The organism is Methanofervidicoccus abyssi (assembly GCF_004310395.1).
Taxonomy (GTDB): Archaea; AGJL01; Methanococci; order Methanococcales; family Methanococcaceae; genus Methanofervidicoccus; species Methanofervidicoccus abyssi.
In genome coordinates, this window is sequence record NZ_BFAX01000004.1 from 1 (window position 1) to 115,343 (window position 115,343).

Below are 115,343 nucleotides of genomic sequence, written 5' to 3' on the forward strand. Positions count from 1 at the left end.
CTCTGGAGTGAGGATTTCTCTGGGACCAGTTTCACAATCTGTGGAGATGATTGGAAGATTTAGGGTTAAAGCCTCAATTAACGTGTTAGGTAAGCCCTCCCACAGGGATGAGTGAACATAACACTGTGAGTTTTTTAAGAATTTAAAGGGATTCTTATGAACTCCTAAAAGAAAGATATTATTTTCCAATTTAAGTTTTCTTATTAGATCTTCCAATTCTTTTCTTAATTCTCCTTTTCCGAGGATTACTAATTTAGCACTTGGATGTTTTTCAACAACTTTTTTAAATGCCCTAATTAAAAACCACTGTCCTTTTGGTTCCATTAGCCTCCCTATGTTTATAAATACAAAGGAATCCTTGAATATTTCCCTGTATTCATCTTCTATCGGCTCTTCTGATAGTTTTAGGTAGTTTTGGATATTGTGAGGGTTGTATATAACCTCTATTTTTTCTCTTGGGATATTATATTGGTTGGACAGTATATCTCTTAGTTTTTTGGATACTACTATAACTTTATCCGCCTTTGGATATAGAAGTTTTATTAGTGTGTTGTGGATCCTTCCATAAATTGTTTCATTGGGATACGCCATTAAAGGGTTATTACGTATTGATACCACCACTTTCCTATTTATTAATACTTTCCCTACAATGATGCTTATAAAATTAGGTGATTCAAGAAAAGAAATAAGTACATCTGGCTTATTTTTTATCGTTTCTATAAAATATTTTGTCAGTGAGACTGGTAAATATAATGCCTTAATAAACACTGGAGTGTTGATGGTAAAATTTGATAGAGTTTTGTACTGTATTTCTTTGTTAATAGTATAGTGTCTGTCTTTTCTTAATGTATATAATTTTATTTTATATCCTTTTTTTGATAATTCATTTAATAAAGTTGTTGCCACTCTTTCTGCTCCCCCCCAAATCAGAGAATTTATTAAAAATTGAATTTTCATTTCTATCACCTTGGATATTTTAAAAAATTAAAAGGATTAAATAAGTGCTCAATTACTTCCACTACTCTACTTTCTCTTCAAGACATCCTTCAATAATAATAAATAAAATCTATTACCATAAGCAACAATTACCGCGCATGTTTTCATAATCTCATACATAAAAAGATTATTAATTTGATACTTTATAGTAAATCATTATTATTTTGTAATATATAAAATCATATCCATTCAGGATTTCCAATAAAAAACCAATATTAAAAATATAGAGTGGGGTTTATAATTTAGGATTATAGTTTTTTACCTAATTCCAACAAAACTTTTTTAAATCCCACCGTTTATCATTTTCTGTCTTTTATTTTTACTAACTCTTTAATTAAACCTTTCGGCGCAACTGTCAAAAAAATATACATCGATAGATGAAATAAAAATGTTTTCCAAAAATAAACATTATAATAAAAATACTTTTTATATTTCCAAAGGACTGAAATAGAATACTTAGAATAATTTCTTTGTTTATTTATTCTTTTTTCAATATTTTCTCTTACCAATCTACGTTTTAATAAAAATTTTTCGATTATATCAAAGTTATGATTATTTAAAATACATCTAACCCAAAGATCATAGTCTTCAGAACTAGATAAATTTTCATTATATTTTAATCTCTTTAAAATTCTTGTCTTTATCATCATACTAGGATGTACAAGCAGATGTTCTCTAAAAAAATAATTTTTTATATTTTTTATTTTGTACCTTTCAGGTTTAAAACTACCTATAATATTATCCCTTTCATCGATCCAATAGGCCCAGGTAAATAGAAGATCTATATCTTCATTTTCTTCTAAATAGTTAAACTGTTTTTCCAATCTCTGAGGTAATGCGATATCATCTGCATCCATAATAGCAACATATTTTCCTTTAGCAATATCAATAGCCCTATTTCTACTAGCGCCCCTACCTAAATTCTTTTTATTCTTTAGAAATACTATCCTTTTGTCCTTTTCAGAATATTCTTTAATTATTTTTTCATTCCTTTCATTGTTTGGATCATCTAAAACAATGATAAACTCAAAATCTTCAAATGTCTGGTTTAAAATCGACTCTATTGACTTTCTTAAATATTCCTCAGGCTCTCTGTATGTTGCCATGATTACTGAGATTTTAGGGTTTCCCATCGATATATTCCTTCCCATTTTTTATTCTATTTAAAATATCATTTCCAAGATATTTTAATCCATAACGGTACAAGAATACTTCGGGAAGTATTACGCTGTATTTTGTATTAGTTATATAAGTTGGACATTTAAATACTAAACCATCTATATAAAATACAGCCATGTTTTTTATTTTATCCAATTCATTTTTATCAGGTTTTTAAAATTTTGAAATAATACAACGGAGACAGTAATCTATTTTTTATATATTCTTTTACATATTCCTTCGAAAAATGTTATCTTCATATATTTCTAATTATAATATTATTTTTAATATATCCATTTATACGTTTAAAACTATTTAATTTATCCATCTTTCCCACCATTTTATAAATAAAAACAATCTAATTAAATAAGTTTTATACATTTTTATATCTTTACATTTTAAAACTTTTCTATATAAAACTTATAGAGATTTTCATCAATCTCTTTCAAGATCCCAACTTTCTCGGATATCTCATTTAGATACCTCTCCTTCAATATCCAATCTTCAAGGGGTGGGGTAAATCCCTGCTTTCCTCTATTAACAATTTTCTCAGGTAAGATATCTTTAATTATCTCCCTCATCAATTTTTTAGTTTTAAATAAATCAACCTTCCACTCCGTAGGAATTCTCTGACTGAACTCTGCAAATCTATAATCTAAAAAGGGACTCCTTACCTCCAAAGCATGTGCCATAGATGCCCTATCAACTTTAACTAAATATTTATCTGCCAATGTATTATGGAGTAAATCAAAGATTCTCAGTGCTTCCCCAAATTTGCCACAACCTTTTTTTAAACAATACCTCAACTTTTCAATTGTCCATCTCTTATAGATCTCTGGTCTCATAGCACAATCTTCTAAAGATCTTGAATAAAAATATTCTGGTTTCTCTAAAGACAGTTTAAAGGCCTTTTTTAGTAAATATAGAGTAGCAAGACCACCTATATTCATCTTTACCGGTATTTTTGGCCCTATAATTCGTAATATCCTTGGCAGTTTTCTTATAAAATCCATCCTGTATCCAATTACATGAGTTTTATAACCTCCAAAAATCTCATCCCCTCCATCTCCACTCAAAACAACCGTAACATACTCCCTAGCCAACTCACTAACTTTATATGTAGGAAAACCACTGTAATCCCCAAAGGGTTCATCGTAGATCCAGCAGTATTTATCAATCAACTCTAAAAAATCCTTCTCTTTGAAGTAGTAATGATGATGGTTAGTTTTAAAAGCTTTTACAACTTCTTCTATATACGGGGTTTCATCATATTTCCCTTCAAAACCTATGGAAAAGGTATGTAATTTATGTAGATCTGTAAATTCTTTCATGACCCCTACAATAGTAGAACTATCTAGGCCTCCACTTAAAAAGGCTCCAACTGGCACATCACTTCTCATCCTTATCCTCACGGCATCCTTCAACAGTCTTTTTTCCTTCTTTAATTAACTTATCTTTATCATAGATAGGATTATACTCAGGTAATTCCCAATAATAGTATTTTTCAATCTTAAAATTATCTAAATGTAAAATTAGATTCTGTCTTGGCTCTAATTTATAGGTGTCTTTATATATAGAATAGGGAGAAGGTATGAATCCCAAAGCAAAATAGAGTTGAACTGATTCTTTATTTATATTTTCCCTTTTATTTATCTCCTTTACAGCGATTATACCCTTTAACTCAGAGGAAAATATAAACTCTTTTCCATTCCAGTAGTAATAGAGAGGTTTAACTCCCAGTCTATCTCTTGAGAAAAAATAATATTTTTACTTCTGTCATAGATTGCGAAGGCCCACATTCCATTAAATTCCTTAACACATTCTGTACCTAAGATATTGTAAAGTTTTAGAATAGTTTCAGTATCTGTCCCACTTTCAGTTTTCAAGTTATACTTTTCCTTTAACTCCAAGTAATTGTATATTTCTCCGTTGAAAACAATTATTAAATCAGCATTATTAAGTTCTTCGTCTTTGTAGATAATTCTATCATTTTCAACATTGTAGCCCATAGGTTGATGTCCTTTCTCACTTAGATCCAAGATGGATAACCTAACATGACCTAAGCCTATAGAACCACTGTGATTATCGATGTAGATTCCTCTGTCATCAGGACCTCTATGTTTTATCGCTCTATTCATTTTTTCTATTTCTTCTTTACTTACATTTCTCCTAATCTTACAATGCCGTTGATACCACACATACCTATCTCCTTCTCATGTCTTTTTACGACAATTGATTTTTTTTTCTTTTTATTATAATTCTTTATTATTCTAATATTTAAGGAATTAGACAGAAGTAGAAAGGTTTAAATAAATTTCTTTAGGATCCTTTTTAGTAGTGTTAGATCTACTCCCAAGTTTTTCTCCACTGTCAACAAGAGATCAATATCTTCATTATCAATACTCTTACTGAATAGAAGAAGTAAAAAATAAACTCCTACAAACACTATTGAAACCAGTACTGCATACCATATATTATCTACATTCAAGTTTAATGACTTTAAAATCCCCAGTAATATGAAACTAATCACTAAAGATTTGACATAGTTCCAGCTAAAAGGATGGATTTTAGAATTTTTATACAACCAAAACGACATAAGGATATTTAAAACAAAATAAGACATTGTTGTAGCGATAGCAGCACCTTCAAGGCCATACACTGGAATTAACACAAAATTCAGAATTATATTAAGAAGAGCTGCAAAAGAAGTACCAGCCAAATTTAATCTTGACTTACCAATTATAATTAAATTTGACCCATTTAACCCAGTAGAAGCATGAAACATGAAACCAAGTGCCAAAATCTCAAGAACTCTACTTGCTTCTAAATACCTCCCTCCAAAGAAGAACGCTATAACAATCTTAGAAAAAAGAAATATTAATGTAAAAAGAGGTAAAGTCAGTGAAAATATCCATTTAGTTAAAATCTGGTAAATTCTACCCATCTCATTAAGCTTTCCTTGAATATAGAAACTTGAAACTAAGGGAACATAAAGGAAAGATATTGAGTTTAAAAATATTGTGAGTAGTCTAGCTATTGATGATGCTGAATTGTAGAGACCGACAACTTCAGAGTTTTTATAATAACCTAACATTAAGGTGTCTGTCCACCCCATAACAAAACTAAGAATTCCGGCAAAAAATAATGGAATCGAAAAAACTACCAATTTCTTCCCAAGTGTCAGATCAAGAGAAAGTTCAAAACATAGAATTTTCATCTTTAACATATTAATTATTAAAATCAAAAATGTAAAGATCTGAGAAATTGTATATGCAAAAAATATGAAGCTAAAGTTGAGGTTTAAAAATATTACAGAAATTACTAGTAGTAGATAAATAATGGGATAAATAATATTCTGAAAGTAAATCTTTTCTCTGACTCTACCAAAACCTTGAGAAATTGAAATTAAAACATTAGTTAGAGCAGAAAATGGTAAGGTGAAAACAATTATAGGTAATACTTGAGATAATTTTCCATCTTTGAAAATCTGGACAATATTTTCCGTTTCAAGGATTAAAAACACCATCAATAAGATGCTACTTAGTACGACAATTATTAATGCTGTTGAGATTAGTTTATTGATTTTTGAAGGATCTTTTTCCCTATAGAATACGATCTCTCTTGGTAGTGAATTTGGAAATCCGAGTGTAGCAACAGTAATTGCAATACTCAAAATAGTCAAAGCTAGATTATACACACCATATTCATCAATAGAAAAATTTCTTGCAATCAAAATTCTACTTAAAAATCCAAAAAACATTGAAATAACAACCCCAGCAAATACTATCCCCGTACCTCTCATGATTTTCTGTAAAGTATGACTTATTTCACTCATTTAGAGATCACCATAATAATACAATTATTCTTGTAATGCTTTATTAATTTTATATAAATTTTGAATATAATTAAATATTTCCAGTCCATAGAAAGTTCTACATCTTCTAAACAGAAAGTGAATATAGAATATTGTATATCAAAATATTAAAGTTAGTTAAAATTCCTAACTGGAGAGTGGTTCAAAAGAACTTCAATACAAAAAATAATCTCAAATAATTCGCTGAAGAAGTGTTAAAAATCCAATAATCAAAATTGTTGTATTAATAATATTTTTTAATTTATCTTTATTCGTCTTCATACTTACGTAGGTCCCTAAATATACAAATATATACCGGGTAAAGTCCCAACAATCAAAAATAGGGCCAAAAGGTAATCCACACCCTTCAAAAATACATAATTTAATACGCTGAAAAATGACAAAGCTAGACCTAAATCATTGTAACACCAACGACTTCCTTAGGACTGAGTTTGGCCAAGTTCATTAATGCAAAATTTACTATAACTCCAGCACCAACTGAAGTGAAGTGGACAGTTAAGCCGATAATGAATCCTAGGAGATAAATATACCATTTTCTAGGCTTTATAGGAACAATAAATTTGCTCCTTAATCAGACTAAGTGATGAACTAAAGATAAGGGTTAATGGAGATTTCATATTTCCCATTAATCTGTCTAACTCTTTTTTCAGAGAAAAGTGGATATGTGATTTTGTTATAGGGGGAAGATCCTTGTCCATATAGGAGTTATGTTTTGTACTCGAGGATTTTTGACAAGAGATTATATAAATCTTATGGTATTGACTAAGGTTAAATAATAAAATTTTTTGTAAGATACTATTTATAACAGAGAAAAAAGAAAGAAATCCAACAACAATAGATAAAACTCTTATATATCAGTATAACGTATATTTTTCGAAAATAATATAAAGGTAGATAGGACAAGAAATCCCTACAAGACGTGTTTATTGCTTAAATGTCCATTTTCTTATCGTTCTACAACTTCAAAATCCACCTCTTATTATCCAAAAACCAACTGCAGAATCTCTTAAGCCCTTCTTCAATGGATACCTTTGGGTTATATCCTAACAACTCCCTACTTTTATTTATATCAGCATAAGTTACTGGCATGTCTCCTTCCTGCATAGGTAAAAAGTTCTTCTTAGCAGTCCTACCAAGATACCTCTCCAACAACTCTATAAAGTACATCAACTTTACAGGTTTTGAGTTTCCAAGGTTGAATATTTCACAACTGAAATTCCTCTCAATAGAAGATATCACTCCATCTACAACATCGGATATATATGTAAAATCTCTCTCCATATTTCCATAATTATAAACATCTATAGGCTCTTCCAGGAGAATATTCCTTGCAAATTTAAAGTATGCCATGTCGGGCCTCCCCCATTCTCCATAAACTGTGAAAAATCTCAACCCTACCATCTCTATACCGTAAAGGTGGTGATAAGTATAAGCCATAAGTTCGTTGGATTTCTTTGTTGCAGCGTAAAGAGATATGGGATTATCTGTACTATCATCTTCACTGAAGGGGATCTTTTTATTGCCCCCATAAACTGAAGAAGAGGAAGCATAAACTACCTTATCTATATCGAATCTTCTGGCAAATTCAAAGATGTTCATAGTACCTAAGATGTTGGATCTCTCGTAAGCCCAAGGGTCTTTTAAGGAGTGTCTAACCCCAGTCTGAGCCCCTAAATGGACTATTAGATCGATATCCTTATCTTTTAAATTTTTAACTAACTTTGAATAATCTGAAAAATCTAACTTTAAAAAGGTATAATTTTCGTACTCTTTTAAAATATTATTTCTCTTCTCTTTTAACATAGGATTGTAGTAGTTGTTATTCATGTTGTCAATACCTAAAATCTCAACATCGTTATAACTCTCCAGCATTCTCTTACAGAGGTGGAATCCTATAAACCCTGCACTTCCAGTGACTAATATTCTGTTATACATCTTCTCAACTTTCTGATTTTATAAAAAGTATGTTATTATATATTAAAAATATATTAAATAAATATTTTTTAATTATTGTCCTACTAAATTATAAAAATATTAATTACCTTCATACAGGAAATATGTTTCCGCATTACTAACTTCGATAAAATAATTAAGGAATATTATGATAAAGAATTAAAAAATGATGAAAAAGTATAAATTTTAGCCGTTATCTCTTTGGACGATCATATCAATAGAGAAGTAGGGTGGATGTCTGTTAAAACATTTCTTCTATGATTATTAATTTAGTTTATTCTAACTTACTTACTTAGAATTCTTTTTTCCAAGATTTTTTCCAAGATAGTATAACACTCCTATTATTACCAGTATCCCTATAACCGCATACAGTGGGAAAGGCATTTTGTTATCATTCTCAACTTTAACCCTTATACTACGCTGTGTAATATAGACATTGTCGTCTCCTTCATCCCTATCTCCAACTGCCCTTATCTCAATCGTAATAAAATATTCCTTAGGTAATGCATTTTTATCTACACTGACAACGATAGCACCAGTTCCATTCTCCCCCGGATTTAAGGTGCCGATTGTATCACTTTTCCTGGGATAGTCAAAGGGCTGGGCACTGTTTCTAATGGCAGTTATCCTTACACTTTCCGCCTTTTCATTTCCTACATTCTTCACAGTTATTAAAAGTGTGTTGTCCTTTCCTGCCTTTATAGTGTATTCCTTTGGAATAATTTCAAGTATAGGTTTTGATTTAACGTATATATCAATAGTTTTCGTTGTATTATGTCTCCTGTTGAATATATCTAAGTACTCTATATAGATAGGTATCTTGTAATGTTTAGAAGGGGCGTATTTATCAACATCTACGGTAAAGGAAACAGTTTTGCTCTCCCCTCCTCTCAATGTTCCAATATCTTTATAGTTTGCATTACTCCAACTGTCCTTAAATGGATAGGAGGTTTTTAGATGCAGTTTTACATCTTTTGCCTCTCCATGGCCGTTGTTGGTCACTGTAACATCTATTCTTACATATGTATCTCCAGGCTTGATATCCCTTGGAGTAGTAATTACATTTGAGATCCCCAATAGAATATCTCCATGAACAGTTAGTCCCATGTTTATTTCTTCACTCTTTTCAGTACCATCTTCTCCTATCCAGCATAGAGTTGCAGGGATAAGGTATGCTCCTTCGGGTGTATTTTCATCGGTGTGTAATTTTAGGTTTATAAGTTTTATCTCTTGAGGCTTAACAGTACCTATGTAGAACTTCGTACCACCAACAGGTGAAATGTACTGATTGCTTCCAATGGATAGAGTGCACTCCTTAGCCTTTCCGGTACCTTTGTTGTATATTAAAATTGGAATTGTTACTGTCCTTCCCGGAATAAGTGATAGAGAGTTATTTTCTAACACTATTTCAAAGTTTGGAGTACCATAAACTGGGAGGTAGTATACCTTTGTCCAATTATGGTGAGTTACTACCCCTTCCTCTTTTTCAACCTTGTCGTAAGACACTGTTATATCCAATCTGTAGTTTCCTGACACTGCACTTTCATTTACGTGGAGTTTAAAATGTACTACATCACTCTCTCCAGGGTTTAGGTGATGTATAGTTGCTACTCCCTTTATAGGGTTAACTTGCTTCAATTCAAAGGGGTAGTGAGGTTTAATAGATATTTCTATATTTTTTAAATCTTCGTCGTAGTTATCGTTAGTTACCTTAATCCAGAGATCTACATCATCTCCAGGGTGTATAACCTCGGGAGAATATTGAAGCTCTCCTAAACTTAAAGCCTTTACACTTGTAACTACCATTATCAATATCAACAGTGTCCCAAAACATCTCTTAGCAGATATCACAGTATCACCTATAATTTCTTTCTTTTAAAAATTGGTATTATATACTTCTCTTCGATAACAAGGAGTGCTGGAAGTAGAGTGATTACACAGATCATACAAAAGGCTATACCTAATGCACACACTTTACCTAAGTTCGCCATCATAGGAAGAGGAGCGATTACAAGAGCTAAGAAACCTACAACTGTCGTCGCTGTAGTGGCCATCACTGCCATTCCCGTGCTAACAACTGCAGTCTCTATGGATTCTACCACATCTCTTCCCTTCTTACGCTCTTCTTCATACCTGTGCATAAGATGTATACCGTAATCAATACCCATACCTAAGAGCAGGGAACCGATACCTGCAGTTGCCATGTCTACAGGAATTCCCAGTATTCCCATAGCTCCTCCTGTCCATATCACTGCTATCACTATAGGTATCAGAGGCATGACTGTGGATAGTGGTTTCCTAAAGTATAAGAAAAGTACAGTAAGTATTCCTATTCCACCGATTAATGTTGTGAATACTTGGCTCTTCTTCATCAAGTCATCCAAAAGTTTTCTCATAGGAGGAGTACCTGTGCATACCACCTCAACACCTGAAGGTACAGGCGAATCTTCAATTCGCTGATGGATGTCATTCATTACCTCCATAAGTTTTTTCTGATCTCCTCCAGCGTCAGTATAGGCGTTTACTATAACCATAGAGTAGTCGTGGTTGAAAATTTTATTTCTAACGTTCTCTGGTAGGGAGTTGTAAATCTCCTTTACAGTCTCTATGTCGTTGGGAACAGTGCCGTTATTCTCCTTAATTATAACATCCACAGGAGAACTTACGTCTGTAATTCCATCTATTCCTTTCAGATCGTCCTCTAAAAATTTTATGTATCTTAAAACTCTAGGATCTCTTATGTCATTCACCTTATCTGGACTATCCGAAGGTTTTAACTTTATACAGATTATTATAATGTCTGTACCTCCAAAGTTGTCCCTTACCTCGTAGAGTGTCTTTATAATAGGATTATTCTGTGGAAGCATCTTCTCAAAGGCTGTTTGGAACTTAACATTAGTTGCCTCTATCCCTGCAAGGACGGTGATTATTAAGATGATCATTACCATAAGGAAAGGCTTTTTTTCTGAAAAGATAGCAATTTTTCTCAATATATTTTCGATCATACCTCTTCACCGAAATCTTTATCTATCTTCTCAAGCACCTCTAACACTCTTCTTGATACCTCTCTCATACGTTCAATATGTTTTAATTTTTTAGAAATACTGTCATTTTCGTCGATGTTGTACTTCTTTTTCAACTTCTCCAACTTATCACAGGCATTGGAAATAGTTTTATACTTCCTTTTAACTATATCCTTGTAGGAGGAGAAATTTCCTGCACATTTGTAGTAATTTTTTCTATCGCCCTTTATCCAGATCTTTTTAACTAAGCCTATTTCCTCGAGTTTGATTAGATTCATATTTACATTTCCTTTACTCATTCCTAGTTCCTTGGTTATATCATCTATACATAGGGGTTTATCGGCTAAGTAGAGTATTGCGTAGATCTTTCCAAGGGATCTACTATGCCCATGTATCTCAGCAATGTCGGAGAATAACTCGATTATTGTTTTTTTGATCTCTTCCATACTCTCCCAGATAATACATTGTTCAAATAATATTAAACATTCAAAATTTTTTGAACATTTTGAACATTATAGAAAGTGATATATAAAAATTTCTATCAGTATGCCCAATACCTTTAGAAAAAAATGTAATAGGTAATTATTAATACTACAATGAAATAAGGGATTGAATACTTATGGAACTTTAACCATATTTCTTTATTCTTCGACATTCTTAATGCAATAATATTGGCTAAAGAGGACACAACTGAACCATTTCCTCCAACATTTACTCCATAAGTTATTGCAAGATAGTTGTTACTAAATTTTAAAACCAATACTGTAGAAGGCACATTACTAATTAACTGGGAAATTAATGCGGATAACAGGAATATATCACCTGAAGAGTGTAGATTTAACCTTTTTATAAATTCTGATACTACCGGGATTGTTGCAATAAGCTGGAAATCAATAAAAATAGTAATAAATATAATCAATAATAACCAGTCTACCTTTAGTAGAACCTCTCTGTAAAATAAGATATAAAATATAAAAATAGCTGACAACACCCAACAAACTAACCCAACCTCAAGAGAAATCAAGTACACAACTAACATTAGTAGTGATGAAATAAACAAACCTTTTTTATTAGGTATATTTCCTTTACTTTTTTCTGAAAATTTTATTTTCCTATCAGGAAAAACAATCCACACAAATATTAAAAGAATTATAAAAAGAAGAATTACCAATGTAAATGTTTTTGCAATGAACTCTATAAAAGATATACCCCATTTCTGCCATAAAATGAGATTTTGAGGATTGCCAATTGGTGTTAAGGTGGAACCTACATTGGCAGAAATAGCTTCAAATACTATCAATTTAGAGAGATCTTTTTTTAGTAAATTTTGCATACTTAATGTCAGTGGAATAACTATAAAGAGAGTCACATCATTTGTAAGAAATGTGGATAAAAATGCTGAAAGTACAATTAAAAATATTGATAAACTCCTCTCACATTTTATTCTATTTAGCATATTTATTGAAAAAATATAAAAATATCCGCTTTCCTTTAACCCTGTTGTAATTATAAGTAACCCAGTAAATGCAATTATTGTTCTCCAATCAACATATTGGGGGTAGTTAACTATCTCACTGGGATATAGTACAGTTAGAATAAATAGTAAAAGAAGAAATGTAAATATAATAAACTTCTCCTTAATAAAATCAACTACTACTTTTTTTATCATACTTTAACCCCTTCCAACCCCAAAGTACTTAAATCCTAATTCTTTTATCCTCTCTTTATCTAAGATATTTCTACCGTCAAATACTATTTTTTCCCTAACCAAATTACCTATTTTATCCCAATCTTCATCTATCAGTTGAGAGTATTCTGTCGTTATTATAATTCCATCCACATCTTTCACAGTTTCATAAATATCGTCCAAGACATAGAGATTATATCCATAGTAAGCTCCTGAAGTATCCAACCTGTACCTCTCTATGGTATTTTCTCTGGCCTTTTCTACGTAGTCGTAGCATTTAACTATACTTCCTTCCCTCAGTAGTAGATCTATCAGTTTTATACCTCTGCTCTCCCGTAAATCGTCAGTGTTAGGTTTAAAGGCTAACCCTAATACAGCAAAGGTTTTTCCATTTAGATCTCCATAATATCTCTTTATCTTGTTTAAAAACCAATGTATCTGTTCCTCATTTACTTCATCTGTAGCTTTTATTAACTTAGGCTCGATACCTCTACTTTCAAACTGTTTTATAAGCGCCTTCACATCCTTTGGAAAACAACTACCTCCATACCCAATACCTGCATTTAGGAATTTATCACCTATCCTTTCATCTAACCCCAACGCCTTACTGACAGTTTTAATATCTCCACCAACGGCATCAATTAACTTGGCAATCTCATTTATAAAGGATATCTTTGTTGCAAGGAAGGCGTTTGCAGCATATTTTATCACCTCAGCACTTTCCCAATCTGTGATAATAAAAGGCACTCTTTTATCTAAGAAGTATTTATATATCTCTTTCATAATATCTATGGGACGGGAGTTATTAACATCTTCAAATCCTAAAACTATCCTGTCAGGGTTAAAGAAATCCCTAAGAGCTATTCCTTCCCTTAAAAACTCTGGGTTTGAAACTACGTCTACATTACAACCCCCCAACATTTCCTTAATTTTTCTGTTTGTGCCCACTGGGACTGTGGATTTTACAACGATTATTCTGTATCTATCATCGAAGTATCTTTTTATAGAGTTCACTGCAGAGTAGATAAACCTTAAATCAGCGTTTCCATCTCTATCTTGGGGAGTTCCAACACATAGGAATATAACATCTGAATTTTTTATCTCCTCGTAGGATGTAGTAAATCTTAGATTTTTTCCAACATGCTTCTTCAGGAGTTCTTCCAAACCTTCTTCGTAGAGGGGCGTTATACCTCTGTTAAGGAGTTTTATCTTTCTCTCATCTATATCTATACCAACAACCTTAAAACCGAATTCAGCCAATCCTACACTTTGGATTAATCCAACGTAACCAGTTCCTACTACAGATATATTCACAATTATCACCTTAAAAATTTTAATATTAAAAATATATAAAAAATTAGATAATAAAATCTTTTAATATTCTGGATAAATTTTATTTTCATACTTTTTAAAACTATAATAATAATGGTAAAAAAATTAAATAAAGAATAAAAAACCTAAAAAAGTAAAGTTATCAAAAATTCTATCTTCCTTATCTAGTACTCAATGTAAGGTAGAAAACCCCTTCTTTAATATAGTTTTCCCTTAACTTCCATCTTATATGTTTTTTATATTATCCCATACAATTTATTCTACATTATTAATTATTAACTGTTCTTTTTATTATTTCAATAAGGGCTGTATTTTTTAATTAGTTTCTAGTAACTAAATCTCCATTAGCCTTCTATTAAATACTTCTTCATCCACTCTACGGTCCTTCTAATTCCTTCCCTTAAATCAACAGTAGGTTTCCATTGGAGATCTAAAGCCCTTTCTATACTAACCACCATCCTGTATATTTCTCCCTCTCGAGGATCTGAATATACAGGTTTCTCTTTAAAGTTTAAAATGTCAGCTATTATATTATACAAGTGGTTAATAGAAGTTTCTCGTCCTGTACCGATATTTACCACCTTATTTTTCCAATTTAGAGCCATGATAGTGCTCTTTGCAACGTCTCCAACATATACAAAATCCCTCGTCTGATATCCATCTCCGAATATCGTAGGTGTTTTACCCTTTAGCATACTCTCTATGAAGATACATACAACTCCAGCCTCTCCCCTAGGATTCTGCCTCTCCCCGTAAACATTTGAATACCTTAAGATGGTGTAGTCTATACCGTAGAGATCACCGTATAGTTCTATATATTTCTCACTGCAATACTTACTTAACCCATATGGACTTAAGGGTTCCTTAGGGTGTTCCTCATCAACTGGCAGGTACTTTGGATCCCCATAGACGGCAACAGAAGAGGCAAAAACTATCTTCTCAACGTCGTATCTTCTCATGGTTTCCAGTATATTTAAGGTCCCCATGATATTTACATCACAGTCGTAGAGTGGTTCTTTTAGAGAAGTTCTAACATTTACCTGGGCACCTAGGTGGATAATCCCATCAATATCCCTAAAATCTAAATCTTTATCCCTGATATCTCCTTTTATGAATTCTACTTTTTTGTTTAGATTTTTTATATTTCCGGTACTGAGGTTGTCTAAAACTATAACGGTATAGTTATTTTCCAGGAGATGATCTACAACATGACTACCTATAAATCCAGCACCACCTGTGACAAGTATCCTCACATTTTCACCTAAATAGTATTTGGACATCCCTCCTTTAAAGGTTCGGGATGTCCTACTCTACACTTACTATCTTCACATCTTTACTTAGATATGCCTTCCCAACGCCCTTTCTTTTAACTTTTCCAACTTCAAATCCGTAACATCCATACTTCTGAAGTTTCTCTACGAGATCCTCGGCGTACTCCCTCTCTATAGATATAAATAATCCCCCTGCAGTCTCTGCTCCATACCCTTCCAACAGTGGATGTCCAAAGAGGGGAGCTAGTCGCTCAGTACCTTTTATCACAGGTAGTGTATGTATCTCGATCTCAACGTTACTCTTTTTTGCTACCTCGTTACCATGGCCCAATATACCGAAGCCTGTAATGTCAGTCATTGCATGCCCTATCCTCTTTCCTACTTCTCTTTCTAGTTCCCTGAGAGCCAATAGCCCTTTTCTGTTGGATAGTGTCATTAACTCTATAGCTTTATTTACTATTTTTTCTTTTTCTTTATCCTCTATATCTAGTAATGAGACATACTCTGGCTCTACCCTTGAGAGTGCCATTGCAGTCTGGGTACCTAGGGGCTTTGTAAGTATTATCTTGTCCTCTTCCCTGGCCCCTCCTTTTGTAAGTATGTCTTCTTTCTTACCTACCCCTACCACTGCACCTCCTATAAGAGGATATGGATTGAGGATTGTATGTCCTCCTATTATAGTAGTACCTTCACCTCTACAGAAGTCCTGAAATCCTCTTAACATCTCCCTTGAAACCTCCAATGGAAGACTCTCTGGTATGCCAAGGATTACTAATGCTCCAGTTATATCTAACACTCCCATGGCGTAGATATCACTTGTGGAGTTACAGGCTGCAATCTTCCCCTGGATGTAAGGATCGTCCACTATCGGTGTAAAGACATCCACTGTCTTTACTATGGCTATATCACCCCTTAAAACCACTGCTCCATCGTCTCCCAGTCCTACATAGACATCTCTTAAATCTTCCTCTGAGACAATTCCCTTTATAAGATACTCTAACTCGGCGTTGGGAAGTTTACATGCTCAACCGTGAAGTTTTACCATTTTTGTAAGTTTTATATTTCTAAGGTTGTCTTTATTAGACATATCATCACCGTAAGTAATTGTTATGGTGAAGTAAAATATTATATATTATAAGGTCATATGAAAGTACTATCTCTTCTGTTGCTAAGAGTTTTTTCCTAAAAAGGATAGATACATAATCTTATTTATTAAAGAATTTATATTATAAGTATTTTTTTAAATATACGCATTATTTTTTATTATAGTTTTATTTTTATAAAAGTTTCTGTTGAAATACAGATCTTTTACTATTTCTTTTAAATGAGATTTTTAATGGAAACAGGTTTATAATATTTTTTAAATAATTTAATAAATTTTTTATTAAAATTTTTAATATAATTAATAATCGCTAAAAATTAAATTTTATAGGTGATAATATTTCCAAAAAATCTTTAGAAAAAAAGAAAGTTTTAAAATGGCTAAAATCTAAAAAAAATATTTTTGAATGGATACTATTCTTAGTAATTCTCTTCGTTGTTTGGAGTCATGTTAACGTGGTGGTATCTAACAGTATGTATCCTGTCATGAAGAGAGGAGATTTAGTAGTTGTGGAGAACGCACCTTGGGAGTTTAATCCTAAAGATGTAAAAGTTGGAGATATCGTAGTGTATAATGCCCACTGGCCTGTTGTTGGTAACAGGGTAGTCTGTATCCTTCATATAGATAACAAAACCTTAGCAATATACAGTGGAGATAAAACTATGCCTGTAATCCATAGGGTGATAGAAAAGATCGATATTGACGGTAGTTGTTATATAATTACAAAGGGAGATAACAATCCCATATATGATCCAGAACTTATATCCTTAGATCAGATAAAACGGAGAGTAATAACAATTGATGGAAAACCTTTGGTAATTCCTTATTTAGGATTTATTTCCATTTACCTGAAAAAATATATATGGTTGTTTCTACTTTTATTGATATTATGGATTATCTACGATTATATTAAAGATGGTAAAAATAAAAATAATAATTAATAAATATTATTTACTAATACTAAAGAATAAAAAGTATAAAAATTAAAGAGGTGGGACGTTGGAGAACCAGGAGGAAGTAGTTAGAGTTAGGATACCAAGAAAGGATCAGAACGAAATACTAGGAGTAATAGAACAGATGCTTGGAGCCAGTAGAGTAAGGGTAAGATGCGTAGATGGAAAGGTTAGGATGGGCAGGATTCCTGGAAAATTGAAAAGAAAGATATGGATAAAGGAAGGGGATATTGTTATAGTGTCTCCCTGGGAAGTACAGTCTGATAAAAAATGCGATATAATATGGAGATACACCAAGAGCCAAGTTAGTTGGTTAGAAAAAAAAGGATATCTAAAGGATCTCTACTAACGGGGGGATAGTATAGGGGGAAGAAAAAAATCCTTTGACAATAACCTAGAAGAGGAGATATACTTAGATAGAGAGTATCAGAAAGAGATAATAGAGAGGGAGAGGAAATTTTTAGAAGATTTAAAAACGGAAGATGGGGTATTTGATCGTAGGACTCTTTTAACACTTTACAGTTTACTCTGTGGGAAACACGTGGATAAATACGTAGGTATTATAAACTCTGGAAAGGAGTCTGCAGTTTTTTCTGCAGTTAAGGGAGATAAATACCTAGCTGTAAAGGTATACCGTGTTGCAACCTGTGATTTTAAAACCATGTGGAAGTATATCCAGGGAGATCCAAGATTCCATCTAAGTAGGAGTTCTACAAGAAAGATCATACATACATGGGTTGAGAAGGAGTTTAGAAATCTGAAGAGAGCAAATAACTACGTTAATAGTCCAAAGGCTATACTTAGAAGGGAGAATGTACTTCTTATGGAGTTAATATGTGATGACAACGGAATCCCATCTCCAAGGTTGAAGGATGCCCCAGATGTAGATTATGAAAAGATGTATCATAGAATAAGAAAGGATATGAAGATTTTATATAACGATGCCGAGTTGGTTCATGGAGACCTTTCCGAGTACAACATACTTGTTAAAGATGGAGAACCGTACTATATAGATTTTTCCCAGGGAGTTGTTGTTAGACATCCTCTATCTAAACCTCTGCTTATAAGGGACGTTAAGAATATCTGCAATTTCTTTAAAAAGAAAGGAATAGAATGTAACTATAAGGAGTTATATGAGTATATTACAGGGGAAGAAATTAATCCGGTAGATGAAGAGCTGGCAGAAGAGTATTAACAGTGTTTATCATTAAATTATTACCAACCGTTCTGATTACTCGCTACTTTTGGGACATATAAAACTAATCGTAGCGAGTAACCTTCCAGCCTTCTATCTTCATTGACTGGCTTTCGAGAGGAACGGTGACTCCCACATCTTCAGGGCAATTTAGAATCCTGCATCCATTAGGTCTTAGCCTACCTCTACATATCAGGTACACAGAAAAAGTACGAAGAGGATTAACGAAGATAATTATGTATGGAAAATATTTTAAATGTTTCGCTGTGCAATCTATAAAACAGCTCTTCTTGAGAAAAGTCCACACCTACCAGTGCTTGGAGGTATTTACAAAGAGAAACGTCAAACTTTTTTATGTATACTTCGGTCCCTGTAGGAGGTAATAAAGAACAATAATTATGATAGTAATAAGATAAAAATAAGGAAAAAACCAGTGTTTTAAAAATAAAAAATTCTTTTTACCGTGAATATAAATATAATTTCCCTTCCACCCATAAACAGAAAACATTCTCTGAGATAGAGATGTAGTTAATAATTTACTATTTTTATAATGTTTTGAAAAGAATAATCATTAATTCTAATATATTATTATATTAATTCTAATATATTATCAGGATTTCTAATGGAACTGTGATACTACAATATTCTAGAGTCAGAAATTTTAACGTTGGGGTACTATGAAAGGTAAAAAGATAAAGAAAGTTCCCACCAAAAAGATAGTTAATAAAATATTAGATGAGTGTGATGTTGTACTCTTTGTATTAGATGCCAGGAATCCAGAAGGTACTAGAAATAGAAAACTGGAAAAGATGATAAAGGAGAAGAATAAAAAGATTATATACGTTCTTAACAAGGCAGATTTAGTGCCTATAGAAATTCTAAAGAAATACAAGGAGAAAATTAAAGGAGAAAATCCTGAAAGTACTGTAGTATTTGTAAGTGCAAAGTATAGAAAAGGTACTAACATCCTCAGGGATGCTATTAAAAGATACCTATATTCTAATAATATCCGAGAAGGTAAGGTTGGGATCTTGGGATACCCCAACGTTGGAAAATCTTCGCTTATAAACAGTTTAACTGGTAGGAGAAGTGCCACTAGTGGCCTCGTTGCAGGACTTACAAAGGGAGAACAGTGGGTAAAACTAACAAAAAACATTAAATTATTAGACACTCCAGGTATAATAGAACCTAAGGAAGAAGATGAATTAGTAATATTAGGTGCTCTTAGATACGAAAAGATAAAAGATCCAGTTACTCCTGCAGTGAAGATACTTAGAAATGTGCATGCTTTCAACAAAGATGCTATTAAGAGACTCTACAGAGTAGATGTTGAAAATGTTCCAATAGACGAAAATACTCTAAGGGAAATAGGGAGGAAGTTGAACTACTTGGAAAAATGTGGAAATGTTGATATTACAAGAACTGCGAGAACTGTGATAAAGGATTACTTAGAGGGAAGGTTAAACTACTACAATGTGGAGTTAGAGAAATACGGCCAGGAGAGAGAGGATAATATCGAATTTATCACAAAATATCTAGATAGTTTCTTATTTGTTGAGGATGCTCATGGTATAGTTACTCACTTAAAGGATGTAGATGAGTTGAAGAAGTTAAAGGTTAAAAAACCTATACTTGGTTCCAAGGAGATAGGGGATACAGTGGTAGTTATATCCTTCGGAGAGAAATCATACGACAGTGGGAGGAAGAGAGTGGAGGAGTACGCTAAAAAGAATACCATAGATCTTTACTCTATTGATAAGGGTAAATGTGGTAGGAACAGAATAGTTGTAGGAGTGGGAGAGAAGAAAGATAAACAGAGAAATATACAATAATACAGTCGAGCACATAACATTTTAACTATTACGAATCTTCTGTTAGCATGGGTTCTATCTTAACTTCTTTAGTTATAACTAAGGTGATAGAATGGAAGAAGATCTCAACAAGGTAATAAAATTCCATGGACATTGCTGCCCGGGATTGGTAATAGGTTATAGGGTAGCAAAGTATGTTCTAAAAAATTTCAATAGATCCCAGGACGAGGAATTAGTAGCTATTGTGTATAATAACTCATGTAGTGTAGATGCTATACAATTTATACTCGGTTGTACCTTTGGAAAAGGTAATTTAATATTCAAAGATTATGGAAAACATGTTTATGTATTCTATTCCAAAGAGAATAAAAAAGGTATTAGAATATCCTTAAAAGGGGAAATTAGTGAAGAAATGAACGCTGTTAGAAACCGTATATTGAATACCAAGAAGGGGAGTAAAGATATAGACAATCTAAAGATGCAGAAAAAAGAATATATCGATAAATTACTGGCCCTACCTGAAGAAAGACTCTTCAACATGAGGGAGGTAGATATCCTAGAACCTAAGAGATCTAAAATATACCCATCTATTCAATGTGAAGAATGTGGGGAATACTTTATGGAGATCAAGGGGAGGATAATAAATGGGAAGATAGTTTGTATGGAATGTTTTGAAAGATTAATAGAGGATTAAACTAACTCTATCAACATCTTCACTTTTTGATATATATCTGTATCCAGAGACTTCAGAGGTTTTTTAACTTTCTCCCAATTCCCCAAGGCTGGCCAAAGTAGGGAATCTATATGGAGGGGAGGAACTCCACTATTTCGGGCAACTTCATTCCAAAATTTTAGTACGTCTCCTTTAGTAAATTTTGTGGAATATTTCTCTATTCTACTATCTTTTGGAATCTCTACAGAGTAGGGATAGGGAATAAATTTATTAAATACCATCCTACCTCCATATCCAAAGATCTTGACGGTAAATACTACAGTCTTAGAAGAACCTTTAGTATTCAATATCTTAGCAATAGAGTTTCTGAAGGTTTCCATGTTGTTATAGTAGTTTTTAAACTTTTCGAAGGATAGTGTATTTAGTAGACTTTTTAACCTATATATCCTCTTTATCTTACCTTCTAAAAATCTTCTATTACCCTTTGAGTTGGAGAGAAACCCAACATACTCTTCCAATATACTTCCAGATATATCTTCCCACGGATACTCTGAAAACTCCCTCCACCAGTTTTCTCCAGTAGTAGAGAGTTGATAGGACACTAAAGCGTTAAGTATTATCAATTTTAGAAATAATACATTGTTGTTCAATCTCTCTTTAAGGTGTCTTAGGTAGCTATACTGTAGATCTATTTTTTCTTCGATTGTTCTTGCAGATTCTATCCCTAAGGATCTTATAACACACTTCAATATGTTTATTTTATTGTTATCCATAATAACCACAATAAAAGATAATTCCTATCAAATCTTTTTTATCTCTTTTTTATCTTTTATTATGTTACTTCATTTATAATTATTTTTTATACACTCCATTCCTCATCAAACTTATTAAAAAATTAATAATATATATCATATTTTAAAAAATAAAAAGAAATAGATATTTTCTTCTCCATCCTAAATATTGGGAAGGTAAATTTTTCTTAAAGGATTAACACTGTTTTCTAAGTAACACTGTTAGATATTCTTTTGTATCAAACAGAATTAACTTTGATAAGAACTCGTTGTTAACATTTAAATAAGAATATTAGAAAACTCTATACCATATTCATCATTACAGTTTTAAGATATTGTTCTAGTTCCCATAATAGTTAAAAATAATAAGATAAATTCTCTATATTATATCCCAGTAGAATTTTCTATTTTGTTCCGGTGTTTAAAAACCCTTTGGATATCTAATGATTTTATTATATTATATTTATTATCTGGATTTTTAATATGGTATTTTTTATACAATAATTATTATTTATGGGATTCTTGACGAGAATTGTTTATTATAACCCTTTGTTTATATTTGTCCTGGTGAGAATGAGATTTTATAATAAAATCTAACTACTTTCAAAGGTGATACTATGGCAGAAGTGGTTGTTAAAAATCTCACTAAGAGATACGGTAGTAAAGTAGCCCTGAATAATATTTCTTTCACTGTTAAAAAAGGGGAGATATTAGGAGTGGTGGGAAAATCGGGAGCTGGAAAATCTACACTGATAAGAATACTCAGAGGGGTAGATAAGGATTATGAAGGGTATGTCGAAATACTTGGTAGAAGGGAGAACTTCAGGGAGGTTACAGCTATACACCTTCAGAGGAACTTTGCACTGTGGGCTGAACCAGCAATCCACAACATAATAAGGAAGTTATATGCTGTAAGGAATGACAGTGATGAGTCTCTACCTATGGAAGAGGAGTGGGAAGAGTACGAAAAAAAGGCCTTGGAAATATTGAAATTAGTTGGATTGGAACATAAAAAAGATGTATTTGCCAACGTATTAAGTGGGGGAGAGAAACAACGTCTAATACTAGGTAGGCAGATAGCTAAGATATACGAAAGAGGAGAAGGAGTGCTTCTTTTAGACGAACCTGCAACTATGGCCTGTCCAGCCTCAAAACAGATCCTCTTAGATGTCCTGAAGAATATAAACAGGAAGTTAAATATAACCATAATTATTACTTCTCATCTCCCCGAGATCCACAACTATCTCTGCCATAGATGTATACTACTAGAGGAAGGTAGGATAGTACTAGATGGAAAACCTAGAGAGGTAATAGAGAAATTCATGGAGAATATGTCACCTCCTTATATTAGAAAATCCACACCCAAAGATAAGACTATAATAGAGGTAAAAAATGTATGTAAAAGATACTTTGTAGTGCGGGGAGGGGAGACGTTGAATATGAGGAATATCTCTTTCCACGTGAAGGAGGGAGAGATACTCTCTATCATTGGGCCAAGTGGTGCAGGAAAATCTGTACTTCTAAGACTCCTTGCAGGGGTTGAAGCCCCAGATAGTGGAAGGATCGTTGTTGATGGTGTAGATCTAAGTGAATATGGATGGAAGAGAATAGAACTACGGAGGAAGATAGGAATACTACACCAGGAGTTCTCCCTCCCTCACTACTTAACAGTAGAAGATATGTTAAAGTATAGGGCTGGAATAAAGGGAGAGAAGGCCATAACCGCTGCCAAGTTAAAATCTGAGGAGTTAGGACTATCTCCAAAAGTTGTAGATGGGATTTACCAGTTAATAGATCTCCCTGAAGAAGAGATGAAAAGTAAACTTGAGAGGTTAGGACTATCCTACGATATTGTGAATATCCTGTTCCCTGCTCTTGTAGATGATGATTTCAACCCTAAGGAGATCCTTAAAACTCTAAACTTAGGTGAGGAGGTGCTAAATAAGACACCTATAGAATTGAGTGGTGGAGAAAAGGTTAGAGTAGCCCTTGCCTTACAACTGATAACGAAACCTAAAATACTCTTCCTAGATGAGCCTTTTGGAGATTTAGATCCCATCACATTAAGAGACGTTGCAAATTATCTAAAGAAGATAAACGACAAATATGGGACTACGATAGTGTTAATTAGCCATCATATACCACTGATAAAAGAAATAAGCGACAGAGTGATACTTATAGATAATGGAAAAGTAGAGATGGAAGGAGATGCGGAAGTTGTCTGTGATAGATTTATTGAGATAAGTAATTCAAGGTTTTTAGGAGAGAATCTAAAAATAAAACACAATTAAAAAATAAAAAAATAAAAAAGAGTAAAAACCTTGCCTGCATCACTTTTCTTAGGTGATATCTTTAAGGTTTTTTATTTTTTAAATTATCTTAGTCCTTATCATAAGAGATAAAAATAATAGCAATTATAATTAAAAAAATTTTATTATACTTAATATCTTAATTATAAATTTTATACCTCTCCTCTACTACTGAATATTCTTTTTAATTACTAATTTCAATACTAATTAATATCTCCTTCTGTGATATCCTGCCTATTTCTCTAAGGTACTTTTTAATAGCCAATATTTCTGTTTTTGCATTTCTCCTCCGAGTTTTTATAATAAATATTTTGTATTAACTACAAGTTTGTTCTAATTTTATGAATAATTATTCAATAACAGTCAAATTTATATGCTATTTATCGAATGATATTTCATTCGTGGGAATTAAACCCATATTATAACTATCCAAAAAATAAGGATGTAGGTAGGTGGGCGTATGAAGAAGAGTATATACCTATTCCTACTATTAGGTATAATGTCTTTAACAGTATGTTATGGAGAAATTAATAACTCACAAAACTACGGAGATGTCTTCTTTATACAATTTGCAGATATTCACCTATGTAATAACAGTGAAGTTAAGGAGATATTTGGAGGTAAATTACCTCCTGTAAATATAACAAAAGAGGCAGTTAATGAAGTAATAGGATTTAAACCTGATTTAGTTATACAGACTGGAGATATCGTAGCATTAGCAGGTAAGCATGATTTAGATACTGATGAAAGATGGTATAAATTGGTAAATACTACCATATATGCACCTATAAAGAAGGCAGGTATTCCATTCTTATATGCTCCTGGAAATCATGACCCAGCAGGACTCAAATTGAAAAATATAGAAAAATACGACCCTAGATATGGTGTTGGATTACTTCTAAAGTATTTATTAAGAGATAAAGGTACTACATACTACTCATATGACTATGGAAATTACCACTTTGTAATTATAGATCCAGTGGAAACAGAGGAAAGTGGATACAGAGCAGTTAGATTACCTAAAGAAGAGTTGGAATGGTTAAAAAGCGATTTAGCAAATAACAGTGATAAGTTCATCATCATAGCCTACCATCAACCATTGGGTTCCTGGGAAAATAAGTCCTATAATGAGTTTTTAGATATAATCTCTAAGTATAAAGGACATATACTACTCATTGCAGGGCACACTCATGACAACAGATTAATATATAGAAATGGAATTCCAGAATATCAGGGAGGTGCAGTTTGTGGGGATTGGTGGCAAACTGGTAAAACACCTGACGGTAATCCAATAGGATATGTTATATACTTCATAAAAAATGGTAATGTCTACAGATTCTACAAAGGTATCGGCTATACAGAGCAGATCAATTTACTCTCTCCAAGGAATGTTGTATTAAATGGCACAACTCCAATTGAATTGAATGTATATGACGGGAACAAAACTATAGTCAATATAACTTATAAGATAGATAATGGGAAATTGCATCCTCTTAACTTTACCTTGATCAATACTACAAAAATATGGTGGTACAACGCTAAGGGCAATATAGAAATAACTCCTAAACTACTGGATGACAGAAAACACAATATAACAATCATTGTTACAGCAAAAGATGGAAGTACCTTTAACAGAACATTCCATTACAAGTTCTCAAATAACCCCATTATGAAAATCTCTGAGATAACCAATGATACTAACTTTAAGGATTACTATGGATTATTTATTACGATAAATGGAACTATATTATCAGTTAAATACTATGGAAACTTACTTAAAATTACAGATGGTTCAGGGAATATAACTATATGGGCAGGAGACTGTAAACATGGTAACTTTGAAGTAGGACAAAAAGTGCTACTAAGAGGACAGATCACTCAATATAAAGGTACTAAGGAACTGAAGTTAATAAGAGGTTCCGATGTAAAGGTATATGGGTTTATTCCTTACCCAGATGTAGCTCCAGATATTAAATCAATAAAAATAAAAGAAATAGTACATAAAGCAAAATTAATAGTAGGTTCTAAGATAGATGCCAATCTGTCAGCAAAGGACTTAAAAACAACATTTGTTCTAACAAATAAACCTCTTGATATAGAAGAAGATTGTATCTTAATAGGAGGGCCGGTGGCAAACCCGATTGTGAAAAAATACTTAGAGATTTTTCCAGTAAAGGTAACTAACGAATACCCAGGGAAGCACAGAGGAGTAATAGAGGTGACAAAGATCAACGGCCATACTGTTATTCTCTTAGCAGGATCTGATATATGGGGTACCAAGGCTGCCGTGGAGTACTTCAAGACTCTTGAAGATATCCCTGAAGAGCCAATCTTTGTAGAGTGGAGAGATGGAAAGGCAGTTAAAATAAACAGACCTTAATTGATATTTTATTCTTTTTGTTCCTTTTAATATAATTTTAAAAATATTTTTTTAAGTCTTTAATATTATACGTTATTAAAATTAAACTTATAACCTATAAAACAAATATTATATGCTCGTATTTATACAAATACCGTTATTATATAACCAAAAATTATATATATAACTAAAAATTATAAGCATTAATGTATTCTAAATACCTACCAAAAATTATATATATAACTAAAAATTATAAGCATTAATGTATTCTAAATACCCTAAAATAGTAAGAGGTGAAATCTATGAAAAAAACCCTTATATTATTTCTACTGACTCTATTTGTAGGCACTGTTTCAGTATACGGACAACCAAACCTAGTAATAAAAGATATTACTACAACCACTCCAATATACAACAATACCCCGACTGATATAAACATAACAATAGCCAACGATGGTAATGCTAGCGTAGATACCACATTCGCAGTGCAAATAACCATTACAAATGCCTCAGGAGTGGTATATACTGATACACAAAATGTAGAAGATGGATTAAATGCTAATGACAGTAAAAACTTAACCTTCACTTGGACTCCTAACAACACTGGAGAATACAACATCACAGCAGTTGTAGACCCAAACGATGCCGTAAATGAATCAAATGAATATGATAACACCAAGACCAAAACCATCGAGGTATTACCTACACCAAACCTAGTAATAAAAAATATTACTACAACCACTCCAATATACACCAATAACCCAACTGAGATAAACATAACAATAGCCAACAATGGTACTGGTAACGTAACTACCACATTCCCAGTGCAAATAACCATTAAAAAAGATGATGCCTCAGGAAATGTGGTATATAATAAAACACAAAATGTAAACGGATTAAATGCGGGTGACAGTACAACCTTAACCTTCACCTGGACTCCTACCAACATTGGAAATTACACCATCATAGCAAAAGTAGATCCAGACAATACCGTAACTGAATCAAGTGATGATGATAACACCAACACCACAACCGTCACTGTATTACTTGCTAAACCAAACCTAGTAATAGAAAATATTACTACAACCACTCCAATATACACCAATAACCCAACTGAGATAAACATAACAATAGCCAACAATGGTGTTGCTGACGCAACTGACAAATTCGCAGTGCAAATAACCATTACAGATGCCTCAGGAAAGGAGGTATATACTAATAAAACAGATGTAAGCGGATTAAATGTGAATGAAAATAAAACCTTAACCTTCACCTGGACTCCTACCAACACTGGAAATTACACCATCACAGCAGTTGTAGATCCAGACAAAGCCGTAGATGAATTAAATGAAAGTGATAACAACTACACCACAACCGTCACTGTATTACTTGCTAAACCAAACCTAGTAATAGAAAATATTACTACAACCACTCCAATATACACCAATAACCCAACTGAGATAAACATAACAATAGCCAACAATGGTGTTGCTGACGCAACTACCACATTCCCAGTGGAAATAACCATTACAGATGCCTCAGGAAATACGGTATATACTGAAACAAATGTAAGCGGATTAAATGTGGGTGACAGTACAACCTTAACCTTCTACTGGATTCCTGGCAACACTGGAGAATACACCATCACAGCAGTTGTAGATCCAAACAATACCGTAGATGAATTAAATGAAAGTGATAACAACTACACCACAACCGTCACTGTAACTGTACCTACTATCGCTCTTAAAAAAGGATGGAATCTCCTATCAATACCCCACAGGGCAGACATAACCTTCAGTAATCCAGAAGCAGTAGTATCTATAATAACCTACTACAACAACACCTGGTATAGTGAATCTAACTTGGAACCACTCTACGGATACTACATCTACTGTAATAACGATACCATCATGACTATCAAATATATTATTCCAGAAGAACCTACAGCACCACCAGCAAGACCTGTATTCAAAGGTTGGAACCTCGTTGGAGTAAACCCTGCAGAATACGATATCGATGGAGTAAGACTAATGGACTTCGTACTCCCTGTAGAGGATTCATGGGTAATGATACTTGATCCAGAAAATAATGCCCTCTATACTAAGTATGATAATATATCCAGTATAGTACTTCATCCTTATGATGCATATTGGATGTATTGTAAAGAAAATGATATATTGGCAGGAAGAAGTTTGTATTAATTCATTAGCATAATATTTATCTACCTTTTTTAATAATATTTATCTACTTTTTTTTAGATTTTTAAAATAATAACCTATATAGTTACCCATAATTCTATATAGGAGTGGGATTTATGAAAAACACTACAAAAATATACATATTAGTCTTTGCTTTAAGTCTTCTATTGGCAAATTGTAGTTTAGCCAGTGATACTACTACACCACCTCAATTACCTGCCCAATACTATGGAAAGGTTATTTCGCCAACTCCATTAAGTGGATATATTGTAGCAAAAATAGGGAATGAATCTTATGGTTCCATACCTCTAGTGAATAATACATTTGGAGGCCCTACTTATTTAGATGAAAAGTTATTGGTATATGCACCGGGACAGGATGGTGCAGAGGTTACTTTTTATTTAAATGGTAGTATCCTACTTAACTCTTCTGATACTATATATTATAAGGCAGGAGACATTAGAAATGTTACCTTATATTATAATGCAGAAAACATTAGAAATGTTACCTTATCAAGTAGCACATCATCAGGATCAGAAAGTACAAGTAGCACATCATCAGGAAGTAGTATATCATCCTCAGGAGGAGGCGGGTCCTCAGTATTTAAAAATCCTTACCCAGATGTAGCTCCAGACATTAAATCAATAAAAATAAAAGAAATAGTACATAAAGCAAAATTAATAGTAGGTTCTAATATAGATGTCAATCTGTCAGCAAAGGACTTAAAAACAACATTTGTTCTAACAAATAAACCTCTCGATATAGAAGAAGATTGTATCTTAATAGGAGGGCCGGTGGCAAACCCGATTGTGAAAAAATACTTAGAGATTTTTCCAGTAAAGGTAACTAACGAATACCCAGGGAAGCACAGAGGAGTAATAGAGGTGACAAAGATCAACGGCCATACAGTTATTCTCTTAGCAGGTTCCGACAGATGGGGTACCAAGGCTGCCGTGGAGTACTTCAAGACCCTTGAAGATATTCCTGAAGAGCCAATCTTTGTAGAGTGGAGAGATGGAAAGGTAGTTAAAATAAACAGACCTTAATAATTAATATTTTTTTTTATTTTTTAATATTTTTATTTTTAAAGATTATTGACAGATATTTTTAAGTTCTTTTCAGGAACCAAGGATATATAAAACTGAGGAGCTTTAATCTAAATATATTTTAATGAAATGTTATCTACTCCTGCGGTGGATTTTGCTTTAAGTATTGTACTGATTCTTCTATTTTTTGCAATCTTTACAAATTTTTCTTTTAGGATTTTCCTAAATAACGATTATAAAGTTAAATATATAATATATATAATTTAGTTACATTTAAACGGAATAAAAACTTTTATTACAAAGAATCCATTAAAAATGTTATAAAAATAGGTACTGTTAAAAACAACTTATTAATATCATAGCTGATCTATCTGATACACAATTAGAAAAATCTTCAAAAGAAGAGATTAGATTAATAATAAAAAAATTAAAAAGGATTTGTTTAACACCTCTATGAAGTTTTAAAGAACTCTATATAGGATTCTACTAATTTAATCCCTCCACTTGTAAGACCTTTTTTACCGATTAATCCCACATTTTTTAAAATAACTAAACTTTTCTTAATTTCATCTATGGTTAAAGGCAGTAGTTTTGCCAGTAGTATAATTTCATTTTCTTTGTGTTGGCCAATTTCTTTTTTCTCTTTCCATATTTTGTCAAAGTCTTTTTTATTATTGTATATTGCTAATAGGATATTAAAGGTGGTTGGAGTTATTGCAAACTTTGTTGATAGTAATTCCTGGACCTTTGCCATCTCAATAGCTTCTTTAACACCTTCCCCAAGTTCTGTTAATATAATCATTTTATTTTGCAATTCTTTAATTAATCCCTTTGATTCCCCTTCGTTTAATGCCTTAATGATAGCTTCTTCATCACCACCAACATCTTTTTGTATTAACTCAACAAGTTCATCTCTGTGTAGGTATCTCTTTACAGGTAGGTTTATTAAAGCAGATATATCGTATTTAGTTAAATAAGGCTTTCTTTTAATGGATTTAGATAGTTTTAAAAGGAAACTACCCTTATCAGTAATACCTCTCTGTACTATCTTTTCTTCCTTACCTTTAATTACCCATTGGGCAATAGGGGTATCATTATACTCAGGATATGTTATAGATTTCATCCCATCTGTAGTTACAACTCCTAATTCCTTAACCTTCTCTCCAAATTCTGTCATCCAATAGGTATCCTTATTTTTGATAACCTCTCTTTTTATCAATTCCTTAAACTCTAATGTATGGAGGATTTCTCCTAAATTTTCAATACCACTTCTTTTTTTGATTTCCTTGTAAGTAGGTAGGATTTCTGGATTAGTTTCATACTTCTCTTTGATAATTTCAATAGTCTTTAACACTTTAATCTCTTCTTCTAGTATATATATAGGAGTAATTTCCCTATACTCTTTACCTATTTCATTGTAGGTATTAACCATGGCGTGTCCCAACTCTGTGATCTCTTCCTCTGTACAGAAACCACTGTCTATCATTTCCTCAGTGTAATTACCTCCTTTCAGTGCCTCGAGATCTTCCTCTCTAAGTATTAATGCCCTACTCAATCTTGGAACCATGGAAGCGATTTTTAATACCTCATTTAATGCTTTTGTTGTGGCAAAAGCCTTACCTGCTTCAGTTTTAGGGGATATATTTAACAACCTCATAGCTTGTAGAGCATTTAATATATTATCTCCCTGCTTTTTAGTGTTTTTATATGTTATTAATTCATCATAGAGTCCGATCTTAGGCATGTCTCTTACAAAGTCCAATATATCTGGAGTCAAATAAACTACAGGATGGGATTCTTTATACACTTCTAAGATCCCCTTACCTACATCAGTTAATCCATTAGAATCTGCCAAATGTCTTTCTACCAATAAATTCTTCCAATCTTCTGGAACATATCCAGTTTTATCTAATAGATCCATAATTTTGATTATTTCGGAATTTAGGAATACATCGGGAATGTCTTCTATAGGTAGATTTTCAACCAATTCAGCCATCTTTTTACCAACATTGGTAAAAATTATATCATTTCCAGTTAATTCAACAAAACCTAAAATGAAAAGTTCCAATATCCTTACATCAAACTCTTCGGGTAATTTACTTTTTATCATGTCTTTATCATGGGTGTTTTCGCTTATTAGTTTTAATATTTCCAAATGTCTCTTTTTTAAAAACACCTTATCACCATATATAACAATTATATTAGTACTGTTTTGAATTATTCAGTTTATTTGAAGTTCTATATATATACTTTTCGGTATTTATATTTAAAAGATTAAAAACAGTTAAAAGATAATATCCCCTTAATAACAATAGATTTTGATATCATAAGCACTCTAACCACTTCTGAATAAACAAAAATAATTATATGGGAGTTTTTTTCCAGAAGTTCTATTACTTTCTCCTTATACGAAAAAATACAAAGAAGTAAAACCTTATCATTACTTTCCTTAACAACAATCTAGTTAGGGGCTTGAAGTATTTTTTTTCTTTTGTATCTACCTAGATTCAGGAGAGTGATTTTGCAATATTAGGAGTCTCCTATTTAAGAGAAAATGGAGTTTATACGTTTTAGAACCATACAAAATTTATATATTGTAAATATTAATAACCCTCTAAGAATAATATTAATATATTTGTTATTAGTCCCATTTTATAAAAGAATAGTAATTTTATACTAATCTCTAAATTATCTTTAGGTGATAATATTTCAAATATAAAAATTAGCATAGATAAGAGGGCCTATAACTCAATATTGAATTTTTCAAGAATAATTTACAAAAATGCCATTATAAACAAGGAGGACATACCTGAGAAAGATGATATAGTGTATCTATATTACAAAAATAAATTTATAGCACAGGCCCTATATGTTAAAGGGAGTCCCTGTATAAAGATATTAACATTAAAAAAAGAGGATATTGATAGAGATTTCTTCTACAGGAGGATAAAGAGAGCTATCGAATATAGGGAGAAATTTCTTGGTTTTAAAAACACCTACAGGATGATATATGCAGAAGGCGACTATCTACCATGTATAGTGCTAGACAGATACAACAATATAGGTTCTATGCAGATCTCTTCTAAGGTTATGGAAAAGTATGCACCAGTAATATACGAATGTGTGGAGGAACTTGCAGGTATCACTACCTTATATATCCAAGGAGCTAAGAAGGGAGACAGAATAAAACCGAGAATACTTGGGGATAGAAATAACGTAGAGACTATTATAGAAGAAGGAAGGGGAAGGTTCAAGGTAAATGTTAGTGGGCATAAAACTGGTTTCTTTTTGGATCAAAGAGATAACAGAATAGATATCGAGAAATATGTTAGAGAGGGAGATAGAGTATTGGACGTATGTTGCTATACAGGTGGCTTTGCTGTGCACTGTGGAGTAATGGGTGCAGAAGTGTGGGGGATAGATATATCGAAGAAAGCCTTGGAAGTTGCAGAGGAAAATATGGAGTTAAACGATATCAAGGACTATCATCTTATACATGGGAATGCCTTTGATATAATGAGGGAGTTAATAGAAGATGGAGAATCTTTTGACATTGTAATACTAGATCCCCCATCTTTTACAAAAACCTCCAAAGATGTTAAAAATGCTTTAAGGGCCTACAACACCCTTAACTACTTAGCCTTAAAACTCTGTAGAAGGATGTTAGTTACATGTTCCTGCTCCCACCACATAGACAGGGAGACTTTTAAGAATACAGTGGTATCATCTTCCCTAAGGGCTAAAAGAGAGATTAAGCAGATCGGAGGTTATAGAACTCAATCTCCAGATCATGTAATTACTATGGCCAATAAAAATTTGGAGTATCTAAAATGTCTATTTTTTGCTGTAGAATGTTAAAAAATTGTTAAACACTTAACAACCAGAGAAAAATCTCGGTATCGAGATATGAAGCAAGTTGTTGTTATAAGTTATGAACAAAACTATCTATACCAAACAAAAACCCTAAGAATCTCGAATAACAATTATAAAAACCTTAATAAAATAATTATACACTAGGCAATTGAGAATCTTAAATAGAAAATAACAATTATTTAAAGAAAAAGAATAATTAAAATAAAAAAATATAGTTTTTTTAAAAAGTAGGACATTCCTTATCCTTACACCGTACTGGGTTCTGGGAAACTAAAAGTGGGATTTCAGTAATTCTTCTTAAGGGTTTTTTTTTACTTTTTCCTGTTATTTTTTATTTTATAATATTTTCTACTTATATCTTTAATAAGGTTATATTCATGAGGTAAATATACTATTAAAAATAAGGAAAAGTTTTTAAAATAAAAAACTCCTATTCATTCCAATATTAGAGAAAAGGTATATATCCGAAATCTCTAACTATAACTTTAATTTTATCTGTTATTACAATCTAAGCATTAGAAGGTAATAATCTTATCACTCTCCTTTACAAAATTCACTAAGTCATGCATTGTACCTAGTACCACTCCATCTATAAGATCTTCTTCCCTTAAACCCCTCGCTTTACAACAAGGACCACAGGCCTTTACAATCGCCCCAGATTCTATACAGTTTTTTAAGTATTCCATGTAGTTTGGGACCTCAGAGGGATTTTGAGAATTCTTCGCCACGTAGACACCGTCTTCTAGAAGGAATATATTTACATCTATACCTTCTAACAGGGAGGTAAGGGCAAATCTAAGAGCCGAATATGCTCTTTCATGGCCATAAGGAGCTGTGGTGATTATCACCGTAAACTTCAATATATCACCTATTTACTTCTCTATTACAATTTTAAAAGTATCTCCAGAATCCTCGATGGATACTACTTTATAACCATTGGTTTCAGCGAATCTTTTAATATTCTCCAGGGCAGGTTTGTAATCTCCTATTACAGTTAATCTCTCACCTTCTGGTAATTCCTCCAACGCTTTCTTTGTTTTCAACACAGGCATTGGACATATGAGGCCACGGACGTCTAACTCCATTATTTCCACCTTATATCTCCTTACATCATAGAATAAAGAACTTTTTACAGGGTAATTAATGGGATAATGTTATATAAACATTTCTATTAGATATTCTAATATCTAAATTATGATATAAATAAAATTAATATAAAGTGTTATCATGTTCCAGGAAGATAAAGAGAAAGCCTTAAAGAAGTTGAAGAATGCTTTAGAGAAAGGCCTCGTAGATAAAGGTATAATATATCTACTTGAGAGAATAAACGAGATGGAAGATTACTACACAACTAGTTCTTGTATCGGGAGATGTGGTATAATGGAGTTTCCAAAAGGTAAAAATCCCAAGGTACATTCAAGATGGCTTGGAAAGTGGCACCACTATGGAGATGAGAGAGATTTATTTGAAGCCTTAGAGAGAAGATCTAAAGATTTTGGGATGTTAGTTTTTATAATGAACTCCCCCATACTCCACGTGGCCTCCAGAAATATCCCTGCTGCGAAGAGACTCCTGGATCTCGCTATTCACAACGGTTTAAAAGCTTCTTCTATAAAGTCTATAACGGATAAGAGGGTTATGGTAGAGATATTGAGTACCTATAGAATAGATGCACCAATTGGTATAGATGGGCGTATCCTAGCAGATAAGAATTACCTCAAGATGTTATTGGAGGTTGGGAATGTTAAATTAAAAAAATCGAGAGAGTTATTTTATAGGTTTTATAGGACGTTGGAAAATATATCATAATTAGAATGTTAGAATTATGACTGTTGATAATCCCAATACAAAACTTTTTAAATTAAATAACTATTAAAAAAGTATGATTATTATAAGAAATATAAAATTATTAAAAAAAATAAAAATATTAAACTCTGTAATAAAGAATATAAATTTATGACAAAAGAATAAAGTATAACTACCCCTGGACTACATCAAAGATTCCTATTAAATCTTTTCTTAAGAGAGTTTTTTTACATTTTTCTGGTTATTTCTTTTATTATTATTGTTAATTTTAATTATTATTTTTGGAATTTATTGCCCTCTACTATTCCGCACCTACCTTATCAACAATAAGTTAACATAACCTTAAATAACAATCTATAAATATTATTACAGTATATTACTATCTCCATACTTTAAAAAGAATATGAGGGACTACTATGATGGGTACAGTATTTGTTGGTAAAAAAAGTATTATGAACTATGTCCTTGCAGTAATCACTCAATTCAACGTAGAGAACGTAGACAAGGTAGTGATAAAAGCTAGAGGTAAGGCGATAAGTAAGGCTGTAGATGTAGAAGAGATGGTAAGAAATAGATTCCTACCTAATGTTAAAGTGGAAGAGGTTAGATTAGGAACTGATAAGGTAAAAAATGAGGATGGTAGGACAGTCAATGTTTCAACTATCGAAATAGTACTTTCAAAAGAGTAAAATCTAACTTTCTATACACTCCTTTAATCTATCACCTACGTATTTTGCCAACCTCTTAGCACCTTTTATATCTCCTATATCACAGCTGATCCTACTTTCTTCTGATAGAATTCTCCTTTTTTCCAGATCTACAACACTACAGATAAGATGAAGTTCTCTACTCTCCCTGCAATACCTTGCAAGAGCTCCAAAGGGAGCCTGACAACCTCCCCCATAAGTTCTCAGTGCCCATCTCTCTGCAGTAGATTATAAATAAGTTTTACTATCGTTTATCTTTTTAAGTAGTTTTATGATCTCTCTGTCTCCCTTCCTGGCAGCCACTCCTATAACACCCTGAGCTGGTGCAGGAGGAATATCCAATTTCTTGTAATTCAGGTTTAAGGTATCTAGATCTATTTTAAGTCTCCTTAAACCTGCTTCAGCCACAACTATTCCCTGATATTTTCCTTCCATTAATTTTTTCAATCTAGTGTCTATGTTTCCTCTTAAAGAGACTATTTTCATCTTTGGATACTTCAGAGAGAGGAAGGCTCTTCTTCTAACACTAGAAGTGCCCACTACGACGCTACTCTCTATATCCACGTTCCTGTTGTACACTATTACATCGTAGTAACTTTCTCGTTGTGGGGTTGCAGCTATAGTGAGATCTTCGTTCCACAGCGTAGGTACATCCTTTAGACTGTGAACTGCAATATCTATCTCATGTTCTAACATCTTAATATCCAATTCCTTGGTAAATACTCCTAATCCCAACTGAGATATAGAAACTCTCTGATCTACATCTCCTTTCGTTTTCACTATCTTTATTTCAACCTCTAAATCTTCATCTATTTTTTCCAGGAGATTCTTTATGTAGTAAGTTTGGGCTAAAGCCAGTTTACTTCCCCTACTACCTATTACCAACTTCAAGGTTTTCACCTTAAACAGATTCCATTAAAATCATCAAAATAGTTTATTTACTTTTAATATCTTATCCTGTGAAAGTTCATGATCTCTATCTTTTATGTATTTACTTCTTTTTTATAAAGAGTGTGTTTAACATCACAACTTCAAGATTTATAATTTAAATGAGTTAACACCAGTTTGCTGTTTTTTCTATGTTCATTCGTTAAACCTGGAAAAAATAAGATAAATAGATATGAACTTAAAATTAGAACAAGACTTTTGATAAAACTAAGTATAAAATGAAGGATTCTGTGAGGTTCCTAAGCTTTAACATACCATTTTGAAATTATTCAATAACAATAACTAATGTTGCTTATATTAGTGTTTTTTAGTATTTGTCTAAAATCTAAATAACAACCTGCTGATAAAACCTTCTCTGAAGAATGATCTGAGTAATTATAAAATTATTAAGTATATAATCTAGTTCCATCAAAAAAATCCTGATAAAATAAAATAATTTACAATAAACCTTAGCTCTTATTAAAGGAATTGAATATTCAGAATGTTTCTGAACACTTAGACAAGGTATGAAATCCTATTGTGATATCAACAGTAGTATATGAAGGTATTTCAGAAAATTCTTTTCTCTATTTTTTAATTTTGCATTTGAGATTTTTAAACATTTTTTTATTTTTTTAACTTTTTATAGTTATTATTTTTTTGAACCTTATCAGTTTGATAAGAACTAAGTTTTTTATTTACTCTAAATATAAATTTTAGATAAATTTTAATTTATTATATCAAAATTTATTATATTAGTTGTAAGTATATTAATTATAACTAAAAATAATGGTAGATACTATGGATACAAAAATAGTATTTATGCTCTTCTCCCTACTTGCACTAGCTACTGTTCAAATATATGGGGAAGATTTAAAAATAGTCGATGTATGGACATCAAATGTTTTAGTGGGAACATCAACACACACTACAGAATATTATATAAACCCCAAAATAACACCAACAATTTTTGTGAAGGTGTATGGAGGATCTTACCAACACGATGTTATCTTAGAGGTTAAATCTGATGAAGGTGAAAGTTGGAAGTCATCCCTTGTACCAATACTACCACATAAAGAAGAAGTTATACCTGCAGAGTTAAAATTTAAAGAATTTGGTATTCACACTATTTATGTATCTCTACTGGATAAAGATGGAAAAGTTCTAACTAGTAAAAAAGCTACTATAGCTGTACCCGACCCAATAGATGTTGTAAATATATCCTGTGAGGATTCATTTATCAATGAGTCAAAACCAGATATTGAAATATGTAATTCCCCCTGGTTTATAGTAACCCTGAAAAATAACAGATATTCCCAGTCAGACTACAACGTTAAAGTATGGATTGCGGTAGTATCTCAAAATTTCAACAAAGATGCCAGTAAGTATCCTAATGACAAAGGAGTGCTCTACTATGGAAAAAACGACAGTAAAGTAATATACTTAGCAAAAGGTAGTGAACGTGAAATAAAATTTAAAATACCTCCAATAACAGCTAAAGAAGATATTATAAAGATTCAGGTTCATATCAATGTCTCGGGAATACATGACTACTCCGATGGACCGGCTTATACTTTAATATATACAACTGATGGATATAAAATCAAATATTCACGGATAATACAACATAAAAAGTTTTATTATCCAATATCTCTACAAGATTTCCAAATAGTAACTACCTTAAATAAAGATGTTGTAGGTATTCTGAAGAATTACTACAGGACTTCTAAAATAGAAGATGTTGAATTAGAGGAGTTGATAAAAAGCCGTAACTATGGAGATACTAAAGTTTTACCAAGGATATATCTAAAAGACGATCCATATCTCGTTATCACTAAATTAACGTTGGTAAATAGATTCAACGATAAGTCTTCTGTAGTAGTGACTCTCGAAAGTGACACTGATAGAATCACAAAAGAGGTAGAGTTAAATAAGTTTGAAGTTAAGGAGATATATCTACCTGTAAGTATCAAATATCCTAAGAACAGATTAAATATATCTCTACAATGTGGAACATATAAATATGAAATCTCTGAAAATTTAAAAATCAAACCGATTGCAGTTTCTCCAGTATACATAGATAGTATTGAAATTGACAAAGGAAATGGGGTATATAGACCTATAGGGAACAATTACTACGTAGATTTGTTTATTAATAATAACTGTACTTTAAAGATAACTTTGAAAAATTGTTACAATAAAACACTCTCCGGGAATCTTACAGTTGATGCTTTAGATTTTAATAAAGAAATAATGAAATGTCCTTCAAGACTTTCATTTAGAATAAACCCCGGGGGAAAAACAACTCTTTATCTCCCAATATCATTCAACACCGCTGTAAAAGGAGATATAAAATTTACAGTGAAGGTTGATGGAGCATTAACAAGTTACTCTAAAATATTCCATTTCAATGTAAATAACATTAAAGCTGATATTGAATATATTAGTCCTTATAGTGTAAAAGTAACATTATTGAAGAACGGATCACAATATAGCAATATTCCTGTACCAGGTTATGAGAATAAATTTAAGATAACCTTTAGAAACCCTATGGACGAAGATATTAGAGTATTTACATGGATAGAAGTAAAAGGAGAAAACAATGAATTTAAAGAATCGAGTGATAAAAAAATTATATGTATCCCATCAAAAGGGGAGAAATCTGTTTATTTCAAACTTAAATTTAATGAAGGGTTTAAAGGATATTTACAAGTTTATATATCTCCTGTAAATTACTCTAATCCGATATTGGTAGCATCTAAATATATTACTGTATTTAGTCCCCTATCTATAGAAAAATTACAGTACAACAACTCTAAGATATATGGAGAAATAAAATACAGTTATACATGTACAAAACCCATATATTACAGATATTGGTATGTGTTGGAAAAGGATAATGAAAAGGTATTTGAAAGTACAAAATACAGTAAGGTTATATATCCTGGAGAAGTTAATAAGATAGAGTTTAGGCTCCAAGGTCTCAAAGATTCTGAGTATACTTTAAGGTTTTTTGTAGAAATCCCCGACTTTGTAAAAATTAATTATACTGATTATCCCATACTCCTAGAGAGATCTATTAAATTAAACAATACCATAGAAAATACATCTCTATTAAATACAACAAATAATAACTCGAGTAATACCATAGAAAATACATCTCTATTAAATACAACAAATAATAACTCGAGTAATACCATAGAAAATACATCTCTATTAAATACAACAAATAATAACTCGAGTAATACCATAGAAAATACATCTCTATTAAATACAACAAATAATAACTCGAGTATTAACTTATCCGTTGTATATAACGAGAGTGAGGTAACAAAAAGTATGTCAAGTACTACGAAAGAGAGTGAAACTTCAAATGGAATAATTGGGACAATATTTGCCTCTATTATGGAAATAGTGGGAAGAATATTCCACTTCTTTGGATTTTAAAAACCAAATTATCAATAATTATCAACAATCTTTTAAATAATCTAAAGGGAGACTATGCTGGAGGATTTCTTAGATATTGAAATTCTTCTAACTCCCGAGTCCTACCGTAGAATAAACAACATGTCAGAAAAGGAGAGAAAAGATTTACTAATGAAAATTAAGGAATTTAAAAGTAAAAATAATACATTTATAGTACTAGACGACTATTTTTTAAATATTTTTCTAAAACTTGACTTAGAGAATGTTATAAGAATGTATAAAAACTGTAATTTCACAAAATACTACATAGGAGATGGGATAAATAACAAGGAGGAGATGTTAGAGAGTAGTACTGAGGTTCTTGATAGTACTCCATCTCCTATCTGTAAGATAGTCGATAACACCACATCTGATACTACTGAAGTTGTGAGTAATATTGCTAAGGATACATCTTCAGAAGTTATAGAAAAAACTGAAAATACTTTAATAGAGGAAAAGAGAAAGAAAAGAATATCTGAAATAAAATCTATAAGAAACAGTATAAACCGTAGAATAAACTATATAGCTAAAGATATAGAGAGTAAGATAAGTGTATATAGAGAGTGGGATGTTACAGGTAAATCCACATGTGAAGGTACTATAGAGGATTTTAAAAAGTACTTTAAAGATAGATACAACAGGATAAAGAAAATGATAGAGAGGAAAGTGAAGAGAAAAGCCTATCCTTTGGAGAAGTTGTATAAGATGAAAGGAGAAAGTGATGTATTCATCGTTGGAATAGTCTTTGATATAAGTACTACGAAGAATGGACATAAGAAGGTGGAGATAGAAGATGAAAAGAGTAGTTTTACAGTAATACTGATGAAGGACAAGATAGAGCGGGGTGAACTACCTGACGATATACTGTTGGATGAAGTTGTTGGATTTAGGGGTTATGTCTCAAATACTGGAGAGATATTCTTTGCAAATGAGTGTATAAGACCTGATATAACTCCAAAAACACCAAGAAGTATTGATGAAAAGATATACACCGCATTCCTATCTGATATCCACGTAGGGAGTAGAGAGTTCTTAGGGAATGTATTTAAAAGATTTATAGAACTACTAAACGGTAAGATAAGTAAAGGTATAGAAGAGAAGATCGTCAGTAGGTTGAAGTATATATCTATAGCAGGTGATCTCATAGATGGGGTTGGTGTATACCCAGGGCAGGAAGAAGACCTCTACGAGATAGATATTATGGCACAGTATTCTGAAATTGCAACATACCTGGAAGAGATACCTGAACATATACATATAATTATCTCCCCTGGAAACCACGACGCTGTAAGGCCTGCAGAACCTCAACCTGTATTACCTAAAAAGGTGTTGAAGTTATTCGACAGTTTAGACAACATTACATTTATAAGTAATCCAGGATATGTAAATGTCCATGGGTTGGATTTTCTGATATACCATGGTAGAAGTTTTGACGATATCGTAGGACAGGTGTCTTCTGCTAAATATACAGATCCTCCTTCTATAATGAGAGAACTGTTGAAGAGGAGACACCTATGTCCAACATATGGAGGTAGATGTCCTATAGCTCCTGAACATATAGATTACCTAGTTATTCATAAGGAACCTGATATATTCCACGCTGGACATATACATATAAACGGTTATGGTGTCTACAAAGGTACTGTGATGGTTAACAGCGGTACCTTCCAGAAACAGACAGAGTTTCAGAAGAAGATGGGTATTCACCCAACACCTGGGAGGATACCTATTTTTGATATGTCTAGAATAGGAGATGTATATATCGAGTGGAACAACGGGAAGATAACTATTTAACTATTTAATAGGTTTTATTCTTTTTATCCTCTCTTTTACCCAGGGAGATATCCTATCTCTATCTATGGAGTAAACTTCCATCCTTGGTATTATAACCCTTACAGTGTCTATCTCCGTTTTTTTCAGATCTACGTATATAAGTTTGTCAAAACCTGCCTCTATCAGTTTCTCCTTCAATATCTCCAGATCCTTTTTTAGATTATAAGTTGCACAATTCTCCATATCCTCGATATTTACAGTTTCCCTGTACTGATACCACCTTTTGTGAATTCTTTTCATCCTCTCATAACCTACTTTCCTTACTATATTCCCTCTTATAGTATCTCTTCTCTTGTTGTGAAGTTGTGTAGATCTACTCTGGGCTACTTCAGTAAGAGCCCTGATAACTGCAATCTCAGGATGTAGATGACACCCTACACCTATGCATAGAAGGGCAGGATCCCTCCAAACTTCTTCATCACATACTGCCCCCACAGTGGGGATACCTACATCCCCTGTTAGATCCTTAAGTATGACGTTTATATTAGCACTTTCAAACTTCTCCAACAGTTCGTGTATCAAGGGATTTTTCGCCCCTTCCACATCTATCTTCTTATAGGTATTTCCAGAGAGTTCTGCAATGCTCCAGGCATCCCTCTCTATAACTTCGAGAGCTCCATGGAGGATAGCTTCGTATAGGTTGTTACCAGAGGCTATACCATTTGTATGACTCCTGAATAATTTACCCCTGTAGGGATGGAACACTCCCTCTGCAGGTACATCTAAGCTACACTGGTTTATAATGTCAAATCCCTCTATCCACTTGATACCTTTGATATAATTTTTCCCTCCAAGATACCTATATACATCCACAGGTAAAATAAGTTCTCTTATATCTACAGGATTATCAGGTTTGTCTTTAAGCCTATCTCTATCATCTGGTTTTAATTCTGCAGAGTATCTCTCTATAGCCTCCATAGATCCTGAAACCTTAGCCTGTATATCTGTAGGCCCTTTACCTAGGTGATATATTACACCATCTTGGGTTATTCTCTCTACCGCATAAACGGGAATACCTATCCTATCTAGATGATCTATTCTCTCTATGTTTTTAACACCTATTTTATTGAGAATGGGGGTTATTCTATTCCAGGTTTCCGTAGGATGGCATATTCTGTAGGTCTCCAACATGTGGATGATATCCATAACAACCCCTAAACACCTTCTTTAATTATAGATATAGCATTGGTAGGACACCTACCTGTGCATAACTTACAGTTGTGGCAGTAACTTGTGTCGTAGGCGTAGTACTTTTTATCTTTGTCCATCTTCCATATTAAAGGACCTTTTGGACACACATCGTAGCATCTACCACATCCTATACATTTATCCTTATCTACTACTATCCTTACAACCAAGATGTCACCTAAGATAAAATTATATAAAATATCAGTATCATATATTTTAATAAAAACAAAAAATATTTATAACTAGTGGTAGTATGGACGAAAAGGATATGAAGATACTTGAAATATTGATGAAGGACGGTAGAAAACCCTACACAGAGATTGCAAAGATGTTAAATACTAGTGAAAGTTCTGTAAGGAAGAGGATTAGAAAGATGGAGGAAGAAGGTATTATTAAGGGCTACAGAGCAGAGGTAGAGCCCTCTAAAATTGGGTACAACGTAGTTGCATTAACTGGATTTGATACCAACCCAGAGGATTTCCTCACAGTTGCAAAGAAACTCTGTGAATTTGAAGAGGTAAAAAAGGTGTGGACTTCCACCGGAGATCATATGATCATGACTGAGATCTGGGCACGGGATGGTAAAGAACTATCTGAGATACTTTTTAACAAGTTAGGTAAAATAGATGGAGTTAAAAAGATATGCCCTGCAATAATACTAGAGGAGTTGAAATAACTTCACCTTAACTCTAAATATGGAAAATTTAAACTATAATATTAAATATAGTAAAAAAAATAAAAAATAATAGATACAATGAAGTGAAAGTAAATATGAAGTCCATATTCTCCTGAATTGCACTGTAAACTGGTGAAGCACTGGGTGTTGTCTATTCCTGTTATTTTTATAAATTATTCACTTCCTTTCTATCAAAACCTTTTATAAATAATTTAATAGTTTAAAATATAATGATATTATGAAAATATAAGTAAGAATTAAGATTTCCTTACTATACTTCTGAACATTGGAAGGAAGACAATCTTCTGAATATTTATATCTCTATCATCTTATCAGGTATCTCTATTTTCTTCTCTTTAAACCATTTTCCATACCCATTTACATCCATATTCTTTATATGCATAATAAGCCATCCAACTATAAAATTTAATGCATCGTTAAACTTTTTGTCATCTCCCCTTTCAATCTCTGGAAGGAGGGTTTCTACAAGGTATTTAACAAAAAAATTATGCATCTTTTTATGACCATCTAACTTCTCCTTGGGATAGTTGTACCTTTCCATGACTTCCTCTTCATGTTTAAAGTGTTTATCTGCATAGGTAATTACTGTATCGACTAGTATTTTTTTTGCTTCATCTTTATTTCCTTCCCTCATCAGAGTGTATATTTGGTTTATAGTTTTTATAAGTACCTTATGCTCTCCGTCAAATGCTTCTATTCCTGATTCTAGATCTTTGGACCATTTTATTATCTCCACAATATCCCTCTTATTATTATCTTCATTATTATATAATAAAAAATATAAACAACTCTTAATAATAAAATCAATATCATCTTAAAAATAGTATTAACAACAATTAAAAATTTTAATAGATATTAATATATCATCTCTAAATAATAATCAAAATAATAATTATAGAGAATTCTCATGTTCTCTAGTGTTTAGGCATGTTTCTACGAAAAATATTAAAAAAGAAAATAGCAAAAAAATGCATAAGTATTATTGAACCAGTCAAAAAGGTTATTTACTTGAAGTACCTCTCCAACAATCCCTTCAACATCATAGCATGCCTAGCTTCGTCTCTACTTGATTCATCGAAGAAGTCATGAGCATGATCGATATTTAACTCCTTAGCTTTCTTAGCGGCAGCTTTCTTTTCCTTGTTTGCCTTACACTCCCCTTCCAACATCTTCTCGATGTTCTCTTTCAAGTTCTCGGATATAATTCCATTCATCTCTGCAAAGTGGGCAGCATGTTCAGCTTCTTCAAAGGCTATCCTTCTCAATACTTCTGCAACCTCTGGTAATCCCTCCCTCTGGGCCTGTCTTGCCATTGCCAGATATAGACCTACCTCTGTACACTCTCCTTTAAAGTTTGCTTCAACCTCTTTTTCTAAATCTGTACCCTTTGTAACACCTATCTTGTGTTCATTTACCAACTCTACATTAACCATAGGTCCTCACCTCCTATTTTATATTTTATAAATAACCTTAAACAGCGAAAACAATATAATCAAAAAGTATATAAAGTAAAAGGTTGATTACATCTCCTTTATCTTTGCAGCCAATCTCTTACCCATGTTGTAACACTTCTCCAACTCATCTTCAGTTGGTACGTAGTACAACTCGTATGCATCAAGTACGTTGAAGCCACAGGACTCTATTTCCTTTTTGAGTATCTCAACTGCTCCACCATTACCTCCCATGGATCCAAAGACAACTGCCAACCTCTTCAACCCTGTTCTATTGAACTTCAACCCTCTAAGATAGTACACTATATCTCCCATTGATGGATATGGCTCGTCATAGATTGTTGGTATTCCAAAGAGTACTGCCTTACTATCTAGGATATCCTTGACAATTTCACTTCTCTCATCTTCGTGGAGGAAGTACATTACCACTTCAATACCTTCACTCATCAGCCCTTCTGCAAAGGCATGGGCCATCTTCTGAGTTGAATAGTGCATCGTATCGTATATTATTGTAGCCTTGTCTTTACACTTACCAGTTGCAAAGTTCTGGTAAGCCTCTATTACCTTCATTGGCTCTGTCCATATCTGTCCATGAGATGGAGCGATCATCTTAATCTTCTCTAAGAGTCCTAAGTCTGTAACCTCCTTGAACTTTTTTAATACTAACTTAGAGAGTGGTGTAATCAAGTTTGCGTAGAACTTCTTGTTTGCATCCATCAGGACGTACTCTGGGATGTCTTTATCAAACCTCATATGTGCTGGGTAGCAGAGGTGCTGGCCAAATGCATCGTTTGAGAAGAGTATTCCTCCTTCGTTGTATAATGTAAACATACTGTCTGGCCAGTGGAGGAGTGGTGCTTCTAAGAATGTTAATGTTTTACCTCCGAGATCTACACTTTCTAAGGACTTTACAGCTTTGAATGGAGCATTCTTTAAAGATGGGTAGTGCTTCTTTAACCCCTCAATAGCAACCTCTGTACAGTAAATTGGAGCTTCTGGAAACTTCTTGTGAATCTCAGGTAGAGCTCCAGAGTGATCCTTCTCTACATGGTTTTGTACTATTACATCTATCTTGAACTCCCTACCTTCCTTTTCAAAAGCATCCTTTACCCTTCCCCACATCTGAGCAGAAGTTCCTGGATAGGTGTTGTCTATTATAGCAACTTTCTCATCTCCAAATACTAGGTACGCGTTGTAGGTGGTACCCTTTAAGGTATATCCATGATATTTCCTTATATCCCAGTCTAGTACTCCTACCCAATAAACTCCATCTGCTATCTTAACTGCATCTGCTTTCATATTACCACCATTTTATTTCTTTTACGATTAATCCTATTCTACTATCCACTATATTAATTTAACTATACGTATCTCGTCTAGATACTTTTGTTTTCAGTGCGATTTCGATATCGTATTTTTAAATTTTATTTAAATTTTATTAAAATCCTAAAAAATTCGAAAAATATTTATATTATTAATATACATTAACTTTGTTAAAATAATTAACTATATTTAATTAACCAACAGAAGTACGGGGGTATTATGAAGAAAGGTATCTTAATATTATTATTAGGGTTGGTAATAGTAATAACAGCAGGTTTTCTCCTTTACTACTATCAACACCAAAGTAATATTAGATATCTTACAATCTCCACTACAACAAGTCTATACGACACTGGACTTCTAGACACCATAGCAGAGATATTCAAGAGAAAGTACAACATAGAGTTGAGGTTCATTCCAAAGGGAACAGGAGCTGCCATCGAAGATGCAAAAAATGGGGTATGTGATGCTATCATGGTGCATGCTAGGAGCAAGGAGTTAGAGTTCATGAAGGAGGGCTATGGAGTAAATAGAAAGGTTTTTGCATATAACTTCTTTGTTATTGTAGGTCCCAAGGACGATCCTGCAGGGATCAGAGGACTTCCACCAGTTGAGGCTCTTAAGAAGATCGCAGAGGCGGGAAGAGAAGGTAAGATAATATGGATTACGAGGGACGACGGTTCAGGTACTAACACCAAGGAGGTATATCTCTGGAAGTTAGCAGGATACAACTACTCAGAGATAAAAAAGGAGAGATGGGTGTATAGGACAGGATCTGGGATGGGCAATACACTTCGAATAGCTGATACCAAGGGGGGCTATACTCTATCAGATACGGCAACATTTCTCAAGTACAAAAAGGAGGGAATAATACATAACTTAGATATACTAGTTGATAAAGGGAGTGAGTTGATAAATATATACAGTATAATTCTAATAAACCCTAAAAAGTACAAGAAGGATTATCAGGATGCTGTTCTTCTAGCTAAGTGGCTAACGGGAGAGGAGGGACAGAGGGTAATTGGGGAATTTGGTAAGAAGGAATTTGGAAAACCTCTATTCTACCCTATTGTAGAGGTACTGAAAAAGAGGGAGGAGCCTTTCTTTACCTGGATACTGAAGTATGGATTTATAAAGGATGGAGATGTTTTAACAGAGTGTCCAAAGGAGTTTAGATATGGGAAGAACTTTACATTCTTTGAATTTAAAATATCTGATTTAGAATATAGCCATACACATAACGTTTTAAACCATAATGGCAGTGTAAAGTGAAATATTAAGAACTATACTGTTGGATACTAATAAGTAGGATGTTCTATTAATTTTTTTTAATTAATTTTTAAACAATTTTTAAGAGAGAGAGGAATGGCCTGGGACTATATAGTTAAGGGGTTTCTTAAAGCCTTTGAACTTATAATAAGTGGAAATCCTGAACTTTACGATATACTTCTTAGAAGTATAAAGGTATCTGGATTAGCTACTTTATACGCTGGGCTAATAGGTATTCCCATAGGAGTCATTCTGGGACTCTCAGATTTTAAAGGTAAAAATGTTATAAAGTCCATTTTTAACGGGTTGATGGGTATTCCTACTGTAGTACTTGGACTTATTCTCTATCTATTCTTGGCACCTACTGGACCCTTAGGATTTCTAAACCTACTTTACACTACTACAGGTATAAGTCTTGGCCAGATGATGCTGATTTTACCTATTGTTGTGAGTATTACAGCAAATTTTATAGAGAGTATAGAAGAAGATGTAAGATACTTGGCACTAACTTTAGGGGCAGATAAAACCCAGATGATGATGAAGGTTATCGAGGAAGCTTCTCCAGGTATATTATTGTCCCTGATGGCTGCATTCAACAGGGCTATTGCAGAATTGGGAATAGCCCTTATGATAGGAGGTAACATCTTTGTAGAAGGAGGGAATATGAACACAAGGGTACTAACTACAGCAATTCAGATGTACGTCACAAGGGGAGAAATAAGTATGGCAATTGCACTGGGAATCATACTACTGTCTCTAGTATATCTTATATCCGTGATAGTAAATTATATACAGAGAAGGTGGGCAGACTCATGATGGTTCTAAAGGGTATTTTTAAAACCTTTGGAGATAAGATTGTCCTTAAGGATGTTAATCTTACAGTAAATAAGGGGGAGATCTTTGCGATTTTAGGATATAGTGGTGCTGGAAAAACCACCTTACTTAAGATACTCTCAGCTTTAGACGTTGATTTTAGAGGAATCTATCTATTTAAAGATATAGATGTTAGAAAATACCCTGAAAAGGTAAGAAAATATATAACTATGGTCTTTCAGAACCCTGTAATGTTTAAAGGTACAGTCTTTGAAAATGTAGCCTACGGGTTAAAGGTTAGGGGATACAGTAAGAATTATATTAAAGAGAAGGTAGATAGGGTGTTGGAATCTCTTGGAATCTTGGAGTTGAGAGATAAAAATGCTAAGAGGTTAAGTGGTGGAGAAAGGCAAAGGGTTGGAATAGCGAGGGCTTTAGTGTTGGACGTAGACGTATATATCTTTGACGAGCCGACATCTAACTTAGATATAGAGAATATCAAAGTTATAGAAGGTGCTATAAAGGAGTTGAAGAAAAAGGGGAAAACTATAATAGTTACAACTCATGATCTCCTTCAGGCTCGGAGGTTGTCAGACAGGGTAGCTTATATAGAAAAGGGGGAAATCGTTGAGGTTGGTGAGACTGAGAAGGTATTCAAGTATCCGAAAGATGAAAGAACCTATAGGTTTGTAAGTGGTATGTTTTGAGACGATTATTATAGTCAAGAGCATAACTTTTAGAATTACTCTATTACCGTATCTCTAAATATCCATACATTCTCCAACTTTAGGTACAATTACCTTAACTCCCATTTCCTCTACTTTCTTTACTAGACCTGAGATATCCTGTTCTATCAGTGGGAAGGTGTTGTAATGCATAGGTATAAATATCTTTGGATTGAGGTATTCTACAGCTTTCACTGCTTCCTCTGGTCCCATCGTGTATCTTCCACCTACTGGAAGGAGTACCACTTTTGGATTATAGATCTCTCCTATAAGTTTCATATCTCCAAATAACCCAGTATCTCCTGCGTGATAGACCCTGTCGTTAATTATATACCCTGTAGCCACTCCACCAGGTGTATTTTCATCTATATCTGAGGAATGTTCCGCCTTAACCATTGTTAATTTTGAGTTCTTTATTTTAACAGTCCCTCCTATGTTCATCCCTTCTGCAGTGACTCCTCGTTTTCCCAAGTATACAGAAATCTCATGATTAGATACAACAGGGATGTTGTACCTCCTAGAGATCTCCACTGTACTTCCAAGGTGATCACTGTGTCCATGGGTTACAGCTATAACTTCTACACCTTCTACAACCTTATCATAGTCTATACTACAAAGAGGGTTTGGAATGAAGGGATCTACCAGCACTCCATCTACTTTAAAACATGCATGGCCGTACCAACATATCATACTAACACCCTTATAGATTTATAAATGGTGCCCCTGTCGGGATTTGAACCCGAGTCTGCGAATCCGCAGTTCGCAAGCATATCCTGGCTAGCCCACAGGGGCTTCTATTAATAAATACAATATAATACTAATATATTAACCTTTTCATTGGGGTTAGTATTCTTTCTAGTGCAAAGATCATCGTTGAAGGAGGTTAATAACGCTACTAAAGATAGGGATTTTGCCCCTCCAGATGCTAAGGGTGGGGAAAAATAATCATGTTTTTATACTCTTTTTTATTTAATTTTCTTTATTATAACAATAAAACAATAATCTAAAAATAACTCTATAAATGAAAAAAAAAAAATTAAAATAAAAACCTTCTACTCATCTCAAAATACAAGACCTTCAAACATTGGAGAAAGAGACAATTCTCCCGAACAGGAGTATCATTATTGTAATGGTTTCGTTGGATTATTTATCTCCATTTTTACATAGTTTTACTAACTCCTCAACTAACTCCTTTTTTATTTTACCGTTGTTTCTGTCTCCCTTAGTACATGCTGCTCCCCTAATTCCCACTATATCACACCCTATTTCCTTTAATACAGGTATATCTTCTTTCCTTATAGAACCTGCCAATGCACATTCTAAGCCGTAGTTATGTACTTCCTCCACAAATTCAGAGATCAATTCTCTATTCAAGTGGTCAAATAACCTCTTACCGTCTTTAACTGCAGTATCTAACATCGCAACATCACATCCAGAATCTCTGGCAACCTTAGGTATTATAAGAGGATCTACTGCCCCTACCCTGTAAGCATCGGCATATCCTGCAGCTACAACTATCTTATTCTCGTCAATCTCTTTAACTGCTTTCACAACTTTATTCATTACATCCACAGCCTCCCTGTAGGATTTTGTCCCATAGAGCCCAACTTTTATATAATCTGCCCCGCTTATAGCAGCCCCAACTGCTGCAAGGGCCACAGTCCCAGGTTTATAAGGTACATCTCCTACCGTTGCACTAACTAAACGATCCTTTGGAGTAATATTTCTGATCTCTCTTATTACCCATGGAAAGTTTGCACCTAAGGAACCCTCTAACGGATTTTTAACATCTATAATATCCGCCCCACCTTCAATGGCTTCTTTAGCCTCTTCTATATCTTTTGGACTGATAAGTATTCTCATATATTCACCTGTTGGGGTTTTAATAAAAAATTTAAATAAAAATAATATTTAAAAATTTTTGTTATATAGATTATAAAATGTTAAAAATTAAAAAAATAGAATAACTTTAACAAATTACTTAATTTTTACATAATATTTTAAATTATTATCCCCATCGGGGAACAGCTCAGGATGTATCATCTTAGCGTAATCTCTCATGTATCCTATAGGATCCTTTGTCTCCCATACATAGTAATCTGGTTTTGATACATAGAATCTTCCATCTTTAAAAGCCTTGAAATTCTCAAACCCTGAGTTAGGATATGCCTTTAATAAATCCTCTTTACTAGTGATGTTTTTAGTTGTTCTTAATATAACTACATCAGCATTTTCTGCTCTCTCTAGGAAGGTTTCAGTGTCTATCTTTGTAGAACCTGTTCCAGGTATGTCGCTGAATACATACCTACCGTGGAATAAATCTATTAATCTTGCGTAGAAATTCTGAGCCTCTGGAACAGAAGGAGTACTTGTATCACTCCATTTCCAGAAATTAACCACAGTTGGGTAGGTATCTGATTTTGCTACAGTTCTTAATAGGTTGTTCCTCTCGTACCAGGCTTTCTGGAAGTATTCATCTGCTTTCTTGTATGCATCCTTACCCCAGAAGGCTGCGACGAATTTTATCCACTCTATTCTTCCAAGGTATGTAGGTTCTTCGTAGGCAAAACACCTTGCTACAGGTATACCTAACTTTCTTAACTTTGTTTCCATTTCGTCATGAGATGTCCAACCTCCTAGGAATGCTATATCTGGAGATACGTTAAGCACTACCTCGTAGTTCATACTATTAGCAGAACCAATATCTAGTACCTTACCTTCCTTGTAAAGTTCTGTAAGTTTAGGAGAGTCGAGTATAGCATATTTAGGGGCTCCTTTTATGGTATCGTGGTACTTACCCAATATATCAGCCGTCGAAATTACAGGTGAATAAAATATAGTGACTACTCTATGTACTGGGACTGTTATCTTTGTTGCACCTGGGATATCAGGTGCTGTACTTCCATTTATCACTAGTAAAAATTTATTCTTTTTGGAATCCTCTAAATAACAATATCCATTATCCCAGTTTGGTTCTAAGGTGAATTTCGTAGCAAATACTACAGGACTTCTAAATCTCTCGTAGTTTTTAAATAGATACACCACGTCTGCAATGTTTATGGTATCATCACAGTTTAAATCTCCTACTCCAAGAGGCTCGTTTCTGTGTTTAAACAGATACATCACGTCTGCAATATCTACCTTTCCATCTCCATTTATATCTCCCATTTGAAACCCAAACGATATGGGAATTAATGTTAATACTATTAAAGATATTATGGTAAAGTAGATTGTGTCTTTTCCTTTCATTGTATTCACCTTTTAGTAATACTTTATTTAATATTAGTAATACAATATTAAGAAATAATATATTTATAATTTACGATAAATTACTTAAAAAATATGAGAAAATAATAAATTTTTATTTTACGTTAATCCCATCAAACTGGATACTTTAAAAATTAATAAAAATTACTTATAAAAAGAAAGTAATATCCTCAAAAATCATTAATTTTAGTTTTAGAATCTTTAATGAGAATTAAGTGTTAATCCTAAATTGAATTTAAAGATTTAGAGTTTCTCCTCTACCATACCTTCGATCTCTAAGTATTTTCTCCTTAAATTTTCTTTCATCTCCTTACAGGCCTTCCATTTATCTCTTTCTATAGCCTCTAAAAGTCGTTCTATAATGTTCATAAGGGCGTATGGATTGTTTTTCCTGAAAAATTCCTCCATATCTTTATCAAACACATACCTATTGGCGATCTCCTCGTACATCCAGTCATCGATAATGTTGGAGGTACAGTCCCAAGCAAATATGTTATCTATATATTTGGAAAAGTCTGCAGCTCCCTTGTATCCATGTCTCTTCATGCCCTTTATCCACTTTGGATTCATTATTTTACTTCTGAATATAAGTTTTCCTTCTTCTTTTAGATGTTTTGTTTTTATCCTACCCCTGTTAGACGTGTCTCCAACATAACTTTTAGGCTGTCTCCCTGAGTAGTATGTAACTGCAGCAATCAGTCCTCCATGATAACTGTTAAAGTCATCCCCCTCGAAGATATCCCACTCTTGGGAGTCCTCGTTCTTTACAGTTAGTTCTATCTTAGATAAACGGTTTATAAACTCCTCCCTTGCATCCACTCCATAGACCCCCTTACCGTAGGCGTATCCCCCCCACTGGACATAAACTTTAGCTAGATCCTCTATAGATTTCCAGTTCTTTTCATCTATTAAATTGGCAACCCCTGCCCCATAGGTGCCTGGTTTATCACTGAATATTCTGTAGAGGCTTATTTCCCTTGCTATCTTCTCATCTATACCTTTTTTTATCTTCTCCTCAACTTCCTCCCTGTAGTGCTTCTTAACAAAGTTCATCTCCTCAGGCTCTGGAAGGTTTGCAACCTTCCTTATAGCCTCGTCTATAAGTTCAATAACCTGTGGAAAAGTGTCTCTGAACAGTCCGCTCACCCTCAGTGTGACATCTATCCTTGGTCTCTTCAACTCTTCTAATGGAATCACTTCTATGCCTGTAACTCTCCCCATCTTGTTCCATACTGGTTTAACCCCTAAGAGGTAGAGTACTTCTCCAATATCATCTCCCCTCGTCCTCATGGTAGGAGATCCCCATATTACTATTCCTAAGTACTCGGGGTATTTCCCCTCTTCTTCTAAATACTTCCTTATAAGATCCTCTGCAAGTCTCTTCCCCATCTCGTAGGCCGATTTTGTAGGTATCTCCTGGGGATTACAGGAGTAGAAGTTCCTACCAGTTGGGAGACAGTTTATGTCCTTAGTAGGGGCCCCAGCCACTCTTGGAGGCACATAACATCCCTCAAGGGCATCTACGGTATGTTTTATCTCTTCCTCCACACTCATCAATTTTCTGTAGATCTTAGATACAATCTTCAAAACGTTCCTTAAGTTGTTATTTATAGGGAAGGTTTTCAATCTGTCTATACACTCCTCCTGGAAGTTGTACCTACTGTACTCCTGAAGGAGGGATATACCGTATTTATATACCTCGTCTATCAACTTTTGATATTTACCTGGGTGTTCATTTAACTCCTCCCAGTTGTAATTTAGCACCTCTGATATCATCTTCAAATAATCAAACTGGTACTTCACTATCATAAATATCATATTTATTAACTTCTCCTCCTCTAAGGGAACCCCCATAATATGGAGCCCCTCGTTTATCTGTCTGTACTTTATCTCCTCCAAGTAGTCATGGATCTTATCCAGTAGCTCCTCAAATTCAATATCTACTTTTTCTATAACTCTCCCATCTAAAAGATCTTCATCTAGTTTCAACTCCTTAATCTTTTCCAGTATCCTTTTCCTTAAAAATTCTCTTTTCTCCTTACTCTCTACTTCGTAGTATTCCTCTATACATCCCTCCAGTTCAGAGAGTTCTCCATAGAGATCTGAGATAGTCATTGGAGGTATCAGGTGGGAGATTATTGTAGCGTAGGATCTTCTCTTAGCCTGGGTACCTTCACCAGGGTTATTTACAATATATGGATAAATATTCGGAAGTTCCATATTTATATCTGGATAACAGTCCTTGGAAAGTCCAACACATTTCCCTGGTAGCCACTCTAAACTACCATGTTTTCCCATGTGGATAATAGCATCTGCCTTAAAAACATCCCTGATCCACTTATAGAATGCGATATAGTAGTGAGATGGAGGTAGATCTGGGCAGTGGTATATTTTCGATGGATCTTCTCCAAAACCTCTTGGAGGTTGAAGAGATATGAATATATTCCCATTTATTATACCTGGAATTATCAATTCTCCGTTAAAGTTCATAACATCTCCAGGTATAGAACCCCAATGTTCTATTAACTCCTTTCTAACCTTCTCAGATAGACTGTTGAACCACTTCTCATAAGCTTCCCTATCTACACTACCTACAGACTTCTTTATCTTCTCCTCAGTTAGGAATCTTTTATCGTTGGTTACATAGTTTAACATATTTTCGATAAGTTCGTTCCCATTCTTGTACAATTTCTCTACAAGGAAACCCCTTTTCTTCAATTCCTTCATTATATTGACTACACTCTCTGGACTGTCCAGCCCAAAGGCAGACGCGATCTTATCGTTTCTCGGTGGATAGTTGTGGAATATTATTGCAATTTTCTTATTCCTGTTATTCTTTAACTTCAGATCTGCATATTTCAATGCTAGATCCACTATCTTTTCACATCTATCTCTAATAGGTTTGTACTTTACAATAGGAACTCCAACTCTACCCTCCTTAATTTTTTTCTTCCCTCCTATTGGGAAGTGTATAATTGCCCCGTCAAACTCAGGCATAGCCATGCCGATAACGAGATCTATGGGATTAAGGCCTCTCTTAGATCCTTCCCACTCCTCAATGTATCCAGTAGATATTATACCCTGAAGTATCGGTGTGTTAAGTTCTTTCAAAAATTGAGGTTCCTCTTCTAAGTAGTCATCCCTTATCCCCATGGAGAGTGTAAACATCGTTGTATTTATTAGAACATCTATAACAGATTTTCCATTTATATAGAAGAATCTCTTAAATGTCTCCAAGGTACCAAGTGCTCCTAAGTCATTTTTTAAATGGGAAGAAAATACCCCTATAGGAATACCACCTTTTCTCTCGATGATATCTATAAGATAATCCACATAGTCGATATTATTTGCAATAAACCAGTTTCTATAGAATAGTATTCCAATAGTGGGTTTCTCTTTTAACTCCTCCTCAGATATTCCTAAAAATGATAGATATTTTTTCAGATCTTCAAAGTATTTACCTCTGTAGTATATCCCCTGCCAAGGTGTAGGTTTTGGCTCATCGTATTTTATAGAACTATTTCCAAAGGTACTTGCCAGATATAGGAGTAAATTTTTATAGTTTTCAACACCTTCGTAACTTAGATACTTCATCACTTTTTCCCTAACTTCTTCATCTACAGTGATGGCATCCAAGAGATCAGGATGTACCTCATTTACTGTAGGTAGAGGTATGAATGGAATGTTATACTTTTGAGTAACTTTTTTCAATTTGTCAAAACCCTTAAAGGTATCTTTTCCTCCCATAAGTTTTGTAAATACTACGTTGGATTTTTTAACAAATTCCAAGAACTCCTTAAATTCCTCTTCACTGTAATTGCTGTTTAATATTCTAAATTCCAAGTAATCTTTAACCTTTTCATAAGCTTCTTCAAAAATCAAGTCATCACTATCTATCGTAGATACAAAGGCTATCCTTATCATAGCTACATCCCATATTGTTCTTATAATATTTAATATATTTAATAATAATATTTAATAATCAAATATTTTTAGTATAATAACTTGTTTATTTTGTCATAATTCCCATCAAACCCATTATACAATGATAAAGAATAAGAAAGACTAAGTACTCTAGATAGCCTTACTTCCCATCAAAGCAGTAACTAAAAACTAATAAGAGATAATAATTATAACAAAAAAATAAAGGAATAAGATATAGTAATAAAAATTTTTGATATAACTATAAATATTGTTCCTTCGATATTACGACAGAATTTCTCCTTACCACCTTAGTGTTCAGAAAAATATTTTTGGAGAGATATTGTTATAACAATTATTTTATTAATCTTACATAAATAAGAACGTAGAACTTAATATTATATCATTAATATCTTAATCTTTATTTAACAAGAATAATAACAATACTATCTTTTCCCAAAAAAGTTTATTTTTTCGATCAGTTCAGTGAAAGCTCTTTTCTCAAATTCCAAAACTTCTTCCTCTGTTAAGGTACCACTTACCTCTCCATCTAAGGTTAGTTTATCTACACCTCTAATTATCATCCTATCTCTTCCATCTCTGTTAAGTATTTTCTCTGCAACTCTGTCATGAACAAGGGCTAGAGGTGGAAGAAATACTGTATCCTTCAACTTTTTAAGATCAACTGTTTTTAAGTCCTCTGCTGTAATAAGATCTGAGATGTCTTTATTTACTTTGACAACATTGACTGGTGTATCTTGGAATATCTCCCTTAGGAAATCGTAGGCTATCTTTCCAGTGACTATAGTGGCTTCAGCCTCTATCTTATTCCTCAATCTTTCAAGTATATCCTTGTGGTAGGTTATTGCAAAAGGTGCCTTTGTTAAAGGATCGTAGAGAGGTGTTCCAGTGATCCTGATCTTATCTCCAAAGCTTTCATGAACCTCTTTTACAATGTTTTTAAACTCTTCTACGGAATGAGGAGTTATACCTTCTATAATTGGAGCGTTTTTTAGTATAAGACCTTGTTCAGTGGTGTTGGCAAACCTCATCAATATAACCCCTTTTGCTCCCCAATCTACCAAATCTGAGAGTGTCCTGTTTAAAACTTCTCCGTCGTTAACTCCTGGGATAACTATTACTGCACAGTGTACCTCACAGTTTTCACAGAAGTACTCCAGACATTTTAGAGATATCCTGGCGTTTCTGTCGTTTAACCATTCTCTTCTCATATCTGGATCTGTGGAGAATACAGAGAATGTAACCTCATCTACTCCAGCATCTACAAGAGCTTTTGCAGTATCTAAATCTTTAAAACCTTTTCCAGAAGTATATCCTAAGTGTATCTTTAAACCTATATTTCCTATATACTCACAGAGGGGTATGAGATCTGGGTAGAAACTTACGTCTCCTCCACCGGTTATATTCACCTTCTTATACTGCTGAAAGAAGAGGGCACTTTGAACCTGCTGTACAACCAGTGGTAATGGGAGAAAATCTCCGTTAATTTCCCTTACAGAGTATGTACAGTAGTCACAACCTACTTGATATGTACAGTTCTTACATCCAAAAGGTGTAATATTGTTGCTGTCTAATTTCCTAAAGTAGCAGAATCTGCAGAAACCTCCACAGTTTTTACCAGGTTCTCCCTTTAAATCTACTAAAAGTTGAGATTTATCTCTCAGTATATCTTCTTTTTCCTTATTTGTATCCCATATACTCTGAAATTTAGTGAAATCAAAGTTCATGATATCATTTTAGTATCTTATAATTATTATTAAACATTTAATATGCTACAATAATATTATATTAATATTATAATTAATACATTAATACTTAATACTGTCCTGTATAGCAAATAAAATATGAAGTAACATATAGAAGTCAGTAAAGTAAATATTCTATTTAAATATATTGATATAAATTCTGTTAAGGTTTTAAAAAGATATATATAGTTTTCGATTTGATCTTAATAGAAAATTTATAATATATTATCTACTTATAAAAATGATAAGAATTATCAAAAAAGTAAAGAGTGATTACCATGAAGAAGTACAACGACACAATATGTCTATACGATGCAAAAGGAAATCTTGTTGAGGAAAATGTACCATTAGAAGCCATTAGTCCACTGTACAACCCTGTTATAAAAAAGTTGGTAAAAGATATTAAGAGAACTGTGGCAGTTAATTTGGCAGGGATTGAAAACAGTCTAAGAACAGGTGCCGTTGGAGGAAAGGGTTGTAAAATACCTGGAAGAACCTTAGATCTACCAATTGTAGAAAATGCTGAAACTATTTTAGAAGAAGTCGAAAAGATTCTAAGAGTATCTCCTGATGACGATACTTCTATTAAAGCTATTAACGGTGGTAAGCAGGCAGTTGTCCAATTACCATCTAGGAGGTTGGAAATAGCAGCAGAGTATTCTGCATCTATACTAAATACAGCAATGGCTTTGAAGGAGGCCATAATTAAAACCTTCAACGTAGATATGTTTGATGCACCTTTAGTCCATGCTGCAATACTGGGGAGATATCCTCAGTCAATGGATTACTTAGGGAGTAATATAGCATCCCTGTTAGGAGCCCCTTCAAATATGGAAGGTCCAGGTTATGCATTGAGAAACATTATGGTAAACCACTACGTGGCAACAACCAGGAAGAATGTAATGAATGCAGTTGCATTAGCATCCATTATAGAACAGACTGCAATGTTTGAGATGGGAGACGCTATAGGATCCTTTGAGAGACTACACCTCTTAGGTCTTGCGTATCAGGGGCTAAACAGTGACAACTTAGTTATCGACTTAGTCAGGGCAAATAGAAAAGGTACAGTAGGTACAGTTATAGCTTCTGTGATTGAAAGAGCCTTAGAGGATAAAATAATAACTGAAGATAAAACCTTAGAATCTGGATATATATTATATAGACCATTGGATATTGCTAAATGGAATGCCTATGCTGCAGCAGGACTGGTTGCAGCCGTTATTGTAAACTGTGGTGCTGCAAGGGCTGCTCAGAATGTTTCATCAACTATACTCTACTACAACGATATATTGGAGTACGAGACAGGTCTCCCAGGTGTTGATTTCGGTAGAACAGAAGGTACTGCAGTAGGATTCAGTTTCTTCTCCCACTCTATCTACGGTGGAGGGGGTCCAGGTATATTCTCTGGAAACCACATAGTTACAAGACACAGTAAGGGGTTTGCTATCCCACCAGTATGTGCTGCTATGTGTGTAGATGCAGGTACCCAGATGTTCTCCCCAGAGAGAACTTCAGCACTTGTTGGGACTGTATACGGTGCTATAGATGAGTTTAGAGAACCTATGAAGTATGTAATTGAAGGTGCTGTTGAGATAAAAGATATGTTCCAATAAATTAATAGTTATGAGTGAGGTAATAGTTATGATAGAAGTTGAAGTATTTCCCCACAGATACTTAAAGGCAGAAACCACTGAAAAATTTCTTAACGAGATATACTCCCTAGATACTGTAGAGAGGGTTATTATCCATGGACAGTCTCTACCAAAAATTGTATATTACGGTCCTGCAAGAGGTACTCCAGTGAATCACTCTGAGAGAAAGATAATCAACGTACATGGAGTTCCTGTAGAACTTACAGTGATGGCAGGTAGATTCTGGATAACCTTAAAAGACGACAGTGAGATAGATAAGATCGAAGAGATCTGTAAGACTCTCTTTCCCTTTGGATATAACATAAGGATAGGTAAATTTACTAGAGATAAAGTAACAGTGACAGACTATATAAAGTATGGGGAGAAAGTAGTAAACATGATGGACAGATCTCTTATTGGATTGACAGATCCTAGGAGTAGATTTGACAGTGCAGTGAAGATAATACCTAAGGAGAAAGGTGAGGAAGTAACTTCCAAAGAACAGTAAGATGTGATCCTATGCCTGTGGGGAGGAGAGAACAGATAATAGACTGTAGGGCAGTGATGGGATTGGGAGAAGGAGGAGGTTTGGCCCAGAGAGGTACCTTTGCAGAAGCTCTGAGGAACGACGTAGTAGTTGTGGCAATGTCTCCTGGAAGACGACATATTACAAAGCCTGTCTGTGAGATAACCTACGGGATAAGGGAGGCAGGTATTCAAACCAGTGTCCTAGTTCTAAATGCAGGCAGTGGTATACCTCATGACGCTCCTCATGGTAGTTTAGGATCTACATTTGGTATAAAACCAGAAGAAGCAGAACAGGTTAATAGACATAAACTCTGTATAATACATTTTGGAAATGTCAAAAGTCATATCGTATATAAAGCTAGGTTGTTCTTAAGATACGTAGAGATACCGACAATAGTAGTCTGCCAGACTCCTGTAGATATGGAAGATTTTGCAAAGGTAGGGGTAAAAACAAGAGATGTTATACCCCTTGAACCTGTAACTAAAGGTACTATAGTAGATATAGTATCTGGTGTTGTGAGGGGGGAATCTCCCCCTCAATCAAAGATTGATGAAATTATCAAAAGAATTAAAGATAATCTAAAAAAATAAGGGGTGATTTTATGGCATATACACCTCAATTCTATCCAGGTAAAACAAGAATTGCTGAGAATAGAAGAAAACACATGAACCCAGATGTTCAGTTGGAAAAGTTGAGAGAGATTCCAGATGACGACGTTGTGAAGATCATGGGACATAGACAACCTGGAGAGGATTACAAAACTGTCCATCCACCATTGGAGGAGATGGACCTTCCTGAGGATTACGTCAGGGATCTCGTTGAACCTATAAGTGGAGCCAAAGAGGGACATAGAATAAGATATATCCAATTTACAGATTCCATGTATAATGCTCCAGCACAGCCCTACGATAGGGCAAGAACCTACATGTGGAGATTTAGAGGAGTAGACACAGGTACACTCTCAGGAAGACAAGTTATAGAGATGAGAGAGAGTAACTTAGAGGAGATTGCAAAGAACTTCTGTATAGATACAGCATTCTTCGATCCAGCAGTCTGTGGTATAAGAGGGGCTACAGTGCATGGACACTCCTTGAGACTCGATGAAAATGGACTGATGTTCGATGCATTACAGAGGTACGTATATGACGAAAAAACAGAGCATGTACTCTATGTAAAAGACCAGGTTGGGAAGCCTTTGGATGAGCCTGTGGATGTTGGAGAACCTCTACCACCTGAGAAGTTAGCAGAGATAACTACTATCTACAGAAAGGACAACATCCCAATGAGGGAAGATACAGAACTTATTTGTGTAGTTAAGAGAATTCATAGGGCAAGGACCTTGGGAGGATTTATGCCTACGGATGAAATATTTAAAGGATTATAATTAATTGTATTAGTTATTTTTAAAATAATTTCAAAAATTTTTTGAGGTGAGGATGATGGATACAGAAAAAAGGTTGTTCTTAAAGGCATTAAAGGAGAAATTTGAGGAAGATCCAAAAGAAAAGTATACTAAGTTCTATGTATATGGGGGATGGAGACAGTCAAAGAGAAAGAGAGAGTTTGTAGAGCATGCAAAGGAGTACTTAGAGAAAAGGGGAGGTCTTCCATTCTATAACCCAGATATCGGAGTTCCATTAGGTCAGAGAAAGTTGATGCCTTATAAACTCTCAGGTACAGACTACATAGTAGAGGGAGACGACTTACACTTCATGAACAACGCTGCTATGCAGCAGATGTGGGATGATATAAGGAGGACTGTTATTGTAGGTATGGACACAGCACATGCAGTACTTGAGAAGAGATTGGGAGTAGAAGTAACTCCAGAGACTATAAACGAATACATGGAAGTAATCAATCACGCATTACCAGGAGGAGCAGTTGTCCAGGAGCACATGGTTGAGGTAGATCCTGCCTTAGTATGGGACTCCTACGCTAAGATATTCACTGGAGACGATGAATTGGCAGATGAGATCGATAAGAAGTTCTTAATAGATATCAACAAGTTGTTCCCAGAAGAACAGGCAGAACAGTTGAAGGCCGCTATAGGTAAAAAAACTTACCAGGTATCTAGGGTACCTACCTTAGTAGGTAGAGTATGTGATGGAGGTACAATAGCAAGATGGAGTGCAATGCAGATAGGAATGTCCTTCATTACCGCATACAAACTTTGTGCAGGGGAAGCTGCAATTGCAGACTTCTCCTACGCTGCAAAACATGCAGATGTTATCGTAATGGGTACAGCACTACCTGCAAGGAGAGCAAGAGGTCCAAATGAGCCAGGAGGAATACCCTTCGGTATATTGGCAGATATTATACAGACATCCAGAGTAAGTGAGGACCCAGTAGAACAGGCCTTAGAGGTAGTAGGAGCAGGGGCTATGCTCTATGATCAGATATGGCTTGGTTCCTACATGTCTGGAGGTGTTGGATTCACCCAGTACGCCACAGCATCCTATACAGATGATATATTAGATGACTTCTCTTACTACGGATACGACTACGTAGAGAAGAAGTATGGAATAAACGGAGTAAAACCAAGCATGGATGTTATTGAAGATATTGCTGCAGAAGTTACACTCTACGCATTGGAACAGTACGATGAGTACCCTGCTCTCTTAGAAGATCACTTCGGAGGATCCCAGAGAGCAGCGGTTACAGCGGCAGCATCTGGTATCTCAGTAAGTATGGCAACTGGAAACTCAAACGCTGGAGTTAACGGGTGGTATCTAAGCCAAATATTACACAAGGAGTATCACAGTAGGTTAGGATTCTACGGATATGATCTACAGGATCAGTGTGGTGCTGCGAACTCCTTCTCCATTAGAAACGATGAATCCTCTCCATTAGAGTTAAGAGGTCCAAATTATCCAAACTATGCAATGAACGTAGGGCACCAGGGAGAGTACGCAGGTATAGTCCAGGCAGCTCACTCCGCAAGAGGAGATGCCTTTGCACTGAATCCACTGATTAAAGTAGCCTTTGCAGATCCATTACTTATATTCGACTTTGCCCATCCAAGAAAAGAGTTTGCAAGAGGGGCACTTAGAGAGTTTGAGCCTGCAGGAGAGAGAGATCCAATTATCCCAGCACACTAACTTAATCTTTTTTTTATTATTTTTAATTTTTATTTGATGTTTCAATTTAAAAAATTCTTTATTATAATTAAATTATTCTTTAAAAATCCTTTATTTACCCTAATTTTATAAAATTAAACCGAAAATAATATATATATTAGTAAAATAATAAAAAATAATCTATCTTTAATGAAATGGGGTGAAACGATGGATTCAACACTAATAATCCTGGGAGCTTTAGCACTTTCAAGTGCTGCAGCCACTGTGGCAGGATGTGCTGAAGATTTAGAGTCTGACGTAGGTTCCCAGTCAAACCCGAACTCACAGGTACAGTTGGCACCTCAGATGGGTAATATACATAGATACTTCAATAAGGCTATATCTGGAGAACCAGTGTCTTACGGTCTATACGTTGCTGTAGCAGGTACTATCGCATGGGCACTAATGAATATAGGAATGAGTACAATCTTTGCACTGGTTATTGGAGCAGGTGTTGCAGCTTTTATACATGGAGTATACGCTGTTAGTGCATACCTTGGGAGGATAGTAGGTCAGTCCCAAAACTTTGGACAGCCTGTATACTTAGATGTTGTTATAACCCACTTAGGGCCTATAGTTGGGCATGGATTTATTGCAGTGTTCTGTATGCTACTGGCTGCATACTTGGCAACTTCTATATTAGGTAATCCATTCCCCCTACCATTGGTAGCACTGATTTTTGGTATTACTGTAGGAGCTATAGGTTCATCAACTGGAGACGTCCACTACGGTGCCGAAAGGGAATATCAGAAGTATCCATTTGGTGGTGGTGTTCCTGTAGCAAACCATGGAGATATTGACATTAAGGCAGAAATAGGTATTAGAAACGGTATGGATTCTTCCTACTTCTGTTCTAAGCTGGGAGGTCCTTTAACAGGACTTACATTTGGTTTAATAGTATTCTTAGACGGTTGGAGAGGGATAGTAGGAGGGATTCTTGGAAATGCTCTTGGTGGGAGCCTAATCTCTAAATCAATAATAGCCATTATCGTAGGTATAATTTTAGTAGCAGTTATGGTATGTTTAAACAGGTTGGTTGAAGTATATGCAAGGAAAAAGTATGGGCCATACACAGATAGGTAAAGTGGTGATAAGATGGTTATAGGTTTACTAATTCCCTTTGTAGAGATCACCTTAGCAGGTGCTATAATTAACGCAAGTGTTCACTTTGTTCCAGTAGGAGGAGCTCCTGCAGCTATGGCTACATCTACAGGAATAGGTACGGGTACTACTCAGTTAGCAGCAGGAGCTGGATTTACAGGTTTAATGGCTGCTGCGACAATGGCTGCTCAAAATGGAATTGATATATTCAATCCCCTACACTGGATAATTATCCTCCTCTCAGGTGCTGTTGGTTCTATGATCATGTTAGGTTTAACTATGCTGATAGGACAGTTGATATACGTTTTTGGTGTAGGGGTAGTTCCAGCTGCAGATAAGTGTGAAAGGGACCCAATTACAGGGGATTATCAAAAGTCTTATATTACCCCTGGTACTACTGGACATGCTATTCCTACCGTATGTTTCATTAGTGGATTGATTGGAGCTGCTCTTGGGGGTATAGGGGGAGCTCTCGCCTATGTTGCCCTTAAACAGTTAGGATTCTCTTCAGAAGTTGCAGGAATTATGGCAGTAGGGTTTTTCTTTATGAATGCCGTACTTGCATCTTATAACATAGGAGGAACTATAGAAGGATTTCACGATCCCAAGTTCAAGAAAATACCAAACGGTATTGTCGCATCCTTTGTGGCATCTCTACTGACTGGGATTATAGTGGTTGTAATGTCATTAGGGATTTAATTAATATATATTTAGAATTAGAATAAATACTTTTAATATTAATAATAAATTTTAAATTAATTGTTTGAGGTGTTGCTATGAGTCATGGTGGCGGAGGACATGCTGCAGAGCTCTATCCAGAAAATCAGATCTTAGCAATAGGTACTATACTTGCAATTATGGGAATGTATATTTCACAGTTTTTCCCACAGGTGTCTATGCTATTAGGGGGTCTACTGGCTTCTGCAGCTATTGTTGCAGGAGCAAACACTACCAGAAAAGTTGCTGCTTATGGACTGGGAACAGGAGTCCCTTCTATAGGAATGTTGAGTTTGGGAATGGGTATAATATCTTCAGTGGCAGGTATATACTTGGTAAATACCGTGGTAAAAATCCTTGGTGCTGGTAGTGAGTTACTATATATTATTCCAATAGTTGTAATAGTGATATCTGTAGTCTTAGGATATATAGTAGGTAGGTTAACTGTAAAACCTATTGGTATGAAAATCCCTGTAATGGTTGAAAGTATGACTAAGTTATCCCTTATGGGGGCGCTCTCAATTATAGGATTCTGTACCGCCTACGCCGGTGGATTCCTTCCTAATATTATCATTCCAGGATCTATAGAGAATGGTGTCATGGCCTTGGCATTTATTGCAGCAGGTATGGGTATACTCCATCCATTTAATGCATGTTTAGGACCTAATGAGAGTCATAAAAGGACACTTACACTAGCTGTAGCCTGTGGATTTTTAACATGGTTTATATTCTCTGTCGCCAGGTTGGATGTAGTATCTTCCATTGCTTCCATAGTACTGTGGGCTGTAGTATACAAGGAGTTTATAAAACAGTCATTGAAGGATGCCTGCTGTGTATACTACACTCCAGAAATACCTAAAAGAGAGATGTAAGGTGATGTCATGGATATTGTAAAGGTATGTCCTGAGTTGGGAATAGTGATGGATGTAGATTCAGGGTTAATTGCTGAAACAAGAGATGATATCGTAATGGTGGATTTCAACCCGGTAAAGAGTGAAATAGAGAAGTTGGAGAAATTGGCTAAGGCTTTTGAAAACTCCTTAGATCCACGAAACCCTCCATTAAAGTCTTATCCCGGTAGGGAAGGGATATATAGCATAGGTGGTATCTTCCAAGGATTATTCTTCGGTTTCTGGATAACTATGGGAGTGGCTCTGATGGTTATATTGTTGCTTGCTGCCATATATCCCAATCTGCTCCAATAATCTTTAACTCTTCGGAGGTGCTGTAAATGATAGATGTACTTAAATTCTTAATGGATAATTCTGAGTTATTATCTCTTTGTGGTAAGGTTGATATAGTCTTTGAAAATCCTGGAGCAATTGACGAAGAGCCTATGATCTTGGATTTAGAAGGTGGAAAAGAAAAGGAAGAGGAAGAAACTACTACTATAAAACCCTATTCACCAGAGTTGGCATTGTTAGAAACTAGGGTAAAAATAATATACGAAAAGATAAACGATGCAGCACTTATATCAAAATTTAACGCTGGATACTACAACGGGAAGATCCAAGGTATTGCCATTGGGTTATTCCTTTCACTGTTGATATTCTCACTGTTATAAAGAGGTGAAATAATGCCAGAAAAGAGAGAACCAGCTCCAGGATGGCCTATTGTAAGTGGAGAATATGTAGTAGGAAATCCAGAAAGTTGTGTTGGAGTTGTTACTTTAGGGTCTCATGGTTTAGAACAGGCGGCAATAGAGGCTGGAGCTGCCATTGCAGGTCCATGCCATACTGAGAACCTTGGAATTGAGAAGGTAATAGCAAATTACATCTCAAATCCTAACATAAGGTTTATGATACTCTGTGGTTCAGAGGTACAGGGGCATATTACAGGCCAGTGTTTCAAGGCTCTCTATGAGAATGGAATTGGAGATGATGGAGGTATTATAGGAGCAAAGGGAGCAATACCTTTCTTGGAAAATGTTGGAAAAGATGCAGTTGAGAGATTCCAGAGACAGATAGTCGAAGTGATAGATTTAATAGATGTAGAAGATATAGGTAAAATAACCCAGGCTATAAAGGAGTGTATCTCAAAAGATCCTGGAGCCACAGAGGAAGATGCAGAGGAGATCGATCTAGATAAAAAAGAGAGTGGATTACCAACAGTTGCAAAACCAGATTTGGAGTTTACAAGAAAACTTATAGATTCTTTGGAGTACAAAATAGGGTTAATGACAAGGGACTTAGGATTAGGTTCTGGAGTTCAGGCCGGATCCATCTTAGGTGTTATCTTAGGATCCCTCTTGGCTATATTGTTAGTTGGAATACCTGTAGTTTTAAAAGTGCTTTTAGGGTGATTTAGATGGTAGAAACTCCTCCTTCAGTAATAACCCCTTCTAAAGAGTACAAAGAATTACAGGAGAAATTGGATAAAATCGATGAGATGGTAGACAATACAAACGCCGAAATAATGCAGAGATTAGGTAAAAAAGCTGGTAGAGATATAGGAATTGTATATGGATTTATAATAGGTCTTATTATTGTACTACTGGTTGAAAAGTTGATACCGAAAATACTGTTATTTATACATATGCAATAAGACAAAAAGAGGTGGCATTATGTTCAAGTTTGATAAAGAACAGATGGTAATTGAAATAGCAGGGAGAAAATTTGGTGGTCAGCCAGGGGAGTATCCAACAGGATTGTCAGGTACCATATTCTATGCAAGACATAAAATTGTAGAAGATGAGAAAAAAGGTATTTTCGATAAGGCTGCTGCAGAGGATTTAATAAACAAACAGGCTGAGATGGAGGATATTACTGGAAATCCAGCCCTTGTCCAGGTATTTGGAGGGAACCCAGAGGCACTGGTGAAGTACATAGATTTTGTTGCTGAAATATGGGACGGTCCAATGCTGTTAGATTCCACATCTGGAGAGGCAAGAATGGCTGCTGCAAGGAGGGCTACAGAGGCTGGATACGCAGATCAGTGTATTTATAACTCTATCAACGTATCCATTGAAGAAGAAGAGTTCCAGAACTTGGTAGAGAGTGACTTGGAGGCATCAATTGTATTATGTTTCGACCCTATGGATCCATCAGTTGAAGGTAAATTGAACGTGCTGTTAAATGGAGGTAAAACTGCAGACACTGGGATGTTAGAGTTAGCAGAAAAGGCAGGTATAAAATATCCATTAATAGACGTTGCAGTTACGCCCTTAGGTAACGGAGCAGGTCCTGCTGTAAGAGCTTCCTTCGCAGTTAAGGCTAAGTTAGGACTTCCAGTTGGAAGTGGTATCCACAACATACCTTCTGCATGGGATTGGTTAAGAGAATTTAGAAAGAAGCTGAGAGAAGCTGGACACACTCAACTTGCAAAGGATGTTCACCATGTATGTGATATAGGGGCCAACATTATCCAGGCCATGGCTGTGGGGGATTTCGTTCTCTATGGACCAATAGACAATGCCCAGTTGGTATTTCCAGCGATAGCAATGACAGATGCAGTAATTGCGGAAGCTGCAAAAGAGATGGGAATAAATCCAGTAGATGCCCATCCAATAAACAAACTATTATAAAATATTAAAATAGTTGTAGTTAATATCTTTCGTTTTTATCTCGTCGTTATTAATTTTTATACTTACTTCTAAAATTAATTTTTTTATTATTTATTGTTATTTATTAGATATTTTTAAATCCTTATTTTATGAGAACTGAAGTTAAAATAAAATACTTTAACAATTTTTAATTATCACTTTAAAGGTTTTATATTCTACTTCACCATAATTCTATTTATCCCCTCGATTACCGCCTCAACTGAAGCCCTAACTATGTCCTCATTTGCAGCCTTTACAGTAACTTCCTTTCCATAACCTTCCAATTTAATAGTTACCTCTGCTAAAGCATCTGTACCTCCAGTTATGGCATTTATATGGTACTCTTTTAGCTTTATCTTTTCCCCTATTATGGACTGGATGGCTTTTATGGCAGCATCCACTGGACCAACACCTACTTCAGATGTAATGTATTTCTCTCCATCTATGGTTAATATCACACTGGCAGTAGGTATTACCTTGTTCCCAGTCATTACAGCTATCTGTTCTAAATTAACTATTCTTTCTTCCTTTACAGTCCTCTTTGTTATATCCTCAACTATGGCCATCACATCGTCATCTGTAATCCTCTTACCTTTATCTCCAATGTCCTTGATCCTCCTGATTACCTCCTTAAACTGTTCTTCTGTAATATTCTCTCCAACTTTAAAACCTAACTCTCTCAACTTACACTCTATAGCATGGGAACCTGTATGTTTTCCAAGTATAATCTTTCTCCTCTGTCCTACAATCTCTGGAGGTATAGGTTCGTATGTTAGGGCATGAGTAAGTACTCCATGGGCATGTATCCCACTCTCATGGGCAAAGGCGTTCTCCCCAACTATGGCCTTATTTACCTGGAGTTTAATCCCTGTAAGTTTGGATATCAACTGTGAGACCTCTGTAAGTTTCTCAGTTTTTATCCCTGTTTCGATCCCGTATATCATCTTAAGGGACAGTACTACTTCCTCTAATGCAGCATTTCCAGCCCTCTCTCCAATACCGTTTACAGTACAGTGTACTTGTTGAGCCCCCCCTTCCACAGCACCTAAGGAGTTAGCCACCGCCAGCCCGAAGTCGTTATGGCAGTGAACAGATATTGGCAGTGAGACCTCCTCCTTTATCCTTCTTATAAGGTACTCCATAGCCTTTGGGATCATCACCCCTACAGTATCAGGTACGTTTATCCTATCTGCACCAGCCTCCTCAACTACCTTATAAACTTCTATCAGGTATGAAATCTCTGTCCTAGTTGCATCCTCTGCCGAGAATTCTACGGTAATACCATGATCTTTTATATATTCTACTGCTTCTACAGCCTTTCTTAAAATCTCATCTTTATTCATCTTTAACTTGTACTTCCTATGTAATGGAGAAGTTGCAATAAATGTGTGGATAGTATCTACATCACAGTCTATAGCCACATCTATATCCTTTTTAACAGTCCTCGCAAGGGCACAGATCTCTGCATCCATGTTTAGAGATGTTATCCTCTTTATAGCCTCCTTCTCTCCCCGGGAAGATATGGGAAAACCAGCCTCTATCACATCTACTCCTAAGTTGTTTAGATTCACTGCAATCTCTACCTTCTCCTCAGGAGTTAGGGATACACCTGGTGTCTGCTCCCCATCCCTTAGGGTTGTATCGAATATTCTTATTCTTTCAGGAAGTTTTAGACCCTTTAGAGATTCTATTATAACTTCGTTATCTTCCCTGTAAGGTTTCATAAGTTTCACCTAGTGATATAGTTATTTTTGTATTATCATTAATTTTTAATTAAATATTTGAACTTATAGTATAATTATTATTCAAAATAATATTATAAAGATTAAAAAGTTAAAATAAAAAAGAATAGACCAATAAAACTCAAACATTGCCTTATTTTAAGTAATTTTAAGTATTTTCTATTCTTAATTTTAATATTTATTTATTAAATACCCCAGAACATGTTATTCTCCAACTTTCTCTTCAATTGAATAAACATCTTCAAAGCTTCTTCCTCATCTTCTCTTAGCCTATCCTTGTACTCATGCACCATTTTTCTAACCTCCTCTTCTGGGACATCCACATAGAGTATATCATTCTCCTTCACATGTCTCCCAAGTATGATATTTCCTTCTATAGAGATAGGTACCTGCATACCTGCAGTAGCTTCCTTAATGTTCTCCTGCTCCTTATTCTTTATCTCCCTTACAAATCCTATCTTCTTACCTTTCTCATTTATAAGGGGACTCTTTACTCTCAAGGTACCACAGAGCACTTCTATCCCACATATTGCAGGCTTACTCTTTCTAAATATGCAGTTAGGCAGTACCTTTATCACAGCAGGTCTTGTAATTTTCTCAAATTCATCAGATTTAAGGGCTTCTTCCATCTTTTTAATCCATTCTTCGTAATCTTCAACTATCTTATAGATAACATTCCCCTGAATAATTTTAACATTGCTGTATCTCTCTAATTCCTCTTTTGCATCTGGTAGTATCTTTGAATTGAATGCTAATATTACCCCATATAACGGATTTATCTTACTGTAGGTATGGGCCTCTATAATATCCTTCTTAGATATATCCCCCACTTCAGCCTTCCTAATCTTTACCCCCCTCTTTTTTAACTCCTTTGCAAGGGCCTCCAAGGAACCCATAGTATCTCCTTTGATTATAATACCTTCCTCGTCTGTCTCTATACTTAACTCCTCTACCTCTGCCATAACCTCCTTTTTAGCCTCTTCTATCTTATCCTTAGGTACTATTCTGAAGGGACTACCTGCTATAACTCTATCCAGATCTGGAGCAGATATCTTTACCCCAGCTGCAGCTGTAACCATATTCACAGGTTTAAATTTATCTCTAGGATCCCTCATCTCGTCTAATGGTTTTGGTTTCAGAAGTGCTTTAACTCTTGAAACTACAACACCATCTGGATTTCCAAGGACTATATAGTCTCCCCTTCTAGCTATTCCATCGTATATTATCGCATCTATGGTTTTACCTAAACCTCTCTCCTCCTTAACTTCCAGTACTGTACCCTTTGCAGGTCCTTTAACATCCAACTTTAGGTTATCCTCTAAGTACTTCTGAGCCAGCCCTGCTATCATCAGTAGTAGATCTGGAATACCTTCCCCTGTCTTGGCAGATACAGGTATTACACATACAGTCCTTGTAAGATCCTCTACCCTTGTAAAGAGATCTGCATCAAACCCCAACTCGTTGAGAGGTTTTATAATGTTGTTATATAGCCTTATCTCAAACTCTGTTAAGGCGTTGGGATGTTGTACCTTTTCATTGAAGTTCAAAACAAATGGTACATCCTTAGAATTCCAACCTGGAACTAAATCCAACTTGTTAGCTGCTACTACGAAGGGTGTTTTATTCTGTTTAAGTATATTAATGGATTCTATGGTTTGAGGTTTAAATCCCTCGTTTATATCCACTACAAGTATGGCAATATCTGCCAGTGCACCTCCTCTCTTCCTCAGGGATGTAAATGCTTCATGTCCTGGAGTGTCTATAACAAGAAGGCCAGGTATCTTTAGATCTGCCTTCAACATCCCCAAAAGATCCTTTGCAACTTTCTTTATAACATCTATTGGAATCTCACTGGCTCCGATATGCTGAGTTATTCCTCCTGCTTCTCTCTGGGATACTCTAGTTTTTCTTATTTTATCTAGTAAAGTTGTTTTTCCATGATCTACATGACCCAATACACATACAATAGGACATCTTAGAGACACAGTATCACCATATTTTATTATTATAAAATTATTATAAAATTAATATTAATAATGATAATAAATATTATAAATTAAGGATTAAAATAAAAAGTTGTTTATATATTAATCAGTATTATCCAGTATGGATGTATATTCTAACTAAAGTATTTTATAAATAGGATTGTTGTTTTTAAAACCTTCTATTTTTCTCTTAACCTAAGAAAACTGTCATTTTCAGTGTTCAAGAGACGTCTCGAGAAGTGATATTTTGATGAAAATGGAGATTTTATTTAGATCCCAGTAATACTATTTTGAATATGTTAATAAAAAAGTATTTATACTATAGTGAGGAATCTTGAAATATAATGATTAATAATGATAAATTGTGGTAACCTGGTGAACTCTATGAAAGTTAAAAGAGATATAAAGAGAATAATAACTCCTATTATTCAATCCAAAAACCTAAAAATTAAGGGAAATATCACTATAGGCGATTTTAAAGAGGATACTGAATTGAAGCCTGAAGGCCCTACTCCTATGCCCAAGATAACAGATCTAAGATACTGGGATTTTAAACTCCTTAGTAGATACCCTCCTTTCTATATGCCCATATGTGATATGTGCTGTCTCTGTACCTTTGGAAAATGTGATCTAAGTAAGGGGAAGAAGGGGGCCTGTGGTATAGATATGAAAACACAGCAGGCCAGAATAGTACTACTGGCATGTTGTATTGGGACTGCCTGTCATACTGCACATAGCAGACATCTCGTGGATACACTGATAAAGAAGTTGGGAAGGGATCATCCAATTGATCTCGGCAACAGTATTGAAGTGGAAGCTCCTATAATAAGAACTGTAATGGGGATAAGAGTTAAAACCCTTGGAGATCTAGAAAAGGTATTGGATTACTGTGAGGAACAGCTTGCCCACCTACTTTCTGTCACCCATACTGGACAGGAGGGAAGTGCACTGGACTTTGAAAGTAAGGCACTCCATGCAGGTATGTTGGATGACTTAGTTAGGGAAGTTGGTGATATAGCCCAGATAGTTGGATACGGTATGCCTAAGGGGGATATTGAGACACCTATTGTAGATATGGGTATAAACTGTATAGATAGGGATAAACCTACAATCCTCTGTATAGGGCACAACGTAATACCTAGTACCTACATAATAGATTATATGGAGGAGAATGGGTTGGAAGAGGAGATAGAGGTATGTGGTATATGCTGTACTGCATTAGATATTACGAGATACAGTAGGGAAGCAAAGATAGTAGGGCCTCTATCTAGGCAGTTGATGTTTATAAGGAGTGGGGTTGCAGATGTAATTGTGGTAGATGAACAGTGTATAAGGACGGATATTTTAGAAGAGGCGAGAAAAACGGGGGCAGTAGTAATTGCCACCAACGATAAGATGTGTTTAGGGTTGGAAGATCTCTCCCATCTAAGTGAAGATGAGATTATCAGTAGGATACTTAGGGAAGGAGCAGGATTGGTTTTAGATGAGAGTAAGATAGGTAAGGTGGCAGTTGAACTTGCAAAGATAGTGTTTAAAAATAGAAGGGATATGAAAAAGAGCTATCTTCCTGGTTTAGAGGAGATAAGAGCATTTGCAAATAGATGTACAGAGTGCGGATGGTGTAATAGAGTATGTCCAAACTCTTTTAATATTATGGAAAGTATAATTGATGCCAAGGAAGGCAAATTTGAAAAACTTGCAGATCTCTATAAAAGGTGCTACAGTTGTGGAAGGTGTGAAAGTGAGTGTGAGAGGGATCTACCTCTTGTATCTATGATAACAAAGGTTGGAGAATTATATCACAGTTTAAAATTTAGAGTAAGGGTAGGTAGGGGACCTATACAGGATGTGGAAATCAGAAAGGTGGGGGCACCCATAGTATTCGGTGAGATTCCAGGAGTTGTTGCATTTGCAGGATGTACTAACTATCCTAATGGAGAAGAAGAGTTGGCATTAATGGCAAAGGAGCTACTTGAGAGGAAGTACATTGTAGTCGCCGCAGGATGTGCTTCTATATCCTTGGGGATGTGGAAGGACGAGGACGGTAAAACCTTATACGAGAAGTACCCTGGAGAGTTCATGGCTGGAGGGCTGATTAATGCAGGCCCCTGTCTATCAAACTGCCATGTAAGTGGTGCCGCCATAAAGATAGCAAACATCTTCGCCAAGTTGCCACTAGAAGGTAACTTTGCCCAGGTTGCAGATTATATATTAAACAGGGTTGGAGCTGTTGGTGTTGCCTGGGGTGCTATGAGTCAGAAGGCTGTGGCAATTGCAACAGGGTTCAACAGATGGGGAATACCTGTAATTGTTGGACCCCATGGTATAAAGTACAGAAGATTATACTTAAGTAATGGAGAAGATTTCAAGGTTTATGATAGAAAACTTAAGAAGGTTATAGGGATAGATCCCACACCTGAGCATCTGATAACCGCTGCAGAGAACTTCAAAGAGTGTCTATGTATGATACCAAAACTCTGTATGAGGCCAAATGATATAAGTAAAGGTAGAAGTATGAAGGTGTATCATTATGTAACCCTATACGAGAAGTACTTCAACTGTATGCCTCCAGATCTGGAAAAGTTCATAAGGACAGAAAGAGATATACCTTTTATGCTGAAGGATAAGATAATGGAGTATTTAAAGGAGAAGGGCTGGGAGCCAAGAAAAGAAGTGCCTCAGGAGCCTACCCTGTTGTATTAAGGTGGAAATATGCTAGGAAAGAATATACCATATCAACCTACTGCAGGTACCAATCTGCACCATGCAGAAGTTATAAGTACAAAGATAGCAGTTACCATGTTTAAAAGAAGTAAGAAGCCCCTGTTAGTGATAGGAGAAAACTGTGAAGAGGCTGTAAAATATTTGGAAGATCTAAAAATAGAAAAGATTTATACACCTAGGGAAATGAACCTCTTGGATATTATAAAGAGGATAACAAAGGAAGATTACGATTTAGTAATATTTATCGGTATAACCTATTACTATCTAAATCAGGCTCTCTCTCATCTAAAAAATTTTTCAGACACAATAACCTTAACCCTCGATGGGAAGTATATTCCAAATGCCCGCTACTCCTTTCCGAATATGGAGTACAATGAGTATATAGAAGCTATAAAACGCTTTAGGATGCTGCTGGATAACCTCTAAGGTGGTGTGATGAATCCCAAGATAGTATTAATAGATCCTACAAAGTGCTCAAAGTGTAACGATTGTATAGTTAAATGTGAAGAAGTACATGGTGTATCGAGGATAAAGAAAGCTGAAGGAGTACCTATCTTCTGTATGCAGTGTGAGAATGCTCCCTGTATGAATATCTGCCCTGTAGATGCAATATATCTTAAGGAGAATATTCCAGTTGTAGATAGGGAAAGATGTATAGGTTGTAGTATGTGTGAGATAGCCTGCCCAATTGGGGCCATATTTACAAAGGATAAAGTAGCCCATAAATGCACTCTCTGCTTAGATGTGGATAGGATAACTCCAGCCTGTGTGGAGGCCTGTGGGGATAGAGCTCTGAAGTTAATATGTGACGAGTGTCTAGAGGCGATAAAAGAACCTAAGAGAAAAAAACTGATAAAGGTTCTCTCAGAGGGAATAAAGGATATACTCCATTAAAGGTGGGTATATGAAGATCTTCGGTATAAGTAGCAGTCCAAGACTACAAGGTACTCACTACTTAGTCAATTATGCTTTGGAGTATTTAAAGGAGAGAGGTTGTGAGGTAAGATATTTCTCAGTTTTCAGGAAAGATATAAAATTCTGCATCCACTGTGATTACTGTGTAAGAAAAAAGGAGGGGTGTATTCACAAAGATGACTTAAGGGAGTTTTACGAGAACTTCATATGGGCAGATGGGATAATAATAGGCACACCTGTATATCAAGGTAATATAACTGGGCAGTTAAAAACACTGATGGATAGATGTAGGGCTATAGTTGCAAGAGATCCTAAGATCTTAAAGAATAAGGTAGGTATGGGTATCGCTGTTGGAGGGGATAGAAATGGGGGACAGGAAATTGCATTAAGAAGTATCCACGACTTTTATATGATAAACGAGATGATATCTGTAGGTGGAGGATCCTTCGGGGCCAACTTGGGTTCAACATTCTGGTCAAAAGATAAGGGGAAGGAAGGGGTTACAGAGGATGTAGAAGGATTAAAATCTCTAAGGAAAACTTTAAAGAGATTCTTAGATACTTTGAAGAGTGTTAGATAATATTTACTCTTCTTCTTTACTTATAATCTTAATACTGTTTATTTTACTTTCATCTATTACTACTACATCTTTTATACCTAAAACTATCTTGAAGGGTATCAATTTGTAGTACTCATCTGAGGAAGGTATTGGACTGTTTTCTGAAGGTTCAATGTCTAAGGATATAACCTTCCCAGTATTTTCATCGAAAACAACGTCTGTTACCTTCCCTATAATACCTCCCATATTACCTATTATGGATTTTCCACAGAGTTCTCTAAAGGGTATCTTAGCCATACTTTCACCTCTTACAATAAATTAAAGTAAATATATAATATAAATTTATTTATTATTATAAAAAGTTAAAAGTGATACAATGATTCTCATAATAAACAATGGAGGTCAGTATGTCCATAGAATACATAGGAGTTTAAAATACTTAGGGATGCCTTCAAAGATAGTTCCTAATTCTATCTCTCCAGAGGATATTGGAGAAGAGGTAAAAGGGATTATACTAAGTGGAGGACCAGATATTGAGAAAGCCTCGAAGTGTATAGATATCATCCTAAATTCAAAGGTTCCAATATTAGGAATATGTCTTGGACATCAGTTAATATGTAAGGCCTATGGTGGGATAATTGGAAAGGCGAAAATGGAAGAGTATGCCTACACCAAGATATACGTAAAAGAAGAAAACGACATATTTAAGAACATCCCAAGGGAATTTACAGCCTGGGCCTCCCATAGAGATGAAGTTAAAGTTCCTCCAAAGGGTTTCAAAGTCCTAGCCTACTCAGATATCTGCAATGTGGAGGCTATGAAACATGAGGAGAGGCCTATATATGGTGTCCAATTCCATCCAGAGGTCTCTCATACTGAGTACGGTCCAGAGATCTTGAAAAACTTCTGCAATGTCTGCGGTATGAAGAGTTAATATAATAAGTAAGAGCATCTAAGAAATGTTTACTTGTAAGGGACAAATAATAAAAAATTTATAAAGATTGAAAATATATCTTGGACTATGATAAGTACCAGAAAATCGAACGGGATTTCTATTAATTCTCTCTCTTTTTATTATTTTTATTTTCTTTATTAATATTTTTCTGTAATAAATTATTATACTAATAATTTAGTATGTTAATTTACAAACCTACCAGGTAAAATCATGACATCCCTTAAAACACTCCCTCCAACTTTAAGAGAGAAGAAGAGATACATATCCTTTAAGATCATATATCCAGAGAAATTATCCAACAACGAAGTGGTTCAAATAATTAGATCTGCGATTATCAACTACTACGGTATATGGGGGTGCTCAAGGAGTAATCCTTGGTTGATAAGTTATAACCATCCAAAGGGACTTCTGAGAGTACAGAGGGATGAAGTGGATTTTGTAAAATCTGCATTGATAACATTTAACGAGTATAAGGATAGGCCTATAAACATAACAGTGTTGGGGGTTTCTGGATCTATTAAAAAATCCAGAGAGAAGTTTTTAAAGGAGTCTCATATGGAATACTATAAAGTAATCAGGATGAAAAAAAGGGAAAAGAAAAATAAGGGATGACTATGTTAAAGATCGAGATGTGTGGGATGTGCTTTAAAAACCCTGTATTCCTAGCAGCAGGTATTATGGGAGAAACTGGAGCAGCTTTGAAGAGGATAGCGAAGAATGGAGCGGGGGCTGTATGTACAAAATCTGTTGGGTTGGAAAAGAGATCTGGCCACAGGAATCCGACTATAGTGGAGGTTGAGGGGGGATTTCTAAATGCAATGGGACTTCCAAACCCTGGGGTTAAAGAGTACGTTAAGGAGTTGGAGGACATAGAGGATTATTTAAGGAGGATAGATGTAAAACTTATAGGTTCTATATATGGAAAGGACCCCAAGGAGTTCTCACAGGTGGCAGAAATCATAGAACCCTACGTCCATCTCTTAGAGTTAAATATCTCTTGTCCCCATGCTGGAGGAGGCTACGGTGCCCAGATAGGCCAGGATCCAGATTTATCCTATAATGTAGTATCAAGTGTTAAAGAGAGTGTAGATATACCTGTAATGGTAAAACTTACACCAAATGTAAATGATATAAAGGAGATTGCTATAGCGGTAGTTGATGGGGGCGCAGATGCCATTACTGCGATAAACACCCTAGGTCCGGGAATGGTTATAGACATAAAGACTGGTAGACCAATACTTGGTAACAAATTTGGAGGTATGTCTGGAAAGGCCATAAAGCCTATAGCGATAAGATGCGTTTATGAGATATACTCCGTTGTAGATGTCCCTATAGTTGGAGTAGGGGGTATCACCACGGGGTATGACGTTGTTGAATTTATGATGGCAGGTGCCACCGCTGTACAGGTAGGTACTGGGGTATATTACAGAGGTTATGATGTATTCTACAAGATATGTAGGGAGTTGGAGGAATATCTAACTAAGAACAGTTTGAAGATAAAGGATATAGTGGGGAAGGCCCATGAGTTCTGAAGTATTTAAACACTTTGAGGACTATGTAAGTTTTTTAGAGTCTAAGGATCCTACAACTGTTATCAACACCCTAAGGTTAGTTGGTGAAAGAGAGAGGAAGAAGAAGTATATAACATATTCCAAGAACGTATTTATTCCTCTGTGTAACTGGTGTAGGAACTTTTGTGGATACTGTATCTTCAGAAGGGAGAATTACAAACTTATGAAGGAGAAGGAAGTTAAGGAGATGCTCCTAAAGGGAAACAGATATGGATGTAAAGAGGCACTATTTACCTTCGGGGAGAGAGTAGATGAAAACCCAAAAATAAGAGAGGAGTTAAAAAAGATGGGCTATGAGAGTATCTTAGAGTATCTCTATCACTTAGAAGAGTGGTGTCTAAACAACACCAATCTACTACCTCATACAAACTGTGGGCTCTTGGAGTATGAAGAGTTGAAGATGTTGAAAGAAGTTAATGCTTCTATGGGTATTATGTTGGAGAACTCCAGTGAGAGGTTAATGAACACCATAGCCCACAGGAACAGTCCAGGTAAAGATCCTAAGAAACGTTTAGAGATGATAGAGAATGCAGGTAAGTTGAAAATACCCTTTACAACAGGTATTCTCGTAGGTATAGGAGAAAATAGTGAAGAGATTGTCAGATCCCTTATGGATATCAGGGAGTTATCAGAGAAGTATGGACATATTCAGGAGGTGATAATTCAGAACTTCAGATCTAAAAGGGGCATTCCTATGGAGGACTTCAAAGAACCTTCACCTTTCAAGATATTAAAGGTGATATTGGTAGCTAAGATGATACTACCTCCAGAAGTATCCATTCAGGTGCCGCCTAATCTAAACAGGGAGACTGGGCAGTTGTTTCTACTTGCAGGCGTTGACGACTGGGGAGGAGTGTCTCCAATTACAGAAGACTATGTAAATCCAGAGGCACCATGGCCTGAGATTGAAACCTTAAGGGAGTATACAGAAGAGGTAGGTTATAGGTTAAGAGAGAGGTTACCTGTATATGATAGATATATAAGTAGGGAGTGGTTAAGTGATAGGATTTTAAATAAGATCTATAATATTAAAAAAGATTAAAAAAGAATAGAAATTTACATCCTACTTAACCGGCATATGATATAACCCAGGGGAAGAACTTACTTTATTTTTTCACCTGTAGTTTTTTTATTTTACGATTTTAATTATTCTTTTTATTATTTTCATTAAGATTTTTGTTATAATAATAATTATTTTATTAACCACGATTTTTGATCATTACTATAATAATTATAAATATATAGGGTTAAACTTTCACTCTTTTTACTTTGTCCCTTATATATTTGACAGTTTTAGAGATTCTCTGTAGTATTTATTATAAATTATTCTCTTTTTTACAGGTTTATAACCTATATATCTTTAATTTATAGTGGAAATTAAGGTTTATATCTCATATAATGTTTGTATATCGCACCTCCAAATAAACCTTTATACTTCTCTATACTGTTGTTATTTTGCCAACTTAGATTTCTAACTACGTGGTTATAACAGTTCTCTATGAACTTAGATAGAGGTGCATTTTTATCGTACGGACTTTCTGGACAACTACTATGGCTATAGGATATGTAGAGATGTATATCCTTCAACCTGTAAAATGTCCAATTAATAGCATGTTCTACACCCCATTTTAAACCGTATTTGTCGTAGTGTTTAAAGAGTACTCCTGTAGCTCTATCGAAATTTGGATCTGCTATGGGATCTGGATTTAGTGATATCACCGTGTCTCTCAAACCTCCAACCTCCCTTGCAATTACAGGAGTACCGTATACCATAGACTCCATCTGTGTCAGTCCACAGGGTTCCCAGAGAGATGGTACTATACTCCAGTCACTCCCTGCATAGATAATAGGAACTAACGGTGGACAGTGTCCAATGAGAGCAGTGACGTTATCACTGTAACTCTCGGCAAAATTTTTCATTTCTTCCTCTATAGATCTGTCCCCTTTAGAGAGCATGATAAGTTTTAATCTGTGTTCCTCGAAAAGTTCCGAGAATGCCTGAAAGATTATATCAAATCCCTTCTGATAGGTGGCTCTACCTACAAATCCAATAAGAGGAACTGTTATATCCCTACAACTAATATTTCCATATATTTCAACATCACTTCCAGTTATTGAAGTTTTGTCCATGTCGTTCCACTCTTCTATATACCTCTCTAAGTTATTAAAATTCCAAAACCATGAGTACTTTATCTTCGGTTTAACTATATGTCCATCTCCTACACCGTAGTCACTTATGAATATACCTAATTTTCTTGGATCTATTTTGTTGTTGGTGTAGGAGACAACGTAATTCACTAAGTTACCGGGATTCATCTCCTCTATATCTATACCATTCAATATACCATGGAAAGGTTTTACCTTACTTTGCTCCCTTATGAAATCTATGGACTTTATTTCTTCTGCATGAGTTGGACTAACTGTATTGAACCCATCACTGAAGTGTATCCCTAACTCCAAGAATGTTAAAGTTAGTCCCTTGTAATCTACAAGTGGTCCCTTAAAGGCTTCGTTATGTATAGTCATGGTAGTTGGTATATCCAACTTTTCATGACACTCTGCTATTGCAAGACCACAGGGCCAGTCATGGCCAGAGACACAGTCTGGAGTGTAGTACTTATCTAAGTAAAACAGTACCAAATCTGCGAAGAGATGGTACTTAAATGGATCCCAGATGTCTATTTTATTTATTTTCTCGTTACTAAAAGCTACTATATCTACCTGAGTATTAAGGTGTGAAGTTTTTACAATATCGAAGTTGAAGGTAGTACCTTGATACCTCAGAGGTATAGTATCTATCTTCTCATGGGGGAGATTCGATATCTTGTTGTCGTGATCCATTGTTATAACTACTACATCGTTTCCTTTAATTTTTAGAAATTTGGAGAGATCTCTTACAACGTCTCCTAATCCTCCCACTGAGGTCAAAGGTGCTATAGTGGGTGTCAATATAGCAATTTTCAAGATATCACCATTAATATAACTTTAATATAATTTTAATATAATAATAGTTTGTAATAAATAATTTAATTTTATTTACTTTATTTCTACTAGCTTGATAGAATTTAAAGGAGGTTGCCAATAATTATTTTAACATCCAGATTATTTACTCGTACTCATTTTTTATTAGATCAGTCCTTCTACCACCACACTTTTTATCCTTAGTTTTATTTTGTTTTATTTATATGTAACAAACAAAACTATTTAAAATTAACAACAACTATCGAGATTCTCCAATAATAAAAAAATAAATCACTTAAATAAGGTTATAAATAAAGTTAATACATTTTGGGTGAAAGGCAAAGTATATATAAGGTACTTCACAGCTAACCTCTACGAGATGTTAATGATTACTTTTTTATTTTTATAAGAATAATTAAAATCAAATCTGTTAAACTTTCTATTTTTATCCTTTTTAATATTTCCAACATCTCATTCACTGTTATTTTTTTGTTTATATTCTTAAAAATCGATATATCCCTTCCTTGTACACATCTTCCAGTATCTCCTCAGTTATAAGATCTTCTCCATAACCTTCACTGTAATCTCCGAGAGAATTTTCATAACTTTTCCCTCAATTTATAATATATCGGATATATTAGAATATTAGATTATTATTTAGTACAGTAGGTACTAAAATATTAATATTTTATATTATTGTTATATTATTTATATTATCTAGAAGTTTTCATGATTTTTAAGAAGGATTATTTACAGTGATACTATGAAAAATTATTTTAACTATATTAACGTTATGAAGGAGAAAATAGGTATTGAAGGTATATCTTTAGAGGATATAGAAGGTATGAGGAATATCGTAGATACGGCTTACAGGAGAACTATGGAAAGGTATGATAAAGGGGAATTAGGTTTTATGGAAGTAATACAGAAGGATTGTGAGTGCTACCGCCTAAGTGATAGGTACAAGGAGTTTAAGTATATCCTAGTTGTTGGAATGGGAGGGTCTATCTTAGGCACCCAGATGGTGTATGAAGGTGTTAAAGGAGTCTATGCCAACGAGTTAAATTCCAAGAAGGTTTTCTTTTTGGATAACTCAGATCCTGAATTACTTTACAGTATCCTTAAGATAGTAGCTCTCAGGGAAACTTTAGTATTTGTAGTAAGTAAATCGGGGAATACCGTGGAAACTCTTGCAAATTTCTTTATACTCAGGGAAAAGATGAAAAAAGAGGGATGTAGGGAAGATAATGTTGTTATAATATCAAGTGGAGGCTTGTTGAAGGAGATAGGGAAGAGGGAGAATTATAAGATATTTGAAATACCTGAGAATGTTGTAGGCAGGTTTTCAGTACTTTCTTCCGTTGGACTTGTCCCACTGTCTTGTATGGGTGTGGATATTGGTAAATTAATATCCGGGGCTAGAGATATGGATAAACTCTGTAGGAGGGAAGATGTATTTAACAACCCTGCCCTTATGAATGCCCTAATCCACTATATGTTTTTAAATAGGGGGAAAAGTATCTCGGTAATTATGCCTTATATAGAAAGACTCTACAGATTTGATTTATGGTATAGACAGTTGTGGGCTGAGAGTCTTGGGAAAGATGGGAAGGGGCAGACACCGGTGGCAGCGTTGGGGGCCAAGGACCAACACTCACAACTTCAACTCTACCTCGACGGTCCAAAGGATAAGATAATTACATTTATAAAGGTTAGGAAATTCAAAGAAGACTTTACTATAAGATATAAAGGGCACTATCTAGATGGTTGTAACTTGTCCCAACTGATAAACTTCCAACAGTTAGGAACTGAAAGAGTTTTAACTTCTATGGGGGTACCTAATATCTCTATAGTACTTGAGGATTTAGACGAGTACACCCTTGGGAAGTTGATATACATGTACGAAATGACAACTGCCTTTATGGGGGAAATGATGGAGGTTAATGCCTTCAATCAGCCTGCAGTGGAGGAAGGAAAAAAGATAACAAGAGAATTATTGGAGGGAAAAGGTAAGGGGGAAGAGGTAGTCAAGGATTATATTATCAAGATATAGACAATAAAGGATAAATCAGGTGAAAAAGCAAAAATAATCTTTATAGCAGAGTAATGGAGAAGAGGTAAAATATATCTAATTCTTCTTAAGGGTTTTTTTACTTCTTTTTCTGCTGTTTCTTTATGAATCCTTAACACAACATATATAATACTTTACTTCCCACAAAGTGAGAGTTTTAAAAATTATATATAAATTATATAAAAATAAAATAGACAAAAAATAAGGAAATGGTTTTAAATAAAAAACTCTATTTACCCCGCAATATTAAAATATTTTCCCCTTTCTACCCCTAAACATACTGGAAAAAGAGAGAACTTCCTAATACCTCCTAACTACAATGATAGAATAGCCTTATTTGTTATTTATATTAATAAATTTATTTTTATTATTATTCTTTTAATCACTACTTTAATAAGGAAGTTAGAAAATATTAAAAACCTGAAGAAGACCACCGATTACTATAAAAACTATCAGGTATTAAGGATGTTAGTTACCAAGAGCATGTTTAAGAACTTCAAAAAAATAGGACATCTCCCCCAGTTCTAGAAATATAAAAAGTATAATAAAAAATTAGTGAAACTATGAGGACTGTGATTATAGGAAGTGGAGCAGGAGGATTAACTACTGCATCCACTATAAGGAAATACAACAGAGATATGGAGATAGTAGTAATCACAAAGGAGAAATATGTAGCCTACTCGCCCTGCGCCATACCCTACGTTATAGCCGGTGAGATACCTTCATTCCAGGATATAATTATGCATACACCTGAAGACTACAGGAAAAATAAAAACATAGAGGTAATTACAGAATCTACTGTTGTAGATATAGACTCTGAAAACAAAAATGTGATCTACTACGATATAGATGGAAATAAAAATACTCTAAAATACGACTATCTCGTTATTGCAACAGGGGGAGAAACCTTTATTCCCCCCATTGAGGGAAGAGATTTAGAGAGTATTTTTAAGGTAAAAACCATAGAAGATGGGATGAAGATAAAGAATTACGCTGAAAAATCCGGAAGTGCCGTAGTTATAGGTGCCGGTGCCATAGGTCTTGAAACGGCCTATGCACTAAGAAAATTGGATCTCAAGATTACCATTGTGGAAATGGCCCCCCAGGTACTACCAAGAGGTTTAGATATAGACATGGCAGAGATCGTTCTGAAGTATCTTCAGGATCTAGGTATAGAAGTTATCCTGGGAAAACCTGTCAGTAAAATACTTGGAGATGAGAACAACAGGGTAAAGGGGGTTATAGTAGGGAATAAACCATACAGTTGTGATATGGTGGTGATGGCTACAGGAACTAGGCCAAATATAGAGTTGGCCAAGAAAGCCGGATGTAAAATAGGAAGACTTGCCATAAAGGTAAATAGTAGGATGGAAACCTCTATTCCAAACATCTACGCAGTAGGGGACTGTGTGGAAACTGTAGATTTTATAACAAAACAGCCAATACTTTCACCCTTTGGATCAACTGCAGTGAGACAGGGTAAAGTTGCAGGAAAAAATATTGCAGGTATTCCAACAGAGTTTAAACCAGTCTTAAATGCCATGGTATCCAAGATAGGAGAGATGGAGATAGGAAGTACAGGTATAAGCGAACTTAGGGCTCATCAGGATAGATTGGAAGTAGTAGTAGGTAAGGCAAAGGCTCTCACAAGGGCCAGATACTACCCCGGAGGAAAACCTATATATGTAAAGTTGATCTTCGACATGAATAGAACCCTCATAGGTGCTCAGATAGTTGGGGGAGAAAGAGTATCTGAAAGAATAGATGCCATGTCCCTGGGAATATTGAAAGGTGTCACCTGCGAGGAGTTAGTCAATATGGAGTTCTCTTACGCCCCTCCAGTATCAATGGTTGTAGATCCAATAGCCCTTGCAGCAGAAGATGCATGGGACAAGTTTCAGAAATTAGAATAAATTTAGTTTCTTTAATTATTAAAAAATTCAGTTCTCATTAAAAAACGATAAAAATGATTATTACAAAAAAATAATAATAAGTAAAAAATAATTAAAAAATAAAAAAATAAAATACTCGAAATATAAATATACCTCCCTTTTCCTGGACGTTAGATAAAAAGAAGATTCTCCTAAATTATAGGTATTATTTTTCCCTTAGGAGGATTTTATTATAAATTTTTTCGTTAATATTCACTATTTTTTTAAAACCACTGCTTTAATGGGAACGAGGATTTATCTAGGATTATCACTTAATATAAACCATTATTTATTTTACCTTACATCTAATTGGAATAATTGTGGTACTCATTTAACCTCTCCTTCAACTTCTCCACATTTCCATCGTACTTTACAACATACTTACCAAGTTTTATGCTCTCTTCCACAAGTTCTTTATTTAACTTATTCATCTCCCCGATGGGAAAATCTGTATATATAACAACATCGGAGGATCTGATCTCTTCTAAAGCCCTTTCATAACTCTTCTGGGATATAGGATTATAAGGCTCTTCTTCTACTATCTTCAACTCCATTGTTTCAGCAACTGTATAATCTATATCATTTTTATGGAGCACTCCAACTGTTACACTGTATTCATTTTTAACTAGGAATCTCATCACATTGACACCTGTACCTCCTCCACATATGAGAAATACCTTACAGTCCCTCTTTCCACAAGACTTCAACTCGAAGTATCCCAACACCTCACTGTAGTTTGCACTCTCCAAATCGTAGAGGTTATTTACCACTTCTCTCTTCATAACATCTTCTGGGTGTCCATAGGCTATAATCCTTCCATTTTTGATAAGGGCTATCTTATCTGCTACCCTAAGGGCTAACTCTATATCATGTAGTGTAACTACTATTGCCAAGTTGTTCTCAGTCGCAAGTTTTCTAAGTAATATAGTTAACTCTATCTTATGTTTTGCGTCTAGAAAACTTGTAGGTTCGTCTAATATAAGTACCCTAGGTTCCTGGGCGAGGGCTCTCGCTATCATTATCTTCTGCCTCTCTCCATCACTCATCTCAAAGAAGTTCTTACTTAACAGATGTGTTGCATTTACAGATGCTGCTGCATACTCTATTATCTCCTTATCCCTTTTACTTAATCTCCCAAATATATCTGTATAGGGATGCCTACCTATGGCGACGATGTCGTACCCTGTTAGATTACCCGGATTAACCCGCTCAGTTAGTACTACAGACATCTCCCTTGCAATTTCCCTGGGAGATAACCTGTGAATATTTCTACCGTTTAAATAAACAATTCCCCTCTTAGGTTTTAAATACGTAGCTATGGTCTTTAGAAGCGTAGATTTTCCAGCTCCGTTAGGACCTATTATACATAGTATCTCCCTATTTTTTATCTCTAAGTTTATACCTTCTACTACAACGTAGTTGTCATACCCAACAGAGAGATTTTCAGTTTTTAGCATTTTTATCCCTGTTATTTGTTGTACATGTACATAAATAAAAATAATGTATTGATAAATAAAAAATAATTATTATAAACTAATTAAAAATAATAATAAACATACAAATAAAAACTAGAATCTTATATTTCTAAACACTTAGGTGATACCTTGGTATTTAAAGCCTACGATATAAGAGGTGTATTTAGAGAACAGTTGGATGAGAACTTTGCATACTCCTTAGGTAAGGTCCTAGGAGAGAGATACAATAACATACTCGTTGCTAAGGATGTAAGAATAGGTTCAGATGGACTCCTGAAACCATTTATATACGGTATAATGGAATCTGGAGGTAAGGTATCCTACGGAGGTACCATATCCACACCTCTTATGTACTTCGGTACTAAGAATAGATACGATTTAGGAGTAATTATAACTGCCTCCCACAACCCCCCAGAGTACACAGGTTTTAAAATGTGTGATAGAAATGCCATCCCTATATCTCCAGTAGAGGAGGTAAAACCAATATTCAAAAGGGATAAATTGGAGAACTCCCAGAGGAAAGAAGTTGAGGAGATAAATTTAGAAGAGTTAAAAGTTGATATCTCATCAGAATATAAGAGGTTCTTTTTAAAGAGGTGTAGATCTTACGATATAAAGGTGGCAGTTGACTTTGCAAACGGTAGTACATCAATTGTAGAGAGGGAGATACTGGAGAGATTATTAAAGGATCATGTATTTATAAACGACTATCCAGATGGGACCTTCCCAGCACATCAACCAGACACATTGAAAATCTCATGTTTAAGGGATATAATAAGAACAGTAAGGGAGAACGGCTGTGATACTGGAATAATCTTCGATGGAGATGGAGACAGAATAGGTATAGTTGATGAGAGAGGAGATGTCCTCCAGGGAGATATGATAACTGCTATAATAGCCCGAGAGATCCTGGAGGAGAAGGATGGTAAGGATATAAAGATAATATACGATTTAAGGTGTAGTAAGATTGTTCCCGAAGTAATAGAGAAGTATGGAGGAATACCTGTAAAGAGTAAGGTGGGACACTACTTTATAAAGAAACTTATGCAGGAAATAGATGGGGAGTTTGCAGGGGAACTTTCAAATCACTTCTACTTTAAGGAGATTGGATACTTCGAAGGACCATTAATCGCCCTAAACTATATCCTATTCACTATGGAAGAAGGGAAAGAGCCTCTCTCGAGGATATGGAGAAAATACAAGAAGTATTATCACAGTGGTGAGATAAACTTCAAGGTAAAGGATCAGAGGAAGATATTAGAAAAACTGAAGGAGATATATAAGGACTGTAAAATAGAGGAGTTAGATGGACTCTCTGTATACTGTAAAGGGTGGTGGTTCAACATAAGGCCTTCCAACACTGAACCTCTATTAAGGTTGAACTTGGAAGGGGATACCGAAGATATTATGAGGGAGAAGGTAGAAGAGATTAAAGAGATTGTGAATAAGTTAGATAGGGGTTTATAGTTAAAATTTTTTAATTTTAATTTTCATTTCTTCACGGTATCTAACTATAACACCCTTCCATTAAAAGAATCGATTAATTCCTACTAAAAACCCTATAACTTCCTAAATGTTTTATATACGCTACGTGCCCCTTCAACGCCTCTATAAGATCCTCCTCATTTTCAGGAGTTATGTAATCAATATAGAATATATAGTTACCTAACTCCTCCTTTGAGGGCCTCGACTCTATCCTTGTTAAATTGACGTTGAAATCGTTGAATATCTTTAGTATCTCGTAGAGAGCACCTGGTCTATCCTCAATCAGTTTTACTATAACTGTGGATTTTTTTATACCATCCTCCTTTAATTCCAACTTTAGCCCCTTTCTTCCAATAAGTATAAACCTTGTGGTGTTGTTCCTGTAGTCCTGTATTCCCTCTTCAAGGACCTTTAAGTTGTAGAGTTTAGCAGCCTCCTTGGAGGCAATTGCTCCGACTTCTTCACGCCCTATGGATTTTACCAACTTAACCGCCTCGGCGGTACTAGACACTGGTACAGTTACCCACTCATGTTTTTTTATATAATTTCTACACTGGGCAAGTGCCTGAGGATGGGAGTATATTTTTTTTATCTTCTCCTTGTTGTATCCCACTAGACAGTGATTTATATTTATATCCAACTCTCCATATATTCTGATCTTATCGTAGAACTCTAAGAGGAGATCTTGGGTAAGAGATACAGATCCCTCGATGGAGTTTTCAGAGGGCACTACACCGTAGGAATTATTTTTGCTGTTTTCCAACTGTTGAAAGACATCGTATATAGAATTACAACATACTATGGTATTTTCTCCCAGGATCTTGGAGAATAACTTGGCAGCTATTTCAGAGTAACTACCTTTAGGCCCTAAGCAGTATATCATAATTTCTTCACCGTAAATTGTAATAATAATTTGAAAGAAATAATAATAAAAATTGATATTAATATGGTTATGGATAAAAAACAGTTAATATTAAATAAATAACAACTATTAGGATTTAATAAAAAATAACTTATTATAAAAATCAGAAAAATAAAAACTCTATATTGATTATTATTTTATATTATTTTTTTGTTATAGTTTTTTATATTAAAAATTTTATAATATTATCAATACTATCACTTTTGATGAACAGAGGTTATTAAAAGAATAAATGAGGTTTATTATGCATACTGAAAGTAAAAAAGAGTTGAAAATACTATGCCCTATATGTGGAGGGGAGGAATGTATAAACAAATCTACTGTAAATCTGTATTTAAGTAGTGTAGAATCTTTTTTTAAGTATAAAAAGGAGAACAGTGATAAATCTTTTAAAAGATATCCGACAGTTGGTGATATCGGAGAATGTATGAAAACCTCCAAGAGGATATGGCTATGTCCTTACTGTAAAAAACCTTTTGAGGCAAATTACAGATCCAAGGAGCTTACCATTAAATGTCCCAACTGCAACAGTATTCTCAGTATCCCAGCAACCCATAGAACATTATTTTAGTATTTATCGACCAGTTTGGCATCTTTGACTATATAGACACCTGTCTTTCCATCCCAGAAGATCTCGTAATCTACTACAACAATTTTCTTTTTAAAAAAAGGTGCATCAAAAACAAAGGTTTCTGCTTCCCCACCTTCAAAAGCTTTGTTTATTCCATACCTTTCCATAATCTCGATTAACTCCTCGACATTACTCTCGTCTATAGTCTTTCCAAGATATTCCCTACCTAATCCGTATGCAGATATACTTACAATCTTAAACTCGAAGAACTTTGCAGCATTCCTAAGTATCAACTCTTGGTCTTTATGCCATAGTGGAGCAAAAGATCTTATGTTTAACTCTTCACATATATGATCTATCCTCTTCCTCTGATACTCACTTGCAATCGCCCCACTAACTATCCCATCAATATCCAACTTTTCTAGGGCCTTCTTTAGATCTAACACCTCTTTTTCCTTCTCCCCCTTAGTAAAAACTCTTACAAGGGGAATACCTGTACTTTGGGAGACTAACTCTGTCAATTCCACGTTTGGAACATGAAACATATAACTTTCTTTGTTCTTAGATACTACATTAACTAAGTACTTAACTTCCCAACCTTGATGCAGTGCCCACCATAGGGCATATGTAGAATCCTTTCCTCCAGAATAGAGTGCAGCCACCTTCAAAGTTTTCACCTTAATAGGAGATATTATTATATTATATTTAATGTATATTTATATTACTTATTATAACAATATTTACTAACAAAAAGAGTCGAGGGTAAAAATGCCTAAGGTTAAGGATGTAATGAACAGGGATTTTGTAACACTGTCTCCAGAGATGGTAGGAAGAGAAGCTATTGATTTGATGTATAGGAAGAACAAAACATACGCCCCTGTAGTTGAGGAGGGAAAACTTGAGGGATGGGTAAGGACGTTAGATCTAATGGTAGGGTGTAAGCATTCAAAGGTAGAGGACCTCATGCTCTATATCGATGAAATAAGAGTGCTAGAAGAGGATGAAAAAATCTCTGGGAACTTAATAGATGAAATGATAGAAAAAGAGGTTGTAGGTTATCCTGTAGTTAATAAGAATAGAGAAGTAGTAGGTACCCTCTCGGTTTTCGATCTTTTGAAGTATTTCCGATCTTTTAAGTAATTATACATTGAGAGAAGATCTTACCATCATCTCCCTTATTTACCTAATTTCTATCAAAATAAATCTTCAAAAAATATAAAAAATGATCCCTATGAGTAATTTAGAGATATTTCACAAACTCCTAAAGAATTATTACAGTAAGAAGAGTAAGGATTGTATCACTTCAGGAGAGATGAGTATAATAGATAACAACTGTGAATACTTAGGTGTCCCTAAGATACTCTTAATGGAAAATGCTGGAAAATCTGTTGCAGAGGAGGTTTCAAGATATCTAAAAGAGAATTGTAAAAATAGGATCTACGTATTCTGTGGCTTAGGAAATAACGGGGGAGATGGATTTGTTGCAGTTCGTCATCTAACAGATTACTGTAGTTTTGAAGATACTTTAACAGTTGTGCTTCTTGGAAAGGAAGAGTTTATAAAAACCTATGAGGCGGGGGAGAACTTCAAAATACTGAAGAATATTTCCCAGTTAGATTTTAGACTTACTATTAAGGAGGCGCCATATGTAGAGGGTGTATTGGAAGTAATAGATGAAATTGAGAATAATAGAGAAGATAATGTAATCATTATAGATGCCCTCCTTGGAACTGGTATTAGAGGAGACCTTAGGGAGCCATTCAAAACCTTAGTAGATAATCTAAATAGGTTGAGATATAAAGAAAATATTAAAATAATATCTGTAGATGTTGAAACTAAGGGGTTGAGGGGGAATCTAGTAGTAACCTTCCACAGGAACAAAATGGAGAACGATATTAGTAAAACAGTTGTTAAAAAGATCGGTATTCCTACAATTGCCCATTATATTGTTGGTTGGGGAGATATGTACGCCCTCTCTAAGAGAGATCCAAACTCCCATAAAGGTGAGAACGGGAAGGTCTTAATAGTAGGGGGCTCTAAAAGATACTTTGGTGCACCAATACTCTCAGCCCTGGCATCCTCAAAGATCGTAGATTTAACAACTGTAGTCTCAGTTAAACATACCATAGAAGCACTGAGGGACTACCCACATCTTATAAGTTATGAAGTCGAGGGAGATTACCTAAGTAGGGATTGTGTAGATGAAGTTATGAAACTTTCCAAGGATTACCACGTAGTTATCCTGGGGAGTGGTTTAGGGATAAATGAAGATACTAAGGAGTTTGTAAATGAGTATCTAAATGAGATCGGAGATAAGAAGGTAGTTATAGACGCTGATGCCATAAAAGTTATAGATTACAGGGATTTTGAATTTAAGGAGAACTTTATATTTACCCCTCATAGAAGGGAATTTGAGTATATGGGAATAAATATTGAAGATCCCACTTCATTAGAGGATGTAAAATCTACTATACTCCTAAAGGGTAGATACGACATAATCTTTAACAACGAGAGGATAAAGATAAACAAAACTGGTAACGTAGGGATGACTGTAGGAGGTACTGGGGATGTACTCTGTGGTATAGTAGGTGCCTTCTTCTCTAAGAACGATGGATTTATCTCTGCATGTTGTGGAGCTTATATAAATGGATATGCAGGGGATATGCTACTGAGTGAAAAGGGATACTACTATACACCTATGGATCTCATAGAGTGTATTCCCAAAGTACTAAGTATGTTTAGATAGAGGGGATATTATGGAGAGAGAGTTCTCAAAGGGAGATCTACACATTCATACAAAGTATTCAGGCATAACAAAGTTTATGGGGTTGAAGTTTCCAGACTCTGTAGAGGAACCGAGGAATGTTATGAAGTACGCCAGGAAAAAGAATCTCAGTGTTATAGCAGTTACAGATCACAACACAATAAGAGGTGGGTTGGAGACTCAAAAACTTGAGAAGGAGTTTGGGGTGGAGGTTGTTGTTGGAAGTGAGATAATGACGAAGGATGGGGAAGTTATAGGGTTGTACTTGAATGAAGAGATTCCCAAGGGACTCTCTGCAGAAGAGACTATAGAGTTGATCCATGAACAGGGAGGTTTGGCAATAGCATCCCATCCTTACAGTCCTATCTGTCATGCCCTGGGAGATAAGATATTCCAGCTGGATCTAGACGGCGTAGAGGTATTTAACGCCTATCACAGGGACGGTATAATTAACAACATAGCCCTTGAGAAGGTTATGAAAAACTACCATAAGAAACCTGTAGCCTTTATAGGAAGTAGTGACGCCCATCTAGCAAAGATGGTAGGTAACGGACTCACATACTTTGAGGGTACTTCTAAGGATGATCTCTATAAAGCAATTATAAATAGAAAAACTACCTACGGAGGTGACCCCACGCCTCTTTGGGATATAATACTCTGGAGTTACAAGGTTGTCTATGAATCTGAGAAAAAAGTTATTAAATCCATATTCTTTAAGGAGGAGTTGAATATACCATTTTACAAGAAAATCATTGCAATGTTCAGTGGATTGTTGTATATCGGTACTCCTCTACCTTTTATCTCAGGGATTCTTGGTAATTACTATCTTAAGAGGAAGGCAAAGAGTAAGTTAAAGGAAGCATATATCTAAAAAATAATAATAAAAATTAAAAAAATAAAAAGAGAAAGAACAAAAACTAACAGAAATCTCTTCACTTTTCTAATCCTTTGTATAAGCCAGAGAATAACGGTAAATTTTACATTTTATTAGTATTAACTCTTTATTGGGTATTAACTTATTAATTTTTTATTATTATTTTTATTTTTTATCGAAATTCCCACGGATTATTGTTTTATCTTAGGGAATAATGTCATAAACCTTGTATTAAAAATAAAATTAAAAAATATCAAAAAAGTAGGTTTCTCCAGTACTCGATGCATCTCAGTAAGTAAAGAGAGTATTTTTGCTTTTTTATTTTTATGAATTTTTATTTTTTTATTTTTAATTATTCTTTTTGTAGTTTATCTTTATTGAAGGTTTTGTTTAAAGCTAAAAACAGATGGAAATTTTTTAATTTTCTTCTCTCTTTTGAGAATTTTAATATTAAAGAGCATCCCTCAATATTCCATCGTACACTAATGTTGCACCTCCTTTTAAATAAACCTCATTCTCCCCAATCTCTACTTCCAAGTCTCCTCCGTCTAAATGTACTAGTACCTTATTCCCAGTTTTTCCCAACTTATGGGCTAGGATAGCTGAACCTGTTGCACCAGTTCCACAGGCTCTAGTATATCCTACTCCTCTCTCCCAAGTTACCATCCTTATTTCATTTCTTCCTAAGGTTTCTACAAAATGGACATTTATCCTCTCTGGGAATACCCTATGATTCTCTATCTCCCTTCCCAATATCTCCAAATTTTTCCTTACAAAATCCATATTTATATCGTTATCTTCAAGGAATACGACAGCATGAGGATTACCAACATTCACAACACTTACTCTAACTCTATCTAAGATTCCACTATTTAGATATAAATACTCGTTCAAAAATATATCATTCTCATCTTTTCCCTCTACCTCCATGGGTATATCTCTTAGTTGAAACTTAGGAGTGCCCATATGTACCCTGATGAATCTTACAGTATTTCTCTCTATCTCCATCTCGCATATTCTCAATCCTCCCAAGGTTTCCACATACAATGGGTTCTTTTTTAACACCTTTTCATAGACATACTTGGAGAAACATCTTATTCCATTTCCACACATCTCAGCCTCTGATCCATCACTGTTGAATATTCTGAATTTCACGTCACAGTTTTCATCCTCAGGTCTCTGTATAAATATTACGCCATCTGCACCTACGGAAAAACCCCTTCTACATATTCTCTTGGAAAACTCTCTCTTGTATTCCTCCTCTACTTTTATACCATGATACTCGTTTATTACTATGTAGTCGTTTCCTAAGCTGTGCATCTTTGTAAATTCAATATCTTTTACCATACCCATCACCTAAATCTTTTATACTTTATAGTTCATCAAAATACTAAAGGATATAATATTAATATTGTATTATTATAAAAATAAAAGTAGTTTAAAATCAGAAAAATAAAAATTTCTTATTAAATAGAAAAAGAGTTAACCTCAGTTTATCCTCTACTAGATACCGGAGAAATAAGATAGGATCCTATTTAACCCTTACTTTGTAGAGGTGTTAAACCCCAACACTTGAGTAGATAGACAACAATTAATTTTTACTACTGGCCATCCCTATACATCAACTGCCTCATAATCTTTCCAATAGGACCTCCCATCTTCAGCATCTTACCTCTCTTTAGATTCTGGAATGCTCTCTTAGTAGTAGCGTAGTATCTTAGAAGTTCCTTTACATCCTCCTCTCTAACTCCAGCACCTCTTGCTATTCTTCTTATCCTTGAAGATTTAATAATCTCTGGGTTCTCTTTTTCCTCCCTTGTCATGGAATCCATTATAACTCTATACTTCTTTAACTTTTGCTCCGTCAGATGTATGGCTTCCTTAGGTATAACACCTCCAAAACCTGGTATCATACTTATTATCTGTTTCATGGGCCCCATCTTAGATATAGCCTCTAGTTGGGAGTATAACTCTTTTAGTGTAAATTTTCCCCTCATTATAGCATCTAAACTCTCCTCCGTCTCATCATCTATTATATTCTCAGTCTTTTTCAGCAGAGTGTCTAGATCTCCCATACCTAAGAGTCTTGAAACGAACTTCTTTGGATCGAAGGGCTCTAAGTCATCTATCCCCTCCCCAGTCCCTATGAACTTTATAGGAGCTTTTATCTCAGCTACGGCACTTAGGGCACCCCCTCCCTTTGCAGATCCATCTAACTTAGTAACTATTATACTCCCAATATCCCCAACAGCTTCCTTAAATGCCTTTGCCTGGTTCTTAGCCTGTTGTCCTAAAGTACCGTCTATTACAAGTATAATTTCATCAGGATTTACCACTTCCTTTATCTTCTTCATCTCCTCTAACAGCTCCTTCTCCTCCTTATGTCTTCCTGCAGTATCCACTATCACCACATCCATCTTTTTCAAACGATTCAACCCTTCTTTTACTATCTCCACAGGTGTCATCTTTCCAGATTCATCTCCATACACAGGTACATGTATCTTCTCTGCAAGCTGTTTCAACTGTTGATACGCAGCAGGCCTGTAAGTATCTGCCCCTATTAAGCCTGGCTTCAATCCCATCTTCTGTATATACCTAGCAAGTTTTGCAGCACTGGTGGTTTTACCACTACCTTGGATACCAACTAAGAGTATAACGTTCCTTTTTTTAGGATCGATGTTTAACTTCTGTCCTTCTTTACCAAGTAACTTTATCAACTCCTCATATACTATCTTTATAATATGTTCCTTTTTTGACAATCCCTTAGGCACTTCCTCGTATATAGCCCTCCTCTCAATCTCCTTACTCATCTTAAGTACCAACCTAACATTCACATCTGCCTGTATCAAAGCTCTTTGTATGTCCTTGATCACCTCCTTTATAAGTTTTTTATCCACAAATGTAGCATTTTTTATCTTGTTTAATGCCTTGGTTATACTCTGCCCCAATTTTTCCAACATACTTTCACCTTATTATAATATCTACTTTGTTTATACTTTCTTTTATTTTTATATTAAAAACTACTTTATACCCTACCAAAGTAATTTATGTAATAAACAAAACTTTTTATAAAATAATCATCGAGAATATCAACAAAATAATAAGAAGGATAATAATCTAAATAAAAAAGAATTTTAACAAAACGGAATTTTTTTATTTAGAATATTCCAGATCTTTCTGAGCACATAGATAAAAGAATTTTAAATTTTATCATCTGATGATGAATTTTTTAACCATTACTTATTAAGAGTAGTTTACTCATCCCAAATATCTCCCCATCTTTTAAATAGATTGTTTGGAATATTTAAGTTATCCAGCACCCTTCCAACGACAAAATCTACTATATCTTCCACACTCTTAGGTTTTCCATAGAATGCAGGAATAGGTGGCATAATGACAACTCCTAACTTAGATAGCTTCAGCATGTTCTCAAGGTGTATAGGACTTAACGGCATCTCTCTAGGTATAAGTATTAACTTCCTCCCCTCCTTAATCGCCACATCACATACCCTACATATCAAGTTACCACTGTATCCATTTGCCACTGCAGAAAGCGTCTTCATAGAACATGGCACCACTACCACACTGTGAAACATGTGAGAACCAGAGGCCAAGGGTGAGAAAAAATCACTGTTCTCGTAGTATTCATGGGACAGACTTATTAGATAGTCTAGATCTACATCTAACTCATGTTCTATTATTTTTTTACCAGACTCAGAGACTATTAGAGCTGTCTTTACACTCTTCTCCCTAAGTACCTCCAATAATCTCTTTGCATAACATACTCCACTAGCACCTGTAATACATACCACTACTTTCATACTTCCCCAGTTAGAGAATAGATAGATAGAATTAATTTATTATTTTAAGGTATCCTTAGCCCTCCAAGAACTCCCAGAAAGATCTTACTGCACTGGGGTTCTTAAGTTTCTTACCCTTTACTAAATACAGATACCTGGTAAGATCTAAATCTACTATAGGGACGATTTTCACTAAACCTGCCTCAGCAGCCTTCTTTGCAGGAATCTCAGATATGATACTTACTCCATTTCCTTCAGAGACTGCAGTTATTATGGAAGAATTACTTCCAAGTCTCATCACTACATTAAGATCCATCATGGAGTAACCCTTCTCATTCAGAGCCTTTATTATAACTTCTCTAGTACCAGAACCTTCTTCTCTATCTATGTAGTCTTCCTTCATTATGTCAGAGAGTGTTGCTACACCTTTCTTGGCCAGTCTGTGGTTTGGAGGTACTATCAGTACTAACCTATCTTTTCCTATTATTAGGTGCTCGTAATCTTTATTGTAGAGATAACCAACTGCTATAATGTCGACAGAGCCATTCTCCAATAGTTTAAAACATCTTTTAGAGTCTGTTATCTCTATGTCGAAGTCAACATCCTTATACTCTCTTTTGTAATCCATTATTATACTTGGTAGAATATGCTCTCCTGGAGTTGTACTTGCAGCAATTTTGATAGTTCCTTCTGGGTACTCGTGAAGTGACTTAATACGTTGCCTTGTAGATTCTATAAGTTCCAGTATCTTTTTAGCACTCTCGTAGAGAATTTGGCCTTCAGGAGTTAACTCTACACCTTCTGGAGTCCTGATAAATAATTGGGTATCGAAGTATTTCTCAAGGGTTGAAATGTGATTACTTACAGTACCTTGAGTGATACCAAGTTTTTTTGCAGCCTTGGAGAAACTTTTCGTCTTCGATGTAGTTACAAATGTTTTGAAGTAACTTATCTTAGGATCCATGTTCTCACCTATCAGTTATCTTAATATCCTTTTATATTTTGGTTTTAGGCTAATATAGTTTATTATTAAAGTATGATAGTATTTAAAGTTATAGGAAGTTATTAATATTGTTAATAACTATAAAAATTATAAAAAAGAGATATATTATATAAATTTTATAGTATAGACAGCAGGGTGACGTGATATTATGCAACTTATTCAGATACTTGCCTTAGTTTTTGCAATCTTTGCAATGTTCAAAATAATACTAAAAGCCAAAAATAGTGAGATAAACATAGAACCTGCCATATTCTGGATATTTGTCTGGATGTTGGTTGTACTGATAGCAGTATTCCCACAAACTATGAGTTATCTGGCCACGTTCACTGGTGTAAAAAGAGGAGTAGATAGTATAATATACTTAGCCATTATGACACTATTCTATCTACAGTACAGGTTGTATATAAAGATGGAAAATATCGAGAGAGAAATTACCCTTATTGTAAGAGAGATCGCTATATTGGAGAAAGAAAAAAAAGAAAAGGAAAAATAATAGACATATCTTACCTATTGTATTCCAAGGGGAAATACATAGAGTGCTTTTTCATCTGGCTCACATTCAACAACTTTTTCCACATATTCATCGTAGAACGCACCTACAGCCACTGTACCCACACCTAAAGCTGTGCTCTGAAGGTATATATTTTGTCCAACATGTCCTGCCTCCATATGAACGTATCTTACACCTCGTTCTCCATATATAGAAGTGGTACGCCCATAAACAGCTGTTATCACTAAATTAGCCTTTGCATCTAAAACCCATCTCTGATTTATACATGCCCTGTACAGTTGATAACTGAAATCACCTTCTTTGATCATTTTGAGAGAGTGATTGACAGGTATATAACGGTGAACTCCAGGTTTTAAGTTTTCCACCTCTTTTACAACAACGTATATTTCCAAGGGATATGTTGCACCTGCACTTGGTGCAGATCTAAACTTCTTTCCAGGCTCTGTTATCCCCTGTGCTGCCCATAGAATCTGGGAAAGATCCTCAAGTTTTAAAGGTTTATCCAAGAATTCCTTTACAGACCTCCTTTTAAATATCGCCTCTTCAAGGGACATTTTTCCATAAATTCTTGGTTTTGGTAGATACATTTCTTCTTCACCTCAGTGATCTCTTTCTCCCATGTATTCGTCTATTTTCTCCCTATAAAAGGATAACAAGTAGAAGGAGCACTATGGTGATCACTTATCGTTATCTTCGCTATAATTTATTAAGTTTATTTTCCATCAAAAAATAATAAAAATCTTAATAATGAGAAAATAACCAATAAAGGGGACGTTTCTAAACACTGAGATACAAAGGAGAAACTATACCATAGTTACCGGGGTATATAGTCTTTTATAGTCTTCGAAAATAGAGGTAGGATACATGATAGATAGAGGTTTTTATTTTTAAAAGGTTCTTTTCCATTATCTTTTCTCTTATTATTAATTTTATAATAATTATTAAATTTTAAGATTTAATTTAATAAACTTTTTATACAATTTCCTAAAAATTTTTTAAATATTCCTTCTAGTACTTTGGAGGGATTGTCCATATCTCCTTTTTCTACAATATAGTCTATAAGCTCGTTCTTCTCGATTATGGTATTTTTTCAAGTACCCAATATCATGCTCTTCCCTGAGGTATTCTTCTATAACATTTCACTACTCAGTTATAACATCACTACTCATTAACTCTTGAAGTATCTTCTTAGCAATTTTATCTCCAAGGATACTTCTAACCTTCTGATAGTTATCTACAATATCCTGGATATTTTTTATTCCTGCATTATACAACTTCCTAGCTCTTGTTCTTCCTATATGTTTTATTTTCAGTAGATCTATAAGTTCCTTACTTGCACCGTATTCTATTCTTATTTTCAACCCCTCTAAAGCCTGGGAAATAACTCTATTTTTTATGTTTAAAATTTTATAGAGTTCACCTGTTGCATATACCAACCACTTTGCCTGTTCAACTTTGTATCTTAAAATTCCAGGTTCTATATTGTATTTTTCCAAGAGTTCATCTTCTGGTACTTCATTTATCCAGTCATAAAGAATCATTGCATTTTTAATGTATTTCAAACTCTCTATATCGTCTATATCTATATCTCTTCTTACCGCCTCATAGAAGAAAAAATTTTCCTCACAACTTCTTATCCATGGTAAAGGCAACATCTCTGAGGTCTTTGAGATGAGATAGAGGATATAAAAAGTGGAGTAATCAAGTAGATCCCAATTCCCTAAGTATCCTGTTTTCTCATTCATTCTCAACTTCTTATTTAACTTCTTTAACTCTCCTATTATAACCTTTCCACTGAGAGGGTCTATATATAGTTCAGATATTCTCCTACCAAGTGGAGTTATCTTGTATTTCTCTTTATCTTTATCTCCTCTTATAGATATACCATTTCCGTCCAAGGTTAACATCTTTACCCTATATCTCCCATCTCCATAATCTACCGATATAAATCTACTAAATTCTAAAAACCTTATAATTTCTTCAATATCTTCTAAGATCTTTGAGATGTTTCCATACTGGTGAGCGTATAAGGTACTTCTTATAAAGTTCTCCAAACTTTCTCTGTCTTTCACATCTTCCAGAGCTATCAAACTAAGAATATGGGATCTCAGAATTCTAGGATAGGATAACTTCGAATAGATACTTTCTACCGGTCCAACAAGGTAATCTTTTACATCCTTCACATTCATTCTCTCATTAACGTATATTATGCCTTCACCGTAGGGGTCTAAGTTCGGACGTCCAGCTCTTCCTATACATTGTAGTATCTCCATCTTTGGGATGGGAACCGTCTTCCCCTTCCAGTATCTCTTAAGATCCTTCACTATAGCTCTCCTACAGGGGACGTTAACTCCCATACTTAAGGTTGGAGTACAACAAATAACCTTTATAATCCTTCTTCTGAAGGCACCTTCTACAATCCTCCTATGCTCGTATGTTAAACCTGCATGGTGAAATGCTACACCTCTCCCTACACACTCTGCAAGGGTCTTACAGATTTCCGTCGGTTTATCGAATATACTTAAAATCTCTTCCTTTATACGTTTAAGTTCCTTTAACTCCTCCCGAGATAGATACTTCTTTAGATCCAACTTTCTAGACTCATTAACAGCACTCTTCTTAGAATTGCAGAATATGAGGACAGAGCCTCCATCTAACACACAATCTACCACGAGGTTGAACAACTCACTTCTTCTACTGTTGTTGTAGATCTTCAGTGGGTATTCCTCTACAACCTCTCCATCCTCTCCGATAAATAGGATCTTATCCTTATATCCTACACCTTTCTTCAACTTAACAGGTCTCCAATCATCTACAACTAACTCGGCCTCCAGCCACCTTGCTAACTCCTCTGGGTTCCCTATGGTGGCAGAGAGTCCAACTATCTGGACGTTGTACTTACTCTTCAACTTAGTGATAAGTACCTCTAAGGTACCTCCTCTCTCTACATCCCCTATTAGATGGATCTCGTCAATAACTACAACAGATACATCTTTTATCCACTTTACCTTATGCCTTATAAGAGAATCTAACTTCTCTGCAGTGGTAATTATTATGTTGTAACCCTCCAGGTTTTCCTCCTCGTCGTAATCCCCAATGGAAAGTGCCACCTTTATACCGTATTTTTCATATTTTTTCTTAAACTCCTCGTACTTCTCAGATGCCAATGCCTTCAAGGGGACTATAAACAATCCTTTCTTATTTCTATCCTCTAAGATATGATTTAAAAGGGTTATCTCTCCTATTAGTGTTTTTCCACTGGCTGTAGGTATGGATATTAGAAAGTTTTTCTTTTTATCCAATAAGCCCTTCTCCAAAACCTTCTTCTGAGGAGGTCTAAGTTCTTTGATACCGTTCTCCTCGAGTATTTTTAATATCTTCTGTAGCATAATATTACCTATTTGGGATCAGTTATGTGAGAAATTTAACAACATCCTTACATTTTAGTAGTTATAGTCGTAATGATACTTCTGTGTGACATCTCAATGAGAATTACTTGGTGTTCAGAGAAAATATCTTGTTTTCATTGGAATTTTTATTTTATTATTTTTGATGATTATTCTTTTATATGATTATTTTTTACAATTACTACTTTGATGATAACCTAGGTTTATATCTTCATTCTATCAATCCTGATAAAATAATAGATAAAATTATTATAATTTTCCCATCAAAAATCCCGATAAAAATAGATAATCATCATAAAGATAAAATAAGGAAAATAACAAAAAATAGAAGTTTCCAGATAGTTTAATTATTAATAAGGAGAATTAAAATCCCTTATCATAAATTCAAGGTAATTATTAATCATTAACTTGAATCGCCGTTAATCTATATTAATTGTAGTGTGCTCTATCTTAATCTATCGTAACACATCACTTAGTCTATATACAAATATACCAACATTCTCTTTTAATTATTTCTTTTTATACCTATCAAATATATCTTTTTGATACCACAACTAACTAAATAACAAGAATAATACTGGGGATCCCATGGAAGAGACAGTAGTGGAAGGACATGTAAAGATAAAAGTTCCGAGGGATAGGAGTATATCAAAAAAGGATAAAGTATTTTACAATCCAAGGATGGAGGTCTGCAGGGATATTTCTGTAGCAGTAGTACAGAGTTTTTTGAATAACTACAGGAGAGAGAAGTTCTTAGTATGTGATCCCTTAGGAGGTAGTGGAGTTAGAGGGATAAGATACGCCAAGGAGTTAATAAATCCTTCTGGTACTGTGGAGGTAGTTATCAACGATATCAATCCTTTCGCAGTTGAATTAACTCGAGAAAATGTAAAGATAAATAATTTAGAAAATATAAAGATATTTAACAAAGATGCTAATATTCTCCTTTCAGAGCACTTTAGGACATTTAACTTGATAGATTTAGATCCCTTTGGCTCACCAAATCCATATCTAGACAGTGCTATACGCAGTTGTGTTACAAAAGATGGTATAATCGCTATGACTGCCACAGATACTGCAGTCCTATACGGATCCTACAGAAAGGCATGTATTAGAAACTACGATGCTATCCCATTAACTGGAGATAAAGAGCTGGCAGTTAGGTTATTAATAGGGTATGTAATTAGAGTGGCAGGTAAGTACGATATAGCTCTTAAACCTATCTTCTCCCATTTTACAGATCACTATATAAGGACTTTCTTAATTACAGAGAGAGGAGCTAAGAGGGCAGATGAAGCTATGGAGAAGTTAGGATATATCAAAATAGAGAATGGAGAAAAGATTATCAGGAGTAGGGAGGAAGGTTATGAGAAGGGTTTTGGAGGGTTGTTTTACTTGGGGGAGATAAACAACATAGATACTGTAGAAGGGGCATTGAAGATTGCTCAGGAGAGGGGATATACTGAGAAGAGTGTAAAGATCTTCAGGGAAATATATAGGGAGTGTATGGTAGGTAATGTAATAGGTTGTTACAATCTTCACAGGATATGTAGTGTTATAAAAGAACATGTACCACCTGTTAAGGAGTTGATAGAGATGTTGAAGGAAAGGGGCTTTAAGGCTTCAAGAACCCACTATGATCCAAATGGCATTAAAACGGATGGAAAGATCACAGATGTAATTGAGTGTATTCGGGAGTACAACAGGAAAAGATAAAGTAAAGAATTATGGTATAAAAATAGTGTGTTCCTTTAGATTGATATACAATACTCATTAATGATACCCATAAATTCGTTTAGAGTGGTTTTGAAGATTTATCTATTTTTATATCAGGATTTTTTAATGGGAACGAGGTAACGATGACTATGAACATTAAAATAGTACCTATAAAGACTAGATATCTCAAAAGGGGGGAGGACTACCTGGAAGTAATTATCACGGCTCTAAAGAGAGAGATTAAAAATGGTTTAAAATTGGAAGATGGAGATTTTGTTGTGATCAGTGAGAAATTTGTTGCTATAGGAGAAGATAATCTAATAGACGAAAGGAATGTAAAAGTAGGGATTTTAGCTTACCTCTGTTATCTCTGGTCTAAGTATATATGGGGATATATACTAGGCCCCCTCTTAAAAACGAGGCCAGATAGAATAAAGAATCTCAGGAAAATGCCCAGGGAGGAGACATTAAAACATAAACAGGTTGTTATAGACAATGTAGGGCTTATATATGCTTTGAAACCTGCCTCAGAAGGGGGTGTGGACCTAACCAACGTACCTGGTACCTATGCTACCTTACTTCCAAAGGATCCAGAGAGATCGGCGGAGAGAATATACTCAGTTATAAAGAAGGAGTTGAATGTAGATGTTATAGTTATGATAGTAGATACCGACGCCACCTACAGGTTTTTTAGATGGTATATAACTGCCCTACCTTGTGCTATAAATGGAATAGTTTCTGGAATAGGGGTTTTAGGTTATATTTTAGGTAAGTTGGCAGGTGTATTGAAGATTGGCGGATTATGTGGAGCTACGCCCCTTGCCATAACTGGAAATGAAATATATAAAAAATACTCCTTAGAAGAGATACTCCACATTGCAGATGTTGCAGATAGATGCCGATCAGATCCTACAAAGTCTATACATCAGTACATGGAGAGATACAATACCTTTGAGATCAGTGAGGAGATATTAGAGAAGATAGAACATACTCCCATAGTCGTAGTTAAGGGCTGGAAAAATTGATAAGTTTCTGGGTTTTCTGAGTGTTTGGAATAAGAGAGTGGAACTCTTAGAACTTTCTATAACTTATCGGAAATCTTGAATAAAGTAGATAAAGGCAAGATTTTTGTTAATGCTTCTTCTATTGTTGCATATTTAATGTTATTATTTTTTAAACTATCACTTTAATGAAATTAGGATTATTTATAGAAATCATATATTCTCCAAGTGCTAAGAAGTACTCCAACGAAGTTATCTCTTTTTTAAATTTTAAATAATAATTATTGTTTTTATGAAGATTTTAAATACGAACTAAAGATAAGTGGGTCTTTTTAATAAATTTCTATTGTTAAACATCTAAAAAAAGAAATAAAAAAATAATAACTATATGCTTAATATTGTTTAAAGACTTCATATTTATCTGCCAACATTTTTTCTTCTTTTCTCAAATTCTTCAAGTAATTCCTCATACTCCACTCCAGAGTATGCCAACAGTACAAAAAGATGATAGATTAGATCTGCACACTCGTGTATAATATCTCTCTTTATACCGTCCTTCGCTGCCAGTATAGCCTCTGTAGCCTCCTCTCCTATCTTTTCGCATATCTTATTGATAGCTCTCTTACTATCATCGGTAGTTAAGTAAGTAGTATATGAACCCTCAGGTTTATTTTTTATCCTGTCTTTTATTATCTCAAATACCTCCTTAAGTACATCCATAGTATCCCATAAAAAATGTTATTAACTCCTCTCCAACTCTCTTAATCTCTTTACCATCTTTACAGCAGACTCTACAGCCCTTTTACCATACTCTACCCTTTCCTCAGCTTGTAATCTCGTCATCCCAGGTCCTGAGACACCCAAAGTTACAGGTTTATTGTACTCCAAGGATAAATCTGCCATCTTCCTTGCAGCGTTGTGTAGTACTATTTCGTCATGTTCAGTCTCTCCCTCTATTACACAACCTATAGTTACTACAGCATCTACGTCCTCCTTCTCCAGCAACCTCTTTACTGCCAGAGGCATGTCAAAAGTTCCTGGTACTACAATCTTATGGGTGATTTCGGCTCCCAAAAATTCTGCATGTTCTTCTGCCAACTTCTCCATCATGTAAGTTATCTCCCTGTTAAATTCTGCTACTACAAATCCTAACCTCACCTTATCCATATTTTCACCTGATCTTTATTTCAGATTACTTATTTCCATATCTATCATACGATCCCATCTTTTTTCATATTCATCCATAAATATTAAGGTTTTCTCAACCTCTATTGCACATATGTTGTCAAAGTTAATTATTGCAAATTTCTTTTCATTTTCATTGAATATTATCATTCCATGACCTTTACCAGTTTCCAAATATTTTAAATACTTATCTTTGAGTTTTACTACAGCATCAAAATCGAATTCCCCTTCCAATACACTCCCAGGAAAGTAGATTTTTATCTTTAATACTGGCCTCTTCATTGTTTTCCCTCTCCTCCTATCAACTCTTTTAAATATTCTTTAAATCCAGTCATCTTTTTTAAGGCAATTTCAACATTTGCTTTTAACCATCCTTCCAGATCTCCTATATCGTACCTTCTACAGTTTATCTCTACACCTACTATTTTTTCCTCCTCTAAAAGGGTTCTCATGGCATCAGTTAACTGTATCTCTCCCCCTTTTCCAGGTTTTGTGTTTTCTAAATGTTCAAATATTTTTGGAGATAGGAGATATCCTCCTGTAATTATGAGGTTAGATGGAGCCTCTTCCACAGAAGGTTTTTCTACTAAATCCTCTATCTCGAAGATACCATTTTCAACTTCTCTCCCAGATATCACTCCGTACTTATATACCATATCCCTAGGCACTCTTTCCAAGGTTATAACTGAACAATGGTATGTATTGTAAACTTCTAACATCTTTTTTACCACGTTTTCAGTATATATGGTATCTCCCACCATAGTTATAAAATACTCATCTCCTACAAATTCTTTTCCACAGTATACAGCATCTCCCAATCCTTTAGGTTCTCTCTGTCTCGTATAGAAGATTTTTGCAATCCTGTCGATCCTAGTGATCTCTTCAAGTAAGTGATACTTTCCACTCTCCTTTAACTTACATTCCAACTCAAAATTTCTGTCAAAGTGGTTTTCTATGGCACTTTTTCCCTTACCTGTAACTATCAGTATATTGGTTATATCTGCATCTGCTAGATCTTCAATTACGTACTGTATTATTGGTTTTCCAACTACACATAGCATCTCTTTTGGCTGGGCTTTAGTCATTGGAAGTAGCCTTGTACCAAATCCTGCTGCAGGCACTATCCCTTTTTTTATTTTCATCTACTCACCTTTAAAGTAGAGTAAATGTTTATTATACAAACTTATCTTATATATATTTTAATATTTTTTAATACTACTAAAAAAATTAACTATGTCCTATTATTCCATTTAAGATGAAAACTAATAAAGTAAACTATTAATTAATTATTATTAACAACCATACATCTCCTTCTTACAGCTCTTGTTCATTTTTCTCCTTTACTGAAACCAATATCAATAAAACAAACTTATCTTATATATATTTTAATATTTTTTAATACTACTAAAAAAATTAACTATGTCCTATTATTCCATTTAAGATGAAAACTAATAAAGTAAACTATTAATTAATTATTATTAACAACCATACATCTCCTTCTTACAGCTCTTGTTCATTTTTCTCCTTTACTGAAACCAATATCAATAAAATTATATCTTTTTTCTTGCAACTGGCTTTTATTTCTATATTTTCATTGTAACAATGAGATAAAATCTAATAATCCAAAAATCTTAACATAGATATATACACAGATATATACACAAAAATTTCATAAATTTAGATACTAAAGATTTTATTTAAAATTAGACGAAATATTCCCTAATAGATATACATTACATTGTTTTTGAGGTGAAACTGTGAAATTTATGGACATTTCGATAAGAACTAAGACTTTAGCTGTTTTTTCTTTACTTATAGTAATCGCAGGGTGTGCAGGATATTTTATAATCCAGAGTGGAAACTGTGTATTAGAAAATGAAAAAACATTGGAAATCTTAAATAGACAAGGAACATTGATGCAGGAAATAACAAAATGTGTCTTATTAACTAACATGGGAAGATACGAATGTGTAGAAACTTTAAAGAATATCTCAAAGGAATTTGATAACAATTTAAACGATCTAATTAACGGTAACCCTGAAAGGGGAATTCCTCCTGCTCCAGATAATATCAAACAACAGTTACTCAAAGTTAAAAAACTCTGGGATCCATTTTACGAGAAAATTAAAATACTCTATACAAAGGATCCTAAGGATCCAGAGTTTAAGGAGGCATTAGAGTATATAAAAGATCATAATATGGAAATTGTATCTGGATTGGATAGAATAATAGAAGATTTATTAAAAAATCTATATAATGATACGGTATTTATGAATAATATATCCACTATTGCAGGTATATCAATTGTATTTATATCTATACTCTGTATGATCTTTGTAGATAGGTTAATTATCACTCGATTAAAGGAACTTTACAGAATAACCTATGAACTATCTCATGGAAATCTTAACGTAAAACCAAGGATAAAATTTTTTGGAGATGAAATAGGACGTGTATTTGACATTGTAATAAAAACTATAGAGAGATTAAAAGAGGAAGAAAAAAGAAGAGAGATAGAACGAGAGAAGGAGTTAAACCGTTTATTCAAAGGTATATTCGAAGTTATGGAAAAGGTATCAAAGGGAGATTTTACAGTTAAATTAGATGAAAATGTAAGTAGAAAGGATATTGCAAGGGTTATAAATACATCCATATCTAAAGTGGCTCAGTTAATTAAAGAATTAAGAGAAGAAATTGTAAGATTGAACTCTGAAATTAATAGATTAAAAACAGAACTTGAAAAGACAAGAGAAACTTCAAACCAGATAGCAGATGCCGCATCCCAGGTAGCCACTGCAGCCACAGATCAATCCGCAAAACTCCAGGATATCACCCAAGAGTTAGAAGAAACTACGAAACTAATTGAAAACACAGCCCAGAGTGCAGAGGAAGGTGTAAAGGCTGCAGAAGAAGTAAGTAACTACTCAGAGGAAGGTGTAAAGAAGGTAGAGAACGCAATAACAACGATGCAAAACATCGCAAATGTAATAGACGAGTTAGGTAAAGCTATCCAGGAACTCGGTGAAGAGAGTAAGAAGATCAACGAGATTACAGTACTTATCAAGGACATAGCAGAGCAGACTGGACTCCTGGCCCTCAACGCCTCTATAGAGGCTGCCAGGGCTGGAGAGGCAGGGAGAGGTTTCGCAGTTGTTGCAAGTGAGATAAAATCCTTAGCAGAAGAGATAGGGAAGTCTGTGGACGACATTAAGAAAACTATCTCCGAGATACAGAGTAAGATCGAGAAAACTGTAGATCTAGGTTTAACTGGTAAGGATGAAGTAGATAAGGGAGTCATCGCAATAGACGAGGTAAATAACGCATTCCTCAAAATCAAGGATGGAGTTTATACAACATTGGAAAAGATAAACGCAATCAGAGAACATGCAGAAGAGTCCAGCAACAACATTCAGAGTGCTCTTAGACACGTCCAAGATATCGCCTCTATATCCGAGGAGTTTGCAGCCACTGCAGAGGAGCTGACTGCCAGTGTTGAAGAGCAAAACAGTGTCATTGAAGAGATAGCCAAGTCTATTGATGAAATAGCTAATATTTCCAAAGACATTGTTAAATCTATGAGTGGATTTGAGATAAATTAATCTTTATTTTTTGGTGTGAAGATGGAGGTATACTACAGCGTTGTTGGGGATTACAACTTACTTGAAAGGAACAACAACTTGCTAGATCTCACCTTTAATAACTTAGAAGACTATAGGAGAATACTTATAAAACCTAACATACTCGGACCTTATTCTCCAAACAGACATGTTACTACACATCCAAAGTTTTTAGATTGGATTCTAAGATATTTAATAGAGATAAGGAAAATAGACAGAGATAAGATTGTAGTAGGAGAATCCTCTGGATTCCCCACAGAGAAGGCTTACGAAGTTTCTAAGATAAAAGATATCTGTGAGAAATACGGTATATCTTTTATACCGTTTGAGAGAGATAGAAGTGTAAAGATGAGGCTGTTAAATATCACCGTAGCAATTCCAAAGACAGTCATAGACAGTGATCTAATAATAAACCTGCCAAAGTTAAAAACTCATCTTCTTATGAAATATACTGGAGCCGTCAAAAACCTATACGGCTGTATACCTGGAGGATTAAAACCGAAACTTCATGGGCATTTTCCCAGAGAGAGTGATTTCGCATATTTCCTAGTGGAGTTATACAAGTTTTTAATGGAAGATAGAGATATAATCTCTGTAATGGATGGTATCTGGGGTATGGAAGGTAATGGCCCAAGTAATGGAAAACCTGTAAATTCCAAGATAGTAATAGCTTCGAAGGATGCCTGCGCCTTAGATATCTTCGCAACCTATTATATAGAATACAATCCTATAGATGTTCTAACCAACAGGATTTTAATTGATGATAAGCACAATTGGATAGACAGGTTAGATATTTCAGAGGTTAACGAAATTGTTAGAAAAAGGAGTTTAAAGGACATACCAAGAAAGAAATTTAGAAAACCTGATACCTTCTATCTAACATCTGTACTACCTCCTTTTATAGTAAGGTTGATATTCTCCACCATGATACAGAAACCAAGAATAGATAAAAGAAGATGTAAAAGATGTGGTATATGTAAAGAAGTATGTCCTGTAGAGGCTATATCTCTAGATACCTTTAAGATAGATAGAAAGAAATGTATAAATTGCTACTGTTGTCATGAGATGTGTAGATTTAATGCCATTAAGTTGGGAAGGTTTTTATAATCGTTTTTATAATCATTGGTAATTATAAAAATAATAGCGATATTTAAAGAATAATTAGAAGTCATAAAAAAATAAAAAACTTTACATATGTTATTAGTAATGAAGGAACTATATTTAAATTAACAGTAATCATCGAAAATATCTCATAAAAATCATAAAAATAATGATTATAATAATTATGAAAAATATAACAATAAGTAGAACAATTTTTAAAAATATCTAAATCAAAGAAATAAAGAAATAAATAGAAGTAAAAAGTAAAATCTGTCTTTATCCTCCGTTCTATATTGAATAATAGAAGAATAGGATGAAATTTTTTAATTTTTCTTCTTACCCTACTAATTTTTAACTATCACTTCGATGAGAATTTTTTATATAGAGGTTGTTAAGTAATAATGGGAGTTAAACATCAATAATATTAAATATCATAAATAATATCATAATTTTGGTGTGAAAGTATGTATTTTCCTATAAAAGAGATAGTACTTTTAATAGCTTCCACAGGGATACTCCTGGCATCCTACAGGTTGTGGATTATGAAGGATGGAAAGAATATGGTTTATGCACGTATTCATATTAGTAGTGTCATAGATCTCGCCTGCATACTTATAATGCTAGTTTTAAATCATCCATTGCTGGCATTTCTTTATCTCATCTTATCTCCCTTTGTAGCACATGCCATAGCAAATGCTGATTACTACGACAGGATGAAGAAGAGGGCGATAAAAAAATTAAGGTGTTGAGATATGCCTCTAGGTATAATAGATGGGGCGGTTTTGATACTCATAGTACTCTCCTACCTTGGTGCTTTAACTCAGAAAGATCTCATTAAATGTGTGGTTCTAACTGGACTAGGGGGTTTAGGACTGGCCTATATTTTCACATCCTTATTAGCTCCAGATGTTGCCCTAACTGAGGCCATACTTGGAAGTGCTGTACTTCCAGCTTTCTTTGCATTTACTGTGATGAGGACCCAGAGGTTCGACGAAATAGATGAATAGACTGATAGCTATGTATCTGATAGGGATAGACTACAGGAATAGAAACAGTAAAGAAGTACTGAAGGCGTATAAAAAACTCTTAAGCGAAGGTATAGATATAAAACTTGTTGAAGATCCTAAAGAGTTAATAGATTCTGTATTGAAGGGTTGTGTGTTAGGTGGAGTGAGGGGAACCCTACCTTCCTCGGAAGTGATGTCCTATTTGAGAAAACATATAGGGAGGTTTTATAGGGCGTCGATCCTGAAGAATCCCTTTATCGGAGAATACTTCTTTTTAGTTCCTGTAGGGATAGATGAGATAAATGAGAATAACAGTTTTAGGGATAAAGTAACTATTATAAAGTATATTTTAGATTTTATAAAAGACAGTGGCTTCTTTAAAGATGTAAAAATCGGAGTACTCTCTGGAGGAAGGTTCTCTGACTACGGCAGAAGTGAGAGGGTAGATAAATTAATAGAAGAGGCAGTGAATATTGTTGAATATATACGTAAAACATACAACGTCCATATAGAACATAGAGGTATAGTATTGGAGGAATACTTAAAGGAGGGTTTCAACGTTATATTGGCTCCAGATGGTATATCAGGTAATCTAATTTTCAGATCTTTGGCCTTAGTCTGTGGGGTTGAGGGATGTGGGGCCTTAGTATTGAGTAGAAGGAGGATAAGGTTTATTGATACAAGTAGAAGTGGCACCTGGGATAGATATTACAACAGTGTGAAATTTCTAAAAAACTTATTTCCACTTAAGTAATAACCAATTATTGGAATTCTGGCTTTCTTAAGTGTCAAGGGACATTCAGGGAGGCAATAATAAAAGAGCTTTTTACATTTTTTACCGTATTATATTATGAATAAGCTGTGGCTATATTATTTTTACTATTTTAGTTTAAATTTTTACATAAGAAATAAGTTTGGTGATGATATTGTCCTTATTAATTAAAATTTACGATTTTTTTAACGAAATGGGGTTATCAAAGATTTATGAAAAAATACTGGAAAAGAAGATCGATAAAAATAAGGTTCCAAAACATGTAGGAGTTATAATGGATGGAAATAGGAGGTTGGCAAGATTATTAGGGGAGAAACCTATAAGGGGACATTACTTAGGTGCAAAGAAGGTCAAGGAATTTATAAAGTGGTGTATAGATTTAAACATTGGAATCGTTACTCTCTATTCCTTTTCTCTGGAGAACTTTTATAGGCCTAAGGAAGAGGTAGAGGCTCTGATGGATCTATTTGAAAGAGAGTTTAGATCCATTGCAGAGGATCCCGATGTACATAGGTATCAAATCAACATAAAGGCTATAGGTAGGCTACATCTACTACCTAAGAAGGTACAGGAAGCTATAAGATATGCAGAGGAGAGGACTAAAAATTATAATAAGTACAGGGTTAATATCGCCATTGCTTATGGAGGTAGGCAGGAGTTAGTGGATGCCGTGAAAAAGATCGCTGAAAAAGTGAAAAAAAATGAATTAGATATTGAAGATATAACTGTAGAGACTATCTCCCAACATCTATACACCTCCCACCTCCCATATCCAGATCCAGATCTAATAATAAGAACTTCGGGAGAGGAGAGAATAAGTAACTTTCTAATATGGCAGTCGAGTTATTCTGAACTTTACTTCTGTGACACCTACTGGCCTAAGTTTAGGAAGATAGATTTTCTCAGGGCTATAAGGGATTATCAGAGGAGGGTAAGGAGATTCGGAAGGTAAAATCAGAGGATATAGGTGTAGGAAATATTATCTTCTATTTTATTCTATAGTTTAAGATAAAATTAAAAAATTTTAAAGAGCAAAATAATTATATTTATCTTAGTGATTAAAATAGTATTAAAGATAATTAATAATGAATGAACTATTAACTATATCTATATCTCAGGATGGTTTTCTAAACACTAAAAAATAATGATGAAAAAATTCTAACATGAGTTAGAAGCTATCCACAGTTATAGTTAGAAAATGTTAAGAGAGTCTCTTTCTCCAATCTTCGGAAATAGATAATAGAAATAGATAATAGATTTTCCTAATTTTTTATTTAATTATTATTTTAATTATTACTTCAATTTTTTATAAAAATTAATG

At 34.6% G+C, this 115,343-nt stretch carries 98 protein-coding genes, 1 tRNA gene and 2 pseudogenes; 55 read left to right on the plus strand and 46 right to left on the minus strand.

All coding sequences use genetic code 11. The annotated features are described in order from the left end of the window. The 12 genes and pseudogenes from MHHB_RS04430 to selD form a co-directional block, all read right to left on the minus strand. Positions 1-957, minus strand: a 957-nt coding sequence (locus MHHB_RS04430; RefSeq protein ID WP_229701924.1) for a glycosyltransferase, incomplete at its 3' end; no start/stop codon positions are given. A 338-nt stretch (positions 958-1,295) separates the two neighbouring features. Continuing rightward, positions 1,296-2,129: a glycosyltransferase family 2 protein gene (locus MHHB_RS04435; protein WP_192893823.1), complete on the minus strand. Its 834-nt coding sequence runs from the start codon at positions 2,127-2,129 to the stop codon at positions 1,296-1,298. A 340-nt stretch (positions 2,130-2,469) separates the two neighbouring features. Beyond that, positions 2,470-4,354: pseudogene (gene asnB, locus MHHB_RS06660) on the minus strand (asparagine synthase (glutamine-hydrolyzing)). A 105-nt stretch (positions 4,355-4,459) separates the two neighbouring features. After that, positions 4,460-5,989 carry a flippase gene (locus MHHB_RS04445; RefSeq protein ID WP_131007443.1) on the minus strand — a complete coding sequence of 510 codons (1,530 nt, stop codon included), beginning with the start codon at positions 5,987-5,989 and terminating at the stop codon, positions 4,460-4,462. 993 nt (positions 5,990-6,982) lie between these two features. Continuing rightward, positions 6,983-7,963: an NAD-dependent epimerase/dehydratase family protein gene (locus MHHB_RS04450; protein ID WP_131007445.1), complete on the minus strand. Its 981-nt coding sequence runs from the start codon at positions 7,961-7,963 to the stop codon at positions 6,983-6,985. A gap of 306 nt (positions 7,964-8,269) precedes the next feature. Next, positions 8,270-9,832, minus strand: a complete 1,563-nt coding sequence (locus MHHB_RS04455; RefSeq protein WP_326830419.1) for a COG1361 S-layer family protein — start codon at positions 9,830-9,832, stop codon at positions 8,270-8,272. An 8-nt stretch (positions 9,833-9,840) separates the two neighbouring features. After that, entirely contained in the window at positions 9,841-10,986 is a 1,146-nt protein-coding gene (locus MHHB_RS04460) for an efflux RND transporter permease subunit (protein WP_131007448.1), read from the minus strand. Further along, a complete protein-coding gene (locus MHHB_RS04465; protein WP_131007450.1) occupies positions 10,983-11,450 on the minus strand; it encodes a GbsR/MarR family transcriptional regulator in 468 nt (155 codons plus the stop codon). The genes MHHB_RS04460 and MHHB_RS04465 overlap by 4 nt, the downstream gene beginning before the upstream one ends. A gap of 113 nt (positions 11,451-11,563) precedes the next feature. Continuing rightward, on the minus strand, positions 11,564-12,673 hold the full coding sequence (locus MHHB_RS04470; RefSeq protein ID WP_131007453.1) for an SLC13 family permease: 1,110 nt from the start codon (positions 12,671-12,673) through the stop codon (positions 11,564-11,566). A gap of 3 nt (positions 12,674-12,676) precedes the next feature. Continuing rightward, positions 12,677-14,005, minus strand: coding sequence for a UDP-glucose dehydrogenase family protein (locus tag MHHB_RS04475; protein ID WP_131007455.1), 1,329 nt, complete (start codon positions 14,003-14,005; stop codon positions 12,677-12,679). Between the two features lie 362 nt (positions 14,006-14,367). Further along, a complete protein-coding gene (locus MHHB_RS04480; RefSeq protein WP_229701926.1) occupies positions 14,368-15,276 on the minus strand; it encodes an NAD-dependent epimerase/dehydratase family protein in 909 nt (302 codons plus the stop codon). 52 nt (positions 15,277-15,328) lie between these two features. Further along, positions 15,329-16,381, minus strand: coding sequence for a selenide, water dikinase SelD (gene selD, locus MHHB_RS04485; RefSeq protein WP_131007458.1), 1,053 nt, complete (start codon positions 16,379-16,381; stop codon positions 15,329-15,331). Between the two features lie 488 nt (positions 16,382-16,869). Here selD and MHHB_RS04490 point away from each other — a divergent pair, with 488 nt between their 5' ends. The 5 genes from MHHB_RS04490 to MHHB_RS04510 all read left to right on the plus strand — a co-directional run bounded on the left by MHHB_RS04490 (position 16,870) and on the right by MHHB_RS04510 (position 21,049). After that, the gene (locus tag MHHB_RS04490) at positions 16,870-17,337 is read left to right on the plus strand and encodes a S24/S26 family peptidase (protein ID WP_131007460.1); all 468 of its coding nucleotides are present in this window, start codon (positions 16,870-16,872) and stop codon (positions 17,335-17,337) included. Positions 17,338-17,395: 58 nt separating this feature from the next. Further along, positions 17,396-17,698 carry a translation initiation factor eIF-1A gene (gene eif1A / locus MHHB_RS04495; RefSeq protein ID WP_131007462.1) on the plus strand — a complete coding sequence of 101 codons (303 nt, stop codon included), beginning with the start codon at positions 17,396-17,398 and terminating at the stop codon, positions 17,696-17,698. Between the two features lie 12 nt (positions 17,699-17,710). Next, positions 17,711-18,544 carry a serine protein kinase RIO gene (locus MHHB_RS04500; protein WP_131007464.1) on the plus strand — a complete coding sequence of 278 codons (834 nt, stop codon included), beginning with the start codon at positions 17,711-17,713 and terminating at the stop codon, positions 18,542-18,544. A gap of 677 nt (positions 18,545-19,221) precedes the next feature. Then, entirely contained in the window at positions 19,222-20,376 is a 1,155-nt protein-coding gene (locus MHHB_RS04505; protein WP_131007465.1) for a GTPase, read from the plus strand. Positions 20,377-20,467: 91 nt separating this feature from the next. Beyond that, entirely contained in the window at positions 20,468-21,049 is a 582-nt protein-coding gene (locus MHHB_RS04510; RefSeq protein WP_131007467.1) for an FmdE family protein, read from the plus strand. Here MHHB_RS04510 and MHHB_RS04515 read toward each other — a convergent pair. Continuing rightward, positions 21,046-21,801 carry an N-glycosylase/DNA lyase gene (locus MHHB_RS04515; RefSeq protein ID WP_131007469.1) on the minus strand — a complete coding sequence of 252 codons (756 nt, stop codon included), beginning with the start codon at positions 21,799-21,801 and terminating at the stop codon, positions 21,046-21,048. The genes MHHB_RS04510 and MHHB_RS04515 overlap by 4 nt on opposite strands. A 635-nt stretch (positions 21,802-22,436) precedes the next feature. On the opposite strand from MHHB_RS04515, the gene MHHB_RS04520 reads away from it, so the two are divergent. The 4 genes from MHHB_RS04520 (at position 22,437) to MHHB_RS04535 (ending at position 29,731) form a co-directional block, all read left to right on the plus strand. After that, complete coding sequence (locus MHHB_RS04520) at positions 22,437-24,110, plus strand: ATP-binding cassette domain-containing protein (protein ID WP_131007471.1); 1,674 nt, start codon at positions 22,437-22,439, stop codon at positions 24,108-24,110. Between the two features lie 478 nt (positions 24,111-24,588). After that, complete coding sequence (locus MHHB_RS04525) at positions 24,589-26,508, plus strand: S-layer protein (RefSeq protein WP_131007473.1); 1,920 nt, start codon at positions 24,589-24,591, stop codon at positions 26,506-26,508. Between the two features lie 281 nt (positions 26,509-26,789). Then, positions 26,790-28,688, plus strand: a complete 1,899-nt coding sequence (locus MHHB_RS04530; RefSeq protein WP_131007475.1) for a CARDB domain-containing protein — start codon at positions 26,790-26,792, stop codon at positions 28,686-28,688. A 113-nt stretch (positions 28,689-28,801) separates the two neighbouring features. Further along, positions 28,802-29,731, plus strand: coding sequence for an S-layer protein (locus tag MHHB_RS04535; RefSeq protein ID WP_131007477.1), 930 nt, complete (start codon positions 28,802-28,804; stop codon positions 29,729-29,731). A gap of 451 nt (positions 29,732-30,182) precedes the next feature. Here the strand turns inward: MHHB_RS04535 and MHHB_RS04540 are convergent, their stop codons facing one another. Then, on the minus strand, positions 30,183-31,907 hold the full coding sequence (locus MHHB_RS04540) for a DUF505 family protein (protein WP_131007479.1): 1,725 nt from the start codon (positions 31,905-31,907) through the stop codon (positions 30,183-30,185). Between the two features lie 539 nt (positions 31,908-32,446). On the opposite strand from MHHB_RS04540, the gene MHHB_RS04545 reads away from it, so the two are divergent. Continuing rightward, entirely contained in the window at positions 32,447-33,589 is a 1,143-nt protein-coding gene (locus MHHB_RS04545) for a class I SAM-dependent rRNA methyltransferase (RefSeq protein WP_131007481.1), read from the plus strand. A 530-nt stretch (positions 33,590-34,119) separates the two neighbouring features. Here MHHB_RS04545 and MHHB_RS04550 read toward each other — a convergent pair. Together MHHB_RS04550 and MHHB_RS04555 are read right to left on the minus strand one after the other, a co-directional pair. After that, a complete protein-coding gene (locus MHHB_RS04550) occupies positions 34,120-34,464 on the minus strand; it encodes a DsrE/DsrF/TusD sulfur relay family protein (RefSeq protein WP_131007483.1) in 345 nt (114 codons plus the stop codon). Between the two features lie 12 nt (positions 34,465-34,476). Continuing rightward, entirely contained in the window at positions 34,477-34,689 is a 213-nt protein-coding gene (locus MHHB_RS04555) for a sulfurtransferase TusA family protein (RefSeq protein ID WP_192893835.1), read from the minus strand. A gap of 142 nt (positions 34,690-34,831) precedes the next feature. Between MHHB_RS04555 and taw3 the strand changes: the two genes are divergently transcribed. Both taw3 and albA read left to right on the plus strand, forming a co-directional pair. Then, positions 34,832-35,413, plus strand: coding sequence for a tRNA(Phe) 7-((3-amino-3-carboxypropyl)-4-demethylwyosine(37)-N(4))-methyltransferase Taw3 (taw3, locus tag MHHB_RS04560; RefSeq protein WP_192893824.1), 582 nt, complete (start codon positions 34,832-34,834; stop codon positions 35,411-35,413). Positions 35,414-35,826: 413 nt separating this feature from the next. Further along, a complete protein-coding gene (albA, locus tag MHHB_RS04565) occupies positions 35,827-36,099 on the plus strand; it encodes a DNA-binding protein Alba (protein ID WP_131007487.1) in 273 nt (90 codons plus the stop codon). Between the two features lie 3 nt (positions 36,100-36,102). Here the strand turns inward: albA and MHHB_RS06635 are convergent. Both MHHB_RS06635 and hemC read right to left on the minus strand, forming a co-directional pair. Beyond that, positions 36,103-36,330: pseudogene (locus MHHB_RS06635) on the minus strand (hydroxymethylbilane synthase); the annotation flags it as partial. A 15-nt stretch (positions 36,331-36,345) separates the two neighbouring features. Next, positions 36,346-37,008 (minus strand): hydroxymethylbilane synthase, encoded by a 663-nt coding sequence (hemC, locus tag MHHB_RS04570; RefSeq protein WP_326830420.1) that lies wholly within the window; start codon positions 37,006-37,008, stop codon positions 36,346-36,348. An 837-nt stretch (positions 37,009-37,845) separates the two neighbouring features. Between hemC and MHHB_RS04575 the strand changes: the two genes are divergently transcribed. Both MHHB_RS04575 and MHHB_RS04580 read left to right on the plus strand, forming a co-directional pair. Further along, on the plus strand, positions 37,846-40,491 hold the full coding sequence (locus MHHB_RS04575; RefSeq protein WP_131007489.1) for a COG1470 family protein: 2,646 nt from the start codon (positions 37,846-37,848) through the stop codon (positions 40,489-40,491). A gap of 54 nt (positions 40,492-40,545) precedes the next feature. Further along, the gene (locus tag MHHB_RS04580) at positions 40,546-42,303 is read left to right on the plus strand and encodes a DNA-directed DNA polymerase II small subunit (RefSeq protein WP_131007491.1); all 1,758 of its coding nucleotides are present in this window, start codon (positions 40,546-40,548) and stop codon (positions 42,301-42,303) included. On the opposite strand, the gene MHHB_RS04585 is transcribed toward MHHB_RS04580, so the two are convergent. Continuing rightward, positions 42,304-43,488, minus strand: a complete 1,185-nt coding sequence (locus MHHB_RS04585; protein WP_131007493.1) for a YcaO-related McrA-glycine thioamidation protein — start codon at positions 43,486-43,488, stop codon at positions 42,304-42,306. An 8-nt stretch (positions 43,489-43,496) separates the two neighbouring features. Then, entirely contained in the window at positions 43,497-43,700 is a 204-nt protein-coding gene (locus MHHB_RS04590; RefSeq protein WP_131007494.1) for a 4Fe-4S binding protein, read from the minus strand. Positions 43,701-43,783: 83 nt separating this feature from the next. On the opposite strand from MHHB_RS04590, the gene MHHB_RS04595 reads away from it, so the two are divergent. Beyond that, a complete protein-coding gene (locus tag MHHB_RS04595; RefSeq protein ID WP_131007496.1) occupies positions 43,784-44,206 on the plus strand; it encodes a winged helix-turn-helix transcriptional regulator in 423 nt (140 codons plus the stop codon). 313 nt (positions 44,207-44,519) lie between these two features. Here MHHB_RS04595 and MHHB_RS04600 read toward each other — a convergent pair whose 3' ends face one another. From MHHB_RS04600 to MHHB_RS04610, 3 genes are all read right to left on the minus strand, one after another. Next, a complete protein-coding gene (locus MHHB_RS04600) occupies positions 44,520-44,963 on the minus strand; it encodes a bacteriohemerythrin (protein WP_131007498.1) in 444 nt (147 codons plus the stop codon). A 268-nt stretch (positions 44,964-45,231) separates the two neighbouring features. Then, the gene (locus MHHB_RS04605; protein WP_131007500.1) at positions 45,232-45,660 is read right to left on the minus strand and encodes a ferritin-like domain-containing protein; all 429 of its coding nucleotides are present in this window, start codon (positions 45,658-45,660) and stop codon (positions 45,232-45,234) included. Between the two features lie 87 nt (positions 45,661-45,747). Continuing rightward, positions 45,748-46,977 carry an FprA family A-type flavoprotein gene (locus MHHB_RS04610; protein WP_131007502.1) on the minus strand — a complete coding sequence of 410 codons (1,230 nt, stop codon included), beginning with the start codon at positions 46,975-46,977 and terminating at the stop codon, positions 45,748-45,750. Between the two features lie 243 nt (positions 46,978-47,220). On the opposite strand from MHHB_RS04610, the gene MHHB_RS04615 reads away from it, so the two are divergent. The 3 genes from MHHB_RS04615 (at position 47,221) to MHHB_RS04625 (ending at position 49,790) form a co-directional block, all read left to right on the plus strand. After that, entirely contained in the window at positions 47,221-48,273 is a 1,053-nt protein-coding gene (locus MHHB_RS04615) for a substrate-binding domain-containing protein (protein WP_131007504.1), read from the plus strand. A gap of 93 nt (positions 48,274-48,366) precedes the next feature. After that, positions 48,367-49,086: an ABC transporter permease gene (locus MHHB_RS04620; protein ID WP_131007506.1), complete on the plus strand. Its 720-nt coding sequence runs from the start codon at positions 48,367-48,369 to the stop codon at positions 49,084-49,086. After that, on the plus strand, positions 49,083-49,790 hold the full coding sequence (locus MHHB_RS04625) for an energy-coupling factor ABC transporter ATP-binding protein (RefSeq protein WP_131007507.1): 708 nt from the start codon (positions 49,083-49,085) through the stop codon (positions 49,788-49,790). Before MHHB_RS04620 ends, MHHB_RS04625 begins: the two co-directional genes overlap by 4 nt. 54 nt (positions 49,791-49,844) lie before the next feature. Here the strand turns inward: MHHB_RS04625 and MHHB_RS04630 are convergent, their stop codons facing one another. The 6 genes from MHHB_RS04630 to mmp10 form a co-directional block, all read right to left on the minus strand. After that, complete coding sequence (locus MHHB_RS04630) at positions 49,845-50,498, minus strand: metal-dependent hydrolase (RefSeq protein WP_131007508.1); 654 nt, start codon at positions 50,496-50,498, stop codon at positions 49,845-49,847. 25 nt (positions 50,499-50,523) lie between these two features. Beyond that, positions 50,524-50,600: transfer RNA gene (locus MHHB_RS04635), tRNA-Arg, on the minus strand. A gap of 351 nt (positions 50,601-50,951) precedes the next feature. Next, positions 50,952-51,671 (minus strand): (5-formylfuran-3-yl)methyl phosphate synthase, encoded by a 720-nt coding sequence (locus tag MHHB_RS04640; protein ID WP_131007509.1) that lies wholly within the window; start codon positions 51,669-51,671, stop codon positions 50,952-50,954. A gap of 114 nt (positions 51,672-51,785) precedes the next feature. Beyond that, on the minus strand, positions 51,786-53,057 hold the full coding sequence (locus tag MHHB_RS04645) for an ABC transporter substrate-binding protein (RefSeq protein ID WP_131007510.1): 1,272 nt from the start codon (positions 53,055-53,057) through the stop codon (positions 51,786-51,788). A gap of 261 nt (positions 53,058-53,318) precedes the next feature. Beyond that, positions 53,319-56,999 carry a cobaltochelatase subunit CobN gene (gene cobN, locus MHHB_RS04650; RefSeq protein WP_131007511.1) on the minus strand — a complete coding sequence of 1,227 codons (3,681 nt, stop codon included), beginning with the start codon at positions 56,997-56,999 and terminating at the stop codon, positions 53,319-53,321. 443 nt (positions 57,000-57,442) lie between these two features. Beyond that, positions 57,443-58,744 carry a methyl coenzyme M reductase-arginine methyltransferase Mmp10 gene (mmp10, locus tag MHHB_RS04655; RefSeq protein WP_131007512.1) on the minus strand — a complete coding sequence of 434 codons (1,302 nt, stop codon included), beginning with the start codon at positions 58,742-58,744 and terminating at the stop codon, positions 57,443-57,445. A 296-nt stretch (positions 58,745-59,040) separates the two neighbouring features. Here mmp10 and mcrB point away from each other — a divergent pair, with 296 nt between their 5' ends. The 13 genes from mcrB (at position 59,041) to mtrH (ending at position 69,379) form a co-directional block, all read left to right on the plus strand. After that, entirely contained in the window at positions 59,041-60,375 is a 1,335-nt protein-coding gene (mcrB, locus tag MHHB_RS04660) for a coenzyme-B sulfoethylthiotransferase subunit beta (RefSeq protein ID WP_131007513.1), read from the plus strand. A 28-nt stretch (positions 60,376-60,403) separates the two neighbouring features. After that, complete coding sequence (gene mcrD, locus MHHB_RS04665; RefSeq protein WP_131007514.1) at positions 60,404-60,901, plus strand: methyl-coenzyme M reductase operon protein D; 498 nt, start codon at positions 60,404-60,406, stop codon at positions 60,899-60,901. 11 nt (positions 60,902-60,912) lie between these two features. Beyond that, positions 60,913-61,512, plus strand: coding sequence for a methyl-coenzyme M reductase I operon protein C (gene mcrC, locus MHHB_RS04670; RefSeq protein WP_131007515.1), 600 nt, complete (start codon positions 60,913-60,915; stop codon positions 61,510-61,512). Between the two features lie 11 nt (positions 61,513-61,523). Further along, positions 61,524-62,306 (plus strand): coenzyme-B sulfoethylthiotransferase subunit gamma, encoded by a 783-nt coding sequence (gene mcrG, locus MHHB_RS04675; protein WP_131007516.1) that lies wholly within the window; start codon positions 61,524-61,526, stop codon positions 62,304-62,306. 55 nt (positions 62,307-62,361) lie between these two features. Next, a complete protein-coding gene (gene mcrA / locus MHHB_RS04680; protein ID WP_131007517.1) occupies positions 62,362-64,020 on the plus strand; it encodes a coenzyme-B sulfoethylthiotransferase subunit alpha in 1,659 nt (552 codons plus the stop codon). 186 nt (positions 64,021-64,206) lie between these two features. Then, entirely contained in the window at positions 64,207-65,121 is a 915-nt protein-coding gene (gene mtrE / locus MHHB_RS04685; RefSeq protein ID WP_131007518.1) for a tetrahydromethanopterin S-methyltransferase subunit E, read from the plus strand. Positions 65,122-65,133: 12 nt separating this feature from the next. Beyond that, a complete protein-coding gene (mtrD, locus tag MHHB_RS04690; protein WP_131007519.1) occupies positions 65,134-65,838 on the plus strand; it encodes a tetrahydromethanopterin S-methyltransferase subunit D in 705 nt (234 codons plus the stop codon). Between the two features lie 77 nt (positions 65,839-65,915). Then, on the plus strand, positions 65,916-66,728 hold the full coding sequence (mtrC, locus tag MHHB_RS04695; RefSeq protein WP_131007520.1) for a tetrahydromethanopterin S-methyltransferase subunit MtrC: 813 nt from the start codon (positions 65,916-65,918) through the stop codon (positions 66,726-66,728). Between the two features lie 9 nt (positions 66,729-66,737). Then, on the plus strand, positions 66,738-67,061 hold the full coding sequence (locus tag MHHB_RS04700) for a tetrahydromethanopterin S-methyltransferase subunit B (RefSeq protein ID WP_131007521.1): 324 nt from the start codon (positions 66,738-66,740) through the stop codon (positions 67,059-67,061). Between the two features lie 26 nt (positions 67,062-67,087). Continuing rightward, complete coding sequence (locus MHHB_RS04705) at positions 67,088-67,420, plus strand: hypothetical protein (protein WP_192893825.1); 333 nt, start codon at positions 67,088-67,090, stop codon at positions 67,418-67,420. A gap of 12 nt (positions 67,421-67,432) precedes the next feature. Continuing rightward, positions 67,433-68,158, plus strand: a complete 726-nt coding sequence (gene mtrA, locus MHHB_RS04710; protein WP_131007522.1) for a tetrahydromethanopterin S-methyltransferase subunit A — start codon at positions 67,433-67,435, stop codon at positions 68,156-68,158. Positions 68,159-68,163: 5 nt separating this feature from the next. Next, positions 68,164-68,400 (plus strand): tetrahydromethanopterin S-methyltransferase subunit MtrG, encoded by a 237-nt coding sequence (mtrG, locus tag MHHB_RS04715; protein WP_131007523.1) that lies wholly within the window; start codon positions 68,164-68,166, stop codon positions 68,398-68,400. A 19-nt stretch (positions 68,401-68,419) separates the two neighbouring features. Continuing rightward, entirely contained in the window at positions 68,420-69,379 is a 960-nt protein-coding gene (gene mtrH, locus MHHB_RS04720; protein WP_131007524.1) for a tetrahydromethanopterin S-methyltransferase subunit H, read from the plus strand. A gap of 194 nt (positions 69,380-69,573) precedes the next feature. On the opposite strand, the gene MHHB_RS04725 is transcribed toward mtrH, so the two are convergent. After that, entirely contained in the window at positions 69,574-71,121 is a 1,548-nt protein-coding gene (locus MHHB_RS04725; RefSeq protein WP_131007525.1) for a 2-isopropylmalate synthase, read from the minus strand. 203 nt (positions 71,122-71,324) lie between these two features. Continuing rightward, a complete protein-coding gene (infB, locus tag MHHB_RS04730; RefSeq protein WP_131007526.1) occupies positions 71,325-73,124 on the minus strand; it encodes a translation initiation factor IF-2 in 1,800 nt (599 codons plus the stop codon). Between the two features lie 372 nt (positions 73,125-73,496). Between infB and cdhA the strand changes: the two genes are divergently transcribed. From cdhA to MHHB_RS04750, 4 genes are read left to right on the plus strand one after another with little or no spacing between them, the layout of a single operon-like run. Continuing rightward, positions 73,497-75,827: a CO dehydrogenase/acetyl-CoA synthase complex subunit alpha gene (gene cdhA, locus MHHB_RS04735; RefSeq protein ID WP_394342775.1), complete on the plus strand. Its 2,331-nt coding sequence runs from the start codon at positions 73,497-73,499 to the stop codon at positions 75,825-75,827. Between the two features lie 9 nt (positions 75,828-75,836). Then, on the plus strand, positions 75,837-76,274 hold the full coding sequence (locus MHHB_RS04740; RefSeq protein WP_131007528.1) for a carbon monoxide dehydrogenase beta subunit family protein: 438 nt from the start codon (positions 75,837-75,839) through the stop codon (positions 76,272-76,274). A gap of 9 nt (positions 76,275-76,283) precedes the next feature. Further along, a complete protein-coding gene (locus tag MHHB_RS04745) occupies positions 76,284-76,742 on the plus strand; it encodes a 4Fe-4S dicluster domain-containing protein (protein WP_131007529.1) in 459 nt (152 codons plus the stop codon). A gap of 10 nt (positions 76,743-76,752) precedes the next feature. After that, positions 76,753-77,343: a flavodoxin family protein gene (locus tag MHHB_RS04750; protein WP_131007530.1), complete on the plus strand. Its 591-nt coding sequence runs from the start codon at positions 76,753-76,755 to the stop codon at positions 77,341-77,343. Positions 77,344-77,346: 3 nt separating this feature from the next. Here MHHB_RS04750 and MHHB_RS04755 read toward each other — a convergent pair whose 3' ends face one another. Next, complete coding sequence (locus MHHB_RS04755; protein WP_131007531.1) at positions 77,347-77,619, minus strand: PRC-barrel domain-containing protein; 273 nt, start codon at positions 77,617-77,619, stop codon at positions 77,347-77,349. A 79-nt stretch (positions 77,620-77,698) separates the two neighbouring features. Here MHHB_RS04755 and MHHB_RS04760 point away from each other — a divergent pair, with 79 nt between their 5' ends. The 4 genes from MHHB_RS04760 to cofG all read left to right on the plus strand — a co-directional run bounded on the left by MHHB_RS04760 (position 77,699) and on the right by cofG (position 80,890). Further along, positions 77,699-78,256 carry a GMP synthase subunit A gene (locus MHHB_RS04760; protein WP_131007532.1) on the plus strand — a complete coding sequence of 186 codons (558 nt, stop codon included), beginning with the start codon at positions 77,699-77,701 and terminating at the stop codon, positions 78,254-78,256. Between the two features lie 231 nt (positions 78,257-78,487). Then, positions 78,488-78,889 carry an Rpp14/Pop5 family protein gene (locus tag MHHB_RS04765; protein WP_131007533.1) on the plus strand — a complete coding sequence of 134 codons (402 nt, stop codon included), beginning with the start codon at positions 78,488-78,490 and terminating at the stop codon, positions 78,887-78,889. A 2-nt stretch (positions 78,890-78,891) separates the two neighbouring features. After that, positions 78,892-79,809, plus strand: a complete 918-nt coding sequence (locus MHHB_RS04770; RefSeq protein WP_131007534.1) for a dihydroorotate dehydrogenase — start codon at positions 78,892-78,894, stop codon at positions 79,807-79,809. Beyond that, the gene (gene cofG / locus MHHB_RS04775) at positions 79,799-80,890 is read left to right on the plus strand and encodes a 7,8-didemethyl-8-hydroxy-5-deazariboflavin synthase subunit CofG (protein WP_131007535.1); all 1,092 of its coding nucleotides are present in this window, start codon (positions 79,799-79,801) and stop codon (positions 80,888-80,890) included. The genes MHHB_RS04770 and cofG overlap by 11 nt, the downstream gene beginning before the upstream one ends. Before the next feature lie 335 nt (positions 80,891-81,225). Here the strand turns inward: cofG and MHHB_RS04780 are convergent, their stop codons facing one another. Beyond that, a complete protein-coding gene (locus MHHB_RS04780) occupies positions 81,226-82,812 on the minus strand; it encodes a glycogen/starch synthase (RefSeq protein WP_131007536.1) in 1,587 nt (528 codons plus the stop codon). A 760-nt stretch (positions 82,813-83,572) separates the two neighbouring features. Here MHHB_RS04780 and pgi point away from each other — a divergent pair. Further along, positions 83,573-84,862: a glucose-6-phosphate isomerase gene (gene pgi / locus MHHB_RS04785; RefSeq protein WP_131007537.1), complete on the plus strand. Its 1,290-nt coding sequence runs from the start codon at positions 83,573-83,575 to the stop codon at positions 84,860-84,862. A gap of 581 nt (positions 84,863-85,443) precedes the next feature. Beyond that, a complete protein-coding gene (locus tag MHHB_RS04790; RefSeq protein ID WP_131007538.1) occupies positions 85,444-86,793 on the plus strand; it encodes an NAD(P)/FAD-dependent oxidoreductase in 1,350 nt (449 codons plus the stop codon). 323 nt (positions 86,794-87,116) lie between these two features. Here MHHB_RS04790 and MHHB_RS04795 read toward each other — a convergent pair whose 3' ends face one another. Continuing rightward, entirely contained in the window at positions 87,117-88,268 is a 1,152-nt protein-coding gene (locus MHHB_RS04795) for an ABC transporter ATP-binding protein (protein ID WP_131007539.1), read from the minus strand. Between the two features lie 147 nt (positions 88,269-88,415). Here MHHB_RS04795 and MHHB_RS04800 point away from each other — a divergent pair, with 147 nt between their 5' ends. Further along, a complete protein-coding gene (locus MHHB_RS04800) occupies positions 88,416-89,753 on the plus strand; it encodes a phosphomannomutase/phosphoglucomutase (RefSeq protein WP_131007540.1) in 1,338 nt (445 codons plus the stop codon). A 73-nt stretch (positions 89,754-89,826) separates the two neighbouring features. On the opposite strand, the gene pheA is transcribed toward MHHB_RS04800, so the two are convergent. Next, positions 89,827-90,654, minus strand: coding sequence for a prephenate dehydratase (pheA, locus tag MHHB_RS04805; RefSeq protein WP_131007541.1), 828 nt, complete (start codon positions 90,652-90,654; stop codon positions 89,827-89,829). Positions 90,655-90,937: 283 nt separating this feature from the next. Between pheA and MHHB_RS04810 the strand changes: the two genes are divergently transcribed. Next, positions 90,938-91,264, plus strand: a complete 327-nt coding sequence (locus MHHB_RS04810) for a hypothetical protein (RefSeq protein ID WP_229701927.1) — start codon at positions 90,938-90,940, stop codon at positions 91,262-91,264. Here MHHB_RS04810 and MHHB_RS04815 read toward each other — a convergent pair. Then, the gene (locus tag MHHB_RS04815) at positions 91,261-91,932 is read right to left on the minus strand and encodes a diphthine--ammonia ligase (RefSeq protein ID WP_131007542.1); all 672 of its coding nucleotides are present in this window, start codon (positions 91,930-91,932) and stop codon (positions 91,261-91,263) included. The two genes, MHHB_RS04810 and MHHB_RS04815, sit on opposite strands and share 4 nt — an antisense overlap. Positions 91,933-92,032: 100 nt before the next feature. On the opposite strand from MHHB_RS04815, the gene MHHB_RS04820 reads away from it, so the two are divergent. From MHHB_RS04820 to MHHB_RS04830, 3 genes are all read left to right on the plus strand, one after another. Then, positions 92,033-92,404, plus strand: coding sequence for a CBS domain-containing protein (locus tag MHHB_RS04820; protein WP_131007543.1), 372 nt, complete (start codon positions 92,033-92,035; stop codon positions 92,402-92,404). A gap of 91 nt (positions 92,405-92,495) precedes the next feature. After that, complete coding sequence (locus tag MHHB_RS04825) at positions 92,496-94,010, plus strand: NAD(P)H-hydrate dehydratase (protein WP_131007544.1); 1,515 nt, start codon at positions 92,496-92,498, stop codon at positions 94,008-94,010. Between the two features lie 10 nt (positions 94,011-94,020). After that, positions 94,021-94,899: a PHP-associated domain-containing protein gene (locus MHHB_RS04830; RefSeq protein ID WP_131007545.1), complete on the plus strand. Its 879-nt coding sequence runs from the start codon at positions 94,021-94,023 to the stop codon at positions 94,897-94,899. A 453-nt stretch (positions 94,900-95,352) separates the two neighbouring features. Here the strand turns inward: MHHB_RS04830 and dapF are convergent, their stop codons facing one another. From dapF to MHHB_RS04850, 4 genes are all read right to left on the minus strand, one after another. After that, positions 95,353-96,237 (minus strand): diaminopimelate epimerase, encoded by an 885-nt coding sequence (gene dapF, locus MHHB_RS04835; protein ID WP_131007752.1) that lies wholly within the window; start codon positions 96,235-96,237, stop codon positions 95,353-95,355. Between the two features lie 266 nt (positions 96,238-96,503). Continuing rightward, positions 96,504-97,862 (minus strand): signal recognition particle protein Srp54, encoded by a 1,359-nt coding sequence (locus MHHB_RS04840; RefSeq protein WP_131007546.1) that lies wholly within the window; start codon positions 97,860-97,862, stop codon positions 96,504-96,506. A gap of 294 nt (positions 97,863-98,156) precedes the next feature. Continuing rightward, on the minus strand, positions 98,157-98,723 hold the full coding sequence (locus MHHB_RS04845; protein WP_131007547.1) for a UbiX family flavin prenyltransferase: 567 nt from the start codon (positions 98,721-98,723) through the stop codon (positions 98,157-98,159). A gap of 55 nt (positions 98,724-98,778) precedes the next feature. Beyond that, entirely contained in the window at positions 98,779-99,666 is an 888-nt protein-coding gene (locus tag MHHB_RS04850) for a selenium metabolism-associated LysR family transcriptional regulator (RefSeq protein ID WP_131007548.1), read from the minus strand. A 187-nt stretch (positions 99,667-99,853) separates the two neighbouring features. On the opposite strand from MHHB_RS04850, the gene MHHB_RS04855 reads away from it, so the two are divergent. Continuing rightward, a complete protein-coding gene (locus tag MHHB_RS04855) occupies positions 99,854-100,198 on the plus strand; it encodes a DUF2304 domain-containing protein (protein ID WP_131007549.1) in 345 nt (114 codons plus the stop codon). Between the two features lie 14 nt (positions 100,199-100,212). Here the strand turns inward: MHHB_RS04855 and MHHB_RS04860 are convergent, their stop codons facing one another. Continuing rightward, complete coding sequence (locus tag MHHB_RS04860) at positions 100,213-100,803, minus strand: SagB/ThcOx family dehydrogenase (protein ID WP_131007550.1); 591 nt, start codon at positions 100,801-100,803, stop codon at positions 100,213-100,215. Between the two features lie 555 nt (positions 100,804-101,358). Beyond that, positions 101,359-103,605 carry a DEAD/DEAH box helicase gene (locus MHHB_RS04865; RefSeq protein ID WP_131007551.1) on the minus strand — a complete coding sequence of 749 codons (2,247 nt, stop codon included), beginning with the start codon at positions 103,603-103,605 and terminating at the stop codon, positions 101,359-101,361. 606 nt (positions 103,606-104,211) lie between these two features. On the opposite strand from MHHB_RS04865, the gene MHHB_RS04870 reads away from it, so the two are divergent. Together MHHB_RS04870 and MHHB_RS04875 are read left to right on the plus strand one after the other, a co-directional pair. Further along, entirely contained in the window at positions 104,212-105,339 is a 1,128-nt protein-coding gene (locus MHHB_RS04870) for a tRNA (guanine(10)-N(2))-dimethyltransferase (protein WP_131007552.1), read from the plus strand. Positions 105,340-105,488: 149 nt separating this feature from the next. Continuing rightward, a complete protein-coding gene (locus MHHB_RS04875; RefSeq protein WP_131007753.1) occupies positions 105,489-106,364 on the plus strand; it encodes a coenzyme F420-0:L-glutamate ligase in 876 nt (291 codons plus the stop codon). A gap of 393 nt (positions 106,365-106,757) precedes the next feature. On the opposite strand, the gene hisE is transcribed toward MHHB_RS04875, so the two are convergent. Genes hisE through galU form a run of 4 tightly spaced genes read right to left on the minus strand, consistent with a single transcriptional unit; the run spans position 106,758 to position 108,667 of the window. Further along, positions 106,758-107,060 (minus strand): phosphoribosyl-ATP diphosphatase, encoded by a 303-nt coding sequence (hisE, locus tag MHHB_RS04880; RefSeq protein ID WP_131007553.1) that lies wholly within the window; start codon positions 107,058-107,060, stop codon positions 106,758-106,760. Positions 107,061-107,081: 21 nt separating this feature from the next. Next, positions 107,082-107,507: a 6,7-dimethyl-8-ribityllumazine synthase gene (gene ribH / locus MHHB_RS04885; RefSeq protein ID WP_131007554.1), complete on the minus strand. Its 426-nt coding sequence runs from the start codon at positions 107,505-107,507 to the stop codon at positions 107,082-107,084. A gap of 15 nt (positions 107,508-107,522) precedes the next feature. Further along, positions 107,523-107,807, minus strand: coding sequence for a hypothetical protein (locus tag MHHB_RS04890; RefSeq protein WP_131007555.1), 285 nt, complete (start codon positions 107,805-107,807; stop codon positions 107,523-107,525). Beyond that, the gene (gene galU, locus MHHB_RS04895; protein WP_131007556.1) at positions 107,804-108,667 is read right to left on the minus strand and encodes a UTP--glucose-1-phosphate uridylyltransferase GalU; all 864 of its coding nucleotides are present in this window, start codon (positions 108,665-108,667) and stop codon (positions 107,804-107,806) included. The genes MHHB_RS04890 and galU overlap by 4 nt, the downstream gene beginning before the upstream one ends. A gap of 624 nt (positions 108,668-109,291) precedes the next feature. On the opposite strand from galU, the gene MHHB_RS04900 reads away from it, so the two are divergent. From MHHB_RS04900 to uppS, 6 genes are all read left to right on the plus strand, one after another. After that, complete coding sequence (locus tag MHHB_RS04900; RefSeq protein WP_131007754.1) at positions 109,292-111,124, plus strand: methyl-accepting chemotaxis protein; 1,833 nt, start codon at positions 109,292-109,294, stop codon at positions 111,122-111,124. Positions 111,125-111,145: 21 nt separating this feature from the next. Then, positions 111,146-112,249, plus strand: a complete 1,104-nt coding sequence (locus MHHB_RS04905; RefSeq protein WP_131007557.1) for a DUF362 domain-containing protein — start codon at positions 111,146-111,148, stop codon at positions 112,247-112,249. A gap of 458 nt (positions 112,250-112,707) precedes the next feature. Beyond that, positions 112,708-112,992 carry a cation:proton antiporter gene (locus tag MHHB_RS04910; RefSeq protein ID WP_131007558.1) on the plus strand — a complete coding sequence of 95 codons (285 nt, stop codon included), beginning with the start codon at positions 112,708-112,710 and terminating at the stop codon, positions 112,990-112,992. Positions 112,993-112,995: 3 nt separating this feature from the next. Continuing rightward, positions 112,996-113,250: a DUF4040 domain-containing protein gene (locus tag MHHB_RS04915; RefSeq protein ID WP_131007559.1), complete on the plus strand. Its 255-nt coding sequence runs from the start codon at positions 112,996-112,998 to the stop codon at positions 113,248-113,250. Positions 113,251-113,260: 10 nt separating this feature from the next. Further along, complete coding sequence (gene mtxX, locus MHHB_RS04920) at positions 113,261-114,004, plus strand: methanogenesis marker protein Mmp4/MtxX (RefSeq protein ID WP_131007755.1); 744 nt, start codon at positions 113,261-113,263, stop codon at positions 114,002-114,004. A gap of 166 nt (positions 114,005-114,170) precedes the next feature. Beyond that, complete coding sequence (gene uppS / locus MHHB_RS04925; RefSeq protein WP_131007756.1) at positions 114,171-114,974, plus strand: polyprenyl diphosphate synthase; 804 nt, start codon at positions 114,171-114,173, stop codon at positions 114,972-114,974. The last annotated feature ends 369 nt before the right edge of the window (positions 114,975-115,343 follow it).

Excerpts from the sequence above, each read along its gene's own strand:
- MHHB_RS04435 (WP_192893823.1), bottom strand. The coding sequence starts at position 2,129 with ATGGGAAACCCTAAAATCTCAGTAATCATGGCAACATACAGAGAGCCT.
- MHHB_RS04445 (WP_131007443.1), bottom strand. The coding sequence starts at position 5,989 with ATGAGTGAAATAAGTCATACTTTACAGAAAATCATGAGAGGTACGGGG.
- MHHB_RS04450 (WP_131007445.1), bottom strand. The coding sequence starts at position 7,963 with ATGTATAACAGAATATTAGTCACTGGAAGTGCAGGGTTTATAGGATTC.
- MHHB_RS04460 (WP_131007448.1), bottom strand. The coding sequence starts at position 10,986 with ATGATCGAAAATATATTGAGAAAAATTGCTATCTTTTCAGAAAAAAAG.
- MHHB_RS04465 (WP_131007450.1), bottom strand. The coding sequence starts at position 11,450 with ATGGAAGAGATCAAAAAAACAATAATCGAGTTATTCTCCGACATTGCT.
- MHHB_RS04470 (WP_131007453.1), bottom strand. The coding sequence starts at position 12,673 with ATGATAAAAAAAGTAGTAGTTGATTTTATTAAGGAGAAGTTTATTATA.
- MHHB_RS04490 (WP_131007460.1), top strand. The coding sequence starts at position 16,870 with ATGTATCCTGTCATGAAGAGAGGAGATTTAGTAGTTGTGGAGAACGCA.
- MHHB_RS04505 (WP_131007465.1), top strand. The coding sequence starts at position 19,222 with ATGAAAGGTAAAAAGATAAAGAAAGTTCCCACCAAAAAGATAGTTAAT.
- MHHB_RS04510 (WP_131007467.1), top strand. The coding sequence starts at position 20,468 with ATGGAAGAAGATCTCAACAAGGTAATAAAATTCCATGGACATTGCTGC.
- MHHB_RS04515 (WP_131007469.1), bottom strand. The coding sequence starts at position 21,801 with ATGGATAACAATAAAATAAACATATTGAAGTGTGTTATAAGATCCTTA.
- MHHB_RS04520 (WP_131007471.1), top strand. The coding sequence starts at position 22,437 with ATGGCAGAAGTGGTTGTTAAAAATCTCACTAAGAGATACGGTAGTAAA.
- MHHB_RS04525 (WP_131007473.1), top strand. The coding sequence starts at position 24,589 with ATGAAGAAGAGTATATACCTATTCCTACTATTAGGTATAATGTCTTTA.
- MHHB_RS04530 (WP_131007475.1), top strand. The coding sequence starts at position 26,790 with ATGAAAAAAACCCTTATATTATTTCTACTGACTCTATTTGTAGGCACT.
- MHHB_RS04535 (WP_131007477.1), top strand. The coding sequence starts at position 28,802 with ATGAAAAACACTACAAAAATATACATATTAGTCTTTGCTTTAAGTCTT.
- MHHB_RS04555 (WP_192893835.1), bottom strand. The coding sequence starts at position 34,689 with ATGGAGTTAGACGTCCGTGGCCTCATATGTCCAATGCCTGTGTTGAAA.
- taw3 (WP_192893824.1), top strand. The coding sequence starts at position 34,832 with ATGTTCCAGGAAGATAAAGAGAAAGCCTTAAAGAAGTTGAAGAATGCT.
- albA (WP_131007487.1), top strand. The coding sequence starts at position 35,827 with ATGATGGGTACAGTATTTGTTGGTAAAAAAAGTATTATGAACTATGTC.
- MHHB_RS04575 (WP_131007489.1), top strand. The coding sequence starts at position 37,846 with ATGGATACAAAAATAGTATTTATGCTCTTCTCCCTACTTGCACTAGCT.
- MHHB_RS04580 (WP_131007491.1), top strand. The coding sequence starts at position 40,546 with ATGCTGGAGGATTTCTTAGATATTGAAATTCTTCTAACTCCCGAGTCC.
- MHHB_RS04585 (WP_131007493.1), bottom strand. The coding sequence starts at position 43,488 with ATGGATATCATCCACATGTTGGAGACCTACAGAATATGCCATCCTACG.
- MHHB_RS04595 (WP_131007496.1), top strand. The coding sequence starts at position 43,784 with ATGGACGAAAAGGATATGAAGATACTTGAAATATTGATGAAGGACGGT.
- MHHB_RS04605 (WP_131007500.1), bottom strand. The coding sequence starts at position 45,660 with ATGGTTAATGTAGAGTTGGTAAATGAACACAAGATAGGTGTTACAAAG.
- MHHB_RS04610 (WP_131007502.1), bottom strand. The coding sequence starts at position 46,977 with ATGAAAGCAGATGCAGTTAAGATAGCAGATGGAGTTTATTGGGTAGGA.
- MHHB_RS04615 (WP_131007504.1), top strand. The coding sequence starts at position 47,221 with ATGAAGAAAGGTATCTTAATATTATTATTAGGGTTGGTAATAGTAATA.
- MHHB_RS04620 (WP_131007506.1), top strand. The coding sequence starts at position 48,367 with ATGGCCTGGGACTATATAGTTAAGGGGTTTCTTAAAGCCTTTGAACTT.
- MHHB_RS04625 (WP_131007507.1), top strand. The coding sequence starts at position 49,083 with ATGATGGTTCTAAAGGGTATTTTTAAAACCTTTGGAGATAAGATTGTC.
- MHHB_RS04630 (WP_131007508.1), bottom strand. The coding sequence starts at position 50,498 with ATGATATGTTGGTACGGCCATGCATGTTTTAAAGTAGATGGAGTGCTG.
- MHHB_RS04640 (WP_131007509.1), bottom strand. The coding sequence starts at position 51,671 with ATGAGAATACTTATCAGTCCAAAAGATATAGAAGAGGCTAAAGAAGCC.
- MHHB_RS04645 (WP_131007510.1), bottom strand. The coding sequence starts at position 53,057 with ATGAAAGGAAAAGACACAATCTACTTTACCATAATATCTTTAATAGTA.
- cobN (WP_131007511.1), bottom strand. The coding sequence starts at position 56,999 with ATGATAAGGATAGCCTTTGTATCTACGATAGATAGTGATGACTTGATT.
- mmp10 (WP_131007512.1), bottom strand. The coding sequence starts at position 58,744 with ATGAACTTTGATTTCACTAAATTTCAGAGTATATGGGATACAAATAAG.
- mcrB (WP_131007513.1), top strand. The coding sequence starts at position 59,041 with ATGAAGAAGTACAACGACACAATATGTCTATACGATGCAAAAGGAAAT.
- mcrD (WP_131007514.1), top strand. The coding sequence starts at position 60,404 with ATGATAGAAGTTGAAGTATTTCCCCACAGATACTTAAAGGCAGAAACC.
- mcrC (WP_131007515.1), top strand. The coding sequence starts at position 60,913 with ATGCCTGTGGGGAGGAGAGAACAGATAATAGACTGTAGGGCAGTGATG.
- mcrG (WP_131007516.1), top strand. The coding sequence starts at position 61,524 with ATGGCATATACACCTCAATTCTATCCAGGTAAAACAAGAATTGCTGAG.
- mcrA (WP_131007517.1), top strand. The coding sequence starts at position 62,362 with ATGGATACAGAAAAAAGGTTGTTCTTAAAGGCATTAAAGGAGAAATTT.
- mtrE (WP_131007518.1), top strand. The coding sequence starts at position 64,207 with ATGGATTCAACACTAATAATCCTGGGAGCTTTAGCACTTTCAAGTGCT.
- mtrD (WP_131007519.1), top strand. The coding sequence starts at position 65,134 with ATGGTTATAGGTTTACTAATTCCCTTTGTAGAGATCACCTTAGCAGGT.
- mtrC (WP_131007520.1), top strand. The coding sequence starts at position 65,916 with ATGAGTCATGGTGGCGGAGGACATGCTGCAGAGCTCTATCCAGAAAAT.
- MHHB_RS04700 (WP_131007521.1), top strand. The coding sequence starts at position 66,738 with ATGGATATTGTAAAGGTATGTCCTGAGTTGGGAATAGTGATGGATGTA.
- MHHB_RS04705 (WP_192893825.1), top strand. The coding sequence starts at position 67,088 with ATGATAGATGTACTTAAATTCTTAATGGATAATTCTGAGTTATTATCT.
- mtrA (WP_131007522.1), top strand. The coding sequence starts at position 67,433 with ATGCCAGAAAAGAGAGAACCAGCTCCAGGATGGCCTATTGTAAGTGGA.
- mtrG (WP_131007523.1), top strand. The coding sequence starts at position 68,164 with ATGGTAGAAACTCCTCCTTCAGTAATAACCCCTTCTAAAGAGTACAAA.
- mtrH (WP_131007524.1), top strand. The coding sequence starts at position 68,420 with ATGTTCAAGTTTGATAAAGAACAGATGGTAATTGAAATAGCAGGGAGA.
- MHHB_RS04725 (WP_131007525.1), bottom strand. The coding sequence starts at position 71,121 with ATGAAACCTTACAGGGAAGATAACGAAGTTATAATAGAATCTCTAAAG.
- MHHB_RS04740 (WP_131007528.1), top strand. The coding sequence starts at position 75,837 with ATGCTAGGAAAGAATATACCATATCAACCTACTGCAGGTACCAATCTG.
- MHHB_RS04745 (WP_131007529.1), top strand. The coding sequence starts at position 76,284 with ATGAATCCCAAGATAGTATTAATAGATCCTACAAAGTGCTCAAAGTGT.
- MHHB_RS04750 (WP_131007530.1), top strand. The coding sequence starts at position 76,753 with ATGAAGATCTTCGGTATAAGTAGCAGTCCAAGACTACAAGGTACTCAC.
- MHHB_RS04755 (WP_131007531.1), bottom strand. The coding sequence starts at position 77,619 with ATGGCTAAGATACCCTTTAGAGAACTCTGTGGAAAATCCATAATAGGT.
- MHHB_RS04760 (WP_131007532.1), top strand. The coding sequence starts at position 77,699 with ATGATTCTCATAATAAACAATGGAGGTCAGTATGTCCATAGAATACAT.
- MHHB_RS04765 (WP_131007533.1), top strand. The coding sequence starts at position 78,488 with ATGACATCCCTTAAAACACTCCCTCCAACTTTAAGAGAGAAGAAGAGA.
- MHHB_RS04770 (WP_131007534.1), top strand. The coding sequence starts at position 78,892 with ATGTTAAAGATCGAGATGTGTGGGATGTGCTTTAAAAACCCTGTATTC.
- cofG (WP_131007535.1), top strand. The coding sequence starts at position 79,799 with ATGAGTTCTGAAGTATTTAAACACTTTGAGGACTATGTAAGTTTTTTA.
- pgi (WP_131007537.1), top strand. The coding sequence starts at position 83,573 with ATGAAAAATTATTTTAACTATATTAACGTTATGAAGGAGAAAATAGGT.
- MHHB_RS04790 (WP_131007538.1), top strand. The coding sequence starts at position 85,444 with ATGAGGACTGTGATTATAGGAAGTGGAGCAGGAGGATTAACTACTGCA.
- MHHB_RS04795 (WP_131007539.1), bottom strand. The coding sequence starts at position 88,268 with ATGCTAAAAACTGAAAATCTCTCTGTTGGGTATGACAACTACGTTGTA.
- pheA (WP_131007541.1), bottom strand. The coding sequence starts at position 90,654 with ATGATATACTGCTTAGGGCCTAAAGGTAGTTACTCTGAAATAGCTGCC.
- MHHB_RS04810 (WP_229701927.1), top strand. The coding sequence starts at position 90,938 with ATGCATACTGAAAGTAAAAAAGAGTTGAAAATACTATGCCCTATATGT.
- MHHB_RS04820 (WP_131007543.1), top strand. The coding sequence starts at position 92,033 with ATGCCTAAGGTTAAGGATGTAATGAACAGGGATTTTGTAACACTGTCT.
- MHHB_RS04825 (WP_131007544.1), top strand. The coding sequence starts at position 92,496 with ATGAGTAATTTAGAGATATTTCACAAACTCCTAAAGAATTATTACAGT.
- MHHB_RS04830 (WP_131007545.1), top strand. The coding sequence starts at position 94,021 with ATGGAGAGAGAGTTCTCAAAGGGAGATCTACACATTCATACAAAGTAT.
- MHHB_RS04840 (WP_131007546.1), bottom strand. The coding sequence starts at position 97,862 with ATGTTGGAAAAATTGGGGCAGAGTATAACCAAGGCATTAAACAAGATA.
- MHHB_RS04845 (WP_131007547.1), bottom strand. The coding sequence starts at position 98,723 with ATGAAAGTAGTGGTATGTATTACAGGTGCTAGTGGAGTATGTTATGCA.
- MHHB_RS04850 (WP_131007548.1), bottom strand. The coding sequence starts at position 99,666 with ATGGATCCTAAGATAAGTTACTTCAAAACATTTGTAACTACATCGAAG.
- MHHB_RS04855 (WP_131007549.1), top strand. The coding sequence starts at position 99,854 with ATGCAACTTATTCAGATACTTGCCTTAGTTTTTGCAATCTTTGCAATG.
- MHHB_RS04860 (WP_131007550.1), bottom strand. The coding sequence starts at position 100,803 with ATGTATCTACCAAAACCAAGAATTTATGGAAAAATGTCCCTTGAAGAG.
- MHHB_RS04865 (WP_131007551.1), bottom strand. The coding sequence starts at position 103,605 with ATGCTACAGAAGATATTAAAAATACTCGAGGAGAACGGTATCAAAGAA.
- MHHB_RS04870 (WP_131007552.1), top strand. The coding sequence starts at position 104,212 with ATGGAAGAGACAGTAGTGGAAGGACATGTAAAGATAAAAGTTCCGAGG.
- MHHB_RS04875 (WP_131007753.1), top strand. The coding sequence starts at position 105,489 with ATGAACATTAAAATAGTACCTATAAAGACTAGATATCTCAAAAGGGGG.
- hisE (WP_131007553.1), bottom strand. The coding sequence starts at position 107,060 with ATGGATGTACTTAAGGAGGTATTTGAGATAATAAAAGACAGGATAAAA.
- ribH (WP_131007554.1), bottom strand. The coding sequence starts at position 107,507 with ATGGATAAGGTGAGGTTAGGATTTGTAGTAGCAGAATTTAACAGGGAG.
- MHHB_RS04890 (WP_131007555.1), bottom strand. The coding sequence starts at position 107,807 with ATGAAGAGGCCAGTATTAAAGATAAAAATCTACTTTCCTGGGAGTGTA.
- galU (WP_131007556.1), bottom strand. The coding sequence starts at position 108,667 with ATGAAAATAAAAAAAGGGATAGTGCCTGCAGCAGGATTTGGTACAAGG.
- MHHB_RS04900 (WP_131007754.1), top strand. The coding sequence starts at position 109,292 with ATGGACATTTCGATAAGAACTAAGACTTTAGCTGTTTTTTCTTTACTT.
- MHHB_RS04905 (WP_131007557.1), top strand. The coding sequence starts at position 111,146 with ATGGAGGTATACTACAGCGTTGTTGGGGATTACAACTTACTTGAAAGG.
- MHHB_RS04910 (WP_131007558.1), top strand. The coding sequence starts at position 112,708 with ATGTATTTTCCTATAAAAGAGATAGTACTTTTAATAGCTTCCACAGGG.
- MHHB_RS04915 (WP_131007559.1), top strand. The coding sequence starts at position 112,996 with ATGCCTCTAGGTATAATAGATGGGGCGGTTTTGATACTCATAGTACTC.
- mtxX (WP_131007755.1), top strand. The coding sequence starts at position 113,261 with ATGTATCTGATAGGGATAGACTACAGGAATAGAAACAGTAAAGAAGTA.
- uppS (WP_131007756.1), top strand. The coding sequence starts at position 114,171 with ATGATATTGTCCTTATTAATTAAAATTTACGATTTTTTTAACGAAATG.